Raw genomic sequence first — 115,343 nt, 5'->3', positions numbered from 1 at the left:
CTAGCCAAGGTGTCCGACGAGGAGTTCGACACCGAGCGGCAGGACACCCTGGGCAAGAGAGGGGACTTCCGCCTGAGTCGCATCCTGTCATCGACCGAAGCGGGCGGCAGCAAGTTCGTCGAGCTCGACCTTGAGAACGCGGGCGGAAGTCTATCCAGATCTACGACCACTCGTTTCGTGTGGGAACTGAGCAAGGCTGGCTCCTCGTGGAAAGTGTGCAGTGTCGGATCGGCGGACTCCTAAGCGGAACGATCTACGCGACGCAGCATGCGGTGAGGGAACCGAAAGAGGCCATCCTCCCTACTCGGCGCGGTAAGACTGTACCGTCGCGTAGCGCAAATGGCGGTGAACCCCTCAAGCACGTGCGTGGATGCGCACGATCAACCAGGAGAAACTCTCGCCTTTTGTGGCCCCGGGGTTCTTCGTCCGGGGCCACGCTTCTACCTTCGGGAGAACTCTGTACCGTCGCTGTGGGGGCCTCGCCCGACACCGTTTGAAGGCGAGAGTCGGCATCACGGGGCGGAAGGCTCTGAAGTTCTCGACGACGCGTGAATACTGACCCTCAGATGACGGGTCAGTTTTCACCCGCCGTCCTCGGGGCCGGGAGCGAGCCGGCCACAGGGTCGCAGGCCTTGCCGTCAGCGCAATCTAGGCCTGGGCCACCCGCGTCAGTCCCCTCTGGGGAGTCTCAACTTCATCCACTTGCCTCAAGCGTGATGGCACCCGACAATGCCCCGCGCGCAGCCTGTTGCGTGCGCTCGGACTAGAACGGAGGAGGGCGGTTGCGATCCCGGCACACGGTCTGGTCAGGCCTCGTGGCGTAGGCATGCAGGGGGTACGCACGTCGCCGCGTCGCCGTCGTTCGGGACAGTGCGCTAGGCGCGATCGATCTATCAGTGCGCACCCTTTCGATGCAGCGCAACGCATGTCATGGTCGTGGCGGCCATGATGGCGGCACCGATCCACGATGCGACCGTGTAGGCGGTGTCATCGGGGAATTTCCCAGTGATGCCAGCGGCGAGTATGAGTCCGCCGATGGCGCTGCCTAGGGAGAACCCGACACTGCGAACGACCTGGTTGACGCTCATTGCGCTCGAGGTCTCGTCTTTCGGGGTGACAGCGAGGATCACACCGGGCATGGCCGAGGAGAAGCTGCCGACACCGAAGCCGAGGATGGCCATCGCGATCAACAGTTCGACGATGCTGGTTCGCGCGGCGGCGAAGATCGCGAAGGCTGCCAGGACGATCACAGCGCTGCTGGCGAGGACGAGCGGTGCGCCGATACGTTCACGGGCCCGCGGGGTGAGTTTCCCGGCGATGAAGCCGAGTACGGAGAACGGCACGAGTACGAGGCCGGCGACGAAGGTGGTCAACCCGAACCCGTAGCCGGTGCTGCTGGGTGTCTGCGAGTAGCGCGTGATGAGCGTCAAGAGCAGATACATGCCGATGCCGCCGATGAACATGGCGATGTTCGCACCGGCCACCGCGGGGTGACGCAGCAATGTGACGTCGACCAGTGGTGAAGCGATGCGCCGTTCGACGGTCGCCCACACCGCGAGGACTGCCGCGGCGATGACTGCGAGCACGACGGCCACTGTGAGGTACTTGGTCCACAGACTGGTCTCACTGGCGAGGAGCAGGACGAGGAACAACGCTGCTGCGAGCAGCACGGCGCCGGGCACGTCGACGTGCGACGAACGGCCTTCTGGCGAGGCCGGGATGCTGCGGTAGGCGGCGAGTAGGGCGAAGGCGGTGACGGCGACACCGAGTCCGTACGCCGCGCGTACGCCGCCCACTTCGGTGAGTAGACCGGCCAGTGGGTAACCGATACCGATCCCGATGGTCGATGCCACCGACAGCAGAGCGATGGTGGAGGCGGACTTGTCTCTCGGGAGGTGATCGCGGGCCACCCCCATCATCAGTGCGGTCAGTCCCAGTCCCGCTCCCTGCGCCGCCCTGCCAGCGAGTAGCCATGGGAACGGTAGCGGCAACACGGTCAGGATGCTGCCGGTGACGACGATGGTGAGGGTGGCAAGGATCGTCGCCCTCCGGTGCGGGCCGGCGCCTAACCGGCCGAGGACAGGCGTTGCGATCGCACCGGCGAGCAGGGTGATCGTCAGCGTCCACTGCGCGCTCCCCAGGGAGACGTGCAAGCTTGTGGCGACGCTGGTGATCAGCGGCGCTCCGAGGCTGCCGACGGCCGCGACCACCAGGGCGATAAAGACCAGCGACGGAACCAGGAGTTTCGGCGGGGCCTCGTGGGTGGCTGAGGTGGTGCTCATCGGTTGGTCTCGCTGGTGATGTGGTCGAACAGGCCGGGTTGTATGCGGGTCTGCACACCATCAGCCCAGGGTTCGATCACCTCCGACACCTCAAGGGCGGCGACGTTATTGAGGAGCATACCGAAAGCCAGGAACGCCTTGATGGTCACCGCGTCCAGCCCGGTGATGTCGGCGATGGTCTTCCACATGCGCCCGAAGCTCTCACGCACGGCACCGCGAACTTCCGGGTCACCACAGGCGGCGAACCCCTGCAGCTGCAACAACAGAGAACTCCGGTCAGAGAGCAGCTCGTAGTAACGCGACCCCATAAGTCTCAGTGCCTCTTGCCCGGTGGCCTCTCCGACCACCTCACGCATGCCCTCCGTCAGCCGCTCGAACGACGCAGTCATCACCTCAAGGAACAGGGCCTTCTTGGTTCCGAAGATCCGGAAGATATAGGCCTGCGTGATGCCCGCACGTCGAGCGATCGCTTCCGTCGACGCTCCATGCAGGCCCCCACCTGCGAATTCGACGGCAGCGATCTCGAGAACCTGCTTCCGACGGTCAGCACCACTCATCTTCCGTTGCTGCTCCAAACCACCTGTCCTACCACCCGTAGTTGCTGGTTACTAACTACACACTCTCAGTGGCGCAGACTTGTACAGTACTCAGCCTTCAGTAATGGAACCGATCGACCCAGTCGGCGGTAGCGAGGCACGACGCGGCGCGACTCTGGCTGCGTTGACCCAGCTCCAGCCTCCTAGGTCCCCGTCTCGCAACGTGTTCCAGGCGTCCGTCACTCCAGCCGACTCACCGTACGGATCAACGCACTCTTGAATACGAAGAGCGACGATAGCTGCCCGTGGTGCCACTCGGCAGCGGAGATTGTACGAACTGAGGGCCACTGTCCGGTCGTCACGAGTTTTAGTGCGCCTCCGACCGATGACGACATCATCGACTCGTTCACCGCATTCGTAGCTGAGCGCGCGGAGGCCGGTGTTCTCCTGGCCAAGGCGGTCGCACGAGTGTCGTTCAACCAGGTCGGGTCACAGTAGTTGTCGACCTGGCTGGGACTGCTTGCACCGACGGGTGGCGGCGTAACTTCACCTATCGATATGGCGGTCCCCGAGGTGCCGATGGACAACTTCCAGATCCCGAAAGCGGTCACGGGCTATCCGCCGCGACGTCACGCTGAACTCGGACTTCTCGATAACAGCCAACCGCAGTCCATGCTCAGGGATCATCTCCCGCTTGCGCTCGTCGTAGCGGCGACGTTGCTCACCACGTCCTATTCCGGACACGGTCGGCCGGCGGTCGAAGAACGGCACTGCCTCCGAGTGCTGCTCCTCCTGGAACTCGACCACGAGTCTTAGACCCGGCCAGTACCCGTCAGTGGGGAGCATTGATCCGCGGGGTAATCGAGCTGTGGGATCGCCCCGCAGCCAATCGAACCTCGCCTGACGGACTTCCAGCACGCCGAGAATCTCGTCGCACAGGTCGAGAACGTAGTGCTCGTCGGAGTTGGCACGGCGGGACATAGTGCGATTCTCGCAGGCCAGAGAGTGCGGCTGTCAGCAGGCCCGTCGCCGTTCATGCCGCTCAGGCGACTGTGTTGATGGTTGCCTCGTGTTCGATGGGCGTCAACAGGCCTGGGAGGGGCTCGGGCTAGTAGTCGCTCAGGAACCTGGCAACTCCGCACGCAGCGTTCTCTATGTCGGATTCCTGACAAACTGCCATAGATCTCCGCCTACGCCCAAATCTCGGGACCCATTTCCAAATCCGAGCGGGTGACATATCCAAGTATGTCTCGTGTGTCTTGTGGAGCCTAGGAGATTCGAACTCCTGACATCCGCCTTGCAAAGGCGGCGCTCTACCAACTGAGCTAAGGCCCCGGGTCCGACCGAAGTCGGGGGTGGTCATGGTGGGCCTAGGAGGACTTGAACCTCCGACCTCTTCGTTATCAGCGAAGCGCTCTAACCGCCTGAGCTATAGGCCCGTGAACCGAGATGGAACATTACCCGACGAGTCCTGAACTAACAAAACGGGTGGTCAAGCGTGGGTCAGTCGAGATCCGCGAGCGTGACTTCGACGCCGCCGACCATGTCTGCGCACACGTTGTAGATGTACGCGGAAATGGTCGACAGTCCGGTAACCAGGATCGCGGCGATGACGCCGAACACGGCGGAGAAGCCGAACACCATGCCAGTGCCGATCAGATCGCCGGTGCTCTGCCCCTCGCCTTCGACGAGGTTGCCGAACGAACTGTTGATCTGGTCCCACACGCCCATCCCGCCGAGCACGCCGTACAGGATGGCGATGGCGATCATCCAGATGAAGAAGCCGACGATCGCCAGAACGCCGGTCACCTTGAACACCGACCACGGGTCGACGCGCCGGATCTGGACGGCGGCGCGCAACGGAACGCCGATCGACCGCGACGGAATCGTCTGGCTCTGCGCGCGAGCCGCTGCTTTCGCCTCCTTCGACGCCTCGACGTGGTGGATCGCGTCGAGATCGGGAAGCTGATCCTTCTTGGCCAACTCGTTTCGCGGGATGTTCCGAGTATCCGACTCGACGAACGGCTTCTGCTCGGACGGAGCGGACGTCGCGGGCTGCGGTTGAGCCTGCGCGGGCTTAGGTCCCTGCTGCGGCACGGGGCCCTGCTGCGGCGCAGAGGATGATGCCTGCTTGGGACCCTGCTGCGGCGCGTGAGGTGTCTGCTTGGGACCCTGGCCGGCCCCTGCCGCGCCTGTAGGCCCCGCTGACGGCCCGCCTGGGGTCGAAGGCGAACCAGTGCCCCCGGCGGCAGGAGTCGGGGAACTGGGACTAGGCGAACCAGAACCCACCGAACCAGAACCCGCCGGACCAGAACTCGACGAATCAGGACCCGAGGTGCCTGTGTCCGACGAACCCGCACCCGAGCTTCCACTCCCGTTTGCCGATGCGGCAGGCCGCGGCGTACTGGACGGTGTGCCCGATACGACTCCGCGCGGCGCCGGGCCGGCAGCAGGTCTGCTGCCGGTGTCGACGCCCGCGGCCTTGGCCATCTCGCCGGCCGTCAAGCCGGTCGACGTGGTCTTCTCGCCGCGCTTCCACGGCGGAACGACCTGGCCGCGTTCGACGTTCTGGTCGTCAGGTGTGCTCACAAGCGGATCCTCACTGGACGGGTGATGACACCCACCCTAAACGCTATCGGCCGTCATTCCTGGTCTGCCGCGCCCTCTTCGGGTTCATCGGCGTTGCGTGCGATCGCCAGCAGGCTGTCGCCGTCGGACAGGTTCATCAAACGGACGCCCTTCGTCTGGCGTCCCGCCTTGCGAACCTGCTTGGCGAGCGTGCGGATGACGCCGCCACTCGACGTGATCGCGTACACCTCGGAATCCAGGTCGACGATGATCGCGCCGACCAGGTCGCCGCGCTTGCGGTCGTACTGAATCGTCAGCACGCCCTTGCCGCCGCGGCCCTGCGCCGTGTACTCGCCGATCTCGGTGCGCTTGGCGTAGCCGCCCGACGTCGCGACCAGCAAGAATGTGTCGTCCTGAACGACGTTGAGCGAGAGCAGTTCGTCCTCGTCGTTGAACCGCATGCCCTGCACGCCGGACGTCTGACGACCCATCGGGCGCAACGTCTCGTCGTCCGCGGTGAACCGGATCGACTGCCCCTTCTTCGAGACGAGCAGAAGATCGTCGTCGCCGCTGCACAGCTGTGCGCCGACCAACTCGTCCTCGCCGCGCAGGTTGATCGCCGCGATGCCGCCAGACCGGTTCGAATCGAATGCGTCCAGACGCGACTTCTTGACCAGACCGTTGCGGGTCGCGAGCACCAGATACGGCGCATGGTCGTAACCGGAGATCCGGATGACCTGTGCAATCTTCTCCTCCGGTTGGAACGCCAGCAGGTTCGCGACGTGCTGGCCGCGAGCTGTGCGGTTCGCTTCCGGCAGCTCGTACGCCTTCGCCCGGTAGACGCGGCCCTTCGTCGTGAAGAACAGCAGCCAGTCGTGCGTGCTTGAGACGAAGAAGTGCGCGACGATGTCGTCCTGCTTGAGTCCGGCACCCTGCACGCCCTTGCCGCCGCGCTTCTGGCTGCGGTAGAGGTCAGTCCTGGTCCGCTTGGCGTAGCCGGTCTCGGTGATCGTGACGACGACGTCCTCACGGGCGATCAGATCCTCGTCCGCCACATCGCCTTCGGCCGCGATGATCTTGGTCCGACGATCGTCGCCGTACTTGTCGACGACCTCCTTGAGTTCGTTGTGGACGATCTCGCGCTGCCGTTCCGGACGCTCCAAGATGTCCTTCAGATCGGCGATCTCACGCTCGATCTCCGCCAACTCGTCAACGATCTTCTGACGTTCCAGAGCCGACAGACGACGCAACTGCATCGCCAGGATCGCGTCGGCCTGCAACTCGTCGATGTCGAGCATGTCCATCAGCCCGGTGCGCGCGGCATCAGTGTTCGCCGATGCGCGGATCAAGGCGATGACGTCGTCGAGCGCGTCGAGCGCCTTGACCAAGCCGCGCAGGATGTGCGCGCGCTCCTCGGCCTTGCGCAGCCGGTACCTGGTCCGTCGCACGATGACGTCGATCTGGTGCGCGACGTAGAAACGGATCATCTGATCCAAGCGGAGGGTGCGGGGCACGCCGTCGACGATCGACAACATGTTGACACCGAAGTTCGTCTGCAGCTGGCTGTGCTTGTACAGGTTGTTCAGCACGACCTTCGCGACGGCGTCGCGGCGCAACGTTACGACGATGCGCAGACCCGCACGGTCGGACGACTCGTCGTCGATCTTGCTGATGCCCTTGAGCTTGCCGTCGTTGACCTGCTCGGCGATCGAGCTGATCAGGTTGTCCGGATTCACCTGGAACGGGAGCTCGGTCACCACGAGCGTCGTGGTCCCCTTGTTCTCCTCGATGTCGACGACGCTGCGCATACGGATACTGCCGCGGCCCGTCATGTAGGCGTCCTTGATGCCCTGGGTGCCGACGATCAGGCTGGCCGTCGGGAAGTCCGGCCCCTTCACCGCGTCCATGCAGGCGGCGAGCGTCGTCTCGTCGTCGGCCTCCGGGTTCGCCAACGCCCAGAAGACGGCGTCGGCGACCTCGCGCAGATTGTGCGGCGGAATATTGGTGGCCATACCCACCGCGATACCGCCGGAGCCGTTGATCAGCAGGTTCGGGACACGCGACGGAAGGACCGTCGGCTCCTGCGTCTTACCGTCGTAGTTCGGGATGAAGTCGACGGTCTCCTCGGTGATGTCGCGGAGCATCTCCATCGCCAGCGGCGTGAGACGGGCCTCCGTGTAACGCATGGCTGCCGCGCCATCGTTGCCTCGAGAACCGAAGTTGCCCTGGCCGTCGATCAACGGGTAACGCATCGACCACGGCTGGGCGAGACGGACCAGCGCGTCGTAGATCGAGCTATCGCCGTGCGGGTGGTAGTTACCCATCGTCTCCGACACCGGGCGGGCCGACTTCACATAGCCGCGCTCCGGGCGGAAACCCGCGTCGAACGACGCGTACAGCAGACGACGGTGCACCGGCTTGAGTCCGTCACGGACCTCAGGGAGGGCACGGCCGACGATCACGCTCATCGCGTAGTCGATATAAGAGTTCTGCATCTCCTGGCCGAGGTCGACCGGGTCGATACGGTCGCCGCCGCCGTCGCCGTTCAGCGGTGACAGATCGGATTCGTCGCTCATCAGATCACTTTCTTGGGTCTCGACTCCGCTCGACCGGCGAGAAGTGGCCGCTCAGTCGGCGAAGCGAAGTGGATGTCAATCAGGCAGGAGTGTCTTAGACGTCGAGGAAACGGACGTCCTTGGCGTTGCGCGCGATGAAGCTGCGGCGTGCCGCGACGTCCTCACCCATCAGGATCGAGAACAGTTCGTCCGCTGCTGCCGCATCGTCGAGGGTGACGCGCTTGAGGACTCGAACGTCCGGGTCCATCGTGGTCTCCCACAACTCGCTGGCGTTCATCTCGCCGAGACCCTTGTAGCGCTGAATGCCGTCGGCCATGTTGATCTTCTTGCCCGAGTCGAGACCCGCCTGCAGCAACGCGTCGCGTTCCCGGTCGCTGTACGCGAAATCGGGCGCGGAACCCTTCTGCCATTTCAGCTTGTACAGCGGCGGCTGCGCGAGGAAGACGTGGCCCTGCTCGATGAGCGGGCGCATGAAGCGGAACAGGAGGGTCAACAGCAGTGTCGCGATGTGCTGGCCGTCGACGTCGGCATCAGCCATCAGCACGATCTTGTGGTACCGGAGCTTCGAGATGTCGAACTCGTCGTGGATACCGGTGCCGAACGCGGTGATGATCGACTGGACCTCGGCGTTCTTGAGGACACGGTCGATGCGCGCCTTCTCGACGTTGATGATCTTGCCGCGCAGCGGCAGGATCGCCTGATACATCGAGTCGCGACCGGACTTGGCGGAACCGCCTGCCGAGTCGCCCTCCACGATGTAGACCTCGCACTTCTCCGGGTCCTTGCTGCGGCAGTCGGCGAGCTTGCCAGGCAGTCCGCCGATGTCGGTCGCGGTCTTGCGGCGGACGAGGTCCTTGGCACGACGGGCCGCCATACGCGCCTGCTGCGAATCGGACGCCTTGCGGATGATCGTCTTCGCTTCGGCCGGGTTGGCCTCGAGCCAGTGCGCGAGATGCTCGTTGCACGCCTTCTGCACAAAGCTGCGGACCTCGGTGTTGCCGAGCTTGGTCTTCGTCTGACCCTCGAACTGCGGGTCGCTGACCTTCACCGAGATGACCGCAGCGAGACCTTCCCGGATGTCGGTGCCCTCGAGCTTGCCATCCTTGTCCTTGATGAGCTTCTTCTCGGACGCGTACCGGTTGACCGTGCTCGTCAACGCTGAACGGAAGCCCTCCTCGTGGGTGCCGCCCTCGTGCGTGTTGATGGTGTTCGCGAACGTGTGGACCGATTCGGAGTAACCCTCGTTCCACTGCATCGCGATCTCGACCTCGTGGCCGGTGCCCTTCGCGGTGAAGCCGATGACCGTCCGGTGGATGGGCGACTTGGCGCGACCGTTGAGATGCTTGACGTAGTCGACGATGCCGTCCGGATAGTGGTAGGTCCGAGTCTTGACCTTCGCAATCTTCTGGGCCTTGTTCTCGGTCGCCGCCGAGATCGCCTCGGCGCCGTCGATGTCTCCGTCGGCCTCGACTTCGGCTTCAGCTTCGGAGTCGGTGATCCGCTCGTCGGTGAGCGTGATGGTCAGTCCCTTGTTCAGGAAGGCCATCTCCTGCAGGCGACGGGCGACGGTCTCGGCGTCGAACTTCGTGGACTCGAAGATCTCGTCGTCCGGCCAGAACGTGACGCTGGTACCGGTCTTGGTGGTCTTGGCGCCTTCGACGAGCGGGCCCGGCTTGGCATATGTGTACGTCTGGTTCCAGTACGAGCCGACATTCTGGATCTCCAGGTCGACGCGCGTCGAGAGCGCGTTCACGACGGAGATACCGACACCGTGCAGACCGCCGGACACGGCGTAGGAGTCGGAGTCGAACTTGCCGCCCGCGTGCAGCTGTGTCATCACGACCTCGACGGTCGGGACGCCGGTCGCGTGCAGGCCGACCGGGATGCCTCGACCGTCGTCGACCACGTTGACGCCGCCGTCGGCGCGCAGGGTGACGTCCACACGCGACGCGTAGCCCGCCATCGCCTCGTCCACCGAGTTGTCGACGACTTCCCAGATCAGGTGGTGCAGGCCGCGTTCACCGGTGGAACCGATGTACATGCCGGGACGCTTGCGGACGGCTTCCAGGCCCTCCAGGATGGAGATGGAGTCGGCACCGTATTCACTGGACTTCTTCGGCTCTTTGCTACTGCTGTCGGCCACGGAGTGTCCGCTCCTGTTCATCTAGAGGGCAGGTTACCCTCCAGTGTACTGCCTCAAGCGAATTAGCTGACCGCTCGCCACGGCCTGTCGTCCTCACAGCGCGATTTTTTCGGATAGCTGCGACTCGGTTGGCATCCGCCCCGGATTAATCGCGCTCACGCGCGAACTGACGGCCGATACGACTGCCGGTCACGTCCACTACCCGTACGTGTCCCGCGGGCCGCGCCCGGAAACGTGTCGCGGACCCTTCCGCCACGACGGAGCCTGCGGCCCCACGATGCGCAGACTCGTCACCACGTTGTGTCCGACGGAGGCGGCGATCTTCTTGAGTATCTGACTCTGCATGTATCGCAGCTGCGTCGCCCACGCCGTCGACTCGGCGCGCACATGCAGCACGCTCTCGTTGAGCTTCTCCGGTTCGGCGTGCGCCGCGATGTCCTCACCGACGATCGACGGCCAGAGAGCGAACAGCGTGCCCTCAGAGATCTTCGACTCCCAGCCGTGATCCTTCGCCAACCGGCCGGTCAACTTGCCCAACGGCTGAGGATCGCGCGGATCGGGTCCCGCACCCGACCATGACCTGCGCGAGCGGTCTCCGCCGCGGCGCCGGGACCGGATGGGCGCAGAGCGGCCCATACCGACCGACTTCCCGGCCGCGCGGGCTTCGGCACGCGCGTCTTCGAGCGCCTTACGCGCCATCTCGTATCCGCTGCGTCCGCCGAGCGGATCCGGTGGTGTCTGGTCACTCATGCGCCTCCCCCTCCTGCTCGAGCGGAGGCGAAATCTTCTCATCCCCCACGACCAGCGAACTGCGCGGACCGTCGTCGGATACGCCGATGGAGATCCGGCGTCCGCTGACGCGCGTGGGGATGTCGTCGGCGACGGCGGCGGTCACCAGGAGTTGTTCGGAGCCCTCGGTGAACTCGGCGAGTTTCTCGCGGCGTCGGACGTCGAGTTCGGCGAAGACGTCGTCGAGCATGATCACGGGGTCCACTCCGTCCGCGCGGAGCAGGTCGACGCTGGCGAGCCGCAGGGCAAGCGCGAACGACCAGGATTCGCCGTGGCTCGCGAAACCCTTCGCGGGTTCGTCGCCGAGGACCAGCTCGAGGTCGTCACGGTGCGGTCCGACGAGGCTGACGCCGCGTTCGATCTCCTTGTCGCGCAGTTCGACGAGCCGTGCCGCCAGTATGTCCCGGATCTCGTCGACCGCGTCATCGCCGCCGGGTGACGCATCGACGTCGGCACCTGCGGCGGACCGGTAGGCGATCGTCGCGGGCCGCGAGTGCGGGGCTATCGACCCGTACGCCGCAGTGACGAGCGGCGCCAGGTGTCGGACGATCGCGATTCGCGACGCCGTGACCTGGGCCCCGAACTCGGCGAGCTGGGAATCCCACACGTCGAGGGTGCTGATGACCGAATCGGTCTCACCACGGCGCATCGCTGCGCCCGCTGTCTTGAGCAGCGCGGACCGCTGGCGGAGAACCCGGTCGTAGTCGGCTTTCGCACCAGCGGCCATCGGCCGGATCTGGGCGACGAGCTCATCGACGAAACGTCGACGTTCGCTCGGGTCCCCGCGCACCAGCGCGAGGTCTTCGGGGGCGAACAGCACCGTCCGCAGAATGCCGAGGACTTCGCGGGTACGACGCACCGGCCGCGTATTGATAGCCGCCTTGTTCGAGCCGGACGCCGCGATCGCCAAGTCGACGGTCAGCTCGCGCCCGTCATTCTCGACGGTCGCCGACACTTTCGCGACATCGGCTCCCGACCGCACCAACGGTGCGTCACTGGACACTCGGTGCGACCGCAGCGTCGCAACGTAGAACAGCGATTCGAGGAGATTCGTCTTACCGAATCCGTTCCGCCCCACGAAGATCGTGGTCTCCGGAGCCAACGTGAACTCGGCGCTCGGCCATGAGCGGTAGTCGCGCAGCGTCAGATCTCGAACGAACACGTCTGGGGCGCGGATCAGCCCGGCAGACGCACAGGCATCAGCAGGTAGCTGAACTCGCTGTCGGGAGCGGCGTACAAGCCGGACTCGTCGGTCACCGGATCGTTGCCGGAAGCGGGCCGCAGGACGGCGGGACGGATCGCGGCACGCTGCTGGCCGCTGCCGTCCGGCTCCGGGTTCGTGAAACCGAACTCGACTGTCTCCGAACCGATCGCGGCCAGGCCGTCGAGCAGATACGTCGGGTTGAACGCGATGATGATCGGCTCACCGTAGAACGCGACCGGCAGTTCTTCCTCCGCCTTGCCCGCTTCGTCGCCGCCCGCGGTGAGCATCACCGAGTCGCGAGTGAAGTCCAGGCGGACCTGCGCACCGCGTTCGGCGACAAGTGAGACACGCTTGATGGCTTCGATGAGCGGAGCGCTGTCGACGGAGGCGACCGATGTGTGTCCGGCAGGGAACAGTTGGCGGAACTTCGGAAACTCCGCATCGAGCAGACGCGTCGTGGTCTTCTTCGCGTTGTTCGTGATGCCGAGAATGCCGTCGGACCCGATGGCGTGCGCCGAACCGAAAGCGAGATCGACAGTGCCGGTGCCGTCCGAGCCGGCCGATTTGGCTGCTTCGGAGAGTGTCTTGGCTGGGACGAGCGCAGAGCCTGCGGTACCGGCCTCAGAGGGACTCCACTGGAGTTCACGGACCGCGAGACGGAAGCGATCGGTGGCGGCGAGGACCACTTTGTCGCCGTCGATCTCCACGCGGACGCCGGTCAACATCGGCAGGGTGTCGTCGCGACCTGCGGCGACGGCGACCTGTGACACGGCCTGGGCGAAGAGATCGGCGGGGACGGTGCCGGTCGTCTGAGGAACGTCGGGCAGATCCGGGTAGTCCTCGGCGGGCATCGTCGGCAGCGAGAAGCGCGCGCTGCCGCAGGCGATAGCGACGCGACTGCCGTCGATGGTCACATCGACCGGCTTGCTCGGAAGCGCCTTGGTGATGTCTGCGAGCAGTCGGCCGGAGACCAATGCGGTGCCGTCATCGGACACCTCGGCCGAGATGGTCTGGGTAGCCGACACCTCGTAGTCGAATCCTGAGACTCTCAGGCCGTCGTCGCCTGCGGTCAGGACGACGCAACCGAGGACCGGGACCGGCGGACGCGACGGCAGGCTCCTGGCAACCCATGCGACGGCATCGGCGAACTCGTCACGCACGACACGGAACTTCATCTGCGGTGATTGCCCTTCTGCTGGTTGACGGCCGTGCGCGGTGACGCGCTCGACTCCGGCGACACGACCGTGTCACCGGGTTCCACTCTAGAGCGAGCACCGTGGTGTATCGCAACAGCGGCTGTGATTCGACGGACCGGCGGGACGTCGTTCGGCTGTGTATGCACACAACTACTTTTAAAAGAAGTACTTCTTAGAGAAATTCTTACTAGAAGTAGGGCCTGTGGAATCTGTGGATAACTCACCTTCCAGCAGGTCACATGACCGGCATCGCTGGGGACCGACATGGAACCGAGCCTGTGGATAACTCGGTGCGGTTGTGGACCAAGATAGTTATCCACAATGTGCACAACCCCTGTGCACAGCTTCGCGGCGAGTCGTCACCAAGTTGTCCACAGGGCGGCGTAAACACGGACCTGGGGTTTTGTCATTGCGACACGCCGGTGACGACACGACGAATTCGACCTTCGTGTCGCGTGAACCGTTCGTCGCCGAGACGACCGAGTGCCCGGGACATCAGCGGTTGGCCCGCTGCTTGATGCGTGCGGTCAGTTCCTGCACGTGGTCGTAGACCTTGCGCCGCTCCGGCATCTCCTTGTTGATCTTCTTCACCGCGTACATGACCGTCGTGTGGTCGCGGTCGAACGCTTCACCGATCTTCGGGAGCGACAGGTCGGTGAGTTCGCGGCACAGGTACATGGAGATCTGACGGGCCTGCGTCACCGGACGCATCTTGCTTGGTCCGCGCAGATCTTCGATGGAGATGTCGAAGTACTCGGCGGTGATGGCCAGGATGCTCGCGGCGCTGATCTCGATCGCCCGGTCGTCTGGGATCAGTGCCTTGAGAACGACCTCGGCGAGTGACCGGTCGAGCTCGGCGTTCTGCAGGGATGCGAACGCCGTCACGCGGATCAGCGCGCCTTCGAGCTCGCGGATGTTGCGTTCGATCTTGGATGCGATGAGCTCCAGGACGTCGTCCGGGGCCGCCAGCTTGTCCATCTGCGCCTTCTTACGAAGGATCGCGATACGTGTCTCGAGGTCGGGCGGCTGCACGTCGGTGATGAGTCCCCACTCGAACCGGGTCCGCAAACGGTCCTCGAGGGTGGCCAGCTGCTTCGGCGGACGGTCGGAGGACACGACGATCTGCTTGTTCGCGTTGTGCAGCGTGTTGAACGTGTGGAAGAACTCCTCCTGGATGCCTTCCTTGCCCTCCAAGAACTGGATGTCGTCGATCAGCAGCATGTCGATGTCGCGGTACCTGCGTTTGAACGCGACGCGCCGGTCGTCACGCAGGGAGTTGATGAAGTCGTTCGTGAATTCCTCGGTCGAGACGTACTTGACGCGCATCCCCGGGTAGAGGCGTTGCGCGTAGTGGCCCGCCGCGTGCAGGAGGTGAGTCTTGCCCAGGCCGGATTCGCCCCAGATGAACAGCGGGTTGTAGGCGCGCGCCGGGTTCTCGGCGACGGCGACCGCCGACGCGTGCGCGAACCGGTTCGATGCGCCGATCACGAACGAGTCGAACGTGTACCGCGGGTGCAGCGACGTCGTGCTGCTCTCGGCGGGCGTCGCGACATCGCGGTCCGCGAAGTACGAAGTCCACTCACGCGGCCCGGGTTGCGGGCCCTGCGGCGCGTCAGAGTAGTTCAACGCGGAGAACTCGTTCGGCGCTGGATCGGCACGGTGATCGAGCGTGTCGACCGCTGCGGCCGCGGCCGCAGGCGTGCGAACCGGAGCCGGCTCGGCAGGCGTCGACGCGATCTCCTCCGGTTCGGCGACGCGGACCGCGATGTCGACGGTCTGACCGAGATGGGTGCTGAGCGCGGTCCGGATCACTTCTCGGAGATTGCGCTCGATCTGTTCCTGGACCAGCGGAGTAGGCACCGCCAGGAGCGCGAAACCCTCGATCAGGGTCAACGGTTGGACGAGCGAGAGCCATGCCTTCTGCTGCCGCGAGAGTGGTTGCCCACTCGGCGTGGCGGATTCGCCGGTGAGTTCAATGACGACCTGCTTCCAGACGTCGTTGAACGACTCGCGATCGCTCGCCATGCCGGGCCCCCTTCAACAGTAAATCCACAGACGTGCGTCCTAGAGGTTGCCACGAAATGCCACGCCAGCGCGAGTTGTCCACACAGTTATCCACATCTGTGGAGAAAGCTGTGAACAAATCTCAGGCATGTAATTCGCTGCCCTGTGATCCAGGCAGGTCGGAGCGGGTTTGATCGGGCAGCAGCAGTCCAGTAGTCTCGACAGGTCGCCCAAGCACGTGTGCAGGTCATCTAGTCATGAGATGAGACCGGTACCCAGCGTCGGGCAAGAGACCACCTGCTGTATCGACTCAAGGAGCACCCAGTGGCTAAGGGGAAGCGTACTTTCCAGCCGAACAACCGTCGTCGCGCCCGCGTGCACGGCTTCCGTCTGCGCATGCGTACTCGCGCTGGCCGCGCAATTGTGAACGGTCGCCGTTCCAAGGGCCGCGCCAAGCTGACCGCCTGAGTCGGCGCGTATCCGATCGCAGCGATCGGTGACCGCCGCCTCCAGGCGGATCTCGCGGAGATCCGATTTCACCCGCACACTTGCCAAAGGTGTGCGGGTTTCGGCACGTGATCTGGTGATCCACCTGGCGCCCGTGTCTGCGACATGGCCGGATCCGACCGGTCTGCGTGCGGATGTCGCGACCATCGGTGGCCCCTGGCTCGGCCTCATCGTCTCGAAAAAGGTCGGCGACGCCGTCACCCGACACCGGGTCGCACGGCGTCTTCGTCATGCGTTCGCCCAGGTGCGCGGCGAACTGCCGGTCGCCGAGACTTTCGTCGTACTGCGTGCGTACCCGTCCATCGCCGAGCTTTCCACCGATGAGCTCGCCGACCAGTTGAGGGCCGGCTTCGCGCACCGGAAGGCGCAGGCGGCGTTCGCGGGGGCGCGATGAGTCTCGCCCACCGAATGCACATGTGGCCGCGTCAGGCCCTTGTGTTCCTGATCGAGCTGTATCGGACGTGGATCTCCCCGACCCGGATGCCGACGTGCCGGTTCGAACCGACCTGCAGCGGATATGCGGTCGAAGCACTGGGTAGGCACGGATTCCTCTGGGGTTCGGTGCTCTCGGTGTTCAGACTTCTCAAGTGCGGACCCTGGCATCGCCCCGGATACGACCCGGTGCCCGAGAACGGTCCGCGACAATGGCTCGCCGCGATGGTCGGCAAGCAGCAGACTTTAGAAAGCGGCGCTCGCGCGCCAACTTCAGATAGGGGTCAGTGAGCCGTGCTCAACTTCATCTACTACCCGGTGTCCTGGATCATGTGGGTCTGGCACTGGCTGTTCGACAAGATCATGCCGGACTCGCCGGGTGGTTCGGGCGTCGCCTGGGCACTGTCCGTGGTGTTCCTCGTCTTCACGCTGCGCGCGATCCTGTACAAGCCGTTCGTCAAGCAGATCCGCACGACGAAGCAGATGCAGGAAATCAACCCGCAGATGCAGGCGATCCGTAAGAAGTACGCCAACGACCGGGTCAAGATGACCGAGGAGATGCAGAAGCTCCAGAAGGAGCACGGGTTCAACCCGCTTCTCGGTTGCCTGCCGATGTTCATGCAGATCCCGGTGTTCATCGGTCTGTTCCACGTGCTGCGTTCGTTCAACCGAATGGGCACCGGCACCGCCATGCCGATCGGCGGTACCAGCGAGGCGATGACCGCAGAGCAGACGCGGTCCATCGGCAACTATGCGTTCAGCGCGGACCAGGTTCAGAACTTCCTCGACGCCCGCATCTTCGGCGTCCCGCTGTCGTCCTTCATCACCGAGCCTGTCGACCAGTTCCAGGCGTTCGTCGAGCATGGCCAGCCGGTGGACTTCACGCGGTGGCAGATCGCCGTGGTCGTCGTGCCGCTGATGATCGTGGCTTCCATCGCGACGCACATGAACTCGCGCGCTTCGGTGGGACGTCAGACGGCGGCCGCATCGGACAACCCGCAGACCCGCATCATGAACAAGCTCGCGTTGTACGTGTTCCCGCTCGGCATCCTCGTGACCGGACCGTTCTTCCCTGTCGCGATTCTGCTCTACTGGGTGAGCAATAACCTCTGGACCTACGGTCAGCAGCACCTCGTCTTCGGTCGTATCGCCAAGGAAGAGGAAGAAGCCAAGGCCGCTAAGGAGGAACGGCTCAGGGCCAATGCTCCGAAGCCGGGAGCCAAACCGAGCAGCCCTAAGCGCGGTGCGACCGCAGTAGCCGATGCCGCGACCGACGTCGACGAGGACAGTTCCGACGAGGCGCCGAAGACCTCGCTGAAGAAGGGCGACGGGACGTCGACCCCCCAGAAGGCTTCCGGCGAGAAGGCCAAGCAGCAGCCCGGTCCGGGGAAGAAGCCGTCGCCCGGACAGCGACCGAACAAGCCTGGCGGCGCCAAGCAGTCCGGCAACAAACGGAACAAGAAGAACAGGCAAGGCCGCAAGCGCTGACGCCGTTCTCGCGACGCTACGAACTTTTCCGCAGAAGATACAGAGGTACAAATCATGACAGGTGACGCTGTGCAGGCCGCCGTCGAATCCGACGAGCCGATTGCCGAGGATGCTCAGGAGGCATTGAGCGAGGAAGACAGTCTGGTCGAAGAGGGCGAGATCGCCGGCGACTACCTTGAGCAGTTGCTCGATGTTCTCGACTTCGACGGTGACATCGATCTGGACGTCGACGGCGATCGTGCGATCGTCAGTATCGACGGAGGCAAGGATCTGTCGAAGCTCGTCGGCCGCGACGGTGAGGTGCTCGACGCGCTCCAAGAACTCACTCGTCTCGCCGTCCAGCAGGCTACCGGCGATCGCAGCAGGTTGATGCTCGACGTCAGTCGGTGGCGCGCAGACCGACGCGATCGTCTCGCCCGACTCGGCACCGAGGTGTCCGAGCGCGTGCGCGACAGCGGGGAACGTGAGTCGCTCGACCCGATGACGCCGTTCGAGCGCAAGATCGTGCACGACGCTGTCGCCGCCGTCGATGGCGTGTACAGCGAGAGCGAAGGCGCCGAGCCCAAGCGTCGCGTGGTCGTTATCAAGGAGTGAGGTCTCCCCTCCCCTGTCCAGAGAAGTGCCGGGCCCGGGGGCGGGGCGGGTGGTGTGGGTAGGGGGGGGCGGAGAACAGTGGGGGTGGAAGGGAGTGAGGACCCCCCCCCCCTGCCCAGACACGCCCCGGCCTGGGGGCGGGCACTTCTCTTGTCTGAAGGGGGAGAATTACATCTATGTGATTCAAGGTGTTTCACGTGGAACCGGAAGCGGGCGTCGATCGGCCGGCGTTTCACGTGAAACCCATTGACGAATGAGGACAGATGATAGACGACCAACCCACAGCCGAGTGTGAACCGACTCCCGAGGTCGCAGCTGCGGTCTTTGGCGACCGACTCGATCAGGCGAACGCGTACGCTCGCCTACTCACCGAGCAGGGGGTGCTGCGCGGTCTCATCGGACCGAGTGAGGTCCCGCGTCTATGGACGAGGCACATTCTCAACTGCGCTGTGCTCGGCGAAGTGATTGACGATGGAGCGACGGTGTTCGACATCGGCAGTGGGGCTGGCTTGCCGGGCATCCCCCTGGCGATAGCGAAGCCGAACCTGTCGATTACGTTGATCGAACCGCTCCTGAGGCGAACCACCTTCCTAGATGAGGTGGTATCTGAGCTCGGGCTGACAAACGTCACGGTGACGCGAGGCCGAGCCGAGGAGAAGGCCGTGCTGGCGGCAGTCGGCACGGCCGACGTCGTGACGTCACGGGCCGTCGCGCCACTCGATCGGCTCGCGGGATGGTCCGCTCCCCTGATCCGGGTGGGTGGACGACTCATCGCTCTCAAGGGCCGTTCGGTCATCGAAGAGATCGAGCGCGATCGCTCTGCGGTACGGAAGGTGGGCATCGTCGATCTGGCCGTGACACAGTGCGGTGTCGATGTACTCGACGAGCCGACAACTCTCCTCGTCGGGTCGAGGGTCGGGACAGACAAGGATGCGGCCGCGGCCCGCCGAGCCGCACGTCGAGCCAAGCGAGGACGTTAGAGGATTGGTGTCCTTTCGACGTAGAGCGCACAATAGACGGAACGACGTAAGGAGCTCCGGGGTGCCCGAAGACGAATCAGTAGTTTCACGTGAAACACCGACCGATACGCATGCAGGGCACTACGCGGACACGCCGATCGCGGCTGCGGCTGAACGAGCAAGCCAGGTCCTGACTCCGGGGGGCTCTGGCACACTCCCCCGTCCGGCGCGGCCGAGAATCATGACGGTAGCGAATCAGAAGGGCGGGGTCGGCAAGACCACATCCGCAGTGAATCTTGCGGCCGGGCTGGCGATCCACGGCCTCGGCGTACTCGTCGTCGACCTCGATCCTCAGGGCAACGCCAGTACCGCGCTGGGGATCGATCACCGCCGGCCGGGGATAGCGTCGGTGTACGAGATGCTCTTGGACGATGTGTCGCTGCGCGATGCGATCCAGCAGTCTCCCGCTAGCGACAGGCTCTTCTGCGTGCCGTCGACTCTGGACCTCGCGGGAGCGGAGATCGAGCTGGTCTCGATGGTGGCCCGGGAGAGTCGTCTGCGTAGATCCCTCGACGAGAGCGTGCTCGCCGAGCTCGGAATCGACTACGTGCTGATCGACTGCCCGCCGTCTCTTGGGCTGCTGACCGTCAACGCGATGGTCGCTGCGAAAGAGGTCCTCATTCCGATCCAGTGCGAGTACTACGCATTGGAGGGTGTCGGACAGCTACTCCGCAACATCGAACTTGTGCAGGCACATCTGAACAAGGAGCTGCACGTGTCGACGGTCCTCCTGACGATGTACGACGGTCGGACCAAGCTTGCGGATCAGGTCGCTTCTGAGGTTCGGAACCACTTCGGTGACACCGTGTTGTCGACGATCATTCCTCGCAGCGTGAAGGTCTCCGAGGCTCCTGGTTACGGTATGTCGATCATCGAGTACGACCCGGGTTCACGTGGATCCATGAGCTATCTCGACGCGTCGCGGGAACTGGCGCAGCGCGCGGCAGTGGAAGGTGGTCTGGCGTAATGGCACAACAGCGCGACGCGCAACGGCGGGGCGGTCTCGGAAGAGGTCTGGCCGCCCTCATCCCGACCGGTCCGACCGAGGAGGATCCCGGCGCTAACACACGCCGCATGGGCTCAGCCGCGGCCGACGTCGTCATCGGTGGCGGTTCCTCTCGGGGTTCGTTGAGCGACTCCGGCGGAGTCGAGACCGATGTTTCACGTGAATCAACCGATCCCCGTCGTGAGTCGACCCGCGGGTCGAGCGAAGGCGGCACGCCGGACGCCATTGGTGCCGTCTATCGCGAGATCCCGCCGTCGCAGATTGAGCCGAACCCAAGCCAGCCGCGCACCGTGTTCGACGAGGACGCGCTGGCGGAGCTCGAGCATTCCATCCGTGAGTTCGGCCTGATGCAGCCGATCGTCGTCCGGGAGCTCCCCTCCCCCACTGCTGACGGGGTCCGCTATCAACTCATCATGGGCGAGCGCCGCTGGCGTGCTGGCACCAATGTCGGTGTCGAGGTGCTTCCGGCGATCGTCCGCGAGACGCCCGACGGTGAGATGCTCCGCGATGCGCTCTTGGAGAACATCCATCGCGCACAGTTGAATCCCCTCGAAGAGGCGGCCGCGTATCAGCAGTTGCTCGAGGAGTTCGACGTGACACACGAAGAGCTCGCGAATCGACTGGGTCGCTCACGTCCGGTCATCTCCAACATGATCCGATTGCTGCGTCTGCCGATCCCGGTCCAGCGTCGCGTCGCGGCGGGCGTGTTGTCGGCTGGGCACGCGCGTGCGCTTCTGTCCTTGGAGACAGGCAGCGAGGCGCAGGAGCAGTTGGCGGCTCGAATCGTGGCCGAAGGGCTGTCCGTACGCGCGACCGAGGAGGCCGTGACGCTCGCTAATCGCGGCGACGATGACTCTCCGGTGGCTCCCCAACGCAAGCGGCAACAGATGCAGATGCCGGGGTTGCAGGACGTCGCAGACAGGCTTTCGGATCGGCTGGACACGAAAGTGACCGTCAGTCTGAGCAAGCGGAAGGGAAAGGTCGTCATAGAATTCGGTTCGGTGGACGATCTGGAGCGAATCGTCACGATGATCGCGGAGCAGACGGACAACGCGACTTAGTCCGATTATTCCCATTTACCATTAGTGATATACGCCTGCACCCATGAAACGTCACAGTGACATGCAGGCTTCATGAGTAGTTCGGCGTGATACGGGAGCAACGATGACGGTGACGGTAGTACCTCTGGAACTCGAGATGTTTCAGACTCTGCCGTCGCATACTCGGCGCTGTGTCTTCTGGGAGATGGATCGCGACGACCCGAACAGTTTCGAGTCGGGGATGGTTGAGCGGAAGTCGGCGGTCGACCACGAAAGCGAATTCGACAAGGAGGCCTGGATCTCCGGACTGCTCCTCGAATGGGGCACGTGCGGACAGGTCGCCGTCGAGTCCACGACCGGCCGGGTCGTGGGCAGCGCCCTCTACGCTCCCCCGGGGCGAGTCCCGCGAGCCCGACGTTTCCCGACGGCTCCGGTTGGCTCGGATGCGGTCCTGCTGTCGACTGTGTCGGCGGAACCCGGCTTCGAAGAGACCTCGGTGACGCTCATCGACGCCGTTGTCACCGACGTCGTGCGGCGAGGTGTCCGCGCCATCGAAGCTTTCGGATTCACCGGTTCACGTGAACCACTCGAGCGCGATCTGGTCGGCTTGATGCTCGGCAACGGCTTTGACACGGATGCGTGCCTAGACTGCCTCATGCCGACGCAGCTTCTCATCGACTGCGGCTTCGAGACAGTCGCGGCCGATCTCTATCTGCCCAGGCTTCGTCTGGAACTCGATGAGGGACTCGGATGGAAGTCCGCAGTGGAGCGGGCGCTCGAGAAGCTGGTAGTCGAGGCGGCTGCCGATCTGTCCGGCGCGCCAACGCCCGTCGGCTGAAATGACGGTCGTCGCATCGCCTCGTCCCACCGTCGTTGTTTCACGGGAAACAACATCGATGTGATTTACGGAGTGATGCGTTCCGCGGCCAGAAGATCAGCGAACGTGTACGTACCCGTCGGACGGTCGTTCTCACCGAGAAGGTAGAGACGCTTGACGGCGACGAGGATGGCTTCGGCGATCGTGTCGCGCTGGCCGGGATCGGCGAGCATCGCAGCGTCGTGGGGATTCGTGATGTATCCGGTCTCGATGACGACGACGGGCATCCGAGTGGTGCGCAGAATGTTCCACGTGCGCTCGTGCGTGCGGCAGTCGAGGAAGCCTGTGCGGGCGACCAGCTCACGCTGGATGAAGCTCGCGAGATTGCGGCCGATGGTCGAGAACGAGCCGTGAGTGTTGCCGAAGTAGAACGTTGCGACACCATTGGCGAGCTCGTTCCGATAGCTACCCGCGCGCAGCGAGATCATCAGATCGACGTCAGCGAGATTCGCGACACGGGCGCGCTCGTCGTCCTCCGGCGACGACTTACCGTCGTGCGACAGGAACGTCTCCATACCGGCCGCCGACATGCGTCCCTCCAGACGCGACGCCAGATCCCACAGTGCTCCGGCGTCGGCTTCGGAGTCGGAACCGGGGTCGATGAGGATGCGCTTGCCGGACAGCTGGGGGCCGGAGCGCCGCACCTGCTCCTCTTCGCGGATGGCGTGCGGCGATCCGCCGGTGATACGGGTGCCGAGGCGGTTGAGGGAACGGATCGTCTCGGGCCCGCAGATGCCGTCCGAGCTCAACCCGTACTCGGTCTGGTAGCGGCCGACGGAGTTGTGCGTGACTTCGCCGAACTGTCCATCGACGAGTCCGTGGTAATAGCCGAGGTTCTGCAGGCGTGACTGCAGGGTGGCGACGTCGTCGCCCGTCATGGGTGCGGACAGGCGGTACAGGAGGACGCGGCTGCCGAGTTGATACGACGCTTCGCGGAGCGCGGCGTACGTCGCGCTCCCGACCGCGCCGTCGACGATCAGGCCGCGTTCTTGTTGAAACGCGCGGACTGCGCGATCGCACGCGGCATCGAACACCGCTTCGGGCGGGGACCACGGGCTCCGCTCGTCACCGGGTGTGGCGGTCGGCGCCGGAGGCAGCAGTCCTCGCGTAACAAGGATGGCCCGAATCTCGGCGACTGCCGAGCCGTGATCGCCGAGTCGCAATACCGGCATGGAGACCCCACTTTCTCGCATAAGGGTGACGGCCGCCGGCCGGGTGGCCGGCGGCCGTCACTGCACCGCTCTATTCTCTCAGGTCCGTGTCGATGCCGACAAACGAAAGGGTCGGATCGAGACCAACCGTATTGCCGATCGACGGCGGTGCCTGGACCGCCGTCATTCGAGGACGGGCGCGAGCTCCCGCAGGATGGCGGCCTTCGGCTTCGCACCCTGGATCGTCTTGGTGGGTTTGCCGTTCTCGAACAGGATCATCGTCGGGATCGACATGATCTGGAAGTCGCGGGCGATCGCGGGGTTCGCATCGACGTCGACCTTGGCCACAGTCAGCTTCTCACCGTTGTCGCGAGCGATCTCGTCGAGAACCGGGGCGACCATCTTGCACGGGCCGCACCAGGTGGCCCAGAAATCGACCAGCACGGGTTTGTCGGATTCGAGGACGTCCGCCTTGAACGTGTCGTCGGTGACGTCGACGGTGTTGCCTGCCATGTTGTTACTCCTTATTTGAGAGCCTGGGGTTCGAGAGCCGGGGTTCGGGAATCTGGGGTTTCGGGGATGGACGTCAGCCCGCGTGATCGGCGAGCCAGCGCTCGGCGTCGATCGCTGCCGAGCAACCGCTGCCCGCCGCGGTGACCGCCTGGCGGTAGGTGTGGTCGACGAGGTCGCCGCACGCGAACACGCCGGGGACGTTGGTGTAGGTGGAACGACCGTCGACCTTCACATAGCCGTCTTCGTCGAGATCGACCTGGCCGCGCACGAGTTCGCTGCGGGGGTCGTGCCCGATGGCGACGAACATGCCGGTCGCTTCCAGGGTGCGGGTCTCGCCGGTGACCGTATCGGTGAGTTCGAGCTCGGTAACCGCGTTGTCGCCCTTGACGGCGGAGACGGCTGCGTTCGTGACGAACTCGATCTTCTCGTTGGCGCGGGCTCGTTCGAGCATGATCCTCGAGGAGCGGAACTCGTCGCGTCGGTGGACGAGGCTCACTTTGCGGGCGAACTTGGTGAGGAAGGTGGCCTCCTCCATCGCCGAGTCACCGCCGCCGACGACGACGATGTCCTGCTCCTTGAAGAAGAACCCGTCGCATGTCGCGCACGAGGAGACGCCGCGACCGAGGAGTTCCTGCTCCCCCGGGACACCGAGGTAGCGGGCGGCGGCGCCCATCGCGAGGATGACGGCGCGGGCTCGATAGACCTCGCCGCCGACCTCGACCTCCTTGATGTCGCCTTCCAGGCGCATCGCATCGACTTCTTCAATACGAAGGTCAGCACCGAACCGGATCGCCTGCTCGCGCATCTCGTCCATCAGTTCGGGACCCTGGATGCCCTTCTGGAAGCCGGGGAAGTTCTCCACCTCGGTCGTGGTCATCAGCGCGCCGCCGAAGGAGATTCCTTCGAAGACGACGGGCGACAGCTCGGCGCGGGCCGCATACACCGCGGCGGTGTAGCCTGCGGGGCCGGATCCCACGATGATCAGTTCGTGGATCGGGTTCTCGGTGTCGCTCGTCAATCCGACGCTCATTAATCCTCCGTGTAGCAAGTGGGCCCGCCGTTGCATGCGGGCTTTGTCATTCAACACAAGGATATGGGCTGATGTTCCCGCAGGCCGCCGGAGGTGGAGGCGGTCACAGATCTGACGACAGCCGGCAGATCACTGAGCGGGTTCAGTCGGTGTGGAATCGGCCGATGGTGTCGAGCATCCGCGCCCTCACGTCCGGCGGGATCGGGACCTCTTCGTCGCGCAGCGAGACGAGATCGGCGTTCGTCGCATCGAGGGCGGCGAGGATGCGTTGAGCGCCGGGATCGTCTGCGGTCACCTCTCGTACATGGTCCGCGAAGGCTGGATCGAGGTGTCCGGCATGGAAGCTGATGAGAACGTCGGTTGGCACCGGCGGGCCGGGATACCGTCCGTCGTGACTGTCCGCCCCGTTGTGCTCCATCAGACTGTGTCCGCCTCCGCGTCGTTGGTGATTAGATTCCATCACTGATTTAGACGCAGCGGAACCCGTTTCGGTTCCCTTGTGCCAGCTCGGGCGTGGCGGATGTCGAAGCGGGCCGCGTCAGCTCTCGGTTCTCAGGTGGCCGAGGACGAGCGCGAGCTTCGCCCGTCCGCGGTTGGCTCGGCTCTTGACCGTTCCGGGAGGAATGCCGAGCGTTTCGGAGGCCTCGGCGACGGAAAGGTCGTGGATGTGCAGCAGGATGATCACCGCCCGTTGCTCGGGTGGGAGGACGTCGAGCGCGCGGCCGATGGAGAGCGACAGGTCGATGTCGCCGGTGTGGTCGAGCGGATCGGCCAGCGACTCGTCCTCCTCTATGAGCGGTGTGCTCGCATGCGACTTGTTCCGTCGGAGGCGATCGAGAGACGCGTTCAAGACGACCCGGTAGAGCCAACTCGAGACCGTGCAGTCGAACCGGAACCGGCCCGCGGTCTTGTTGACTGATTCGAGTGCGTCCTGGAGTGAATCGGCTGCGTCGTCGTAGTCGCCGGTGGTGCGCAGAGCGACTGCCCACAGCTTGTTCTCGTGCCGTTTGAAGAGAACTTCAAAGGCGGTGCGGTCCCCGTTGGTGTGATCCCGGAGCAACTGGTCGTCGCTTCGGGTGTCTGTGATCCCCCGTTGCATGTCGATGAATCTAGGCCCGCATACCGCCGAAAATGTCTGTTTCTGCGTACTTGTGGATAAAGTCGGCAAATTGTGGATCATTCGACCAGATCTTGTGGATAACCTGCACCTGTCACGCACAACCCAGTGGGCGACGCTGGGGATGGGCAGGCCCGGTCGTCCGACCGGCACGTTTCGGGCGATCATCGGTGGGTGTCCTATCCTCGTGTCCATGGACGACGACCAGCCGTTGGCGAGGTGGACGGCGGCACGGTCGATGGACCGTGTCGCTGTGCCGGGCGAGTTGCAAGTGACCAAGACGCACGTCGTGTTCGAGCCCAAGGGCCGACGCGCGCAGGGGGCCCGGTTCTCGGTCGCGTTCAAGTTCGTCGTCGGCGTCGGGACGGCTCCCGGTACGGGAAAACTCTTCAGCGGCGGGAAACGCGAACGGCTGTGTCTGACCCTCGGCGACGGGTCCGAGTGGTTGTTCGTCGTTCCCGACCTCGATGCGGCGGTGGCAGGTATCCGGAGTGCGGTGTCTTCTCGACGCTAGTCGGCGTGAAAAAGCTGCTGGTACGTGGCCACGAATGTCGCGGTGACCACGCGGTGGATCGCATCGATGGCGAACAATTCCAGGTCGTAACCGGCTTCGATGGGGGCGTCCAGGGCGGTCTGCCAGTCGACGAGGAGTTGAGTCAGTGCGCCGACGAGACCGATCGCGGCGAGCCGCTGGTCGGCAGTCGGTTCGTGGCCTCGAGCGGCGAAACCGAGGATGAGGTCGGCCCACCCGTGAATCGCCCGCAGTCGCAGCATCTCGAGTTCGGGGCTGACGCCGACGACTTCGATCATGATGATGCGCGCGCGGCGCGTGTCCTCGGTGAGGCTGGTGATGAATCCCCGCAGGGCCTGTTCGGCTAGCGCGGGCACCATGTCGTCCGGTATCGGACCGTCGGTGAGCTCGGTGTCCTCAAGCACCTCCGCGGCCGCGGCGAGCGTTGCGGCGCGCGCGATGTCGACGCAATGGTTGTAGACCTCGCCGAGCAACGCGGCACGGTCCCCGAACGACTCGTAGAAGTACCGCTGCGTCAGGCCGGCCTCGGTGCAGATGCGTTTCACCGAGACGTTGGGGTAGCCCAGCGTGCCGAACAGCTGCAGGCCCGCTGCAATCAGTGATTCGCGACGTTGGAGCTGTCGGTCCTCTGCGGTCAGTCCCCCGTATGTGCGTCCGCCGGCAGTCGTCATCATCACCGACCATCGTAAGCCGGTGCCCGGCAGCGGTATCGGCGTGTTGGCCTATTCAGTGTTCATCTACCCGGCGCCCGTGGTCCACACGAAGCCGTCGGGATCGGTCAAGGAGTCCGCGTCGAATCCGATCCGAACTCGATGCGAACCGGTGCCGACCGACAGACCCGTGACCTTCGCCAGGTTCGCTTGCCTGGTGAGAGCCAATGTCGCTGTGCCGGTGTCGAACTCGGCGTATCGGGAGCCGTAGCTCCGCGCCACGGCGAATCCGTTCTCGACGTAGAACTTCTTGCTGGCACCTACGTCGGCGGGCCCGAGTTGGACGACGAACTGTTCGACCTCGTGGTCGAGAGGCCCACTGTCCTTCTTCTTCGAGGACGCGAAGGTCCACACGGTGCCGTCCGGCGCCTGAATGGACCCTCCATATCCCCAGAGGGACTTCTTGGCGGGTTTGAGAGCGACGGCGCCGGCCGCCAGTGCCCGTCCCATGAGTGCGTCGACGGCAGACGGCTGCGGGGTGACGATCGACAGAGTGAATCCGCGAAATCCGGTCGTCGGTGCCGAGGACTGCTCCACGCGGATCGGCAGGGCGACGCCGAACGCGGCGTCGGTGTAGAACTTCTCCGCCGCGGCGGGATCGTCGGCTTCGATGGTCAGGCTCGTGATGGTTGGCATACGAGGAACGTTATCGCTGCACGTCATCGTGCGCTTCTTGATTCCTGATCGGCTCCGCTCAGGCTGGACACCCACTCATCTGACATAATATCGTGTCAGATATGTTGGACTCGATTCCGGAGCAGCTGCGCGAACCCACGGTTCTTGCGATCCCGTTCTTCGCGTTGATGCTCGGTCTGGAACTGTTCGCCGCTGCGAGACTCGAGCACTCGCACGACGACGACGGGCGTCCTCGCCCGGGCGCGTACCGGCGGGAGGACGCCAAGGCGTCAATCCTGATGGGTGTGGTGTCGATCGGGACGTCGGCCGTCGGAAAGTTCCTGGCGCTGTTCGTGTACGCGGCCTTGTTCGCGTACGTCGCGCCGTGGCAACTGCCGATCGGGTCCTGGTACACCTGGGTGATCGGCTTCGTCGGCCTCGACTTCCTTTTCTACTGGGAGCATCGGATCGCACACCGCGTCCGCCTGGTTTGGGCGTCCCACCAAGCGCACCACTCCAGCGAGTACTACAACTTCGCGACCGCGCTGCGGCAGAAGTGGAACCCGACCATGAGCCTGATCATGTGGCTTCCGCTCCCCCTGCTCGGCGTTCCGCCCGCCGTCGTGTTCGCGTGCTACTCGCTCAACCTCATCTATCAGTTCTGGGTCCACACCGAGCACATCGGGACCATGTGGCGTCCGTTCGAATTCGTGATGAACACGCCGTCGCACCACCGGGTGCATCACGGCAGCGACCCGGAGTACCTCGACCGCAACTACGGCGGCGTCTTCATCGTCTTCGATCGAATCTTCGGCTCGTTTCAACCTGAGACGCACCGTCCCACCTACGGATTAACCAAACCCGTTGACACACACAACATCTGGACGCTCGAGACGCACGAGTACGTGTCGGTGCTCCGTGACGTCCGCAGCGCATCCACCATTCGCGCGAAACTCGGCTACGTGTTCGGTCCGCCCGGATGGGCGCCGCGCGCTGCCGAACGCGCGGGCCGAAGCCCCCTCTCGCACTCGTCTGGCGCGTCGCGCTGATTCAGAGCAGAGTGCCGACTGTCTCCGTCTGCGCGGACACCGACAACTGCGAGCCGATCAGGGGCGAACCGACGTTCCACGTGGCGACGTCGATGATCTTTTCGCGCAACGATCGGAACACGGTGTCGACCGCCCTTCCTGCCGTTTCTGTATCGGGATGCGTCGCGTTGAAGTCGAGACCGGCCTCGTCGCGGTTGATCCACATGAACACCTCGCGGGACGGCGTGGCGTTCGCGTACACGGAGAAGTCGTGTCGCCGCGCCAGTTCCGCCCCGGGTACACGGGCGACGTCCACGTATGACAGCATCGGCGCCGCGAACCCGTGGTCCACCGGGAACGACGGATCGTCGGCGAGCAAGTCGATGACCGGAAACACGGGGACGCGTTCGAGCTGCCTCGCAACCTGCATCGCGGCGTGCGCGGCGGCTGCCACCTCCTCGAACGATCCCCGGGCGTCGAATTGCACCGGAACCAGCGTCACGTACCAGCCGACGGCCATCGCATCGCCGGAAGCGGAACGATCTGCCCGCGGCACGAGCATCGTGAAAAGTCCTTCCCCCGACAACTCGTAGTGCACCTGGCCGAGTAGCGCGAGCAACGCGCTGCCTGTATTCGCGCCGGCCTGCTTCGCAGCCGTGGCGAACAGGGAGGCCGTCTCGGAATCCACGAACGACGAGTGGACCAGGATCCGACCCGCCGCCGCCTCTCCTGGGCCGAGACCCAGCGGGAGGGGGAACTTGGGCATCCCGCCGGCGCGGCCGATCACCTCACGCCACTGCTGCACCGCAGCGTGTTCCAGCGTGAGGGCCTCGGCACCGGCTCGCTGCTCCGCGCAGAACTCGGGGTACGGGCGTACCGGAACGCCGACGAACTCGACGCCGTCGCGTGCCGCCGAGTACCGGGACACGATCTCGAAGAAGCTCACCGCTTGCGAGACGCCGTCGGTGAACATGTGGTCCGCTGCGATGATCACCTCGAAGTGCGGAGTCTCCACGTCCTCGCGCGCATGCTCTATACCGGTCACCGCGAATTCGAACGCTGCCCACTCCTCGAGGCCGGGCACATGCGTCATCAAATGGTCCTTGACGGTGAGCCCGGGCCAGTCGGTGGACGTTGCGGCCACGGCCAGCGAAACCTGCTCCGGCCGTAATGTCCGACCCGCGGGACGCATATCGCCCGACATGTCGAACGCCGTATGGAATGACTCATGCGAGCGGACGAATTCGTTGAAGACCGACGCGATGAGGTCGACGTCGAAATGATCGTGGATCGTGAATGTGGTGAACACCAGTCGGCGCGTGCAGGCCTCGCCGTCGATTCCGCTGCGAAGATGGTCCGCCTGTATATACGAGGCATCTATCCCCAGGTCAGGGGCCCTTCTCATCTCTTCTCGTGTCGCCGCGTCTGGGGACCAGGTGATCCACTCCCCAGGAAGGCATTCCCATTGCTCAACGAATCCCGACTTCATTTTCACAATGTTGACTGATCCACTATCGGTGCAACAGATGAAAATGGAGTGAGAAACTACACACCGACCGTTCGGCGAGATGCGAGTATGAATGTTCGGATCACGGCACGTGAACAGGTCGGTTGTTCGTCGGTTCCGCGTACCCGGCAGTTCATCTCGATTCTCGAAGGCCGTCCTGCACGGTCAGCTCGGCCACACTCCCGAGGCTCCTCGGCGATAGGAGTCGACCAGGTGAGTGTCGACGATGCCGATCGCCTCCATCAGAGCGAACATCGTCGTCGGACCGACGAAGCGGTAGCCCCTTGTGCGCAGCGCTTTCGACAGAGCGATCGATTCCGGTGAGGTCGTCGGGACCTCGGCGATGGTCTTCGGGTGCGGGGTGTCGGCCGGCTTGTACGACCACAGGAACGTTTCGAGTCCGACGTCCTCGCGCAACGCGATCGTCGCCTGCGCGTTCGTGATCGTCGCGTCGATCTTGGCGCGGTTGCGGACGATCCGGGCGTCGCCCATGAGACGTTCGACGTCGTGCGGTCCGAACGTCGCGATCTGATCGACGTCGAAGTCGACGAACACCTCACGGAAAGCCTCCCGTTTGCGCAGGATCGTGGCCCACGACAGCCCGGCTTGGAAACCCTCGAGACACAGGCGTTCGAAGTGGGCGCGCTCCCCCGACACGGGCATGCCCCATTCGGTGTCGTAGTAGTCGCGCATCATCCCGGCGGCTGCGCCCCACGGGGTCCGGCGAAGCCCGTCGTCGCCGAGGACGGCGCCGCCGTCGAACGCCGAATCCTCGGTCATCAGCTCAGCGTCACCCGATCGATGATGGCCTGGAACCCGCTGCCGCTCTGCGGCAGTGACGTGAGCCAGATGACGAAGAACGGAGCTTGCGCGGGCGACTCGACGTTCAGCGTGGCCTTCTTGCTGTCGACCGTTCCGCTGCCGACCTGTGTGGTCGCGTCGAGGCTCTTCGGGTTCCGCGAGGTCGAGGTACGCAGTTCGACGTTGAAGCCCGGTGTCGGGGTCGTGATCGTCACCGACTTCACGGTGCCCGGCGACTTCAGCCGGAACATCAGACCGAGTCCGTCTTTGAGCCCCGCGAAATCCGGTGAGCCGCGGTAGACGTCGGACTTCCAGCCCGGCGCCTCCCCGGTCAGGAGGTGCCCGATGTTCGCGGACGAGTCCGGGGGCTGGCTCGAGACGTCGAGCAGGCTCACCGAGCGCGCCACGATCGGCTCGGCGTCGGCGTCGGCGTCGGCGCTCTCGGTGTTCTCCGGTGCACTCGTCGACGATCCGGGCAGGAACGAATTCATGTCGGCATCGTCGTCTGACGAACCGAACAGGTTGGTCGCAGCGACGATGATCGCGACGATGACAAACAAGATGAACAGGCCGCCGCCTGCGAGCAGCGCGGTGTTCTTCTTCCCGGCGTCGCCCTCGCCCATGAGCCGTTCTCTGCGCGTCCTGCTGATCGGCGCGACTGACACGGGCGCGGGTGCGTCGAGGACACGGGGCAGCAGGTCGGTCTGCAGATCGACGACGGTCGCCTGATCGAGCACGTGTTGGACGGTCGCGGCCGTGCGGATACCCCGGTCGCCTTCCAGAGCACGTGCGGCGACAGCCGAGATCTCGAACGGAATGTCAGGTTTCGCGTCGCGCGGCACCCGCGGCTGGGACGGGTCGGCCGGATCGGGTTCGGCGACGGCCATGCCGCCGACGGGGTCGCTCGTGATCGCCGACGTGACGAGCCGTTTGCCGGTCTCCCCGTCGAGTGTCCACCGTCCCAACAGGAGCGCGTACAGGACGGCGCCGAGTCCGCGGACATCGCTGCGGCGGTCGTCGTCCGGCATGATCGCCGGGAACGCCAGGACCGCGTCGCCGGACGTGCTCACGCGGATCCGGTCCGGATGGTCGATCGACAGGACCGTGCCCGCCCGGTGCGCCGCTTCGGCGCCTGCGGCGAGTGCGCGGACGGCGCGTGCGGCACCGGTCGGCGACGGGTTGGTCGCGGCGACGTCGGCGAGGCTCGAGCCTGGCACCCACTCGGTGACTACGATGCCGCCGGACGCGCTGCGCACCACGTCTAGCACGCGGGCGACACCCGCCGTGTGAAGCTGCCCGAGCCGACGGGTCCGGTGCAGGACGGCTTGCGGCCCCTCCTGCAACGGATCGCGTTGACCCGGATTGACCGGCGGGAACTTTTGATCGGGGTCGACGAACGTGAGTCCGACCTCGCGGTCGAGTCCGATGTCCTTGGCCCGCCAGAAGGCGAGACCCCGCGTACCGCCCTGCGGCTCCAGCAACCGATAGCGACCGCCCGCGACAGCGGCGCCCGGCACCAGACGGGGTCCGCGCTGGGTCTGCTCGGCCTTCGGGTTCATGGCGCGCGTCGGCTCGGTGGACGGGCGCGCCGCCGCGTCGTCCGAACCGGATGTGGTCATCGGTGCTCCTCGGGGACGCAGGGGTGGCTGCGACGGTCCGGGGCGGCGCTGGGGCGCTTGTGGCGGACGGCTGCGAACCACTGGGATCACAGATGTCTCGCCCGCGGCCCCGCCCGAGAAGGCGGAGTACTCCTGCCAGGTGGCTGTGCCTCGGTCGAAGCGGCGCCGGACGTCTACTTGTCCAGGGTACGGGAACGATTCCTCGCCGGAGACACGCTGGAACTGCACCGTCATGGTGCGGGCGTCCTCGTCGTCGCTTGCGATGGGTGGCGGCGCCAGTCTCGGGATGAAGCGGCCGACGATCCGCATCACCGCATTGCTGATCGACACCATCTCGGGGATCTTGAGTGCGACCAACAGCAGGTATACGACGCCGAGCGCGACGACCGCGGCGATGACCAAGTACATGAGCGACCCGATCTTGCCCGCATGCGTCGACATGCGTGCGAAACCGGTCAGTTCGGAGATCCCCCAGACGGCCGCTGCGACGACGAGGGAGACGGCGAGAGTCAGCAGTGCCGGGCGGGTCACGTTCTTCATCGCCCGGCCGCCGAGACGCTTCTTGAGTAGGAGGTGGCCGACGATCGCACCGACGAGATAGCCGAGGCCGTTCGACAACGACAGCCAGCGCACCACCATGTCCGGGTCGTCGAACATGACGGGCCCCAGATACGACGAGAGGACCTTCACCGCGGTGATGCCGACGACCATCAAGGTCGGTGTCCATGCGTCCTCGCGGGCGTAGAACACGCGTAACTGAACGAGGGTCATCGCGTACGGGATGAGGGTGAAGGCGCCCCACGCGAGGACGGAACCGACCTGCGACGCGGTGTCGGCGTCGAACTCGCCGAAGTTGAAGATCGCGACACCGATGGCGGGTCCGAAGAACGTCATGAACGCTACGACGGGTACCAGCGCGACGATCGTCAGTCGGGTGGCGAGCGACATGTCGTCGACCACGGCCTCGGTATCGTCGGCGGCCGCGTTGCGGGACATGCGGGGCATGATCGCGGTCAGAATCGTCACGCCGAGGACGCCGTACGGGAGCTGCAGCAGCTGCCAGTGGGTGGCGTACGCGGAGATTCCGCCCGCGCTGGCACCCGCCGCGATGTTGTAGGTGACCATCAGACCGACCTGCAGCACGAGCACGTAGCCGATGATCGCGACTGCCATGTTGCCGAAGGTCCGCAGACGCGCGTCGATGCCCCACTTCCACCGGAGCCGCACGCCGACCTTCCGCAGGTACGGGCGGAGAATCGCGACCTGGGCGACGACGCCGAGCGTTGTGCCGATGCCGAGCACCAGCAGTTTGGGATCGGATAGCTGGACCGGGTTCAGCGTGATCTCGCCGGGCATCAAGAAGAACACGACGAGGGTTGTGATCTGCACGACGTTGTTGAGGACCGGGGCCCACGCACCGGGTTTGAACAGGCCCTTCATGTTCAGGATGGCGATGAACAGTGCGGTGAGGCCGTAGAAGAGCACTTCCGGAAGCAGCAGGTAGGCCAGGGCTGTGGTGACATCCCGGTTCACTTCGCCTTCGCCGACGTTCAACGTCGTCAAGACGGGTGCGGCGATGATCGCGACGACGGTCGCGACGCCGAGCACGACGAGCGTGAGACTGAAGATCCGGTTGATGAAGTCGGCTCCGCCGTCGGCGTCCTCGGCCTCGGCGCGGACGAGGACGGGGATGACGATCGCGGTGAGCACCGCGCCCAGGAGCACCTCGGAGATCATGCCCGGCAGCACGTACGCGGCCTGGAAAGCCGACGACAGGGCGGGGCCGAGCATCGCCAACACGAGGACGGTGCGGATGAAGCCGGTGATACGACTGGCCAGGGTGCCGATGGCGATGGATCCACCGGTCCGCATCACGCTCTCGTCGGACGGGTTCTCGGCCTTCTTGTGCTCGGTCGTCATGCACGCTCTCCGGGGTCGGGCTGCTCGCGTTCGTCGGCCTCCGTCACGCGTTCGGCCGCCAGCCGCTGCTGGTAGCCCGTGGAGGCGAGCTGACGTTCGTGCTCATCGGGTTCGGGGCGGTCTTCGTCCGCCGGGTCGGGTTCGCCGCGGAACCGGTGCCACAGCCGTCGTGCCGTCAACAGGACCAGGATGACGGCCGCACCGATCGTGATCCAGAACAGCGCCTTCCCGTAGGCGTTCGCGTACACCGACAGGTCGACCGGGCTACTCAACGGGACGTCGTTCGTCGTCACCAGCGCGATGCGGACGGTGGCCGACTGCGAACTCGACGCGTGCGTCGGCAACTGCAGCTGTCTGGTGCCCTGGGCGGGGATCTCGACGACGCCGACGTCGCCGACGCTCAGTTCGGACGGCGCCGTGATGTCCAGGCTCACTTTGATCGGCAGCGCTAGCTCGTTGCGGACCACCAGCAGCAGCGGGCTGCGTTCGGAGGCGAGCGTGTATCGGCCGCTCGGGTCGAGCAGCGACACCGACTGCTGCATGTGGGTGACGGTCGCGCCGATCGCCGCGAGTCGTGCAGGGCGTTCTATGCGGGACACGATGGTGTTCGTCGTCGACGGCGTCGAGACAGTCCGCAACAGATCCGCCCGCAGCGGGTCGATGTACTCGGCCGGTGTGAACGGCAGATCATTGCCGGTGGCGAAGGAGTCCTGGAGTCGGTCGATGAGCTCGACGTCGCGGCGCACCTCCGTGAGGTCCTTCGACGACAACGGGTACCCGTAGGCGGCGAGCTGGTCGACGTCCCCGGGAACGACGAGGTCCGCGTCGCGGTCGGCTTCACCCAGTCCGGAGACCACATCGGTGAGGGGGACCGGATCGGCGACACCGGAGGCCACCATGAGGCCTGCGGTGTCGAGGAGAGTGCGTGCATCGTCCGGTGTCGGCGACCAGTACGTCGGCGGCATCGTGAACGCGCTCCGGCCGGTCACCGCCGTGACCGGGTCGGAGTCGGAGTCGCTCGAACTCGGCGGTGAAGCGTCGAGCATCGGGAAGGCCAGCGACGCCGCCGCGGTCTGCCGTCGGCTCACCGCTGACTCCCCGGCGAGTGACGGGCGCTGCCAGTCCGGCAGGTACGACGGCGCGACGGGGTGGTCGCCGATCGCGCCGAGTGCTGCACTGACGCCTGGATCGTAGGTCTGCACGGGGAGCTCGCCCGACCGGTAGCGGCCGACGAGGGCCGACCCGGTGCGCGCGCGGGCCGCGGGGTCGACGGCGGTGGAGACGACGGCTGCCGCATCCGAGCCGGCACGGCCCTCGAGCAGGGTCCGGCCCTGCGGGGACACGGCACCGACCGCGGGGAGAGTGAGGCCGCGGACGCTTGTGACACCGAGGATGTTGTCGACGGTGTCGTAGGCGCCGGTCAGCGCCATAGCGGTGAGCTTCTTGTCACCGACGCGATCCAGTGAGTCGAGGCCGGCCTGCGCGTACGGCAACGCGGTGACGCACATGGTGGACGCGACGTGGGTGAGCCGCTGCAACCATTTGCGGGCAGTCGTCGACCCGTCACCCTCTCTTGTCGGAGACTCTGGGTCGGCGGGGTCCTCGCTGATCGAATAGCCGGAAGCCATCGATTGGACAGTGCTGATCAAGTCGGGGTCCACGGCGAGGCAGATGGCGTTGCGCACCCGGCTCTCGGATCTGTCCGTGTCGCCGGATTCCCCTACCCCTGCGACGGTCTCCAACGCGTTCAGGGACTTCCCGAGCCGTCCGTCGTCTTCGAGAGACGACGTGAGGTCGCCGCCGACCAACCGGATGTCGGCGGTGTCGCCGCCGAGGGTCCCCGCAGCCTGTTGCGGCGGCGCGGCGAGCGGCCACAGGAAGGTGAACCCCGCCGGGTTCGTGTCGTTCGCGGCGACGGATCCGTCGCGGCCCAGCAGCGGAGCAGACTCCGCTCCGGACCCGGGACTCACCCACTGTGCGGCCCGCGCCCGGTCGGCGGGCAGCGACAGCACGGGGAGCATGGTCCGCGAGTCGGCGATTCGCGCCTGCCCGCCGTAGTCGGGGGTGCCGTTGACATTCACCAGCAGCGGGTACACGCCTGCCTGCGAGATCTGCAGGCCGCCGCCGGACAGTGGCACGTCGACGGCGAACTCGACCGACTGCTTCGGGGCCAGAGTCTCGGTGACCTTGTGGAATCCGGTCGCCGTGCCGTAGACCGACGCGTCGGCGCCGAGCACGGTGCGCAGATTCGTGGATGTGACGGGGTCGGCTCGCTGCAGGCGGACGATCACGTCGTGGATCGGCCGGTCGAACGTGTTGGTGACGCGGCCCCGGACGGTGACGGTGCGGCCGGACGAACTCGTGACGGTCGACGGCGTCACTTCGGTGAGGGAGACGGACGCGTAATCGGTGTCGGGGTTGTCGCCGGGGGCCGCGGACGCGGTGGGCACCGGACCGATCCCCGCCATCGCGAGGACGAAGCCGATCGTCAGGAGCACTGCGGCCGCCGCCGCCGTGAGTGTGGCGCCGCGACCGGCCCGGTCAGCCGTCACCGTTTGCCGGTCGCCGCGGTCGCCTTCGGCGCCGCCGGGGCTTGACCGTTGGCGGCGGCTCGTTACGGCGCTGGTTGCGGGCGGCTGCGGCTCTCTCATAGTCGTTCGGCTCGGTACGGATACAGTCGGCTTCCGACTGGGCCAGTCGGTTCGGATCGCTTCGCAGATCGGCGATCACAGATTCGGCCATCCGGGCGAGACGTCGCTCGTCAGAGTACGTGAGGCGGCGCGGCAACTCGGTGAGCGGCACCCACGCGACCTCGCTGACCTCGTAGTCTTCGTCTGAGAGCTCCCCGCCGGTGAACCGGAGCAGGTAATGGTGCACCGTCTTGTGGATGCGGCGGCCTTCGCTGACGAACCAGTAGTCGATCTTGCCGAGCGGCGCGACGATGGTGCCTTCGATGCCAGTCTCCTCGGCGACTTCGCGCATCGCGGTCTGCTCGGCGGTCTCGCCGGTCTCGATATGCCCCTTGGGCAGTGACCACATGGTGCGGCCGCGGCGATCGACCCGGCCGATGAGTGCCGCGCTGAGGTCTTCGAAGGGCGCGTCGATGTCCGACAGGACGAGCCCGCCCGCGGACGTCTCACGTACGGTCCGCAGTTTCGGCGCAGTTTCGGCGTCGGTCGGGCGTCGGCCGCCGCGTCGCTGCCCGTTCGGCGTCGTCGGCTTGCTGTTGTTATTGCCGTTGCCGCTGTTCTTGCGCCGGTTCCGGTTCGCGAGGTCGGAGGGCTTGGGAGTCGCGTCGCAGTCGACTTCGGGTTTGGCCGCTGTGTCGTCGGTCTTCTTCGCCTCGGTCGGACGGTTCGAACGGCGGCCTCGCCTGCGTCGGCCTCGCCGATTACGTCGATTCCGAGCGGGTTGGTCGTTTCCGTCGTTCTTCGCCGGTTTTCCGGCGTCGCCGACTGCCGGAGCGTCGGAAGCGACGTCCGTATGGTGCAGCGATGGTTCGGCGGACACACCCCGATGCTAGCCGTTCGTTACCGTCCGTTAGCCATGGCAGGCTGACCGCGCAAGCCGCGTCGGCGAGTCGGTACTCTCTTATCTCATGACCGACAGCGCGCAGAGCAGCCGGATGACCGACGACCAGCGCGCCGAGCGTCGCAGTCGTCTGCTGGCATCTGCTGCCGTGGCACTGCGCTCCCTCGACGATGTGCTGACCCCCTTGGCGACCCGTTTCACCGACCGCGGACACGACTTGTACCTGGTGGGAGGCTCGGTGCGCGACGCAGTCCTCGGCCGTCTCGGGAACGATCTCGACTTCACGACGGACGCCCGACCCGAGGCGATCTTCGAGATCCTGAAAGGCTGTGCGGACGCGGTCTGGGACACGGGCATCGACTTCGGCACGGTGAGCGCACAGATCGGCGATCAGATGGTGGAGATCACCACGTTCCGGGCCGACATGTACGACCAGGTGAGCCGGAATCCGACTGTCACGTTCGGCGACACGCTCGACGGCGACCTGATCCGTCGTGACTTCCGGGTCAACGCGATGGCGGTCCGTCTGCACTCGGACGGCCAGCAGGAGTTCTGCGATCCGCTCGACGGCCTGTCGGATCTGCTCGCCGGTGTCATCGACACGCCTGCGGCGCCGGAGGACTCGTTCAACGACGATCCGTTGCGGATGCTGCGGGGTGTCCGTTTCGTCTCCCAGCTGGGTTTCGTGCTGGCTCCGCGCGTGTTCGACGCCATCGTGGCGATGGTCGATCAGATCGACCGGATCACCGTCGAACGGATCCGGGTGGAACTGGACAAGATGATCCTGGGCGAGCATCTGATCGACGGCGTGGATTTGCTCGTCGAGACGGGATTGGCCGAGCATGTGCTCCCGGAGATTCCCGGGATGAAGCTGACGATCGACGAACATCACCAGCACAAAGACGTCTACCAGCATTCCTTGACGGTTCTGCGACAGGCGGTCGACCTGGAGACCGGCGACCCGGATCTCGTCCTGCGCTGGGCCGCGCTCCTGCACGACATCGGCAAGCCCGCAACGCGTCGCCACGAGGACGGTGGCGGCGTCAGCTTCCACCACCACGAGGTGGTCGGCGCGAAGATGGTCCGCAAGCGGATGCGTGCCCTCAAGTATCCGAAGGCCGTCGTGGAGGACGTCGCCCAGTTGGTGTTCCTTCATCTGCGCTTCCACGGATACGGGGAGGGTCGGTGGACCGATTCGGCCGTCCGCCGCTATGTGACGGATGCCGGCCCCCTCCTCGATCGGCTCCACAAGCTGGTGCGCGCGGACTGCACGACGCGCAACAAGCGCCGCGCCCGGCGTCTCCAGGAGACGTACGACGACCTGGAGCATCGGATCGCCGTGTTGCGCGAGGCGGAGGACCTCGATCGCGTCCGGCCGGACCTGGACGGCAACGCGATCATGGAGTTGCTCGGTATAGGGCCGGGTCCGCTCGTCGGCAAGGCCTGGCGGCACCTGAAGGAGCTGCGCCTGGACGCCGGCCCCATGTCCCGTGACGACGCCGAAGCGGAGCTCAAAGCGTGGTGGGCCGCTCAGTCTCCCGACTGACCTGCCGTCCTCGGCGGACCGAGCTCCGTCCTTCGGGGCGGGCCGACCGACGGCCACTTGATCGCTCGATCGAGATACCGGACGGCAAGGTAGATTCGTCGCATGTACTGCAGTGAACTCGGGGATCAGTGGCACGCCGCGCGTGTCGAGCCGTCTCTCGCTCATCTGGACGCCGCGTCAGCGGGGCGTTCGTCTCGTGCCGTCATCGCAACGATCACCAGACACCTTGAACGAGAAGCGGAACGGGGATCGTATGTGGCTGCGGCTGACGAGGAGGACGCACTGGTTGCGGGTCGTCGAGCGCTGGCGTCGTTGATCGGTCACACGCCCGAGGAGTTGTCCTTCCGGGACAGTGCTCGGACGTCGCTGCGTGCGCTGCTGAACAGTTGGGCGTTGCCGATGTCGCCGACGGTCTGGGTGGCGAAGAACGAGTTCGGGCCGAACCTGGCGGAGTTCGAACGGCGTGACTTCGCGGTGCGGGTGCTTCCGGAAGCCGACGTGTACGGGCACGTGGACGTGGACTCACTGGAGAACATGCTCCAGTTCGAGCAGCCCGACTTCATCCACGTCTGTCACATCGGGTCGGCGAGCGGTGTCGTTCAGCCGGTGGCGCAGATCGTCGAGGTCGCCCATAGTGTCGGCGTGCCGGTGGTGGTCGACATGGCGCAGTCGGTGGGGCATGTCCCGACGGTGACGGGCGCCGACGTGGTGTACGGCACGTCGCGCAAGTGGCTGACGGGTCCGCGCGGTGTCGGTTTCGTCGCGGTCCGCAGCGACTCGTTGGCGAAGGTCGAGGTGGAGTCGTCGGATTCGTTCATCGCCGGTCAGCTCGGACTGGGGACGGCCGTCACAGAACTGTTGGAGATCGGCCAGCAGAAGGTGTTCCGCGAGCTCGCCGCCATCGGTAAGGCGACGCGTGAGCGTCTGCGCGGCGTCGGCAGCTGGGAGGTCGTCGAAGCGAACGACGAGCCGTCGGCGCTGGTGACGTTGGCGACCCCGCCGGGCTGGGGTGTCGCCGATCTGGAGGCGGCGCGGGCCAAGCTGTTGGAGACGGGGATCCTGGTGACCGCCGCGGACTCGTGGCGGGCTCCCCTCGCAGGCGACCAGCCGCACCTGCGGGTGAGCCCTCACCTGGATGTGCGCAGCGAGCAGCTCGACGCATTGGCGACGACCATCCGCACGATGGGGTACTGAGCTACTTTATTGCCGGCTGCCTTACTGCTGTCTGCCCGACTGCTGTCTGGGTGTCGACCTGCCGGATCTCCGCGACACGCCGCGTCCGACGGAACGCGATCGGTCGCCGCTGCGTCTAACTGAGTATGGACGGGGTCATCGAGTACGGGTTCGGTACGGGCGACGAGATGTCCTCGTGGCGTTCGCCCGCCGATCTCGATCTCGACGGTGACGGCGTCCTGGACGCGGTGGCACTCGATTTCGACGGCGACGGCCTCATCGATGACGCGATGTGGGACACCGACGCCGACGGTGTCGCCGATCGGTCCGTTCTCGATCTCGACGACGACGGCGTCCCGGAGACCCAGTTCGCCGACGGAGGCTCCGGCCTGTGGGAGCGTCCCGTCGACGGGAGCGCAGGCACGCGTGAATCCGAGCCGGACGCCCAGAAACCGGACGCCCAGAAACCGGACGCCCAGAAACCGGCCGAGTCGGTCCTGGACACCGACGGCGACGGCGAGCCCGACACCGTCCTGATCGATACCGACGGCGACGGATACGCGGACGCTCACCGGTCGGCGGGCGACCGCTAGATCTTCTTCATCCGCCTAGACCCGCGCCTGCTCTCGCTCCACGGTCTCCTGGTCCGGCCCTTCGACGACCGCCGAGTCGGCCCGCCACACGAGCAGTGCACCGACCAGGTAGGCGACGGCGCCTGCGATGATCAGCGGCACGGAGAAGCCGTCCGCGGGGATCGCGAACGCCGCGACGAACATGGCGGCGACGAACGCCGTATTGAACACGGCGTCCTGGACGGCGAACACCTGGCCGCGGTAGGAGTCGGGGACGTCGCACTGCATGGCGACGTCGCCGCAGAGTTTCACGGTCTGGCCGATGAGGCCGAGGAGCACGGCGCCGACCAGCACGGCCGAAGCGGTGAGCGTCCCGACCAGGGTTTCGGCGAGCGCCCCACCGACGAGCGCGACGGCGACCGTTCGGCGTCGCCCGTAGCGGTGGACCGACCACGGCGTGGCGACCGCCGCCAGCAGGGCGCCCGCCGCGACGGCCGCGCCGATCCCCGCCATGGCTTGCACGTCATGGCCGAGCGGCGCGCCGAGGTCGATGGAGCGGACGACGATGAGCAGCATCAAAGTGTTCATCCCGAACACCAGTCTGTGGACGCCGATCGCGCCGAGCACGATGCCGACGCTCGGGTGATTCGCGACGGCCCGCACCCCGTGTGCCAGTCCGCGACCCACCGAGTAGAGCGCCGAGTGACCGGACCCGTCCGGCTTGTCGGGCCCGAGGCGCCGCGGTGCGAATGTGGCGGCGAGCATGCCCGAGGAGAGCGCGAAGACGGCGCCCGCCAGAAGTGTCGCACCGGATCCGCCGTTGTCCGCGCCGAAGATCGTGCGGAGCAGGGTGGACAGACCGGCACCGACGGCGAGCATCCCGGCGCCGAGTGTCGTGAATACGGCGTTGACCTCGATGATGACCGACCCAGACGCGACGTGCGGCAGCCCGGCCGACAGCCCAGACGCGACGAACCTGCTGCACCCGGTGACGATGAGGGCCGCGAGGAGCACAGCCGTGTCGGGCACGCCGGTGCTCATCGCGGCCGCAACGAGAACGATCGCGACCGCACGGAAAGCGTTGACCCACATGAGGACGCGTCGTCGATCCCAGTGGTCGAGCAGTGCTCCCGCGAAGGGCCCGAGGACCGAGTACGGGAGGAGTAGGACGGCGAATCCGGCCGCGACGGCGAGTGGGTCGGTGTGGCGGTCCGGATTGAACAGGATGGAGAACGCGAGAGCAGCCTGGAAGGCTCCGTCGCTGACCTGGCTGAGGAGCCTGACCCCGAGAAATCGGAGCAGGCCGGGTGCCTTGACCTGCGTCCATAAGCTCACTAGACAATGCTACCGACGAACTCGTGAGTAGCCGTCGTCGACGACCGATGTCACAGTTTGAGTGGACCGGTCCGGTGGCGCCGCGTCGTGCTGCCTGTGGTGTCATGATGGGGTGGTGTCCGACGGCGAGTTCTCCGACGACCGACCTGAGGTGGCCCCCGGGTCGCTGCTGATCGCGTCGACCGCCCTGTCGGGTCCGACGTTCGAGCGGTCCGTCGTCTACATCATCGAGCACGACGAGCAGGGCACCCTCGGTGTCGTCTTGAACCGGATGAGCGACGCCGCCGTCTACAACATCCTCCCCGGCTGGGCCGACCTCGCGGCGAGCCCGCGCGCGGTGTTCGTCGGCGGCCCGGTCGGAACGTCCTCGGCATTGTGCTTGGGTGTCGCGAAGAGTGGTGTGGTGGTCGCCGATCAACCCAAGCTGCACCAGGTGACGGGTCCGGTCGCGATGGTCGACCTGGACGCCGACCCCGACGAGATGGCCGAAGTGCTCACCGGTGTGCGGATCTTCGCAGGCTACGCGGGGTGGGAGGCGGGACAGCTCGACGAGGAGCTCGCCGATAGCAGCTGGATCGTCGCGTCCGGGCTGCCGACGGATCTGTTGGCAGAACCGTCCGTCGACGTCTGGCAGCGTGTGCTGGCGCGACAGCCGTGGCCGCTGCCCCTGCTGTCGACCTATCCGGTGCGGCCGGAAGACAATTGATCACTTCACAGTTAGTCGACACATGAATGCGCTGACCGATCAGCTGACGTCGCTGATCGACGCGGTCCCGGCGTGGGCCGTCTACGTGATCGCCATGGGTGTCGTCTATCTGGAGACCTCCGTGATCTTCGTCGGTCTCGTCGCGCCGAGTGAAGCTGTTCTCGTCGCGGCGGGGGTCGTCGCGGCGATCGGCTCCGCGAACATCGCGATCCTCGTCGTCGGCTGTGGCCTCGCGGCGATGGCGGGCGACTGGAGCGGCTACTGGGTGGGCCGTGGCTTCGGTCCACGGTTGGGGGCCACCAGGATGGGGCGCAAGGTGGCGCGACGCATGACCCGGTCCCGAAGCAAGACGCCGAGCCCGAGCGACGCGATCATCGCGGTCGCTGCTGCGCGTTGGGTCGGGTTCGTGCGCAGTGTGATTCCGCTGGTGGCGGGCGCGCGGCGGATGCCGTTCCGCAGGTTCGCACTCGCCAGCGCGATTGGCGGCGTCTCGTGGACGGCGACCGTTCTACTGGTCTCGTTCGCCGTCGGCGAGACGCTCGGCGCCGAGATGGCGTTGATCGTCGCGATCTGTGTCGCTGGACTGGCGGTGGGGTTCTTGGTCTTCCGGCGGTGGCGTTCGCGACGTCACGCGTCGACGGTATCGCCCTGAGGATCGCTCTGTCGGTGGTAGCGGTTGGCGAGCCACGCGCAGACGATGAGCTGGATCTGGTGGAAGATCATCAGCGGCAACACCATGAAGCCGACCACTGATCCGGTGAACATGACGCTGGCGAGTGGTAGGCCGGTGGCCAGGCTCTTCTTGGTTCCGCAGAACTGAGTGGCGACCATGTCCTCGCGATTGAAGCCGAGCCGTTTGGGTACGAACCAGGTGATGGCGAGCATCAGCGCGACGAGCACGGTTGACAGGACGATCACGAGGATGACGTCGACCGCGTCGACTTGGCTCCAGAGCCCCGACTGGACGCCTTCACTGAACGCCACGTAGACGACCATCACGATGGAACCGCGGTCGACATACTTGGTCGGTTCGGCGTACCGCCGCAGGAACGGGCCGACGAGGGGGCGGGCGATCTGGCCGACGATGAACGGCACGAGGATCTTCAACACGATCTCGAGGATCGACTCGCCGTCGATGTGCACGCCTGCGTCCGAACTCATCAGCAGGACGACGAGGGCAGGTGTGAGGACGACGCCGAGCAGGTTCGATGCGGATGCGCTGACGATCGCACCGGGAACGTTGCCGCGGGCGATCGACGTGAAGGCGATCGACGACTGCACCGTGGACGGGACCAGCGTCATGTAGAGGAAACCGTCGGCGAGGTCGGCACCGATCATCGGTGACAGCATCGGGTGCAGCGCGAGGCCGATGAGCGGGAACAGGACGAACGTGAACGCGAGGATCGTCGTGTGCAGCCGCCAGTGGGTGAGTCCGTCGAGTGCTTCGCGCGGTGAGAGCCGGGTGCCGTACAGGAAGAACAGCAGGGCGATCAGGCCGGTGACCACCCAGTCCATGACGTCGGCGAACACGCCGGACGCCGGAAAGACTGCGGCGACGACGACCGCGAGGAAGATCGATGCGATGAAGCCGTCGATGGGCGACTTGGCGACGAGGTTGCGCATCGGTCAGTGTGCTGCGTCGGCTGGCTGGGTCGGCTCGGCGGCGTGCTCGGTGGTGCACATGCCTTGTAGTGCGCACGAACCGCAGCTGGCGGTCCCGCAGTCGGCCGCCGGGTCGTCTGCGTGCTGCTCGTCGGTGCCGCTGGAACAGCAGTCGGCACTGCAGCCGCCAGACTCCTCTTCTGGTTCGGGGACGGTTGCCGCGACCCGGACTCCGACGCCTGCTGCGACAGCGGCGATCACGAAGGCGGCGATCACGCCGCCGAAGCCGAAGAGGAAGCCGAGGTCGCCGCCGAAGGCGAGGACTCCCCCGATCAGCAGGACGAGGGCGGCGGCGAGGAAGCCGGGCGCGGCGACCTTGTTTCCGAGCGCGAACGCTTCGGCCGATCGCATGGTCTCTTCCGAACGGACCCCGAACCAGCGGTTGCGTTCGAGTCGGCCGCTCAGTCCGCTGATGCCTACGCCGGCCCAGAACACCGCGAGCACGAGGGCCAGGACACCGGAGACGATGGACAGGATATGCACGGACCTCACTGTACGACGCGGCGTCGACGGGTGGGGAATCGTCCGGGTATGAGGTGACGGGGGTCGCGGCGGCGAGCCGGTGGTCGTCGAACGCGCGCCGGGCCGGGTTAGGATCGTTGCGCTGCTTTACGTGATTCAGGCGTTAAGCGGTCTGGGGATTCCAACGATTCGGGGGCAAGTCGTGCCGTATTTCGGTCTCATCGTGTTGGTCGTCTGGGTGGCGGCGCTGATCGACGTTATCGTCGCCGAGGAGTATCGGGTACGGCACCTCCCGAAGGTCGTCTGGGTGCTCATCGTGATCCTGCTGCCCCTCGTAGGTTCGATCATCTGGTTCCTCGTCGGCCGTCCCGAAGGCGTGGCCGGGTCGCCGCCGGCCCGCACGACCGGCTTCCCCGAGTACGAGCGGCCCGAATACAAGGCTGCGATCGCTGCTCGAGAAGACGCCGAGTTCCGGCGCCGGGCCCGGGAACGCGCGCAGGAGCAGCGTCGTCGTGCGGAGGAGAAGAACGGGTCGGCGGGCAACGACGAATCCGAGGGCGACTGAGGTTCCCTGCCCTGAACGCTGATCACGGCGAGTTGTAATCGCTGCGGAACAGTCCACGCATCGCGGGCACGACCGTTATGGTTACGAAGGTCGCTGAATGGGTGTCGACGCACCGAATCGTGCCAATTCGGACGTTGAAAGATGCCGTGCTCGGCGAGGGAGAATGATCGATCGGTGGGGATCACTAGCCTCCTCGCATGACTCCCGATGTTTCGACAGCGCAGGACGACGAGGCGCCCGTCCAGATCGACCGCAAGGCCGTCTATCTCATCTTTAGTGCGCTCGTTGCCGCGATGTTCCTGTCATCCCTCGACCAGTCGATTGTCGGAACCGAACTCCCGACGATCGTCGGTGATCTCAATGCCGTCGACCACGAAGGCTGGATCGTCACGTCGTATCTGGTGGCCATCGCGATCGTGATGCCCGTCTACGGCAAAGTAGGCGACTTGTACGGGCGGCGATGGCCGTTCCTTGTCTCGATTGGGATCTTCCTGTGCGGATCGCTGGGGTCAGCGCTGTCGACGTCGTTCGCCGAACTGGTGATCTTCCGTAGTCTGCAGGGGCTCGGTGCGGGAGGTCTGATGATCCTGTCGCAGGCGATCATCGCGGACTTCGTCTCGGCGCGGGATCGCGGCAAGTTCATGGGGCCGATCGGCGCGATCTTCGGTATCGCCGCCGTTCTCGGGCCGCTGTTGGGCGGATGGTTCGCGCAAGGTCCGGGCTGGCGGTGGGCGTTCTGGCTGAACGTCCCGATCGCGGGCGTCGCCCTCATCATCGCGTTCTTCGCACTGAAATTGCCCCGGCAGCACTGCGGGAGGCGCTTCGACTTCGTCGGAACACTCTTCCTCGCCGCGGCGACGGCAGGCATCGTGCTCGTCACCTCGTGGACGTCGATCGTCTCCAGTGAGAAATACGACTGGACGAATCCGTGGCTGCTCGCGCTGCTCATCGGATCGGTCATCAGCGTCATCGTGTTCGTCGTCGTCGAGCTCCGTGTCGAGGAGCCACTGATCCCCTTGCACCTGTTCAAAGACCGCGTGTTCTCGGTGTCGACGGCGATCGCATTCGTCGTCGGCGTCACCATGTTCGCGACACTCGCCTACCTGCCGACGTTTCTGCAGATGGCGCACGACGTCGACCCGACCGATTCCGGGCTGCTGATGCTGCCGATGACGGTGGGTCTGATGATCACGGCGATCGGCTCCGGCTTCCTCATCACGAAGACCGGCAAGTACCGGATCTACCCGATCATCGGGCTCGCGGTCACGACCGCGGGCATCGCGTGGCTGACGTTCATCACCGCGGAGATCTCGATGATCATGTTCGGTGCGATGATCTTCGTCCTCGGGTTCGGAATGGGCCTGGTGATGCAGACGATCGTCATCGCCGTCCAGAACGCGGTGACCTCTGACCAGGTCGGCACGGCGACTTCCACGAACAATTTCGTGCGCGAGATCGGCGCCGCGATCGGCACCTCGGTCTTCGGCACGATGTTCACGACGAGCCTGGCGGGCAAGCTCGACGGGATCGCCGCGTCGATGCCGCATGTCGCACAGGCGGGTAGCGCCTCCGAGCTGACACCCGAACGGGTGGGTCAGCTCAAAGACATCGACCCGCTGGCCTACCACGAGGTGATCACCGCCTATGCCGACGCGATGGCGCCAACCTTCTGGTACCTCGTTCCGATCTCGGCTGTCGGCTTCGCGCTCGCCCTGTTCTTGCGTGACCGGACTCTCTCGACGAAGGCGGGCCTCGTCGACCGCGGGCAGGCCGGGGATCTAGCGACGGGGAGCGCTCACGCCGAGTCCGTCGGCTGATTGAGCCTGTGTTTTCGTCCTCGAACAGCGCCCGTTTACCCTGGTTACGTGACCTCCGCTGATTCTTCGCCCTCCGCTCGTTCGTCGCACGGTCCCGCCGAGTCCGCTCCCGGGCATCGGTACACCGCCGACACGGCCGGTGAGATCGAGTCGCGCTGGCAGGAGCGCTGGACCACCGACGGCACGTTCCACGCGCCGAACCCGGTCGGCCCGCTCGCCGGCGACTTCAGCGACTTCGACGGACCGCAGGCCGATGCCCCCGACAAGCTGTTCGTACAGGACATGTTCCCGTACCCGTCAGGCGCCGGACTGCACGTCGGGCACCCGCTGGGCTTCATCGGCACCGACGTGTTCGCCCGTTTCCAGCGGATGTCCGGCAAGAACGTCCTGCACACGATGGGCTTCGACTCGTTCGGTCTCCCGGCGGAGCAGTACGCCGTCCAGACCGGTACGCATCCGCGCTCGACGACCGAGGCGAACATCGAGCGCTATCTCGCGCAGATCCGCCGCCTCGGTCTTGGGCACGACGAGCGACGCCGCGTCGCCACCACCGACGTCGGGTTCTACCGCTGGACCCAGTGGATCTTCCTGAAGATCTACAACTCGTGGTTCGACCCTGACGCGGCCAAGGCCCGCCCGATCAGCGAATTGGTCGACGAATTCGTTTCGGGTGCAAGGACTCTCGACAGCGATCGTCGGTGGGATGAGCTGTCTGTCGCCGAGCGCAACGAAGTGCTCGACGGCTACCGCCTCGTCTACTTGAGTAACTCCCTCGTCAACTGGTGTCCGGGCTTGGGCACGGTGCTGGCGAACGAAGAGGTGACCGCCGACGGTCGCTCCGAGCGCGGAAACTTCCCGGTCTTCCGCAAGAATCTGCGCCAGTGGATGATGCGGATCACCGCCTACTCCGACCGACTCATCGATGACCTCGACCTGCTCGACTGGCCCGACAAGGTCAAGACGATGCAGCGCAACTGGATCGGCCGTTCACGCGGTGCCCAGGTCCAGTTCTCCACAGCGACCGGCACACCGATCGAGGTCTTCACGACCCGCCCGGACACTCTGTTCGGGGCGAGCTACATGGTGTTGGCCCCCGAGCATGAGCTCGTCGACGCCCTGGTGGCCGACGCCTGGCCCGAGGGGACCGACGCCCGGTGGACCGGGCCTGAAGGATACTGCGCCGGCAGCCCAGCAGAGGCCGTCGCCGCCTATCGTGCGTCGATCGCGGCCAAGAGTGATCTGGAGCGTCAGGAGAACAAGGAGAAGACCGGTGTCTTCACCGGCGCGTACGCGACTAATCCGGTCAACGGCGCGCAGATCCCGGTCTTCATCGCCGACTATGTCTTGATCGGTTACGGCACCGGCGCCATCATGGCGGTGCCCGCGCACGACACCCGCGACTACGAGTTCGCCACCGCGTTCGGTCTGCCGTTGCTCGAGGTGATCGGATCCGACGAGGGCGTCGCTGAAGCCGCCTACACCGGCGACGGGCCGCTCGTGAACTCCGACTTCCTGAACGGGTTGGACGTCGCTGCCGCGAAGACCGCGATCATCGAACGCCTCGAGGCCGAGGGCACCGGTACCGGCACCATCCAGTACAAGCTGCGCGACTGGCTGTTCGCCCGCCAGCGCTACTGGGGCGAGCCGTTCCCGATCGTGTACGACGCCGACGGCGCTCCGCACGCTCTCCCCGAGTCGATGCTGCCGGTCGAACTCCCCGAGGTGGCCGACTATGCGCCGGTCGCCTTCGATCCCGACGACGCCGCGAGCGAGCCGTCTCCCCCGCTGGCCAAGGCGGCCGACTGGGTGAGCGTCGATCTGGACCTCGGCGACGGCGTGCAGACGTACACTCGCGACACCAACGTGATGCCGCAGTGGGCGGGCAGTTCGTGGTACCAGCTGCGGTACATCGACCCGACCAACGACGAGACGCTGTGCGCCCCCGAGAACGAGGCGTACTGGATGGGCCCGCGCCCGGCACTGCACGGCGCGAACGATCCCGGCGGACTCGACCTGTACATCGGCGGCATGGAGCACGCGGTCCTGCACCTGCTGTACTCGCGTTTCTGGCATAAGGTCCTGTTCGACCTCGGATACGTCAGCAGCGTCGAACCGTACCGCCGTCTGTTCAACCAGGGCATGATCCAGGCGTTCGCCTACACCGACTCGCGCGGCGTCTACGTGCCCGCAGACGAGGTCGTCGAGCGCGACGGCACGTTCTTCTACGGCGACGAAGAGGTGTCGCAGGAGTACGGGAAGATGGGCAAGTCGCTCAAGAACTCGGTGGCTCCCGACGACATCTGCCGCGACTACGGTGCCGACACTCTCCGCGTCTACGAGATGTCGATGGGCCCGCTGGACCAGTCGCGTCCGTGGGCGACGAAGGACGTCGTCGGGGCGCAGCGGTTCCTGCAGCGCGTGTGGCGTCTGGTGGTCGACGAGGAGTCCGGTGCCGTGCGGGCCACCGACGCCGAGCCGGGTGTCGAGACGTTGAAGGCCGTCCACAAGACGACGGCGGGCGTCCGTGACGATTTCGCGAATCTGCGCACCAACACCGCAGTCGCCAAGCTCATCGAGCTGACCAACCATCTGACGAAGACCTACCCGGACGGTGCGCCTGCCGCCGCTGTCGAACCCGTCGTCCTGATGCTCGCGCCGCTTGCGCCGCACCTCGCCGAAGAGCTGTGGAGCCGCCTCGGCCACGACGGGTCACTCGCGCACGGTCCGTTCCCGGAGGTCGACGAGCAGTATCTGGTGGAGGACTCCGTCGAGATCCCCGTGCAGGTCAAGGGCAAGGTCCGCGGCCGGATCACGGTCGCGGCCGACGCCGCCGAGGCGACGGTCGTCGCGGCGGCGCTCGCCGACGAGAAGATCGCCGCACTGCTCGACGGTGAGCCCCGCAAGGTGATCTTCGTGCCCGGCCGCATGGTGAACGTCGTCCCCTAGGGTTCGGGTCGCCAGGGCAGAAGCCGCGTTCACACCGTGATGCGCTTCTGCTCTCCCACGCCGAACACGCCGTCCACCGGCAGCGTCGCGTTCTCGGCGTGGATGACGCCTTCGAACCAGCCGTACGGCGCGTAGTACTCGGCGAGGACTTTGCGCGGTCCGACGTGCATCGTCGAGCGGACCGTGGGAGCGAACGTGACGTCGACCGCTCCGTGCTGGTCGCGCACATGCCACTTGCCCCACGGGCCGTCCGGCCGGGTGAACGTGACCGGCGGAAGACGGTGCAACTCGTTGCCGATCCACACGGCATTCTCGTTGTAGACGTCCGGTTTCCGGATCTGGTTGTCGGTGAGGTTGAACCCTTCGACGACGCCGTGGGAGTTGCGGCGCGCGCCGGTGACCCAGTCGTAGCGCATCGGGCGCGGGTAGTCGCCGTGATGATCGTCGAGGATGAGGAAACCGCGGTCGTCGGTGAAACCGACACGGTCGTCGCCGAGGACCAGCGAGCCGTGCATCGGCATCATCGCCTTGTGCGAGTAGAGAGCCGCTTCGTCGGAGAACGGGTGCACGATCACCAGGTGCGCCGCATTGTCTGATCCGCACTCGCCGGTCACGTGCAGAGCCAGCGACGGGTCGTCGCCCTGCGGGTCGCGGGTCGCGTCGACGGTGACGATGCCGTCGACGAGGTCGTTTCCGATCGAGATCGCCAGGCCCGAGAACTCTCCGCACGACGTCGTCCCGTCCAGGCCGCGCGCTACCGACAACATCGGTGACGGGAGTTTCGTCTCGAACCTGCGGATCGTCGCCGCCTCCTTGTCGACGACGAGGACTTGAAGCAGGCCAATGGATTTCGCGTTGTAGACGGCGCCGAGGACGAAGTGGTCGTCGTCGCCGAGTTGGAAGGCCTCCCACTCCTTGAGCCCCAGGTCGCGGGCGATGCGGCGCGGGGCGGCGAGCAGACCGCCGCCCGCCGCGTCGAGCGGGTTGATCGTGGGTATCGGCCCGTCGTAGGTGCCGAACTGATATCGGCCGTCGGTCACCAGAGCGGGAGGCGGCGGCGTGGCCGCAGGCGGGAACGCTGCGGTGTTCGACGGCACAGTGTTCGACGGGTCTGGAGTCATGGCCCCATTGTGACCACACCGGTGCTGCGTTCACGCAGTCGGCGGAGATGTTGCAGTGCGTAGCTGATCTCAGACATGGCGAGGAGCGCGCGGAACTGCGGCGAGTCGCCCGCGGCCGACACCTGGTCGATGCAATCGAGGGTCACTGCGTCCGCCGGGGCGTGCCGGCCGCGCGGGCTGGTGACGAGAGCGGTACATGCGGTCGTGGCGTGAGCCCGGATGGCGTCGATGCCACGTGAGACGGCGATGGCGTCGTCGCCGGAGAAGGCGCTGTTTGTGCGCTGCAGGACGATGGACTCCTCGGCCATCCGTTCGGCTTGCACCCCGACCGCGTTGATCACCACCATCGCGGACTGACGAAGCGGTCTCCTCCCCCGGGCGATGAGCGACACCCGCATCAGGGAGACGAACGTCTGGAGATCGTTGTGTGCGGCGTCGAGGGCGAGAGCCGCGGACACCACCGATGCGGCGTCACCCGTACCCGTCAGTGCTCGTCCCGTGCGCAGCAGGAGCCGGTCGAGGGCGTCGAAGTACGAGGAGATCTCCGCGGCCAACGGAGGCGTCGAACTCGTGGAGAAGATCAGAAAGGCCGCCGCGACGCCGACTATGGAGCCGGCTGCCGTCTCCTCGACACGCCATTCGAGCACCTGCCGGTCAAGGACGCCGAGCAGGCCGTACATGGAGGCGATGAGCACGGTGATGAAGAACGCCAGGACCGCGTAGTTCAGCGGCCCGAGGTAGATGACGAAGAAGACGCACACGACGCAGCACAGCGCGAGAACGGTCGAGTTGCCGTTAGCGATCCAGGCGACCGCGAATCCGACGATGACGCCGAGCGTTGTTCCGAGCACACGACGGTAGGCGCGGGTCAGGACGCCACCTCGCGTCGTGGTTCCGATGAACACCAGGAACGCGGTCAGCACCGCCCAATACCAGCGAGTCGCCGAGATCGCCTCGCCGACGGCGGTCGCCACAGTGGTCGCGACGAACACCTGGACGGCCATCCGGCTCGTCGGCCGCCACGTCTCCCAGAAGTGTGTGCGTGCCGCCGGGGCCGTCCGGCCCGCCGACGGTTTCGGCTGGTCGGGCTCGGAGGCCGCGATGGGTGCCGGCGTCGCGGCCTGATCGACCCGGCCGGTCGCGACAGCCTTCTGCAAGGCGATCTGGGAGACGACCGCGCGTGCGACGACGGCGGCGACGAAGTCGGTGTCCGGCGAGGCCAGCGTGTGCTGGGCATCGTCGGGGGCGGTCTCGGTCTGCAGAGTCCGATGGAATGCCCCGACAAGGCCCGCGGGCGCGGAGGTCGGGTGGGCCGCCAGCTGCAGACATGCCTGTACTGCGTCGGTTCGCGCGTCGAAGACGAGACGGGAGAGGTCGGCGCCGTCGAGCCCGAGCAGGCGGTGAGTGTCGTAGCGTCCCTGCCAGCCATTGATAGCGATCGCCACATCACCGACCCGGTCGATCATCTTCTGAAGGAGAGCGTCGTTGCGGGCCGTCGCGGCGCCGAGACACGCGTCCCGTGTTCCCCGGAACTCGCGGAGCAGCAGCCTCAGCTCGTGTCGCGGAAACGACGGCAGCATCGCCAGCTTCACAGCTACGTTGCAGGCGGTTGTCGCGATGACGATCAACGTCAGCGGCCCCAGTTCGTCGATGCTCGGTCGGATGACCAGACCGAAGAATCCGGAGATGAACGCGATCATTCCGAGTGCCGACCACCGGGGCCCGTATGCGCGCACCCAGACGGCCGCCGTGCAGATTGCGATCAAGACGCCGAACTCGACGAATCTCCAACGGTCGAGCAGGGTCGTGGCGGTGAGCACCGCGACCGCCGGGACCGCGAGCAGGACGGTCGTCGTCAGGCGTCCGTGCGCGGTGCCGTCCTTGACGCTGAGGCCGCTGATCATGGCGAGAAACGCGCCGACCACCACGAGCCCCGACGAACCGTGGGTCAGGTGGGTGATGCCGACCGCCGATCCAGTACTCAACAGGACGGTAGTCGCGACAGCCACCGCGTTCGACAACCGCACCCGGCCGGGGTCGGTTCCCGCCAAGGCACGCAGAGGGTTGGCGGGTAACGGCGGCATTCGTCCGATTCTGCCTCATGTGGTAGCTGCGCGTAGCCGGTTGGCAAGCACCTTACTCAGTAGTAAGGTCAATGTATGGCAATCAACCTTGAGCTCCCGGAGAAGCTGAACTCCACGGTCGAGCGCGCCCGTCTCGCCGCCGAGCACATCTTTCGTCCCATCTCGCGCAAGTACGACAAAGCCGAGCACGAGTACCCGGTCGAGCTCGATGATCTGGGCAAGATGGCGAAACAGGCCCGTGGCGGCGACAAGGCCGCAGACTCCAGCAGCGACGGGGAGAGCACCGTCAACGGCGTAAACCTCCGTTCGGTGCTCAACGCACGCGAACTGAGCTGGGGCGACGTCGGATTCATGCTGTCGATCCCCTACCAGGGTCTGGGCAACGCGGCGATCGCCGCCGTCGCCAACGACGAGCAGCTCGAACGCTTCGCCGACGTATGGGCCGCCATGGCCATCACCGAACCCGGCTTCGGTTCCGACTCCGCCGCAGTCTCGACCACCGCAGTCCTCGACGGCGACGAGTACGTCATCAACGGCGAGAAGATCTTCGTGACTGCGGGTTCGCGAGCCGATCACGTCGTCGTCTGGGCGACCCTCGACAAGAGCGTCGGACGCGCCGCCATCAAGAGCTTCGTCGTCCCGATGTCCACCGAGGGCGTGACGGTCGCGCGCCTCGAGCACAAGCTGGGCATCAAGTCGTCCGACACCGCCGTCGTCCGCTTCGACAACGCTCGTGTGCGTGCGGACAACCTGCTCGGCACGCCGGAGATCAACGTCAAGAAGGGTTTCGGCGGCGTCATGCAGACGTTCGACAACACCCGTCCGGTCGTTGCCGCGATGGCTGTCGGACTCGGCCGCGCAGCCCTTGAGGAATTGCGCCGCATCATCGAGGAGGCCGGTCACGAGATCGACTATGACCGACCCGTCGCAGCTCAGCACGCTGCCGTCGCCGAGTTCATCCGCCTTGAGTCGGACTGGGAGGCATCGTGGATGCTGACCCTGCGTGCCGCGTGGATGGCCGACAACAAGCAACCGAACTCCGCAGAGGCGTCGATGTCGAAGGCGAAGGCCGGTCGCAGTGTCACCGAGCTGACGAACAAGGCCGTCGAGATCAGCGCTACCGCGGGATTCTCCGAGACCCAACTCCTCGAGAAGTGGGCGCGTGACTCGAAGATCCTCGACATTTTCGAAGGCACGCAGCAGATCCAGCAGCTGATCATCGCTCGTCGTGTCCTCGGTAAGAGCAGCGCCGACCTCAAGTGAGGACGGAATCCACCTTTTTCTGAGATCAGTACGCTCATCGCCCCGCAAGGGCATATCGCCCTCGGCGGCCGATGAGCGTACTGATCTCATTTCCGCTGTCGTGCCTCAGTGATCCCTGCTAGCGTGAACTAGAACACGTTCCAATTTCAGGGAGAACTCATGACTGCCGACCAGCAGGAAGTCGCATTGTCAGACACGATCGCCGCCGCCGTCCAGGCCTACATCGACGGCCTGACCTCGGGGACGGCGGAGCAGATCGTCGACCTGTACGCCGACGGGGCAACCGTCGAAGACCCAATCGGCGCTCCCCTGCGCACGACCCGCGATGAACTCCTCGAGTTCTACGGCATCATCACCGGAATGCCGCACCGCGAAGCGACTCTCGCCTGGACGAGGATCGCCGGCGACACCGCGGTCTTCGAGTTCACCCTCGTCACCGGCACGGACGACGCCAAGTTCAAGATCACCCCGGTCGACGTCATGGTCTTCGACGAGCACGGCAAAGTCGCATCCATGCGTGCGGTCTGGAACCCGACGGACCTCGAGCAGGTCTAACGCCGCCTGGTCCAGACGACGGTCGTCGCGACCGCGGCCGCAACCATGCCAGCCAGAATCACGAGCGTGAGGTCTGAGTGGGCGGCCGCGGCGAGCGCGCCGATGCCGAGCCCGATCTGCTGCGCCATGCCGAGACCCGCGGCGCGGTTGAGGGTCTCGTCGCCTCGACCAGCCAGTATGTGGCCGTTGACCAGTGGAAAGGCCACCCCGACGCCGAACCCGATCGGTACCGTCGCGACGATGATCGCCGTCGACGTGCCGGGCGCACCGGCCAGCGCAGCGCAGCCGACGGCGAGAGCGGCGAACGCACACACGAGGAGGCGTCGCACGCCCGGCGGCGTCGACGAACCGCGAGCGACGGTGATCGCGCCCGCCGCTGCCGCCGCGTTCAGGGGTAGGAAGCCGAGTCCAGCGGCGACCGGCGTCCACCCATGGTCCTGTTGAAGCGCGAAACTCACCGTGATCACCGAAGCGGCGAGGATCGCATTCGCCGCCACGATCGCCGCGTACCCGAACAGCCCGCCGTTCGTGGTCGACAGGCGCGCCGAGCGGAGCCCGACCCCCCGATCGGCTCGGGGCTGCGACGCTACGAGCCAGCCGATCGTGCACACGGTTGCCGCGACGCCCACCGCCCAGAAACACCACCGCCACGAGACGGTGGCGAGTGGCGCCGCGACCACAAGGGCGGCGATCGCCCCCGCGCCGGACACCGTCGAGAACACTGCGAAATCGCGTGCTCTGGTTGAGGCGTTCGCGGTGGCGAGGTGCAGTGCCGCCAGCACGCAGGTGGTGGTGACCGCTGCAGTCGCTCCTTGCATGGCACGAGCGGCAATCAGGCTCGCGGCCGTGGGTGTGAGGGCGCCCGCTGCCGCGCTGACAGCGAACGCAGACGCGGCCCATGGGAGCGCCCTCCGCGGATCGACTCGCCGCAAGGCGACGACGGTTCCGGGCAGCATCACCACGAAGGCGGCCGCGAACGGTGTGACCAGGAGGTGACGTGCTTGGTCGCCCAGGTCGAGGTCGCGCGCCACCGACGGCGCGAGGAGTGCGATGGCGGTCTCGTCGACGATTATCGTGAACTGCACCGCGGCCAGTACGAAGACCACGGGCAGTGTCGACTGCCGATACGCACCAGTCACCGACACCTCATCCGCCCGATCTGTCCAACTCATGCGAAGCGTCGCACATGTGCGGAAAGGTCGTGCGGCGGCACGTTAAGAACGTGACTCTCTGTCGCCGGGACGCGAATCCGATACCATTTGGATTACCCACAGAGATTGGCCGGTGAATCAGTAGAAGTCCGTCACGACACGGTGATACCGTCACCTTTTCGACACTGCCGTCGACGTCTTGACCACGAAAGCCCATTGCGTCCTTCTCTGTCAATGAATCGAGTCGAGTGATGAATGTCCTGAGTGTACTCACCAGCAGAGGAACCGTTCCGAACTCCTATTCAACGGCAATGTTCTGCGGACTTCTGAGCGAATTAGGGATAGATGGCGGATATGCGCGATATATCGATTCCGTGATCCTTTCGTCGTCAGCGGTATTCAACACTTTGTCGGCGTGATGACCGATCGGTCGGCCGCGGGCGTGCGGCATATCGGACGATGACCCGTATTCCACTCAACCGAGCCCAGCGCGCAATCTGGACGGCGCAACATCTGCTCGGCGACGACACCCCGATCGCCATCGCGCAGTGCTTGGAGATCCGAGGCGCGTTGGACCCGGACCTCCTGGTGACCGTCGTCGGCGAGGTGTCGGAGGCGCTCGGGGTGTCGACCACTCGGGTGTACGTCGACGGTGCGGAGCCGTACTTGAGCATCGAGGGCGGATCCGGAGTCGCCACCGAACGCGTCTGCGTTCGTGACGCCGACGATCCCGACACGGCGGCCGCCGAGGCGATGGCGCAGATGTCGACCGCTCCCCTGCCGCCCGACGGGCCGCTGATCCGGTACGCGCTCATCGAGGTCGGCCCGCGGAAGTGGATCTTCTACGCGAGAGCCCACCACCTGCTGATCGACGGGTACGGGTCGGGGCTGGTGATGCGACACGTCGCCCACCGCTATCGGCGAGCGCTCGGTCATCAGGTCGACGACGCGAAACTGCCCGAGCCGCAACCGATTACCGTGATCGTCGAGCAGGAGCGCGCATACCGGGACTCGGCCAGGCGCTTGCGCGACCGCGAACACTGGCGGGCGGTGATGGCGGCGGCACCCGAACCACTGCGGACCGGTGAGGACATCTCACCCATCTCCAACCGAACTCACCTTGCCGGAGCAGACCTGTCGTCCATGACGATTCAGCGACTGGGGGCGACGGCGGCTCGGGCCGCCGTCCCGACTGCCGCGGTACTGGTCGCAGCCGCTGGGGTCTGCCTGTCGCGGATCACCGACAGATCTGCGATCCCGTTCACGCTGGTCACGTCGACCAGAACCAGCGCCGCCGTTCGGGCGACAGCGGGAACCCTGTCGAATCTGCTTCCGGTGATCGTCGAGCACAGATCGGAGCTGCCGGTCGATCCTCACCTGAGGACGGTTGGACGTCTCCTCTCGGACGCGTTGCGGCACCAGCAGTATCGCTACGAGGACATGGTCGTCGACCGCGGCGGCATCGGTTCGGAGGTCGCCGGTCTCGTCCGACTTGGGCCGGTCCTCAATCTGGTCCCGTCCCCGCCCGGCATCTCCCTCGGGGATGGCATGACCTGCGACCTGCGTGTTCTCACGACAGGCCCGGTCAGCGACCTCAACATCAACGTCTACCCCGGCGGCGCGGACCGGTTGCGCGTCGAGATCGAAGTCAACGCGGACGTCCACCAACCGGCGTTCGCAGACGTGATCCTCGCCGGTGTGTTGGACGCAGTCGCCGCCCTGTGTGACGCGGCGGGAGACGACCCGATCGACAGCCTCTCGCCCGAAGCTCCGTCGTGGACACCGTGCACGCCCTCGGCGGGTGCGTCCGGGACCCTCGCCGACGGCTATCTGCGGGCCCGGGACTCCACTCGGGTCGCCGTCGTGGACGAGGAGGGCGGCTCGCACTCGTACCGGGAGACCGCCGACGCGGCGGCCGGACTCGCCGCCGAGCTGAGCTCGCGTGCCGAGCCCGGCGACGTGGTCGCCGTCATCTGTGAACGTTCGCTGCGCAGCGTCGTCGCTGCCTGGGCGGTGGCATCGGCGGGGATGTGCGTGCTCCCGATCGATCCGTCGCTGCCGGAGCCGCGTCGCCGGACCATGCTCGCCGCCGGTTCGCCTGCCGTGGTCGTCGGTCGTGGCAGCGGCTTCGACATCGACCTCGACGCGGTGAGCGCCGTCAGCGGGCCGACCCGTGTGCGGCGAGCATGCGCCTGTTCGCCCGCGTACCTGCTGTTCACGTCCGGGAGCACGGGGACCCCGAAAGGGATCTGGGTCTCGCACTCCGGCGTCGCCGATCTGACAGCCGAGATCGCGGCGTCGTACGAGGTCACGTCGGCGAGCGTCGTCGCGCATCTTGCGTCGCCGGGGTTCGACACCGCGATCGTCGAGATGCTCGCCGCAGCCCACGCCGGGGCCTCGCTCACCGTCGTGCCGGCACACATCCGTGGCGGCGTCGAACTGGCGCAGTGCCTTCGTGCCCGCGGTGTCACGCATCTGCTCGTCACACCCGCTGTTCTCGCGACGCTGCCCGAGGACGGCATGCCCGACCTCACGCACCTGATCGTCGGTGGCGACACGTGTCCCGCCCCGTTAATGCACCGGTGGGCTCGCAGGGCCACGATCCGATGCGCCTACGGGCCCACCGAGACCACCTGCAGCGTGATGCTCACCGATCCGGTTACTCCCGGCGGCACCGAGTCGAGGATCCCGCTGGGTCGGCCGATGAGCGGCGTCCGGCTCCAGGTGCTGAACCGACGTCTGCGCCCCGTTCCCCGTGGCGGCGAAGGCGAACTCTATGTGTGTGGGCCGAGTCTGGCGATCGGGATCGTCGGCCGGCCTGCCGCCACGGCGAGCCGCTTCGTCGCGTCGATCGACCGCGGTGGTGAACGCATGTACCGCACCGGTGATCGCGTGCGACGGGGCACCGACGATCAGATCTGGTTCATCGGTCGTGTCGACGACCAAGTGAAGATCCTCGGGGTGCGAATCGAGCTCGCCGAGATCGATCGCGCAGTGCTCGAGACGGGGATCGTATCGGCCAGTGCCACGATCGCACACGAGACTGAGCGAGGCCGTCGACTGCACACCTACGTCGTCGCGGCGGGCACGCGCGACGACATCGCTCGACGTGTCCGCGACGATGTCCGGACTCGACTGGGAACCGCGTACACGCCTGCGGGCGTCACCGTCGTCGACGAACTGCCGCTGACGGTCAACAACAAGCTCGACCGTGCGCGACTTCCGGCGCCGACGGCGGCGCCTAGGCGCGAGCACCGGCGGCCGACCGACACGTCGCAGCGAGCTGCCGTCGACGCGTTCGAGCACGCGTTGGGTGTCTCGGCGATCGGGCTCGACGACGACTTCTTCGACATGGGCGGCGACTCGCTGGCCGCGACCACGCTGGTCGCCCGGATCGCCGCCGTCCACCGTGTACGGATCGGTGTGCGCGAAGTCTTCACTCATCCGACACCGGGCGAGCTGGCCGAACTCGTCCGCTCGACAGGCCGCGTCGTTCCCGACGTCGCCGTGCACCTCGACACCGGTGGGGCAACCGTTCCGTTGGCACCGAGCCAACGCAACGTGTACCCCGCCCGGGACCGGATCGACCATCTCATCGCATTCGCGGTGACCGTTCCGTCGCCGATCCCCGTCTCCGTTGTCAGACGGGGCGTCGCCGCCCTCCTCGACACCCATCCGATGCTGCGCAGCCGGTTCGATGACAATGCGACCTTCGCCGTCGACCCGGTCTCCGATCCCGTCTGCTGGACGGTCGACGAGTTGGGCGGGTGCGACCGGGAGGGCCTGCAAACGTATCTGCACCGGCCGATCGACGTTGCACATCGGTACCCACTGCGCATCGGCGTCGGGACGGCGTCAGACCAGTCGACGGTGATCGCGGTCTGCCTCCACCATCTCGCGGCGGACGGGGAGTCTTTGCGAATCATACTGGCAGGGCTCCTCGGAGCGCCGGTAGCAGCGTCCGACGCCGCCGAGTATCGCGAGTATGCGCTGTCCCAGCAGACGAGCGCTCTCGAGCATCGTGCGGCCGACATCGAACATGCGGCGCGGTCGGCCGTATCGGCCGACCTCGCGCCCCGGCGTCCGGCCGTGTGGGATCGGCGGGGTGCGCGGGTGCGAGTTCCGCTCGGGAGGCCGGCCTGGGGCGAGGTCGAGGTAGTCGCCAGCGGGGCGCGCGTGACAGTGTTGACGGTGGTGCGTGCCGTACTGGCCCGCGTCCTCGCTCGACGGATCGGTACCGACACGGTTCCGATCGGCGCACTGCTCTCGGGTCGCGACGACGCGCGCTGGGCGAACGTGGTCGGCATGTTCGTCAATACCGTCAGCGTGCCGTGCCGCGTACGACCGACGGTGGCCGAGACGATCGTCGAGGTTCGTCGAGCCGAGGATGCGGCGTTCGCGCATGCCACGACCGCGTTCGCGGATGTCGTCGAAGCTCTCGGACCTGTCCCAACCGATCGTCATCCCTTGTTTCAAGTCATGTTGACCATGGACGATCACCCCGCGGCCGACTGGGACGGTGTGCAGGTGACACCCGTCCCCGTGGATATCGCGCACTGTGACCTGCACGTTTCCGTGATTGCGCCGCGCGGCGACGACTCCGGGGCCGTCGAGGTCCTCTACGCGGTCGCCCTCTTCGACGATCACGAGGTCCGCGACCTCGTGGCCGAACTGACGGCAGACCTGGCGGTCCTAAAGCTCACGCAGTCGTGAGGTCATCCACGTCAGCGGCCTGTCGGGCGCAGCACGACGTCGGTCGGGTGCGCGTCGGGCGGAGTCGCGATCGCGTGTGCGACGGTCGCGGCGACCGTCTCCGGCCTGAGAAAACGACCGGGGTCGTACGCGTCGCCCTCGCGGGCGACGATGTCGCGCTGCATGTCGGTGTCGATGCGCCCCGGAAAGATCGAGGTCACTCGCAGCGACGGCTCCTCGGCACGCAGCCCGTCGGCCAGCGCACGGAGGCCGAACTTGCTGGCGGCGTATGGCGTCCACCCAGGATTCACGCGCATGCCCGCACCCGAATTGACGAAGACGACGTGGCCCGCGGTCTCGCGGAGAGCGGGCAGCAGCAGCCGGGTGAGCTCGGCGGCGGCGACCAGATTCACATCGAGGACATGCCGCCACTCCTCGACCGGGGTGTCGGCGATGTTCTCGAGGCTGCTCGCGACACCCGCGCAGTGCACCAGAACGTCGAGTGACCCGATCGCCTCGACGGACGCCTCGAGTGCATCGGAGTCGGTGAGATCGACCGGGAGAGTCGACGATCCCTCCAATTCGATTGCGAGAGAGTCGAGTTCGGTACTGCCGCGTCCTCCGAGCAGGAGATCGTGGGTCGGTGCGAGAGCGCGTGCGATCTGCGCACCCACGCCTCGGCTGGCTCCGGTGATCAGTGCGGTCGACATGCCTTCAGCCTACGGGGCGCCCCGCGCCGAGAATCCGGCGAGAAACACCACCCGGACGCGAGCCTGCAGTCGTGGGGCTGGCGGATCCCGTTCCTGGTGAGCGCGCTACTGGCGGTGGTCGGCCAGTACATCCGGTCACCACACATCGGCGAGAGCTCTTCAGCTTCGCGTCAGGCGACTTTCACCCCGCTTGTCATCCATCTGGTGTAGCGAAAGTCACAGTTTGTGCCACGGTGGCCGGTAATCGTGACCGAATTACGGCGAATTGAGTTCTTGTCGTATACGTGCCCAAGCCTGGACTCTGAGGGCGGTCACATTTCGCTTCGATCTCGTGCCCGGCCTGCACCCCGTGTTCAGATCGAGGAGGAATCAATGCCCAGTAGCCCGACTGTCAGTACCGATCCACTGCGAAATCGAGGGACGGCGTTCACCGTTGACGAGCGTGCCCGCCTCGGTTTGGTCGGCCGACTGCCGTCCGCCGTGGAGACCCTCGACGAGCAGGCTGCGCGGTGTTACCGACAGATCAGCGGGTACGCCACCGACCTGCAGAAGTACACGTATCTCGATCAACTTCACGACCGCAACGAGGTGCTGTATTACAAGCTGATCGTCGACCATCTGGCGGAGATGCTGCCCATCGTCTACGACCCAACGATCGGCGATGCGATCAAGCAGTGGAGCAACGACTATCGCGATTCGCGGGCCGTCTACCTCTCCATCGACCGTCCCGACGATGTCCGGGCTTCGTTCGCCGGCCTCGGCCTCGGGCCTGATGACGTCGATCTCGTCGTGGTGTCCGACGCCCAAGAGATCCTCGGAATCGGTGACTGGGGCGTCAATGGGACAGACATCTCGATCGGCAAGCTCGCCGTGTACACGGCCGCCGCAGGTGTCGATCCTGCCCGGGTGGTCGCGGTGAATCTCGACGTGGGCACTGACAACGAGGTGCTGCTGAACAGTCCCGAATACTTGGGTAACCGGCATGCGCGGGTCACCGGCGAGAGGTACGACGACTTTATCGACCTCTACCTGAAGACCGCGTCCGAGCTATTCCCGAACGCACTGCTCCACTTCGAGGACTTCGGTCCCAGTAATGCGCGCCGCATCCTCGAGCAGAACCGGGATACCTACCGGATCTTCAACGACGACATGCAGGGCACGGGTGCGATCGTAATGTCGGCGGTCTTCTCGGCGCTCAAGGTCACGAAGGAGAGCTTCGCCGAGCAACGATTGCTGGTGTTCGGGGCGGGCACGGCGGGCACCGGCATGGCCGACCAGATCAGTGCCGCGATGATCCGTGACGGGCTGAGCGAGGATGAGGCCAAGTCACGTGTGTGGTTGGTCGACGTCGATGGCCTAGTCACTGATGACATGACCGGCCTGCCGAATTATCAGGCGGCCTACGCGCGTCCCGCGTCTGAAGTGGCCGATTGGGCACGCGCTGACGGACTGATCGATCTGCTCACCGCGGTGAGCGAGGTGAAGCCGACCATCCTCATCGGCACCTCGACGTTGCACAACGGCTTCCCCAAGGCGGTCGTCGAAGCCTTGGCGGCCGGCGTCGAACGCCCGATTCTGTTGCCGTTGTCGAACCCCACCGAGCGCATTGAGGTGATGCCCGCCGACGCGGTGTCGTGGACACAGGGACGTGCCTTAATCGCTACCGGAATCCCGGTCGACCCGGTGCACTACAACGGCGTTGACTACGACATCGGCCAGGCCAATAATGCCTTGCTGTATCCGGGTCTGGGTCTGGGAACAATTGTATCGGGCGCAACTCACGTCACCGACGGGATGCTGCTCGCCGCGGCGAAGGCAGTCGCCGACCAGGTGGACCCGACGGCGCTGGGGGCATCGTTGCTTCCGGCAGTGGACAACCTGCGCGCCTCATCCGCGACTGTGGCACTCGCGGTCGCCAAGCAAGCGATCGAGGAGGGTGTGTCCACCACGAACCACGACAACCTGGTGCAGGCAGTTGAAGACGCGATGTGGCAGCCGGTCTACCCGGAGATCGTGGAATGAGCGATGAGGCCGTGCCGGAGGTTCGGGACCTGGCGATTGGCATCGACGCGACCGGCACGCGTCACGAAACCGACTCGATGGGCGGCATCGACGTACCGGCCGACAAGTACTGGGGTGCGCAGACCCAGCGCTCGTTGCAGCACTTCTCGATCGGCAACGACAAGATGCCGCACGAGGTTTACCGTGCCTACGGCTACGTGAAGAAGGCTGCGGCCCTGGTGAACGGCGCCGCAGGGCGGCTGCCCGAGTGGAAGGCCGATCTCATCGCGCAGGTCGCTGACGAGGTGATCGGCGGCGAATTGGACGAGCACTTCCCGCTGTATGTCTGGCAGACGGGGTCGGGAACCCAGTCCAATATGAACGTCAACGAGGTGATCAGCAATCGTGCGATCCAACTCATCGGCGGGACCCTGGGATCCAAGGACCCGGTGCACCCGAACGATCACGTCAACCTCGGGCAGTCGTCTAACGATTCTTTCCCGACAGCGATGCACATCGCTGTCGTCAAAGAGATCAGCGAGCGGTTGCTTCCGGCCATGACCGACCTGCGGACGGCCTTCGTGACGAACTCCGATAAGTGGGGCGACGTGGTCAAGATCGGCCGCACACATCTGCAGGATGCGACACCGCTGACCGTCGGGCAGGAATGGTCGGGCTATGCGCGACAAATCGAGCAGGGCATCGAGCGCCTGCAATCGTCGATGGACGGTCTGTATGAACTCGCGTTGGGCGGAACCGCCGTCGGAACGGGACTGAATGCGCCGGAGAACTTTGACGTCGAGGCCGCCGCCGAGATCGCTGAGCTCACCGGGTATCCGTTCGTGACTGCCGAGAGCAAGTTCTCCGCCCAGGGCGGGCTGGACGCGATGGTCGGCGCGAGCGCGGGGTTACGAGCGTTGGCCGTGCCGCTGATGAAGATCGCCAACGACATCCGTTGGTTGGCGTCCGGGCCGAGGTGTGGTTTCGGCGAGCTGATCCTGCCGGCGAACGAGCCGGGCAGCTCGATCATGCCGGGCAAGGTCAATCCGACTCAGTGCGAGGCGATGGTGATGGTGTGCATTCAGGTGCTCAGTGAAGACACGTGTGTGGCCTTCGCTGGTTCGCAGGGCAATTTCGAGCTGAACGCCATGCGTCCGATCATCATCAACAACGTGCTTCACTCGGCGCGAATCCTCGGCGACGCCGCCGTGAAGCTGCGCGAGTACTGCATCGAAGGCACGCAATTGCACGAAGAACGAATAGCGGAGCTGTTGGACCAGTCCCTGATGCTCGTCACCGCACTGTCTCCGGTGATCGGGTACGACAAGGCCTCGGCGATCGCGCACAAAGCGAACGACGAGGGAACCACACTGCGCGAAGCCGCCCTAGCGACCGGGTACTTAGATGCGGCCACCTTCGACGACGTCGTGGATCCGCGCAAGATGGTCGGCTAGCCATCGCGCATGAGAAGGCCCCGGCCACTCCCGGACTCGCAACGAGTTCGCGGTGTGGTCGGGGCTGCGTCGACGAGGCGCCGTCGGCCGCCCCACTGCAGCACGTGCTGAACGACAATCGCGCGCGGTGGTGCGAATGAACAAGGAAGTCAGCAGCGCGGGATCATCGGACGCATTGCTGGGTGGGTGGCTGCTCGGCCTGGCAGGGTTTGTCGACGCTGTCGCCTTCGTGGTGCTGCAGGGCAGCTTCGTCGCGTTCATGTCGGGAAACACGACGATCCTCGGCTCTTCGGCCACCACCGGCGACTGGCATCTCGCGTGGCTCAGCACCCTCCTGATAGTGCTGTTCTTCGCGGGTAACGTCACCGGGGCGGCCGTCGGACGGTGGGGCGGGAGCGCGGCACATCGGATGCTGATGATCTTGATTGCCGCGGTGACGATCCTCGGTACGGTGGTGGCGAACACCGTCTCGGTGTCGGGCGGTCTGGTCGTCATCGCTGTCGCGGCCGGACTCATCAACTCCGCGCTCGCCGCAGACACCGATGTCCATGTCGGGCTGACCTATGTAACGGGCACGCTGGTCAAAGCAGCTCATCAACTGATTGCCGGGATAGGGGCCGAGCACCCGTGGGGCTGGGTCAAGACGCTCGGCTTCTGGACGGCCTTCGTCGTTGGGGCAGCCGTCGGGGGCCTCGCCTTCCACCGGCTGGGCGCCGCCTCGCTATGGTTCGCGGCGGCATTCGCAGTGGCCGCCTGCTTGCTGCCGCACTGCAGCACCCCAGGCGACTGATCGAAACTTGACGCGCCAGTACTGATCTGACTTCAGGACGCTTGTGTCCAGAACTCACCTGCTCAGAACTCTTCTGCACCGATCAGCACCGCGTCGTCGTCGACGGTGTGCTTGTTCCGGCCGACGGCGTTGGACGCCACAATGGCCACCACCGCTACGCCGCAGTAGCCTGCCGCGAACCAGAAGGGAGCCGCGCCGCCGAACCACTCGGCGAGATAGGCGACGAGGATGGCCGAGACCGCGGCGCCCATCCACCGCAGGAAGCTGTAGCCGGCCGAGGCCACGGACCGCGGGGTCGAGGCGTCGGTGGCCGACATCGCGACGCCGGTGAACAGGGTGTTCAGGATGCCGGACGGGATGCCGGAGACGACGACGGCTGCGCCGATCAGCCACACCTGGTCGGTGAGGACACCGATCGCGGCGAGCGCCATCACGACGGCGTACCCGCTGATCGCCCCGACGACGCCCACCCGGTCGCCGACGGCTCGCGCGATGCCGGGCGCCAGGAACACACCGGCCAGTGCGGTCAACAGACCCCACCCGAAGAAGATCATGCCCGCGTAAATCGGGCGCAGACCCATGGCCAACGGCGCCCACGCGATCACGGTGAACAGGGCGCCGGTGTAGAAGGCGGCACCGATCGAGTTCACCAGGAGCGTCTTGTTCTTGAGCGCCTTGATCGGATCCAGAAGACTCACCGGTTGGCGTTCGCTGGCCGGTGCGTCGGCGGGCAGCATGATCGCGCAGCCGATCGCGCCGATCAGCATCAGGATCGCGGTGCCTGCGAACGGGGCGCGCCAACTCCACTCGCCGAGAACCGCACCGAGCAGTGGTCCGACCGCTAGACCTGCGCCGAGTGCCGCCTCGTACAGCAGGATCGCGCCGTGCTGGCTGCCGCGTGCCTGCCCGACGATGAACGCCAGAGCCGTCGCGATGAACAGCGCGTTACCGAGACCCCAGATGACACGCAATGCGATCAATTGGTCGATGTTGCTCGCGAACGACGAGACGCCCGCCGCGATCACGATGCACAGCAGACCGGTGCTCAACGTCTTCTTCGGCCCGAACCTATATGCGGCCCAACCGGTCAGCAGCATCGCGACGACTTGGACGCCCATGTAGACACCGAACAGGAGCGTCAACTTCTCGTGCGGGGCGTTGAGCGCCTCGGCGATCGAGTTCAGGATCGGGTCCACCAGGCCGATACCCATGAACGCGATGACCGCGGCGAAAGCAGTCACCCACACGGTGCGCGGCTGGCCTTTGAACGCTTCCGTGAGGGAGTGGTTCTCGTCTGCCATTACTTCTCCAATCGTGTGCGCAGGTCCCGCAGGGCCGGGGCGGCAGCCGCGAGGGCTGCCAGTTGTTCGTCGGACAGTTGGGCGAGCGCTGAGGCCACGACGTCGTCGCGGCGGGTGCGCACGTCGCGGATGATGGTCTGGCCCTCGTCCGTGAGCGCGATGACCACGGCACGCCGGTCGTCCGGATCGGGATCGCGCGTCACCAGTCCGTCCCGCGCGAGGACGTCGACGAGATTCGTAGCGGTCGGCATCCGGACGCCTTCACGGTCGGCGAGCGCTCCCATCCGCATGGGTCCGTGATCGGAAATCGTTGCGAGAGCGGATGCTTGGGCGGCACTCAGATCGGTGATCGGGCTGTTGCGGCGGAGCGCGAGGTACAGGCGGGTCACCGAATGGCGCAGTTCGCCCGCCAACTCGGCAGGAAGATTCTCAGTCACATTTAGGGAGTCTAATACTTAGTAAACCTAAATAAAAAGAGAGGCGAAGCGTGATATGGGCGACATCACGCAGACCGCCCGGTGCGGACGGGCGCTCAGACGCGCTCGCCGACTCCGATGCGTCCGGCGCTCGTCGAACCGCCGAACGACGCGGGACTGCGCCCGTCGTGGCTGTACCCGCCGTCGTGCATCGATCCATTGAGCACACTGTCGACGAGAACGCCTGCCAGCACGGGGGACAGGTCGCTCGGTGTGCCCGACTGGCCGCTCGACCAGTCGGTGACGTCGGCGACGGCAGCGTCCATCGCCTGAGCGGCCAGATCGGCTGCGCGTGCCGCCGTTCCCGCAGACGTATCCGGATCGGTGTCGGCGAGGTCGGCTGCGGTGTCCGCGAGACGTCGCGCCTCGGACAGACGGGTGAACGCGACCGAACCGACGACGCCGCGCCGCGTCTGAATGTAGGTGGACACTGCACGGACCAGGTCGACGACGTCCGGGAGTTCAGTCGATCGGGGAGTGTCGTCGGCGTTGTCTGCGGCATCGAGCAGCCTTGTCGCCTGGTCGAGCGCGCCCTCCGCCGAACGTACGGCGCCGATCACCGAGCCTCGCTGACCGGCGGACGCGGCGTCACGGCCCTGGTCGATGCATTCGCGGGCGAATACGAGCAGGTCGTCTGCGAGTTCGACGTTCCCGGCGACTTCGTCGGGAATCGACGAGAGTTCGGCGAGGCGGGCTTCGATGTCGGGAATCCGTACGGCCGACTCGTCGATCACGGCGGAGAGGGAATCGAGCCGCCGGTCGGCGGCTGCGCCGAGATCGCGTAGTCGGTCGAAGGCGAAGCCCCGGCCGTCGAGCATGGCGTCGGCGTTCGAGCAGGTCGTGATGATCTCGACGAGCAGTCGGCGCTGCTCGTCGGGATCGGTGACCTGCCGGTCGTCGAGACGTTGGCGCAGCATGTGTGACGCGGCGATAGCTGCCCGCGCGTCGGCGACGGCCGCGGTGAACGGCTCGGCCGTCTCACCGAGCTCGTTGCGGGCATGGGACGCCTCGTCTGCGCTGGTCCGGATCGCCCGGTCGGTGTCCGTCAACACCTCGCGCGACCAGGGATCGAGCTCGCTGAGCGGCCGCTGACCGAGTTGGTCGGCGGTGAACGCGTCGGGCTGCTCGGCGGCGTCCCGACGCCTGCGACGCAGCCACAACGCGAGAGCCGCCGCAGCAGCGACCACGACGATCACGACGACGGCGACGATCCACCACGGCCGCGACGCCTCTGGTTCACCGCCGACGTCCTCGAGGCGTTCTCCGACAGACACTGCGGCGTCGGCGAATCGGCCCTGTGCGACGGCGGGTCCGAGTTCGTCGGCGATGATGCCGCGGAGTTCGTCGTCGGTCAGCCCCTTCACCTCGATAGGGGCCTGCAGACTGTAGTCACGCGTATCGGTTGCGATCGCGAGCACGACGTCGTGCGCGCCGAAATCGCTCTGGGAGACGGTATTCGCGACCCAGTCCTCGGGCGCGAGGCCGCCGAAATCCTTCACGTACACGACCCAGTACTGGATGTCGTGCGAACCGTCGACGTCGTCCACGGTCTGCCACACGCGATCACTCTGCTCAGTGTTCAAGGCACCCGCCGGGTCGACCACCTGGGTGGGGAGCCGGAACGGTGCCTCAGCGTGCGCAGGCGACGCGAGAAGTGCTGAACCGAGGAGCAGGACGACGAACGTCGACAGGAGAGCCGACACTCGCCGGGCAGGAGCAGACGACATGGTTCCAATCTATCGTCTGGGTACGGCACGGGAGGCGTAGCTGTGAGAGGAGTGAAGAGTGCGTGACGCGTTCGATGCAGTGATCGTCGGCTCCGGCCCTAACGGATTGACCGCCGCCGCAGTCCTGGCGCGCGCGGGTCGACGAGTTCTCGTCCTCGAAGCCGCCGACACGATCGGCGGCGGTGCGCGCACCGACGAGTTCTTCGGGCGCGGAACCCGCACGGACATCTGCTCGGTTGTGCATCCGACCGGTTACGCGTCGCCCGCGTTCGAGGATCTGCGTCTGGCCGAGCACGGTCTCACCTGGCTGGTCCCGGACGTGTCACTGGCGCACGTCGCCGATGGCGACACGATAGGAATCCACCGCGACTCCGCCGACACCGCAATGGAACTCGGTGCGGACATGGATCGCTGGCGGCGTCTGGTCCAGGCGGCGGACCCGGTGGACGTCGCTGGACAGATCCTCGCCATGCCCGCGGTGCCGCGTACTCGGGTGATGCGGATGGCCGGATTCGGTGCGGCAGCCGTGCTGCCGGTGGACATGCTGGCTCGGACGTTCGCCACCGGGCGTGTCGCGACGGTGTTCGCGGGTATCGCCGCACATGCGGGACGACCGTTGTCGTCGCCTGGGTCGTCGGCGGCCGGGCTTCTCCTGGGGATGCTCGCCGCTACCGGCTGGCCGATCGCCGTGGGCGGCTCGCAGGCCATCGCCGACGCCCTCGTCTCGGTGATCGTCGCCAGCGGCGGACGCGTCGAGACCGGATGCGAGGTCACCGAGCTCGGCCAGCTTCCGACCGGCTGCGATCTGCTCTTCGACACCTCGCCGGACCTCGTCGCGACGCTGTTCGCCGACCGTCTCGGGCACCGCTACGCTCGCGCCCTGAGGCGGTTCTCGTACGGCGACGGCACCTGCAAAGTCGATTTCGTCCTCACCGAGCCGATCCCGTGGTCGGCGCGACCGGATCTGATGTCGCGGACCGCGACCTTCCATCTCGCCGACGACGTCGCACAGATCAGACGCACCGAGGAGGACGTGGCCGCCGGCCGCATCCCCGAGCGTCCGTGGGTTCTCGGCGGGGAGCCGACGAGGATCGATCCGTCGCGGGCGCCGATCGGAACGCATCTGGCGTGGGCGTACTGCCACGTCCCGGCCGGATGCGATGTCGACGTCTCCGACCGAATCGTCGACGAGATCGAGCGGAGGGCTCCGGGATTCCGTGACACGATCGCTCACGTGCGGGTGACCAGAGCGACCGACCTGGAACGACACGACGCCAACTACGTCGGCGGCGACATCAACTGCGGCGCCGCGAGTCTGTCTCAACTCCTAGCGCGCCCGGTGCTGTCGTCGACTCCGCAGGTCACCGGGGTAGACGGTGTGTACCTGTGTTCGTCGGCGACGGCACCGGGCGGCGGCGTGCATGGCATGTCCGGTTATCGAGCCGCTCGCGCGGTGCTGGCGCGGAGCTGAGTCAGCGTCGACTCGGCACCTTTCGGGGTTCGAGGTGGACAAATGCCTGGACGTGCACGTCGGTGCCGTCGACAGCGTCCCGGATCTGATCGGTAACCACCCCGACCTTTGCCGCGATCTCCGGATACGTGCGCTCCGGACTCGCGGTCGCCTCAAGGCGGATGATGCGGCGCGACCGATCGTCGAGCGCACGCGCGGACACCGAGGTGAACATCGGCTCACCGTCGAGCTCATCGGCGACAGCAGCGGCGATGAGCTTCGGGGCGATCGACATCGCACCTGTCTCGTCCGAGCCGTCGAGTTCGAGGTCGTCGACAGTGCCCGGCCGGACCGCCGATACGATCAACGGGACCGCCCACACCAGCGTCAGCAGCACGATCCCAGCCAGGACCAGCGTCCACCATCCGCTGTCGGCGAAGCTGCCGACCGCATCGTTGTCGATGCGTTCGACCCAGTCGACGACCGGTTGGACGCCGAGATTCCACGCGATCGCGGCAGCTCCCACGACCAGCAGAACGAGGCCGAGCAGTGCGGTCGTCGAGCGGTGCACTGCGGCAGGCAGGCGGTTCATCGTCGACCACCGCCGCGCCGGTTCGGGAATCGGACGACGGCCCGTTTCGGCGATTCGACGTCGCCGATCACGGACTCCACCACCTCGCGGACATGATCGCGGTCGGTCGAATCCCGTGCGGTCACCGTGCACGTGGCTTTACGACGGGTGACGACCGTGGTGGCGTGCTCCACGCCGGAGACCGACTCCGCGGCTGCGCTGCACCGACGGGCGACGTCGACCCGTCGTGTCCACAGCACGTCGTGGCCAGCGAGCCGAAGGTGAGTCGGTCGACGTGGTTTCACGGCGACCGCGAGCATGCCGAGACCGACCACGACGCAGGCGATCGCGGCCGCCCACATCCAGCCGGTCCACGACGTCTCGGTGGACCAGTGCGCGGCCCCGGCCAGCCAGGGGTCGCCATCGGTCCACCCGGCCGCCACCACCAGGTCGCGGATCGCGACCCCGCACAAGACGAGCATCAGAAGACCGATGACGGCGCCGAGGACCGCGGCGCCGGGCAGGCCTGATGGCGCGAACACGTTGCGGCTCGCGGTGTCGTCGGTGCCGGTGCGGTCGCGGTCGTCAGTCGTCGCTGTCATGGCGGTCCTCCGATGCTGTCGCGCGCTCGTGTGCTTGCGTGATGCTTGGCAGATCGATGTACCCCTGCTTTCGTCGGGACACCTCGCCACGTGGAACCAGTTCCCGCACAGTCACATCGACCCGAATCGGGCGGTCGCCGGTGAACTGCTCGAGCTCGTCGGCGACCGATGTGCGTACCTGTCGACAGACCCGTGTCACCGCGCACGGCCACTCCAACGCGACCGTCAGAGACAGCCGTCGAGCGGTTCCGGCTGCGTCGACCGACGCCTGCGGCAGGTCGGAATTGATCCCGAGGAGGTCCGTGGTCGACGAACCGAGGACCGCCCCGACCGTGCCCTGCTGACGGACCACGCCGTCGACGCTCAGTGCCGCGCGTTCGGCGATCTTCCTGACCACCCGCTCGGCGATGACGAGTGTGCCCGGCTCGCGGGTACTCGCCGGGGCCGTGCCGCCCTCCACGACACGGTCCCCGGCGAGAGTCTGTTCAGCCACGGCCCCTGCTCCGGATGACGGCGCCCAGATCGAGAGCGCCGTCGAGCTGTAGTCCGATAACCAGCCCGATCAGGCCGAAGACGATGGCCAGAACGAGCCCCCAGAATCCGCCGACGAGCGCCGCCAGCGCCAGCAGCAGGCCGGCGAACAATCCAATGACCGCCTTGCTCATCAGCCTGCCCTCCGATTCTGGGCGACGTCCTCGACGACGACCGTGAACGGCAGTCCGGTGATCGACTCCGCGGTCTCGCGGACCGAAGCGGCCACCGCCTGCAGATCGTGCGACAGATCGACGATGATGTGGACCTCTCCGTCCTCGTCGCGCACCGCGATACCCGTCACCCGGCGACCCGGGAGGTACGTTGCGACCTCGCCGAATAACCCGCTGTGCAGATCGACGACGCCCGGCAGTGCGAGAACCGCGTCCGCGATCCGCTCAGCGGCGGAGCCGTCGACGTCCTCGCGCGGGGCAGTCATCACTCGACCCTCCGCGAACCGTCTGCCTGGTCGTCTTCGTCGCCGAAGCTCACGTCGTGAACGGTCACGTTCACCTCGGTGACCTCGAGTCCGGTCATCTGTTCGATCGCGGTGATCACGTTGCGGCGGATCGCGGCGGCGAGCTGGTGGATCGCGACTCCGTAGTCGGCGACGATCGAGACGTCGACGGCGGCCTGACGTTCACCGACCTCGACGTTGATGCCCTGCGTGGCGCTGACCGACGTGCCCGGAAGCACTTCGCGCACCTTGCCGACGACGCGCTCGGTGGCGCCGCCCACGTCGTAGACGCCGTCGATCTCGCGGGCTGCAATGCCCGCGATCTTCGCGACGACCACGTCGGCGATCGATGTGCGGCCGCGGTCGCCCGCAGTGTCGCGTCGGGCGAGCTCGCGCCCGGCTGCAGCCTCGGCCGCCTTGGTCGACGGCGCCGTGACCTTCGCTGTGGCCGATTCCTGCGTCTTTTCCGCAGCTGCTGTGGTGGCGTTGTTGTCGGACACCCGAACTCCTTATGTCTGATGTGGATGGCACACCGATCGCGACCCCTCGCCCGGCCGAAGCCGGATCACGCGATCCGTGTGTACAGTCAGTCGCATCGACGCGGGGAAGTTGCACGGATGAATTCACGTGATGTCGATCACGACGATAACTTAGATCTGGAAAGCCTGAGCGACGATGAGCTCGCCGGTGCTGCTGCAGTGGGTGACGCAGAAGCGTTCGACCTGCTGGTCAGACGCATGTCGCCGATACTGCTGCGCTATATGCGTCGCATGGTCAGCGAGCCGCAGACGGCCGAGGACCTCGCCCAGGAGACGCTGCTCGACACCTGGAAAGGGCTGCCCGACTTCGCGTTCCGAAGCTCGTTCCGAACGTGGATGTTCGCTGTCGCGCATCGGAAGACGGTCGACTACTACCGTCGCCGACGCGATCTTCCGACCGGAGCCGAGCGATTCGAGGAACTCGTCGCGCGAGGACCGCAGCCCGCCGACACCGCGGAGCATTCGGCGCTGATGGACGCGCTGCGGGCCGAATTAGGAAACTTGCCGCACACGTCGAGAGCCGCGTGGTGGTTGAAGGAAGTCGAAGGGCTGACGCTCGTCGAGATCTCCGAGGTCTTGCGCGTCAGCACAGGGTCGGTGCGGGGACACCTGCAGCGAAGCCGGAAGTTCCTGGTGACCCGCCTCGCGCCGTGGCAGCCTGGAGCGAGATCGGACGAGGCATCGGCTGCGACCGGGAAAGGAGGTCGATCATGAACGACGTACGTTTCGACGACGCGACCGACGACCCCACTGACGCGTGGCTGGTGGATGCGGTCCGCGATGAACGCGAACCCGACAGCGACGTGGAGCGGTTGATCTCGTCCATCTCGTCCGGGCTCAGCCGGATGCGCAGACCCGCGCGGACACTCGCCACCGACACCGACGGCGTGTGGGTCAGCGACCGGATCGTCAAACAGTTGATCGCCGTCAGCGTTCGGCGGGCGCTCGGCAGGCTGGTCGTGTTCGCGTCGATCGACGGCACAGACGACACCGCCGACGGGGTGCGCATCGGTGTGATCGCACGATACGCGGACGACCTGCCGGCGACGTCGGAGAAGGTCCGCGATGTCGTAGACGAAGTGCTCATCTCGACGATCGGCGCCCGATCGAGCGCTGTGGCACGCACCGAGGTCACGGTGCGCTGGCAGGACCTGTACACGCGGGAGTGGCTCGGCTGACCGCCGCTCCCGACTCCGGCGATCAGCCTTCGCGGGCGTCCCGCCATGCGACGAGGCGCTCGAGAGTCGACAGGTCGTAGTCGGGCCCGCTGACTGCGTACGTCAGGAGGCTGACTCCCTCTGCGGTGATGTCGTCGGCGAACCGAAGAACGTCGTCGATGTTCTTGCGGCCCTTCAGTTCCGCGGACCGCTCGATCGCGGACGGATCGCGGTCGACCGCAGCGCAGTGCTCGGCGAGGATCGCGGCCTTCCGCCGGTAGGTCTCGACGTCGACGAACGAATGCCAGATGTCGGCGTGCGCCGCGACATGCCGCAGCGTCTTGCGTTCGCCGCCGCCGCCGACGAGGACAGGGATCTTGCGGGTCGGCGGCGGATTCAACTGCGCCATCCGCGAGTCGATCCGGTCGAGTGCTTCACCGAGGGCGTCCAGACGCGACCCGGCGGTCCCGAATTCGTAGCCGTACTCGGTGTAGTCACGCTCGAACCAGCCGCTGCCGATGCCAAGGATGACGCGGCCGCCCGAGATGTGGTCGACCGTGCGCGCCATGTCGGCGAGCAGTTCCGGGTTGCGGTAGCTGTTGCACGTGACGAGCGGCCCGAACTCGATGCGTTCGGTCTGTTCGGCCCACGCACCGAGCATCGTCCAGCATTCGAAGTGTGCACCGTCTGGGTCGCCGGACAGAGGGTAGAAGTGGTCCCAGTTGAAGGCGATGTCGACGCCGATGTCCTCGGCGCGACGGACTGCGTCGCGGATGAGTGCGTAATCAGGGGAGTGTTGAGGCTGGAGCTGGACACCGATGCGGACGCGTGAAGTCATGGACTCCATTCTGTACGCACCCACAGTCTCTGCGCATCCGCAGCCGAGCGGCCGCGCCGGCCACCATTGCCGATTCGGCAACAAGCAATGACATTCTGGCATGTGGCTGGCATGGTTGACCTCATGACCGAAGAACACGAGCACGGACCCGGGACAAAGGGCCGTCACCCAGAGACCGCCCAGGAGTGGGACGAACTGTATTCGACGTCCGATCGCCTGTGGACGACGAATGTGAATCCGGCACTCGTCGCGGAGATCGACGCACTCGAACCCGGCTCCGCGCTGGACATCGGCAGCGGCGAGGGAGCCGATGCCCGCTGGCTCACGGAGAAGGGCTGGACAGTGACCGCCGTCGACATCTCGCAGGTCGCCATCGATCGGGCTCGTGCCGCAGATCCGGAAGGCTCGATCGCGTGGCATCGGCTCGACGTCGCCCAGGACTCTCTCCCCAACGCGCCGTTCGGGCTCGTATCGGCGATCTACTTCCACATCGCGCGCCGGCAGGAGCCGCTCCTCGACGCCCTGATCGATGCGGTCGCGCCCGGCGGGCGGTTCCTCCTCGTCATGCACGCGGCGCGAGGCATGAAAGAGCATGGGTTCGACCCGTCCGACTACTTCCTGCCGTCCGACATCGCCGACCGTCTCGGCGACGACTGGGAGGTCGAAGTGAACGAGACACGCCCGCGCGGTGTGCCCGCAGGCAACGGTGCGCACATCGACGACGACGTGCTGCGTGCTCGTCGCATCCGGTGATCAGCCCCCCGCTCCCACTCAGATCCAGCCCAGCTCCCGCGCCTTGACGGCCGCTTCGTAGCGGTTGGCGACGCCGAGCTTCGCCATCGCCGACGACAGATAGTTGCGGGTGGTGCCCGCCGACAGGTGGGCGCGCGAGGCGATCTCGTCGACCGATGAGCCGTCGATCGCGAACTCCAGTACGTCTGCTTCGCGGGGCGTCAGCACCGAGTCGCCGGTGCTGATCGCTTCGGCGGCGAGTTCCGGATCGACATAACGCCCGCCGGTGTGGACAGAACGGATGACGGTGGCGAGTGTCGCGGCCGACGCGGTCTTGGGGAGGAAGCCGCGCACGCCGGTCGACAGCGCGCGTTTGAGATAGCCGGGCCTGCCGTGGCTGGTGACGATCAGGCAGCCTGCGTCGGGGGAGAGCGACAGTACCCGCTGGGCGACTTCGATGCCGTCCATGCCGGGCAACTGCAAGTCGAGGACGGCGACGGCGGTCGGTGATCCGCCGTCGACGCGGGCGCGCCACAGGTCGACCAGCTCCTCGCCGGTCCCGACGTGAGCGATGACCTCCAGATCGTCTTCGAGCCCGAGCATCGTGGCCATCGCCGAGCGGATCAACGTCTCGTCGTCGGCCAACAGAACTGGAATCATACCGTCTCCCAACGAATCTCAAGAGTGAAAGTACCCTGCTCGGAGCGGGTTGCAAGGACGCCGCCGACGTCTGACAGGCGCTCGGCCAGGCCACGGAGACCCGAATGCTCGCCTTCGTCCGCCGGTGCGCCGTCGTTCGACAGTGTCATTCCCGACTGCCCGAGCGAGAGGGTCGCCGCGGTCGCCGACGAGTGTCGGACGATGTTCGTCGTGCCCTCACGCACCACCCAGGCCGCGGTCTCATGAAGTGTCGGAGGGACCGCTGCGATATCGCCCTCCACGACGAGGCGGCACCCGGCGGCGTCGAGCAGCGCCCGTGCCCCCGCGACCTCGCCGGGCAGGTCGATGTCCCGATAGCCGCGGACCAGCGCCCGCATCTCTTCCATCGATGCGACGGCGAGCGCCTTCACCTCGTCCATTTCGGCCGCGGCCTGCTCCGCGGCGCCTGCGCGAGACAGGCGGGACGCCAGTTCGCTCTTCACCGCCACGGTCGAGAAGCCGCGTCCGACGACGTCGTGCAGGTCGCGGGCGAAGCGGAGGCGTTCCTCGGCGACGTGGAGCTGGGCCTCGGTGCGGCGAGCGTCGTCGAGATCGTCGACGATGCGCAACGTCCACATGGTGAGCCGAGTGATGCCGACGAGGAAGGCACCCATCGCGAGCAGCGCGACGCAGTGCTGCACGAAGTCTGCGGACGACCCGTACGCCGCGGCGGTCGCGAGGATGCTCACCAGCAGGATTGGCCACCGCATGGTCGCGAACGCGATGGTCGAGACTGAGGCCAGGGCCAGAACGAACCACCCGACACCGCGGGCCGTCTCGTCGTCCCAGCCCGCGCGCAAGGCCACGCCGCACAGCCATGCACCGACGAGGCAGACGGCGGCGCCGACGGTCAACCAGGTGTCCGAACGCGAGGGGGCCCGCCCGGTGAGCTCGGGACGGGCTTCGAACTGTGCGACCGCCGCGCCGCACGAGACGACGAGTATCGCCGCTACGGCGAGATGTCCGCGTGCGGCCGCGACCGCGAACACGGCCAGGCCGATCACAGTGACCTCCAACGTCAATCGCGTGTACAGCCGGTACTTGGTCGGATCGGACAGGCGCCGCCACCGGTCGGGAGTGAGGTTCACCCGCGGTCGTCCCAACGGAAGCCCTTGTAGACGAGCGCGATCGCGATTGCGGTCCATATGACCAGTGTCGCAACCGGGCGGCCGATATCGGTGAACGTCCCGGCGAAGTCGGTCATCGGGGCATCGGTTCCCGCGGTGGCCGTCTTGCCCGCGGCGCCCAGATGCATGAGGTCCGAGACGGCCGCGTACGGCGTCCAGCCGAGCAGGTCGGCTGCGCGGTCCGGGAGCGTCGAGCGGATGTTCCCCATCCCGGCCATCGCGAGGGCCATCACCGGAAGCGACGTGATCTGCGCGGCCTCGGCGTTCTTCGTGAAACCGCTGGTGGCGAGCGCGAGGAGGCCGAACACGGCGGATCCGCCGACTAGCGCGATGATCATCGCGAGAACGTTGACCGGCCCGGGAGCACCGGTCGCGTACACGATGGCGCAGACCAGGAGGGACGACGCCGTCGTCACCAGCACGCCCGGTGCGTTCGGTGCGGCCAGGATCTGCCAGTCGGTTGCCTCGCCTGTCCGCAGACGTTTCAGGACGCCTTCGGATCGGCGCGTCGTGACCATCGACAGCACCGTGTAGTACTGCACAAACATGAGGGCGAACAACGCGAACATATCGAAGGTCGCGGCGACGCCGTCGCGGTCGACGTGGCCGTCGTTGCCGCTGCGGAGGAGCAGATAGGTGGCGACCGGGAGCAGGATCGGAAAGATCACGCCGGTGACGACGAGTGTCTTGTTGCGGCGGAACTGCAGGAATTCGGCGCGGGCCAGCGACATCAGCGGGCTGCGGCGGAAGGTCGTCGTCGGGGTGGCGGTGGTCATCGGGTGGCTCCGATCTTGTCGTCGGCGGGTTCTCCGGCCAGGTCGAGGAACACCGATTCGAGTGAGGCGGCGCGAGCGGTGAGTCCCGGCAAGGTGACCCTCTCGTGATGTGCCCAGGTCAGGACGGCGAGCAGATCGTCCTGCAAACGGTGGGTGGTCAGCGAAACGCGCCCGCCGTCCACCCTCAGCCCCGGCAGTGGCGGCAGGGTGATGCCCGGGTGGTCGAAGGCGATGGTCGACGGGTGGCCGTCGACGATCTCACGGAGCGTCCCGGACCGGGCAATGGTCCCGGCGTGCATAATCGCGATCGTGTCGGCGAGCGCTTCGGCCTCGTCGAGATAGTGGGTGGTCAGGACCATGGTGACCCCGCTCGCCTTCAGGTCGTTCAGCAGTCGCCAGGTGGCTCGGCGGTTCTCGGGGTCGAGCCCGGTGGTCGGTTCGTCGAGGAACAGCAGCCGGGGCCGTCCGAGCAAGGCGCACGCCAGGTCGACGCGACGCTTCTCGCCGCCCGAGAGCGACCCGACGCGGACGCCTGCGCGCTCGGTGAGTTGGACTTTCGTCAGAACGTCGTCGACGGTCGTCGGGTGCGTGCAGGTGCCACGCCACATCTCGAGAGTCTCGATGACGGTGAGCTCGGCGGGGAGCCCGCCGGACTGCAGCATGATGCCCAGGTCGGGGCGGACGCGGCGACGGTCGCGCATCGGGTCGAGGCCGAACACTTCGACCACTCCGTCATCGGGGGCCGCGAGGCCTTCGAGAAGGTCGAGCGTGGACGTCTTGCCCGCTCCGTTCGTGCCGAGCAGCGCGAACACCTCGCCCTGCCGAACGTTCAGATCGACGCCTCGTACCGCGTGGTACGCGTCGTCCCCGTGGCCGTACCAACGGTGCAGGTCGTGGGCGGAGATGACGGCGTTCATCGGGCGTTCCAATGCTTGCGCTCGCCGACTGTCCAACGTGCGCCCATGAACCCGGCGACGACCACGGAGGCGGCGACGATGAAGAGCGGTGACGGCCGGACGACGACGAAGACGACGGCCAGGAGGATCGCGGTCGTCACGATCACGAAGACTTCGCGGGATCGCGTCGGAGCCGGACCCAAGCGGCAGCAGTCCACGAACAGATCGTGCATGGAGGCCTCGCGGAAGCCGGGCGGGCGGCGAACGACGGATGGGGTGCTTGTTGTCGATTTCATGCTTTCAAGCGTCGCCGGACGAGGTCCTCGCCAGTAGTGTGCGCAGTCACCGGACCCCGTGGGTTCTGCACGGGTCGGTAATGACAGATGTCATCGCCGACCCGGCGGTCGGCACTACCGAAGCAACGATCCCAGCCGACGGGCCGCAGCCACGACGGCTTCGCCGAGCTGCTGCTCCTCCGTGATGTCGAAGACCGAGATGCCGATGCTGACGGGACCGGACTCACGGGTGAGCACCGCCGACGAGATGCCGGTGACCGACTGGGTCACTTCGCCGGAGGTGATCGCGTAGCCGCGAGTGCGTGCCCGGATGATCTCGTCGCGCTCACCGTCGCGCGGGGGGAGTGCGGCCAGGATCGCGAGGCCTGCCGACCCTCGGTTGATCGGGTCAACCTGCCCGGCGTGGAAGCCGACGTGCGCACGTGCGTTGCTCGGCTCGATGACGAGAAGCGCCCGCACCGAGTCGTCGCCCTCACGGACCGCGACGTGTGCCGTGGCCGACGTCGTGTCGGCGAGTCCTTCGAGTACGGGCTGCACGAGTTCACGCAGGTCGTGCTCCACCGCGCCCGCGAGCGAGATCAGCGCGCCGCCGAGGACGATGCGCTTGCCGTCGGTCCGACGGCACAACCGGTGGGCCTCCAGCGTGCGGACCAGGCGATCGGCGACTGTCCGGTGGACCCCGATGCCGTCGCCGATCTCCGTCACGGTCAGCCCGTACTTGTGCCTGGCGAGCAGGTCGAGGATCTCCAGGCCGTTGTGCAGAGTCTTCGACATTCGCGAATCGAGCTGTACACCGCCCGCGACCTGGCAGTTGTCGTCCACCTGGTCATCAGAACCGCTGGATGTCATGGATCACCTTCTTGACGCATGTGAGGCTAGACACTTAGAGTAGTCGGTAATCGCACTACACGTTCGATTATCGCACACTTTCCGCTAGGTTGCAACGCACCCAACCGGGCGACCGACACTGACAGAGGGGCTCTACCCGTGGGCGAGAGCGGCACGCATACCGAGGTGAATCCGGCGGACCTCTCCGCGATCCACCAGCTCTACGGCCATCAGAGTCATCTCATCGACGGCGGTCACGCGACGCAGTGGGCGCAGACGTTCACCGCCGACGGCGTGTTCGTCTCGCCCAGCTATTCCGCACCCGTCGTAGGTACCGACGCCCTCAACGAGTTCGCTGCCGCGTTCTACGCGAACGCGGCAGCGAACGGCGAAGTTCACCGGCACGTGCTTACCAACATCGGCGTGACGCGGATCAGCGATGAGGAAGTGACCGTCGCCGCCTATCTGCAGATCGTGGCCACCCGGATCGGCGGAGACTCCCGTCTCGTACGGTTCACCACGGTCACCGACCGTGTCGTGCGAGCAGGCGGGGTCTGGCGCATCGCGCAGCGAGCGGTCTCCCGCGACGACCGCCCCGGAACGTCCTGAGACCGCTCGCCGAAGACCGGGCGCGCATGCCTTCTGCAACAACATATTTCTCGCCTGAAACCACACATCTTGGAGGAAGACCATGACCGAAACCCCTAATGCCGACACGACAGGCGCCCAGAATCCCGGGCGCACCGACGCGTCTCAGCTGACCGCCGTGTACCCGGAGATCGCAGGCAAGGTCGCCGTCGTCACCGGCGCCGCCCGGGGGATGGGGGCAGCATTCGCCGCCGGACTGGCGACGCGCGGAGTGCACGTTGTGGGCGCCGACATCAACGAAGAGCAGATGACGGCCACCGCGGACGAGATCACCGCATCACTCGCGGCGGACTCGCTCACCGCCACCCCGGGTCGCGTGATCGGGGCCCGCGTCGACGTCACCGACGCCGACGACCACGAGTCGCTCGCACAGGTCGCGCTCAACGAATTCGGCCGGATCGACTTCTGGATCAACAATGCGGGCATCTTTCCGTTCGCCCTCGTCGACGACATCTCGCCCGAGCAGATCGCCGCCGTTCTCGACGTCAACGTGCACGGGGTCCTGTTCGGGGCGCAGGCCGCTGCGCGCCACATGGAACCCGGTAGTGCGATCGTCAACATGTCGTCGGTCTCCGCACTGCGTGTCCGTCGCGGACGCGGTGCCTACTGCACGTCAAAGGCGGCCGTCGCACACCTCACCGAGTCCCTCGCGGTCGAATTGGGCGACAAGGGAATCCGAGTGAACTCGATCGCACCGGGGTACATCGACACCGAGATGACGCGGTGGGTTCGGGAGGATCCGGCCGCGCTCGCACACGCTCTCGACGCGGTCCCACTGCATCGCCTCGGCTCGCCCGAGGAGGTCTTCGGTCCGCTGCTGTTCCTCCTCTCTGACAGCGCGCGCTACGTCACCGGCCACTCGATCTCCGTCGACGGCGGCTCGCGCCATGTCTGAGTCGGTCACCTATCCGGGCGTCGTGCTCGTCACGGGTGCGGCAGGTGGCATGGGCGCAGGCCACGCGAAGGCGCTCGCCGCACGCGGCGTGCACGTCTGCGTCGCCGACCGCGCCGACCCGACGCCGGTCCTCGCCGAGATCGACGCCGCGGGTGGCAGCGCATCCGGACACGAACTCGACGTCGCCGACCCCTCCGCCTGGGCTCGCGTCGTCGACGAGATCGCTTCGACCCGAGGCGAACTCGGCGGTCTCGTGAATAACGCCGGGATCAGCCGCAGACTCGAGTTCCTCGACACCCCGGACGACGTCTGGGAGACGACCATGAAGATCAACCTCTTCGGACCGTTCTACGGGATGAAAGCGGTCGCGCCGCTCATGCGCGACAGTGGCGGCGGATCGATCGTCAACATATCGTCGATCTCCGGGCAGATCGGCTACTTCTCGCCCGCGTACTCGTCGAGCAAGTGGGGTCTCACCGGGCTGTCGAAGTCGGCTGCGGGCAACTTCGCGCAGTGGAACATCCGCGTCAACTCCGTACACCCGGGACTCGTCGGCACCGCACTGCTCGACGGAGCCGGCACGTTCGTCAATGCGGCTGTGGACAGTATCCCGATGGGACGCATGGGCACGCCAGACGAGATCACCGACGCCGTCCTGCACCTACTGTCGAACCGGTCCACCTACATGACGGGCAGCGAGGTCACCGTCGACGGCGGGCTGGTCTCGAACGGCCTCTACCACCGCATCATCGAAGAAGCCGGAGGAGCACTGTCGTGAGCGACGAAGAAGCCGTGGACGTCGTCGTCATCGGCGGCGGAGGCGCGGGCCTGGCCGCTGCCGTGTCGGCAGCCGAAGCCGGCGCGTCCGTTCTCCTGTTCGAGTCCGAGACCGAACTCGGCGGCTCGACGCAGTTGTCCGCCGGAATGTTCACCGCAGCGGGCACCAGCGTCCAAGCCGGAATCGGTATCGACGACACCGCCGAGAAGTTCTTCCAGCACTACATGGACTTGAATCATTGGATGTTGGCGCCCGGACTCATCCGCACGTTCTGTGAGAACGCCGGGCCCACCCTGGAGTGGCTCATTGACCTCGGTGTGGAGATCCCCGCACGGGAATCGGCGAACGCGCACATGCCCGGGCTCTCGCAGGCCGGTGTAGAAGACGTGTGGCGCGGGCACGTGCCCAAAGACCAGGGATACGGACTCGTCCAAACCCTCGACCGCGCCCGCAAGGCCAACCACGTCGAAGCGGTTCTCGCGACGCGCGTACAGTCGTTGCTCGTCGAAGACGGGCGGGTCGTCGGCGTGGTCGCCGACGACATCGAGGTGCGGGCGAACGCCGTCGTCGTGGCGTCCGGCGGGTTCGCTCAGAGCCCCGAACTGCTCGAACGGTACTACCCGGCCGCGTTGGACGCGGGTCAGGCGCTGTTCGTCGTCGCCGCGCCGGGAAGCCGCGGAGACCACGTCGCCTTCGGCAGACAGGTGAATGCGTCGATCACAGGAGACGGATGGGGACTCATGCTCCCGACCGCCTACTTTCAGCGCTATCACCACTGGCAGGCGGGATTCCCGCCCAAGTCGCGGGTGTACGTCAACGATTCCGGGCGTCGGTTCATGGACGAGGACGCGTCGTACGCTGTGTCGTCTGGGATCATCGACGCGCAAGGCGACTATGTGTGGGCGATTTTCGACGAGAAGGCCCGAATCAATCTGCCGGCCGGCTACGCCGACTGGGACGCGGACCGCGTCGTCGAGGAAGCCGACGCGGGCCGGACCGTCCGGGCACAGACCCTCGACGAACTGGCTGCACGACTGTCGATCCCCGCCGCCGCCCTGCACGCCACCGTCTCCCGGTGGAACAGTCAGCTCCCCAACGGGTTAGACGACGACTTCCACCGCCACCGGACCCTGGCCAACAAGGGATCCGCAGCGAATCCAGACCCGATCGACGCCGGCCCGTTCTACGCCGTCCAGATGCTGCCCGCCGAACTGGTGTGTACGCACGCGGGCCTCGAGATCAACGCTGACGCGCAGGTCCTCGACGGGAACGGCGAACCCGTTCCCGGGCTGTTCGCGGCAGGCGAGGCCGGTGCAGGCGTGCTCGGGCTCCGATACGTCGGCGGCGGAAACGCTGTCGCCAATGCACTCACCATGGGCCGCATCGCGGGACAACGCGCCGCGGCGCTCTCCGGCGAGGCCTGAAGTCCCGCGCCCTCCCAAGAACCCCTCCCAAGAACCCCTCCCAAGAACCCCTAACCCCTCCCAAGAACTCAGTGCGGCGACGTCACCCCCGTTGCTCGTCGCACCGAGCGCCCCCTCACCGTCAGGAGTAGTCGGCATGGATGCCACCACTGCCTCCGCCCAGGCCGCAGAAGCGGCCCTCGGGCGTTCGACGATCCGGAAGGTCGCCTTCCGTGTCATGCCGCTGGTCATGTTGTTGTACATCTTCAACTACATGGACCGGACGAACATCAGTTACGCCCAGTTGGGCATGGAAGACGATCTGGGCATCACCGCAGCCACGTTCGGTGCGGTCTCGTCGATCTTCTTCCTCGCCTACGTCGTCTTCGAGATCCCGTCGAATATGGCGCTCAAGAAGTTCGGGGCACGCATCTGGTTGGCGCGCATCGCCGTCAGCTGGGGCATCGTCACCGTGGTTCTCGGCTTCGTGAACAGCGTGACCCACCTGTATATCGTGCGCATCCTGCTCGGCATCGCCGAAGCCGGACTGTACCCGGGCCTGCTGCTGTACTTGACGTTCTGGTTCCGGCAGCGCGAGCGAGGACGCGCCATTGCGGCCATGGCGATGGCTCAGCCGATCGCGATGATCCTCGGCAGCTTCACCGGCGGCCTGATCCTGGACCACATTCACTGGCTCGACATGAGCAGCTGGCGCTGGGTGTTCATCCTCCAAGGCCTGCCCGCCATCATCCTCGGCGTCATCATCTTCTTCTATCTGCCCGACACCCCGTCGAAGGCTCGCTTCCTCACGAAGGCGGAAGCCGCGTGGCTCGAAGGTGAGATCACCTCGGAGTACCCAGACGGTCGTGAAGAGGAGTCGGTCAAGGAGCAGCTGTCCGCGATCAAGAAGCCGAAGATCCTGCACCTGGCCTTCGCGAACTTGTTCGCCGCGTGCGGTCTGTACGGTTTCACATTCTTTCTGCCGCAGATCATCAAGCAGATGAACCCCGAGTACTCGGCGACCAACATCGGCTTCCTGGGAACCCTCCCGTTCCTCGTCGGCGCGATCGGCATGGTTCTTATCGCTCGATTCTCCGACCGCACCGGGGAACGTAAGTTCCACACGATCGCTCCGCTGCTCCTCGCCGCGCTCGGCCTGTTTGGCACCATCCAATCGGTCGGCACTCCGGCGCTCGCCATGGTGTTCCTGTCGATGACCGCGATCGGCGTGCTCGGATACCTGGCGCCCTACTGGGCGATGGCCTCGCAGGTCCTGTCCAAGAAGGAGACCGTCGTCGGTCTCGCCGCGATCAACACGATCGCCGCGCTCGGCGGCTTCTTCGGGCCCTACGTGATCGGTCAGAACGCGTCGGCGGACGACGTCACGATCGGCCTCTACTTCCCGATCGGCTGCCTAATCCTGTCGGGCATCATGCTGGCGTTCGTCAAGGTCCCGAAGATGGTCGACGGCGCGAGAACGGGCGGCGACCGCACGACCGCGGACGCGGATCGGGCGACGAACCAGGCCTGAGCGACACCCACACACGAATCCACCGGCCCGAACTCGGGCGTCAACCAATTCAGGAGGTCGGTCATGGCGTACTACCGACAGCTCGGCGTCGTCCCGCCGAAGCGCCACACACAGCATCGAGGCCCAGACGGCAGCCTCTACTTCGAGGAGCTGATGGGTGAAGAGGGCTTCTCGTCCGACTCGTCGCTGCTCTACCACCGCAACATCCCGTCGGCGATCGTCGACGCGACCGTGTGGGAACTGCGCGACCAGAGCACCGCCCCCAACCACCCGCTCAAGCCACGGCACCTCACCCTCCACAACCTGTTCGACGAGGCGTCGTGGGCGAGCACCGACGCGGTCACCGGCCGTCGCCTCATCCTCGGCAACGCGGACGTGCGGATCTCGTACGTCGTGTCGGCCGCCGCGTCGCCCCTCTACCGGAACTCGCTCGGCGACGAGATGGTCTACGTCGAGTCCGGCGAGGCGACTGTCGAGACGGTGTTCGGTGCGTTGCACGCTCGTGAGGGCGATTACGTCCTGCTCCCGATGTCGACGACGCATCGTTGGCTCCCGCAGGGCCCGCAACCGTTGCGCGCGTATGTGATCGAGGCAAACAGCCATATCGTTCCGCCCAAGCGCTACCTGTCGCGTTTCGGTCAGCTGCTGGAGAATGCGCCGTTCTGCGAACGCGATCTGCATGGGCCCGCCGAGCCACTGCTCGCCGAGGGGGCCGACGTGGAAGTCCTGGTGAAGCACCGGGCGGGCGGCGCGATCGTCGGCACGCGGATGGTGTACCCGAAGCACCCGTTCGACGTCGTCGGTTGGGACGGCTGCCTGTACCCGTACACGTTCAACGTCGCCGATTACGAGCCGATCACCGGACGCGTCCACCAGCCGCCGCCCGCCCACCAGTCGTTCGAAGGAAACAACTTCGTGATCTGCAACTTCGTGCCCCGCAAAGTCGACTACCACCCGCTGTCGATCCCGGTGCCGTACTACCACTCGAACGTCGACTCCGACGAGATCATGTTCTACTGCGGCGGCGACTACGAGGCCCGCAAGGGGTCGGGCATCGGCCAGGGGTCCGTCTCGGTGCACCCCGGCGGACACGCCCACGGTCCGCAGCCGGGCGCGTACGAACAGAGCATCGGGGCCGAGTACTTCGACGAACTCGCCGTAATGGTCGACACGTTCCGTCCCCTCGAACTCGGCGAAGGCGCACTCGCCTGCGAGGACGACGGATACGCGTGGACCTGGGCGGGACGGGGGCCGACCTCATGATGATCCCGACCCTCCTCGCGGGCCTGTGCGACGACGCCGCGCTGTTCCCGCCCGGGAACGCGCTGCTCGAGGACGCGGCCCCGGCGCACATCGCCCACGAGAACAGTCGCCACGCCGGCATCGTCGGACCGTTCGTGTTTCCCGCATCGCGGCTGGACGAACTCTCGGCCGCCGCGACCTCGGTGGACGGCGTACTCGAACTGACCCTGACGGTCCCGGCCGGCGTCTCCGCCGTGCCCGCTGCGGTCCAGATCGTGCGCGGCATCGACGGCGTGCGCCTGGCCGCGCTCGAGATCGCGGTGCCCGACGGGCAGCGCACCGCGGAGCTGATCACGGCGCTCGACGAGATCGCCCGCACGGTGCCAGGCGTCGACGTCTTCGTCGAAGTGCCGCGTGACGACCGGCGCCCCGAGATCATGGCCGCGCTGATCGGCACGCCGTACTCGGTCAAGTTCCGCACCGGCGGCATCGTCGCCGAGGCGTACCCGGACGAAGCCGAACTGGCGGCCGCGATCAGCGCCGTCGTCGGATCCGGGGTGCCGTTCAAGGCGACCGCGGGACTGCACCACGCCGTGCGGAACACCGATCCGGACACCGGGTTCGAACAGCACGGATTCCTCAACCTGATGCTCGCGACCCACCGCGCCGCGCAGGGCGCCGACACGGACGTCGTCGTCGCGACGCTCGCCGATCGAGACGGCCGCCGCATCGCCGACACCCTCTCCGCCCTCGATGACGACGAGGTCGGTGCGCTGCGCGCCACATTCCGTTCGTTCGGCACGTGCAGCATCAGCGATCCGCTGACCGAGCTGGCCGATCTAGGTCTCCTCTCGATGAACGATCCAACCTCCCTGAGCGACCCAGGAGTCACCGCATGACTGTCATCTCCATCCCGGCCGACTCCCTGTTCGGCCTCGACAACCTTCCCTACGGCGTGTTCTCCACGCCTGATGCGGGCCCGCGCGTCGGTGTCCGCGTCGGCGACAGCGTCGTCGATCTCGCGAAAATGCTCGGCGACGCCGCGTTCGCACAGCCGACCCTGAACGCGTTCATGGCGCAGGGTCGCCCACGGTGGGTGGAGGTCCGCGCCCAGATCACCGATCTCGTCGTCGGCGATGTTCCGGACGCCGCTGTCCACTCGGTCGACGACGTGACGATGCACCTGCCGATCGCCGTCGCCGACTACGTCGACTTCTACGCATCGGAGAACCACGCCACGAACCTCGGACGGCTGTTTCGGCCGGACGCAGAGCCGTTGATGCCGAACTGGAAGCACCTGCCGGTCGGATACCACGGTCGGTCGAGCACCGTCGTCGTCTCCGGGACGGACATCGTCCGCCCGTCTGGCCAGCGCAAGGCGCCGACCGACGCCGCGCCCACGTTCGGGCCGTCGCTGCGCCTGGACATCGAGGCGGAGATGGGCTTCATCGTCGGTGTCGGCTCCCCGATGGGATCGTCGATCAGCCCCGATGAGTTCGCCGACCACTGCTTCGGCGCAGTGATCCTCAACGACTGGTCGGCCCGCGACATCCAGGCGTGGGAGTACGTGCCGCTCGGCCCGAACCTCGGCAAGAGCTTCGCCACGTCGATCTCGCCGTGGGTGGTGCCGCTGCAGGCGCTCGACGCGGCGCGCGTCGCGACGCCCGTGCAGGACCCGACCCCCTTGCCGTACCTGCAGGGCGAACAGGACTGGGGCCTGGACATCGATCTCGCCGTGGAGTGGAACGGCGACGTCGTGTCCCGCCCGCCGTATGCGGGGATGTACTGGTCGCCGTCGCAGATGCTGGCGCACACCACCGCAAACGGGGCCGCCGCCAGCACCGGCGACCTGTTCGGATCGGGCACCATCTCGGGCCCGGAGAAGGATCAACGCGGCGCCTTCATCGAGTTGACCTGGAGTGGAGCCGAACCCGTCGAGGTGGCGGGCGAGCAGCGGACCTTCATCCAGGACGGCGACGAGATCGCGATCTCAGCGACCGCTCCCGGACACGCAGGCGCCCGCATCGGTTTCGGCGAGGTGCGTGCGCGCATCCTGCCGGCCGGAAGCTGACGGCACCCGGCCGCCCGGTGAGCGCCTCGGACCCGGGCATTCGCGGGGCGCCGCCGATCCTCGTGACCGGGCAGGCCGACGTGGTCCTCATCGGACGACACGCGCTGCGCGACCTGCACTTCCCCGTCCGTGCCGAGAAGGACCTCCGGCGCGGGTATGGCTACGTGCCGCCCGCGTATCACCGCGCGTTCGTCTGAGCGGAGAATTGTCGTAGCGCGGTGCCATGATCGGCGTATGAGAGTCGAGCCGGGGCAACGTGCGGAGGCTTCGATCCTGCACGCCGACCTCGACTCGTTCTACGCGTCAGTCGAGCAACGCGACCACCCGCGGCTACGCGGCCGTCCTGTGCTCGTCGGCTCGGGCGTCGTTCTCGCCGCAAGCTACGAGGCCAAGGCCGTCGGCGTGCGGTCACCGATGCCCGGGCACGAAGCCCGTGCGCTGTGCCCGACCGCTGTCACGATGCCGCCGCGATTCGACGCCTACCTGGCGGCATCGCGTGCTGTGTTCGACGTCTTCGGCGACGTGACTCCCCTGGTGGAGGGGATCTCGGTGGACGAGGCGTTCCTCGATGTCGGTGGGCTCCGCAAGATCAGTGGCACACCGGTCGAGATCGCCGCCCGACTCCGCGAACGGATACGGGCCGACGTCGGTCTGCCGATCACCGTCGGTGTCGCACCGAGCAAGTTCCTCGCCAAGGTCGCCAGCGCGGTCGGGAAGCCGGACGGGCTCCTCGAGGTGCCCGCGGGCGGCGAACTCGACTTCCTCCACCCGCTGCCGGTCCGCCGCCTCTGGGGAGTCGGCGCCAAGACGGAGTCGCGACTGCGGGACGCCGGGATCTCGACCGTCGGGCAGATCGCGCACCTCGGGGAGAACCGGATGTGCGCGTTGTTCGGGCGAGGCGCGGGCCGACACCTGTACGCACTGTCGATGGCGCGTGACCCGCGCCGAGTCGAGACGGGCAAGCGGAGGCGGTCGATCGGTTCGCAACGTGCACTGGGACGGCGGGTCAAGTCCGAAGCCGACATCGAGGCGACCCTTCTGGCCATCGTCGACCGGCTCGCTGCACGGTTGCGCACGGCAGACCGGTTGGCGCAGACGGTCGTCCTCCGGCTGCGCTTCCACGATTTCGCGAGCATCACCCGGACGCGGTCTCTGCACGATCCGACGGACTCCACCGAGACCGTCCTCGCCGTCGCGCGCGGACTCCTCGACGAGGCGATGCCGCTCATCCGCGACCGTGGATGCACCCTGATCGGGCTGTCCCTGACGAACCTGCACGACCATGGCGCCGTGCAGCTTTCGCTACCGTTCGACGGCGACGACCACGCCGCGGACCTCGATGTCGCCGTCGACGGTCTGCGGGTGAAGTTCGGGCGCGACGCCGTGACACGTGGCGCCCTGGTCGGCCGACATCACGGCCACGATGCCCCGATGCTGCCTGACTGACCGGTCACGGCCACGGCCTACAGTTGCGTGACCGCCAGCTCGGCAGCCGGCCGCGCGGCCGCAGCGACGAGCGGCGTTAGGGACAGTCGCGTACGACGCTCCAGCACGTCCTCGACGGTGACTGCGCCCTCTGCGGCGACGCCGAAGACAAGTTCGGCGCCGGTCACGGCGGTCCCGTCAGCGACCGGGCGGCCGAGTGCTGCGTCCGATTCGGCGAGGGCGAGGACGGCGAGCGCCTCCGTGCCGTACTTGGCGACGAGTCGCTCGGGTGCCGCGAGACGGGCCAGCTCGGCTGTCGGGTCGGGCCCGGCGGGCGCGCCGACCAACGGCAGCGACCGGGTGCGGCATGGCGAGGCGGGCAGCGCTGCCGTCGCGACAGCGACGTCGACGGCGTCCTGCGCCATCCGTCGGTACGTGGTCAGCTTGCCGCCGACCACAGTCACCAGGCCGTCCTCCCGGGTGAGGACCGCATGCTTGCGCGACACGTCGGACGTCTCGCCAGTGCCGGAGTCGAGCAGTGGACGCAGACCCGAGTACGTACCCACGATGTCCTCGCGGGTCAGCGGAGTGCCGAGCGCGAGGTTGATCGTGTCGAGAAGGAAGTCGACCTCGGATTCGGCTGGCTGCGGCACGTCGGGGATCTCGTGACCGGCGTCCTCGTCGGTGAGACCCACGTAGACGAGACCGTCGGGCTGGGGAAGGGCGAACACGTATCGCCCGAAGCTGCCGGGGACCGCGACGGTGAGGCCGGCGCGGAGCCCACCGAAGCTCTCTTGACTCATCACCAGGTGAGTGCCGCGGCTCGGGCGCAGCGCGATCGCCGGGTCGACCTGCGCGGCCCACACTCCGGTCGCGTTCACGACGGCTTTCGCGCGCAGCTCGAAACGGTGTCCGGTCAGCTCGTCCGTGACGCTCACCGATGTGCCCGACACCTGGTCGGCTCGCGTATGCGTCAGCACCGTCGCGCCGAGTGACGCCGCAGTGCGCGCGATGCCCACGACCAGCCGGGCGTCGTCGTTGAGCTGGCCGTCCCAGTTCAACAGACCACCGCGAAGCCCAGAGCGTCTGACGGTCGGTGCGAGCGCCTGGACTTCGGCGGCCGCGATCCGGCGTGATCGAGACAGGTACGACGACGGCGTCCGCGCCGCGACGCGTAGACCGTCGCCGGCAAGGAAGCCGGTGCGGGTGAGGGCCGCGTCGAAGAACGAGACGTCGTCGGTCAGCGGAACCACCTGCGGTAACGGACGCACGAGGTGCGGTGCGATCCGGCGGATCAGCGCATCGCGTTCCACCGCGCTCTCGTAGGCGATACCGACGGCGGCGGACGCGAGGTAGCGCAGCCCGCCGTGCACGAGTTTCGATGACCACCGGCTCGTCCCGAAAGCGAGGTCGCGGCTCTCGACCAGCACTGTCGACAGACCGCGGGACACCGCGTCGAGCGCGACACCTGCGCCGGTCACGCCTCCGCCGACGACCACCAGGTCCACCGACGGCGACGCGGCGAGGCGTTCGAGGTCGGCGGTTCGGCGAGCCGGCGACAGCAGTGATGCCGGATCGATGGTGGGATGCGTCGAGAGCACGTCGGTCGTCATGGTCGGAGATACCTTTCGAGGAGGTCGGCGAGTTCGTCGTCGAGCACGTCGACGTCGTCGGGGGCGGTGAAGACGGGGCCGGTGAGGGTGAACGACCACGCCATCTGGAGAACGGTGGCTGCGATGCGGCGGGGGGAGCCTGCGCGGATCTCCCCGTCTTGCTGCCCGACGACGATCTGGTGTTCGATCGCCGCGAGCTGGCTGCGGGAGGTGCGGCCGGTTCGTTGGAGCAGGTACGGCGCCAGGAACTCGGGGTCCAGCTCGATGATCCGCCGTAGCAGGGGGTGGCGTCTGGCCTCGCGGACGAGATGGGTCATCGTCACGATCATCGCTTGTCGCGTCGCGCCCCGGCCGGTGACCGGCGCGGCCGCTGCGATGCGCGCGAACTCGCGTGTCGTGACCTGTGCGGCAAGGGATTCCACGTTGGGAAAGCGGCGGTACAGGGTCGCGCGGGAGACGCCTGCCGTTCGTGCGACGTCGGCCATTGTCGTGCGTCGGATGCCGATCGTGGACATGAGTCGGGTGGCGGCGTCGAGGATCACGTCCTCGCTGATCGCGTTCGCCGCAGTACGTCTCTCCGGTGCACGCTCCGGGCTCGGGTGATTGATTCGCTGCGACACCATGTGTAAGACTGTATCAGCAAATGCGACCGGAAGGCTGTACCCATGAGCAGTAATGAGATCGACATCAACGTCGTCGACTTCGTCCCCGGACGTTGGGGAGACCCCGCAGACCCGATGCATCTGTCGGACTCGGTCACCGGAGCCTTGAGCATGCTCGGCATCACCGAGCAGGCACCCGCCCCGGTAGCACTCGCACTGCCGTCGCCGCGTCTGGACTCGAATGCACTGACCGCCTTCTCGGCCACCGGTGCGTCGGTCACCACCGACGACGAGGTCCGCGCGGCACGGCTCCGAGGGTTCTCGACGCCGGATCTGCTGAAATTTCGCGCCGGAGACGGCAGCGACGCCCCGGACGCCGTCGTCACACCGAGCACGGCCGACCAGGTCGCGGCCGTTCTCGCCGTCTGCGACGAGCAGGGCATCGGGCTGAGTCCGTTCGCCGGCGGAACGACGGTCACCGGCGGACTCGTCCCCGACCGGTCGCGCCCGGTGATCAGCCTTGACCTGCGTGACCTGACGGGTCTGCTGCACCTTGACGAGACATCACAGATCGCGACGTTTGCGTCGGGCACCCGCCTGCCCGACGCCGAGCGGCTTCTCGGCGAGCATGGCTTCGAACTGGGGCATTTCCCCCAGTCGTACGAGGGCGCAACCATCGGCGGGTGCGCCGTCACTCGCTCGGCCGGCCAGTCGTCCGTGGGGTACGGGCGGTTCGACGACATGGTCGTCGGACTGACGATCGCCACACCGCGCGGCGTCGCCGAGATCGGCACCGCCCCCAAGTCGGCGGCGGGCCCGGACCTGCGCCAGTTGTTCCTCGGCAGCGAAGGGGCGTTCGGAGTTGTGACCCGAGTGCGCGTGCGCGTGCACCCGACTCCCTCCGTCCGGCGCTTCTACGGCTGGCACTTCCCGGACTTCGCCGCGGGCACCACCGCGATGCGCGCCCTCGCCCAATCGAACATCAAACCGACGGTGCTCCGACTCTCGGACGAGGCGGAGACCGGGCTCAACTTGGCAAACCCGTCGGCGGCGGGCAGCGCGAACGGACCGGTCGGCGGCTGCCTGATGATCGTCGGCTTCGAAGGTGACGCCGCCGACGTCGACTGCCGCGACGCCTACATCTCGGCGCGACTGAACGAACTCGGCGGAGCCGCGCTCGGCACCGAGCCGGGCGAGCACTGGCGGGAAGGTCGGTTCCGCGGCCCGTACCTGCGCGATCCGCTGCTCGACGCGGGCGCACTGGTCGAAACCCTCGAGACGGTCACGTTCTGGTCGAACCTCGACCGCCTGAAGGCCGACGTCACCGCAGCCGTCACGGGCGCGCTCGGCGACCAGGGCACCCCGGCGGTCGTCATGTGCCACATCTCGCACGTGTACCCGACAGGAGCCTCGCTGTACTTCACGGTCATCGCGAAGTCCCTCACTGATCCGGTTGCCCAGTGGGCCGAGGCGAAGTCGGCCGCGAACGCTGCGATCCGGGCAGCGGGCGCGTCGATCACCCACCACCACGCGGTCGGCACCGACCACCAGGCGGCGTACCTGGAGGAGATCGGCGACGTCCAGCAGACGGCGCTGCGGGCGGTGAAGTCGGCACTCGACCCCAATGGCGTCCTCAACCCGGGGATCCTGCTGCCGTGAGCATCGAGGTGAACCCGCTGCGCATCGTCGCGGTCGTCAATCCGATCTCCGGAGGCGGCGCGTCGAAACAACAGTGGCCCGCCGTCGCCGACGCGCTGGCGACCGCAGGCGTCACCTATGTCCGTGTAGTCGAGTCGGAGTCGTCCGAGCACGCCACCGCAGTCGCCGCCGAGTCCGCACGATCGGGCGCGCTGACCGTCGCGGTCGGCGGAGACGGTCACGTTCGCGATGTGGCCGAGGGCGTGCTCAGCGTCGACGGCGCCCGGTTGGGCATCGCGGCCGCGGGGCGGGGGAACGACCTCGTGAGGCACCTCGGACTGCCGAAGGACCCGGCGGCGATCGCCGCTGTACTCACCGGCGGGGCGACGCGCGAGATCGACGTCCTGGACGTTCGACGGCCCGACGGCGTCACCACGATCGCAGTCGGCAACGTGTACACCGGACTCGACTCGGAGGCGACCGAACTGATCAACAGCCTCCGCTGGATGGGGTCGGCCGCCTACCGGGTGGCCCCGGTGATGGCGGCGGTGCGGTGGAAGCCGATCCGGGCGTCGATCACCGTCGACGGCCAGACACGCGAGTCGCTCGCGCACATGGTGGTCGTAGCCAATTCGGGTGATTACGGCCACGGACTGCGGATGGTGCCAACGGCGTCGATCGACAGCGGCGCGGTCGAGGTCCTCCTACTGCGCGGCGACCGATCGAAGTATCGACTCGCGCGCCTGATGAAGCAGGCCGAGACCGGGTCGCATCTCGACAGACGCGAGGTCGAACTCCTTAGCGGTACGTCGATCACGGTGGCGACCGACCGCCCGGTCCCCGTGCACGCCGACGGTGACTACCTCTGCGAGGCGCCCGTGACGATCACCGTCCGTCCCCGTGCACTGCCGATCGCGGTGCCGTAGGGCCGCGGCGGACTCACGTCTGACGACACGGATACTAATGTGACGTGCATGACAAATGTTGATGCGTCGAACCCCGATCTCGTGACAGTCGACGTACCCACGCACTGGTACAACCTGGCCGCCGAACTCGACGAGCCGATCCCGCCGCACCTGCACCCGGGCACCAAGGAGCCCGTCGGACCCGACGATCTGGCCGCGCTGTTCCCGGCAGGCCTCATCGCGCAGGAGGTGTCGACCGAGCCGTATATCGAGATCCCGGAACCGGTCCGCGAGATCTACAAGATGTGGCGGCCGGCTCCGCTCATCCGAGCACGCCGTTTCGAAGAAGCGCTCAACACCAAGGCGCGCATCTACGTCAAGTACGAGGGCGTCAGCCCCGTCGGGAGCCACAAGACGAATTCGGCTGTCGCGCAGGCGTACTACAACAGCATCGACGGCGTGAAGAAGCTGACGACGGAAACCGGGGCCGGCCAGTGGGGCAGCGCTCTCGCCTTCGCAGGCGCACAGTTCGGCATCGACGTCGAGGTGTGGCAGGTCCGCGCGTCCTACGACTCTAAGCCCTACCGCGGATTCTTGATCCGCACCTACGGCGGGACCCTGCACCCGAGCCCGTCCGACCTCACCGAAGCGGGGCGGGCGATGCTTGCGAAGGACCCGGACACCACGGGCAGTCTCGGCATGGCGGTGTCGGAGGCCGTCGAGGTCGCCGCGAAGAACGACGACACCCGCTACGCGCTCGGCAGCGTGCTCAACCACGTCGTCCTGCACCAGAGCGTCATCGGCCAGGAAGCCGTCGACCAGGTGTACGCCGTCGAGCCCGGTGGCGCCGACATCGTGTTCGGTTGCGCCGGAGGCGGATCGAACCTGGCCGGGCTGTCGTTCCCGTTCATCCGCGAGAAGCTCAACGGCCGTAGCAATCCGCGCATCGTCGCCGCCGAACCGCTCGCCTGCCCGTCCATCACACAGGGTGAGTACCGCTACGACCACGGTGACGTCGCAGGCCTCACGCCGCTGCTGAAAATGCACACACTCGGCATGGACTTCGTCCCCGACCCGATCCACGCGGGCGGCCTCCGCTACCACGGTATGGCGCCCGCCCTCAGCCACACCGTCGAGCTCGGTCTGGTGGAGGGGACGGCGATCGGGCAGCACGACGCGTTCAGCGCAGGTGTGCAGTTCGCCCGAACCCAGGGCATCGTCCCAGCCCCGGAGTCGACGCATGCCATCGCGGCGTGCGCTGCACACGTCGCGAACAGCGACAAGGAAGAAGTCGTGGTCATCGGCCTCTCGGGCCACGGCCAACTTGATCTGCCCGCCTACGCGGACTTCCTCGACGGCGGGTTCTGAGCCGAGCACGAATGAGATCAGTACGCTCATCGGTTCATTCCGGCAGATTGCCCTCTCCAGCCGATGAGCGTACTGATCTCTGCACTATCGCTCGGGCTCTGGCGCTCCGGGCCCGGTGCCGGTCGGTGCGGGTGATCGCTCGGATGTCTTCGAGGACGCCGTCCCACCCGTAGATGATGTCGCCGTAGGTGAGACGCAGCGTCATCCATCCGTCGACGAGTGTCCGTCGGTCGCGGTGATGGTCACGCTCGTAGTCTTCCCGGCTGGAGTGGTGAAGTACCGAGTCGCATTCGATGATCAACGTCCCGATGCGCAGGTCGGCCCACTGGGCATCGGCGATGCTCGGCTGCACGACCACGTCGTAACCGAGGGCGCGTAGACGCACGCGGGCGATGCTCTCGGTACCGGACTGGGATCGCGGGTCGGTGCGATACAACAGGTCGCGCAGCGTCGGACCGATACGCCCCATCGCTTCGGCGAGGTCCTCGACCGTCGTGCGAGTCGTGTTGAGGTACGAGTCGCAGACGGCGATCCACTCGTCCGGCTGGAGGCACCGCACCGCATACTTGAGTGCGACCGGGACCGGGTCCACCGCGCTCGGCGTGGTTCGGATCGGAGCCTGCAGCGGTCTGCACGCGCGATGCTTGCCCGCGAGGTTCGGGCTACGCCGCAGATGCAGTTCCCCGGCATGGCCGGGCGGAACCCACAACCTGTGGAAGCTCAACGCGGACACACAGGCGAGGACACCGCCGTCGCGCACGGCGGTCGCAGCCGCCGCATCGTGTCCAGGGGCGGCGAGCCATCCGTCACGGAGTCGCTGCAGGTCGCCGGAGAGTATCGCCCGCCGGATGTCCTGATCCGTATACCCCTGCGCCCGCAGTCGCTTCCGCGTATAAATTCCGGAATCTCTCACATCAGGTCAGACGCGACGCTCGCTCGTCAGGTTCCGCGACACACCGAAGTCGCTGCCCGAACGTCCAATCTGCCGGGTGATTCGTCGGTGGGCCGAATCACTGTTTAAGCTGGACGTATGTCGAAAGTGCTGAGCTCTCTGCCCATTGGGGAGCGCGTTGGAATCGCGTTCTCGGGTGGCCTGGATACGTCCGTCGCCGTTGCCTGGATGCGTGAGAAGGGCGCGATTCCTTGCACGTACACCGCTGACCTCGGTCAGGCCGACGAGCCGGACATCGCTTCGGTGCCCGGACGTGCAGGTCAGTACGGAGCAGAGATCTCGCGACTCGTCGACTGCCGGTCGGCGCTCGTCGAAGAGGGACTCGTCGCCCTGCAGTGCGGAGCATTCCACATCCGCTCCTCGGGCAAGACGTACTTCAACACCACTCCGCTCGGCCGCGTCGTCACCGGCATGCTGCTGGTCCGCGCCATGAAGGAGGACGGCGTCGACATCTGGGGCGACGGCTCCACCTACAAGGGCAACGACATCGAGCGGTTCTACCGCTACGGCCTCATGGCCAATCCGCAGCTGCGCATCTACAAGCCGTGGCTCGACACCCAGTTCGTCGAAGAGCTGGGCGGCCGCCACGAGATGAGCCAGTGGCTCACCGAACGCGACCTCCCGTACCGCGACTCGCAGGAGAAGGCGTACTCGACGGACGCCAACATCTGGGGCGCCACGCACGAGGCGAAGACCCTCGAGCACCTCGACCACGGACTCGACGTCGTTGAGCCGATCATGGGCGTCGCCGCATGGCGCGACGACGTCGAGGTCGCGACCGAAGACGTCTCGATCCGCTACGAGCAGGGTCGCCCGGTAGCCATCAACGGTGAAGTGTTCGACGACGCCGTCGCTCTGGTCGTCAAGGCCAATGAGATCGGCGGCCGCCACGGCCTCGGCGTCTCGGACCAGATCGAGAACCGCATCATCGAAGCGAAGTCGCGCGGCATCTACGAGGCGCCGGGCATGGCGCTGCTGCACATCGGTTACGAGCGTCTGGTGAACGCGATCCACAACGAGGACACCGTCGCCAACTACCACAACGAGGGCCGTCGCCTCGGTCGCCTCATGTACGAGGGCCGCTGGATGGATTCGCAGGCGCTGATGCTGCGCGAGTCGCTCGTGCGCTGGGTCGGTTCGGCCATCACCGGCGAGGTCACCGTCCGACTGCGTCGCGGCGACGACTACCACTTCCTCAACACGCAGGGGCCCGGCCTCTCGTACCACCCGGACAAGCTGTCGATGGAGCGTGTCGGCGACGCCGCGTTCGGTCCGTCAGACCGCATCGGCCAGCTCACCATGCGCAACCTCGACATCGCGGACTCGCGCGCGCGCCTCGAGCAGTACGCGCAACTCGGCGTCGTCGGCGGCGCCACCGCGGACCTCGTCGGCGAACTCTCAGTCGGCGGTGCGCAGGCCATCGCGGGCGGCCAGCCCGAGGACCGCGCATCGGAGTCGCTGGACCGCGCGGCCATCGATTCGGGCGTCGACTAGGCGCTCGGCACCAGAGACGCAGCCAGACAGAAGGAGCGCATCGCCTCGGCGATGCGCTCCTTTGTTTCTCGGGTCGGGTCAGACGTTGACGCCGTAGTCGCGTGCGATGCCTCCGAGGCCGGAAGCGTAGCCCTGGCCGATGGCGCGGAACTTCCAGTCGGCGTTGTGCCGGTACAGTTCGCCGAACAGCATCGCGGTCTCCGACGACGCGTCCTCGGACAGGTCGTAGCGGGCCACCTCGGAGCTATTCGCGCGGTTCACGACGCGGATGAACGCGTTGCGGACCTGGCCGAACGATTGGCGGCGTACATCCGCTTCGTGGATCGAGACGGGGAAGACGATCGACTGGACGTTCGGCGGGACCGCGGCCAAGTCGACGTTGATCGACTCGTCGTCGCCGTCGCCCTCACCGGTCAGGTTGTCGCCGGTGTGCTCGATCGCGCCGTCGGGCGACCGCAGATTGTTGTAGAACACGAAGTGCTGATCGGAGAGGACCTTGCCGTCCGCACCCAGGATCAGCGCGCTGCCGTCGAGGTCGAAGTCCGCGCCGGTCGTGCTCCTCGCATCCCAGCCGAGGCCGATCGCGACGGAGGTGAGGCCGGGAGCCTCTTTCGACAGGGAGACGTTGCCGCCCTTGCTCAGGCTGACGCTCATAGTGGAATGCCTTTCTCTGCGCGGTGGAGCCGTCCCGCGACCACGCCGCGGGAGGACTCCTTCATGTCTACCGAATACTCAATCACGACGAGTCGCCCGGATGAACCGGACGAACGACGTCATTTACGGTTGGAGTCGACGGTCCTGTTGGCGACCAACGCTTTACGTTTGGCCCGCCGCCGGCCGAGGAGATAGAAATCGACGGCGATACCGATCACGATGCCGACGATGACGCCGATCAAGGTGGCGCCGCGGAAACCGGGGCCGAGGATGTCCAGCTGGAGGCGTCCGGCGTTGGCGCCCTGACCGGATCCGACTACGATCGCCAGCGTCAACAGGTTGGGGACCAACAGAAGCAGGGAGACGACGCCGAGCAGCCACGACCCGATGTTCTTGGGCGTCTTGCCGATCGAGAAGATCGCGAGGAGGGCGAAAAGCAGCGGAAGCGCGGAGCCGATGATGCCGAAGAACAGGCCCCACACGGTGCCGGAGGTGACGCTCCGGTCGATCCGCTTGCCCATCGTCGTGCCCCACCAGTCGGGGAGGAGGCGCTGCAGAATGAAGTAACCGATCACGATGATCACGACCGTGCCGATGCCGAGGATCACCTTGTTCTTCGTCGACAGGCCCGGCAGGGACCATCGACGAGTCTTGCTCGAAGTTGCGTCGTCCACGGGTTCCGGTGGTACGCCGGGCAGTTCGCTCATAGGACAACTGTGGCACAGACCGGCGTCCAGCGGCAGCGGCTTGCCGTCCGATCAGCCGAGATACGGTGTGACGAACGGGATCGCCTTGTTCGCCGTCTTCCCGTTGAAGCCCTCGCCGATCGCGCGCATCTTCCAGCCGTCGGTCTCCCGATGGACCACGGCCATAGTGACGCCGGTGAACGGCATGCCGCCCGCCAGCGTGTAGCGGGCGAGCTCGGCGTTGGTCGACTGGTCGATGAGGCGGCAGTACGCGTTCTGGACCTCGGCGAACGTCTGGCCGCGGTACGACGTGACGACGAAGACCAGATTGTCCACGTGCGGCGCGATCGCGGCGAGATTCACCGAGATCACCTCGTCATCGCCCGCACCCTCGCCGGTCAGGTTGTCACCGGAGTGGATGATCGAGCGGTCCTTCGCCTTGAGATGGCCGAAGTAGACCGTCTCCACGCACTGTCCCTGCGAGAACATCAGGACGGACGCGTCGAGATCGATGGCGCTGCCGCCGCCACCGCCGCCGAAGAAGCCGCGCTTGGCCGGCCGCTGAACCGGATCCCAACCCAGACCCATCCAGACCTGAGTGAGGGCGACACCACCCTCCTTGCGCAGCGACACCTTCTGGCCCTTGACCAGCGAGACCGGTCGATCCTTCGAAAGGTTGACCTCGGGAGCGGCCGCGGGGGCGGGCGGCTGCTGCTGGGGTGCACCGTACTGGGGTGCACCGTTTTGGGGCTGGGAAGGGGGCGGTGTGTACGAGGGTGGGGCCTGTTGCGGAGCAGGGGCAGGCGGCTGTGGTGCGGGAGATGGGGGTGCAGGAGCTGGGGGGGCGGGGGCGTCGTCGACGGACACTCCGTGGTCGCGGACCAGATCGGCGAAACCGCCGGCATAACCCTGTCCGACGGCGCGCACCTTCCACTGCCCGTTGCGCTGGTAGACCTCCACCGCGATCACCACGGACTCGCTGGTCAGGCCGTCCACGACATAGTCGAACAACGGTGCGCCCGCAGCGTCCAGCACGTGGGTTACCGGCGGTGCGAACTGACCGAAGCTGCGCGACGTGTCGTCGAGGGTGATGACCGTGCGGATCGCGGCGATGTCGGCCGGGACGCCCGTGGTCGAGATGTGCAGGCGCCCGTTCCGCAACTGCACGCCCGGACCGGACGGCTGGTTGAAGAACACGAAGTCGGCGTCGCTGCGCACCTTGCCTGCCTCGGTGACCAGCAGCGCCGACACATCGGCGGGGGCGGCCACGTCGACCGATATGACGACGTCGGGCCCGGGCAACGGGGCGTTCTGGCCTTTGGCGAGTGATGACACGGGGTACCTCTACTTCTCGGCGAACGCCGGATCGGGAACAGGGATGTCCAGAGCAGTGTGGTCGGGAGTCGGGGAGTCAGGAGTGTGGGCGGCGAACCACGCGAGGATCTCCTCGCCGGCCGCGATCCCCGCACGACGTGTGACAGCCAGACCGGGGATCGTCCACCCGGAATCGTGCAGTTCGCCGTGGCGCGGACGGATTGCGTGGTCGGCTGACTCGAGCATGTCGGCGTCCAACCGGCCGTCGCCCGCGGCAAGGACCGGGGCGTCGGCCGACAGGGCACCATCGTCGACGAGACGGCGACGGACCTCGGCGATCGCCGCTGACTTGGTGACCCCGACGGGCATCGCATAGATCTTGCGTCCCTGCTGAGACACCGTCCACCCGCGCGGAACACACCACTCGTTCCAGGATGCGAGGAAATCGGCGGGCTGCCGCTCAGTGTCGACGACGAGATAGGCGAACAGATCGTCCGCGACACGTGTGGCACGGACCCACGACTCATCGATTCGCGTCAGCAGATCGGCATGCAGGTCCGCGAGGGGTACGGACCGGTCCCGGACCCGGGCTTGCAATGCGGCACGCCACCCGACGTCGTCTTCGCCGTCGCACAGGATCCGGCCACCGTTCGAGACCACCGCGAATCGAAACGGCCTCCCCGGCAGCATGATCCGTTCGAACTGGGCGCGCGTGCGCGTCGTGACCGGGACGACCGGGGTGCGCGCGGCCAGAGCGGTCAGCGCGTCGACGCCCGACTGCGTCATGAACGACAGGGGTGCGTCCCGGTAGATCTCGACGCAGACCGAGTCGGGACCGGGCGGTGCGGCCAGCGCCGACTCCGAATAGATCATGGTGCGGTCGAGATCGGTCGCGATCAGGGCGTTCACACGTTCTCCTTGATCAGGCCGACGCACGAATACGCGAGGTCGGGGACCACGTCGACGGGCACGCCGCGTTCGGCGGCCAACATCCGAATGTGCTCGTGCTCGGGGAGATCCGGTTCGCGCACCAGGATCCGCCACGGGACACGGCGCAGCAGGACGCGCGTCGTCTCGCCGATCCCCGGCTTCACGAAGTTGATCGACGACAGTTCGTACCGGTTCTGCATCGCCTCGACCGACGCCCAACCGTCCCAGTGCGGAGTCCGGTCGGCGGTCCGCAGGCGCACTGCCTCAGCGACCGCGTCGTCGGCGACAGACGCGAACGCGGCGGTCACCGCGTCCAAGAAGCGACTCGACGCGTCGAACGGGGCGAGATCGCGGTAGAACTTCGCGCCGTGGAAGTCGCCCGGACCGATCAGCTCATCGTTCAACACAGTCCGCGAGACCAGCCCGGACACCGTCGAATTGAGGCAGGCCGACGCGATCAGGAAGTCGTCGCGTGTCCCGAACAGGCGCGTGCACGACCCCGGGTCGGCGAGCACCGCGAGTTCGTCGTTCAACCTCGCGCCGCCCGCCGCCGCGTACTCGTCGAGCGCTGCGGTCAGCTCCCGCGCGATGGCGCCCTTTCCGGTCCACCCGTCGACGAACACCACCGAATCCGGGTCGTGGCGGGCGGCGATGTAGTCGAGCGCGACGGCGTCGATGCCGCGGCCACGCACGATCGAGACACCGTAGTGCGCCGGGGCGATCGACCGGGTGAAGCGGATCCAACGGCCGATGAGCACCCCGATCGGCGTGCCCGCGCGGGCCAACGACACCAACGTCGGATTCGACGAGCGCTCGGTAAGGATCAACTCGGTGACGGTGCCCACCGCCAGGGCGAGACGACGCGCCGACTCGGCCAACGAGGCGTCGAACAACTCCAGGTACTCCGCGCCCGGCTGGAATTCGACCGGCAGCGACTCCGCATAGTGCGACAGGCCCGCCTGGATTCGGCGCTCGCGTTCGACGACGTCGCCCTCCAACGAGAACTCCGACAGGTCCTTGAGCAGCCACGCGACCTCGTCAGGGGCGTACGAGCCAAAGTCGGGGCTGCGCAAGGGATCTCCGACGGGCGCGAGTCGGCTGCCCTGGCGGGCTCGGGCCACGGTCAGCCGGGCCGGATCGCTCGACGGGATCGTCACCACGACGACGCGGTGCCCGGCCGCCGACAGAACGTCCAAAAGCCCGCCGTCGGCGCGCAACGCGTCGGTGTCGGCCGGATCGTCGAGCACCAGCAGGACGGCAGGTGTCGTTCCCGAACCCGGCGCGGCGACGTTGTAGAGAAAGCGCCGCGCGTCGTCGACGCCCTCCGGCGACGGGAATGAGAAGCCGCGGCGCAGTGGGTAGCCGTCCTCGTCCACCACGTGGGCCGGGGATCGCGAGGTCGTCTGAAACGACGCTTGAACCCCTTGGCGGACAAGCCGTTCAGCGATGCACAACGGCAGATACATGAGTTCTTCGTGGCCGACGACGGTGACCGGCTCGCCGTCGGCGAACACTCCGCGCAACCCGTCGGTCAGGTCGTCCACCGCACGGTGGAACCCAGCGGTGTCGGCGGCGAGGAAGCCGTGGCGACCGCCGTCGGGCACCGCCGCCGGCCACGGAGCCGAGACGAACTCCACGGTCCCCGGCACGTCTGCCGTCGGATTGAGGTCGGCCGGTGCCAACGCGCACACCCGGTCGGTGAGGTCGTCGGGCAGCGACACCGTGCCCGTCGCCAACGCCACGAAGTCGATCACGACGCCGATTCGGGCGGCGGCCGCCGCGCACTCGGCGTGATGATTCCCCGACCGCATGTCGACCAGCGACGCCACCACGTACCGGTCGTGGGGGTCGAGACCGTGCACCGCCTCGACCGCCTCGACCGCCGTCCGCCCGGTGCTGATCTCGTCGTCGACGAGCACCACCGGAACGCTCGGCTCGGTCGCGAGGAGTTCACCGTCCGTGGGCTGCAGCAGGTGGGTCGTGGCGTGCGAGTGCCCCTCTTCGAACGATCCGTGAACGGTCGCCGACGCGACCGCCCGCCGGGTCGAATGCAGATAGCGGGCGGCGCCCATCCGCTCGGCGACACAGTGGCCGAGCCCGGTCGCCGTCTCCGCGAACCCGAGGACCGTCGCGGCTCGAGCGCCCTCGCCGAGGACGGAGACGACGGCGTCGCCGAGCGCGTCCGCGGCCTCGCGCACCCGGGCGGGCGGCGTCGGCAGATGCTTGCCGAGCACCGTCGACACCAGCAGGTGCGCACGTTTCGGATTGCGGCGCAGCCCGAGCAGGACCAGCGCGTCGACGTCGTCGCCGGTCACGGTCGCGCCGAACGCCTCCGCGACCCACGAACGGCCGGTATCGGCGGTCACTCGCCACTCCATTCGGTGAGGAGGTCGACGAAGTTCACGCCGGGGCGGGTCACCCCGAACACGTGCGCCCGATCGACCACGTCGAGCGCCCAATTGCGGTGCGGTTTGAGCTCGTTCATCTTGTTCCCGTACGACGACGCCTGCGCGCCGCCGCCGGTGCGGTCGAGGATGTCGAGCGCATCGGAGTACTCCTCGTCACTGACGCACGACAACGCGTGCACGGCCCCGACGTGGACCGGGTGGATGACGGTCTTGCCGGTGATCCCGTTCGCGCGGTCGAGGGCGATCTCGCGGAGCAGGCCGTCCATGTCCCGGCTCACCAGATGCTGACGGAAGTAGACGGCGTCGTTCTCCCGGAACGGCGTGTGCCGCAACGTCGGCGCGAACATGCGTTCGTGGTTGGCGAAGTACTCCCACACCGGGCCGGTGATGACGAAGCCCGTCCCGTCGCTGCGGCCGAGCATGTTGACGATCGTCGCGATCACGTCGGATGCGACGCGGACGTCGTAGACCGTGACGTCGCGGTCACGGCGGATCCCGAACAGCCCGCAGATGTCGGTCGCGCCGATCCGCACGGCCAAGACTCGTTCGCGGTGCCGGTTGAGGACGTCGCGGATCGCGACGAGTTCGTCGTCGCGCGTCTCCCGCGCGACGACGCGGGCCGTCTCGAGCACCGGCATCGCGTACAGCGGACGATCCATCCCCTGGGAGGCGACGGCGACCGCGTCCAGCGCGGCGGCGCCGGTCCCCGCTTCGAACTTCGGGATGACGAACCCGGCGAGACAGTGCCCGGGCGGGAGCGCAGCCGTGATCGTCTCGATGTGATCGATCGACCGGACTCGCACGAACAGCAGCACACCCGACCAGCCGTCGGCGGCGAACGCCGAGATCGTGTCGATCGTCCGTGCGAGCGCGAACGCCTCGTCGTCGTCGGCGACGGCGTCCTCCAAGTCGATGACCATCGATGTGGCGCCTGCTGCCGCGCGTCGACGGATGACGGCGGCCAGGTCGGGTCGAGTCGCCGGGACGTACAGGGTCGCGCCGAGCGCCATCGCGATGTGCGCGATCGGCGAATCGAGGGTCACCGGCTGCGGTCGACGTCGAAACAGGCGATCGCGCTGCGCATCGTCGAACTGCGGAAAGTGGGTGATCCCACCGGTCACGGTCGTCTCGGACAAGGTCATCTCCTTCGGGGGAGTCGTGTCACGGGCGCGCCACTTGGTCGCGCATCCGGCCGATGATCTCGGTGATGCGGCGGTCGACGGCGCGCAGCTGGGTGAGATAGCTCCAATAGTCCGGGTGGATGCGTTCGAGCGTGGTCCCCGCCCGGTCGATCCGGTCGCTCTGCGCGTCGAGCACCGAACCCCAGTCGCGTTCCAGACCGTGCCCGAGCGCGAAATGCTGCGCATCGCGCACCCGGAACCGCACCTGCGCCGACGCCTCGACCGGATCGCGGCGCACCTCGCGCAGATCCGTCAGACGGTCGAACGCCCGGTCGAGCGCCTCATCGGCGTGCGACAACCGATTGCGTGCCTTCTCTGCGGCGGCGAGCGCCTCGTCCGGTGCGCCCGCGAGCAGTGATCGTGCGCGGTCGAGTTCGGTTGCCGCGGCGGCGAGGTCGGCGCGCACATCGTCGGGCGTCGACATGAGGTCCGCCGAACACTCGGAACTGAACTCACGGAGGAGCGCCGACACCACGTCGGGAATCTTGTCCAGCCGCGTCGTGACGGCATCCATCCGAGTGTCGAGCGAGCGGATGGTCCGGTCCGCGTCGGCGGCCAGGCCGGGCGCCTGCGCGAGCAATTGCTGCACGTTCTGCGCTGCCGCGATGACGGCTTCGCCGCAGCGTTGCCGATCGGCGAGGCCTGACGCCGCGTCGAACGCCGACAGATCGCGGGCCAGACGGTCGGCCGCCGCCCGTACCGACGACAACCCGACGTGTTCGGGAGCCGCCGCATCGAGAGCCGCCAGTGCGTGCGTCGCCGTCACCCGCGCGTCACGATCGGCCTGTTCGGCGCCCGCGATCGCCGCGCGACCGGCGTTCAACGCACGGCTGTGCGCCGCGGAGAAGCGCTCCAACGTCGCCGACACCTGGCCGAAGCCGCGCAGGCACGCGTCGACCGCGGCAGGCGTCGCCTCGGGGGACCCTTCCGCGGACACCGTGAGGTACTGCGAGATGACTGCATCGTACTGGTCGCGCACCGCGTTCCACTCGGCCGACGGAATCGATCCGGCCGACACCGAGCGGGCAGCGCGGACGGCAGGCGCGACCTGGCCCATCGTCGCCTCGCACGCGAAGAACGCGTCCGTCAGCGCCGCGAGCTGCGCCCCGGTGGCGCGGTCTTGCTGCGGCCGTCTGCCGAACAGGCTGCGACGCTGGTTGCTGGACACTCTTCGATGCTATCGATTGCGGTGACAGTCGCCTGATCGGTCGAGAACGACCCGACCGACCAGAACCCTCACTTGCGGCCCGCGGTCCAGTTCATGCCGAAGCCGTACGCAGCGTCGACGTCGCGCTGTGCACCTCGGATGTAGCGGACTTCGCGCTGGACCTGCATCTCGCCGTTCACGTTGGTGAGCATCGCGATGGCGCACGAGATCGATTGGTCGTCCGCCGAGTCCAAGCGGACCTCGACCTGCGGGCCCGACGTCGGCATCAGCGTCACGACACCGTTCGCCGCCGACCAGTTGGGTGCGCCCTCGTAGATGTACGCGAAGATCAGCACCCGACGAAAGCGGTTCACGTCGCCGAGATTGATGTGCAGGTTCTCGCCGCCGACGGAGCCGCCGCTGCGATCGTCGCCGTCCAAGAAGATGAACGGCGGCCGGTCGAGGTCGCCGAACGAGTTGCCGAGTGCCTGCACGACGCCCTTGGATCCGTCCGCCAGCTCGTACATCGCGGCGAGGTCGAGGTCCACGGCCGTGTTGCGTTTGAAGAATCCACGCGACGGGGCCGACTGTGTCCAGTTGAGGTTGACGCGCATCGCGCCCTGCGTCTCACCGCGTTTGGTCAGCGACACCGACGGCGTGTTTTTGTCGAGGGTCACCTTGTTCATGTTGATCGCCATGGTCTGCCGTCCTACTTCGCGTCGATGGGTTCGGAAATGGGTTCGGGTGCTTCGGCGGCTTCACGCCGCTTCCTGATGATGCTGGTGATCAGCGCCGCAACGATCAGGACGACACCGACGAGGCCGGTGACGACCTCGGGGACATGGGTGCCGATCGAGTACATGAGGATCAACGCGAGCGCGCCGATCGCCCAGTGCGCACCGTGCTCGAGGTAGACGTACTCCGACAAGGTGCCCTGACGGACCAGGTACACGGTCAGCGAACGGACGAACATGGCGCCGATCAGGCCGAGGCCGAGGGCGATGATGATCGGGTCGGCGGTGATCGCGAAGGCGCCGATCACACCGTCGAACGAGAACGACGCGTCCAAGACCTCCAGGTACAGGAACAGGAAGAAGCCCGCCTTGCCGGTCGCCTTGACCAGGTCGGACGGTCCCGACGAGTCGTCATCGTCCTCCTCGGTATGAAACAGCGAACCGAGTCCGTCGACCACGATGTAGGTGATCATGCCGAGCGCGCCCGCGATCATCACCGTGCTGGCTTTGCCTTCCGGCGCGATGTAGCTCGCGGTGATGACCAGGATCGCGGTGGCGATGACGACGTTGAGCATGTCGAGCTTGCCGATGCGGATCAGCGGGCGTTCGATCCACGAGAGCCAGGTGATCTCCTTGTCCTCGAAGATGAAGCCGAGGAACAGCATGAGAAGGAACATGCCGCCGAACGCAGCGATCTGCGGGTGCGCGTCGGTGATGATCGTCTCGTAGCTCGGGTCGCCGTTCGCGAAGTACGCGGCGTCGCCGGCGGGCGGGTTCAACGCGAGGTCGAGGGCGTCGACGGGATTGAGCCCGGACGCGAGCCAGACCACGGCCAGCGGGAACAGCACGCGCATGCCGAACACAGCGATCAGGATGCCGACGGTGAGGAAGATCTTCTGCCAGAATTCGCTCATCCGGCGGAGCACAGTGGCGTTGATCACGGCGTTGTCGAACGAGAGCGAGATCTCGAGGATGCCGAGGATGAGGGTCAGGAGCAGTGCTTCTGGCCCGCCGTAGATGAACGCCACCACCAGCGAGACGATGGTGATGAGGAACGACAGACCGAATATTCGGAGGATCACGTGCGGGGACGGCCTTTCAGGTGGGGTCGGCGCGCGTCTGCGGTGTGCAGGGGCTCAGCGTCGCCGGTGCAGGCGAGCGCACCGTCGGAACCGACGGCGCGCTCGCAGCAACGGAAGAGTCGGTCGTCAGACGTTGACGCCGAAGTCGCGGGCGATGCCCGCCAGGCCCGACGCGTAGCCCTGACCGATGGCCCGGAACTTCCACTCGGCGCCGTTGCGGTACAGCTCGCCGAACACCATCGCGGTCTCGGTCGACGCATCCTCCGAGAGGTCGTAGCGGGCGATCTCCGAGCCGTTGGCGCGGTTGACGACACGGATGAACGCGTTGCGGACCTGGCCGAACGACTGGCTGCGAGCATCGGCGTCGTAGATCGAGACGGGGAAGACGATCGAGTCGACCTCCGGGGGAGTAGCGGCCAGGTCGACGTTGATCGCCTCGTCGTCGCCGTCGCCCTCACCGGTGGTGTTGTCACCGGTGTGCTCGATGGAGCCGTCCGGGGAGCGCAGGTTGTTGAAGAAGATGAAGTGCTGGTCGGAGACGGCCCTCTTGTCGGTCTTGAGGGCGATCGCGCTGCCGTCGAGATCGAAGTCGGTGCCGGTCGTGGTCCGCACGTCCCAGCCGAGGCCGATCGTGACGGCCGTCAGGCCGGGGGCCTCCTTGGTGAGGGAGACGTTGCCGCCCTTGGTCAAGCTCACACCCATGTGCATTCCCTTTCAATCGGCGAGCTGGATGCTCGGTGTCGACGCGTACCCCGAAGTCCGGTGCAGCGTCACTGTATCGGCGTCTGGCGGTGTCAAGTGGTACGAGAAGTCGGACATTTGAACGAGAGCGGGCTTCCCAGAGGCCCGAAACGTGCGTCTGCCGCCCTCATTTCCCCAGATTAGCGTGAACTGGCCTCGTCGGCATGGGGGCGATTCCCCAAAGTCGGTGCATCGGATGGATCCGAAGACACGGCCGGTGAGCGTGGAACACGCGGCCGGTGAGACTATTTTCAGAATCCGTCCCACTCGGGAGTAGTCAGTGGTACACATCACAGACAGCGGCGTTGCTTCGGACGCCGCATCCACGGGACGGGGAACCCCATGAACGACGAACGTGACTCGATCACGCGCAGAACGGCTCTGAAGGGCGCGGCGGCCGCGGCGGTGGCGACCGGAGTGCTTGCGGCGAACCCGTGGGCATCGCAGGCGACGGCCGCCCCTCGGAAGCGATCACGACGCGACGTCGCGATCTTCGGAGGCGGGATGGCTGGGCTGTCCGCCGCCCACGAGCTCGTCGAACGCGGCTTCGCCGTGACCGTGTACGAGCCGAGCAGGCTGGGCGGCAAAGCATTCAGTCACGACGTCCCCGGCACCGCGAAAGGCGGCCGCAAGGCGCTGCCGGGCGAACACGGATTCCGCTTCTTCCCCGGCTGCTACCAGCACGTCCCGGACACCATGGAACGCATCCCGGTCGCCGGTGGCGGCAACGTTCGCAGCAGGCACCTGGTGAACGTCGAGACTGCAGTCATCGCATTCGACGACGCCGGATACGCGCCGACGACTGCGCCGACGTCTGCGATCGGCATGCTCGAACATGCGGGGCCGATCGTCGATCTCGACAACCTGCGCAACGCGCTCACCACCGGGCTGAGTTTCGTCCGCGACATCTCGCCGCTCGAGCTCGCATACTTCGTCAACCGTGAACTGATCTTCGCGACGAGCTGCGACGAACGACGGTACGGGCAGTGGGAGAAGATGTCGTGGCGCGAGTTCGTGAAGGCCGACAGCAAGTCACCTGCGTACCGGCGCTACCTGGCAGGAGCCCTCACCCGGGCTCTCGTCGCGGCCAAATCGGAGACGGCATCGGCTCGCACCATCGGCTCCATCGGTCTGGCTCTCGCGACGTCGGCCACCGGACTCGTACCGCAGTACGGGGCCGGTCCGATCAACGGCGGTGTCGACCGGATCCTCAACGCGCCGACCAACCACGCGTGGATCGACCCGTGGGTCGCCTATCTCAAACGACGCGGCGTCACCTTCGCGATGAACCAGGGCGTCGCCGCGTTCGAGTACGCGGGCGGCCAGATCACCGGCGCGCGGCTGACGTCGGGAGCCGCCGTCGACGCCGACTGGTATGTCGCGGCGATGCCGATTGATCGTCTCGGCCCGCTGCTGAGTCCGGCCCTGCTGGCCGCCGACCCGTCGCTCCGCGGGATCGGGAAGTTGAACGACGATTGGATGGTCGGCATCCAGTTCTATCTGTCGCGGCGCAGCGTCCTGCCGCCCGGCCACATCGCCGCGCTCGGCACGCCGTGGGCGTTGACTGGACTGTTCCAGGCGAAACCCTGGGGTGTCGACTTCGCCAAGAAGTACGGTGACGGCCGCACCCGCGACTGCCTGTCCATCGACATCTCCGACTGGGACGAACCCGGAATCCTCTACGGCAAGCCCGCCAAACGCTGCACCAAGAAGGAGATCGCCAAAGAGGTCTGGGCGCAGATGAGCCGCGCGATGAACGCGGGCGGAAAGAAGATCCTGCGCGACGACGAGATCGTCGCCTGGTCCCTCGACCCCGGGATCAGTTGGACCCCGAAGATCACCAATGCGACGCCGCTGATGGTCAACACGGCAGGCTCGTACGAACACCGCCCGCACGCCCACACAAAGATCCCCAACTTCTTCATAGGAGGCGACCACGTCCGCACCAACATCGACCTCGCGACCATGGAGGGCGCCAATGAGGCGGGCCGGCGGGTCGCCAACTCGATCATCGCCGCATCCGACAGTCCGGCGAAGGACGCCGCGGTGCACCCGCTGTGGGAACTGCCCTTCCTCGAGCCGCTGAAGGCCGAGGACCGCAAACGGTACCGATCTGGGCAGCGACACGTCCTCGACGTCTGACGTCTCGCGCGTCGTTCGAACGGTTCACAATCGCACCGCGTTATGGCGTGTATGTCGATGATCGGCATTACGCTCCTGACACCACAGTGCCGCGAAGGGGTCGGCGCCGAAGAGAAGGAGACAGTCGGATGCAGCCGTTCATCCAGGGGGCCGGGCCGGGACCGCAGCCGCCGACCGGACCGATGCCGGGCTACCCGCCGACGGGTGGTCCGCCGCGCACATCGTTCGACATCGGACGGGTCGCCTCGGGCGCCACCGTCGTCGCAGGCGTCATCGTCCTGTTCTGCTCACTGCTCGACCTGTACTCGATCACCGTGAATCCGGGCAAGGTCGACGATTCGGTGAATGGGACGGTCGAAGTGGGGATGGGCTTCTACACGATCGTGCCGTTCAACGCACCCGTCGTCGCGCTCGCCATCCCGGTCCTGATGCTCGTCGCCGCGGTCACCGCGCTTCCGGGCCTCCTCGGCCGCCGCCAAGGCTCACTCGTGTCCGCGGTCAGTGCGATCGCGGCGACCCTCCTCGGCCTGGTGCTGATGATGTCCAACCCCTTGCCGGGCGTCTCCCTCAGCGGCGACCTCGAGAAGGAGGCGTCGGAGGAACTGTCCGACATCGGCGTCCAGTCGGTCGACGACCTCGTCGACCGCGTCGTCGACATCGGTCCGGGCGCCGGCCTGATCATCGCCGTCGTGTTCGGATTCGTCGCATCGGCTGCCGCGGGCATCGCCTACTGGCGCAACGGCGGCGACCAGCCGCACCTGCTTCGCGGGCCGGAGTTCGCCGCACCGGCGGGTCCGCAGGCCGGAGCCTTCGCACCCCAACCCCCGATGCCCCAACCCCCGATGCCCCAACCCCCGATGCCCCAACCGCCGATGCCCCAACCGCCGATGCCCCAACCCCCGATGCCGGGCTGGGCCCCGACGCCTTCCGACCAACCGCCTTCCGACCAGCCGCCTCCCGACCAGGCGCCTTTCCAGCAGCCTCCCTCGGCGCCGTTCGAATCTACGCAGATCGCGCCGATTCCGCCGCAGCAGCCGCCCACCGGCCCCGCGGGAACGCCGTGAACACCTCGCGGATGGTTGCGGGCGTCACGTCGGTGCTGGGGCTCGTCGGACTCGGCCTGACGATGCTGCCGTTGATCTCGATCGACGTCAGCGGACGACTCCTGAGTCTGCTCGGCGACGAGGACTTCCTGATGTACCTGCTGTTCGGCCAGGACACGTCGCTGACCGAGTACTGGGATCGCACCTGCGACGCGTACGACGTGAACTGCCCGGGCTCGGGCGGCGCCCAGATGGACGTGACCGGCTACGACGTCATCGCCTCCGGCTACGCCGCGGCCGCGCTTATCCCGATCGTGCTGGCGCTCGGCGTCGCTGTCGGCGCCCTCTACGCGTGGCGCGGTCGCGACTGGCGGGTCTTCACATTCCTGAGCCTGGCCACCGCATCGGCGCTCTTGGTCCTGCTGTTCACCTGGCTGCACCCGTCGGTCGCCGTCTCAGGAACCGGCGAACTAGGACAGTTCGACACGGGGGCCACGACCGAAGCCACCGGATCGGAAGCCACCCTGTCCGTCGGTGCGGGCCTCTACCTGCCGGCAGCCGTGCTGACCCTCATGTTCGCGCTCACCACGTGGCAGGCTGTCGCGGCGTCAAACCTCGCGCGCCGAACCCGGCCGCGCCTCACCCGCGTGCCGATGGCTCCGACTTTCGGGTGAACGCAGTGACGTGCGAGGTCGAGTGATGCAAGACGTCGACGGCACGGCTCACCCCGGGGGGCGCGGCGGCGGCGGGGGGGTGGGGTAGGGCCCGGCGGG

106 protein-coding genes and 2 tRNA genes (1 of these 108 running past the window's edge) are annotated in these 115,343 nt (G+C 66.6%); 48 read left to right on the top strand and 60 right to left on the bottom strand.

All coding sequences use genetic code 11. The annotated features are described in order from the left end of the window. Positions 1–243, top strand: partial view of a hypothetical protein gene (locus L5G33_RS11525; RefSeq protein ID WP_236998329.1) — the 3' end only. 258 nt of this gene lie to the left of the window's left edge; 243 of the gene's 501 nt are visible here — the last part of the coding sequence; the start codon falls outside the window, past its left edge; its stop codon occupies positions 241–243. 650 nt (positions 244–893) lie between these two features. Here L5G33_RS11525 and L5G33_RS11520 read toward each other — a convergent pair. From L5G33_RS11520 to L5G33_RS19435, 6 genes are all read right to left on the bottom strand, one after another. Further along, positions 894–2,282: an MFS transporter gene (locus L5G33_RS11520; protein ID WP_236998328.1), complete on the bottom strand. Its 1,389-nt coding sequence runs from the start codon at positions 2,280–2,282 to the stop codon at positions 894–896. After that, positions 2,279–2,839, bottom strand: coding sequence for a TetR/AcrR family transcriptional regulator (locus tag L5G33_RS11515; RefSeq protein ID WP_236998327.1), 561 nt, complete (start codon positions 2,837–2,839; stop codon positions 2,279–2,281). The genes L5G33_RS11520 and L5G33_RS11515 overlap by 4 nt, the downstream gene beginning before the upstream one ends. A 525-nt stretch (positions 2,840–3,364) precedes the next feature. Further along, positions 3,365–3,799 carry a hypothetical protein gene (locus tag L5G33_RS11510; protein WP_236998326.1) on the bottom strand — a complete coding sequence of 145 codons (435 nt, stop codon included), beginning with the start codon at positions 3,797–3,799 and terminating at the stop codon, positions 3,365–3,367. Positions 3,800–4,080: 281 nt separating this feature from the next. Then, positions 4,081–4,153: transfer RNA gene (locus L5G33_RS11505), tRNA-Ala, on the bottom strand. 27 nt (positions 4,154–4,180) lie between these two features. Continuing rightward, positions 4,181–4,257: transfer RNA gene (locus L5G33_RS11500), tRNA-Ile, on the bottom strand. A gap of 64 nt (positions 4,258–4,321) precedes the next feature. Further along, on the bottom strand, positions 4,322–4,915 hold the full coding sequence (locus L5G33_RS19435; RefSeq protein WP_236998325.1) for a DUF3566 domain-containing protein: 594 nt from the start codon (positions 4,913–4,915) through the stop codon (positions 4,322–4,324). A gap of 238 nt (positions 4,916–5,153) precedes the next feature. Between L5G33_RS19435 and L5G33_RS19430 the strand changes: the two genes are divergently transcribed. Beyond that, positions 5,154–5,432, top strand: a complete 279-nt coding sequence (locus L5G33_RS19430; protein ID WP_236998324.1) for a hypothetical protein — start codon at positions 5,154–5,156, stop codon at positions 5,430–5,432. 28 nt (positions 5,433–5,460) lie between these two features. Here the strand turns inward: L5G33_RS19430 and gyrA are convergent, their stop codons facing one another. The 6 genes from gyrA to dnaA form a co-directional block, all read right to left on the bottom strand. Beyond that, positions 5,461–7,962, bottom strand: coding sequence for a DNA gyrase subunit A (gene gyrA / locus L5G33_RS11485; protein WP_236998323.1), 2,502 nt, complete (start codon positions 7,960–7,962; stop codon positions 5,461–5,463). 94 nt (positions 7,963–8,056) lie between these two features. After that, positions 8,057–10,126, bottom strand: coding sequence for a DNA topoisomerase (ATP-hydrolyzing) subunit B (gene gyrB, locus L5G33_RS11480; protein WP_236998322.1), 2,070 nt, complete (start codon positions 10,124–10,126; stop codon positions 8,057–8,059). A gap of 177 nt (positions 10,127–10,303) precedes the next feature. Beyond that, a complete protein-coding gene (locus tag L5G33_RS11475; protein WP_236998321.1) occupies positions 10,304–10,855 on the bottom strand; it encodes a DUF721 family protein in 552 nt (183 codons plus the stop codon). Further along, on the bottom strand, positions 10,848–12,056 hold the full coding sequence (gene recF, locus L5G33_RS11470; protein WP_236998320.1) for a DNA replication/repair protein RecF: 1,209 nt from the start codon (positions 12,054–12,056) through the stop codon (positions 10,848–10,850). Before recF ends, L5G33_RS11475 begins: the two co-directional genes overlap by 8 nt. A gap of 14 nt (positions 12,057–12,070) precedes the next feature. Next, positions 12,071–13,273 (bottom strand): DNA polymerase III subunit beta, encoded by a 1,203-nt coding sequence (gene dnaN / locus L5G33_RS11465; protein ID WP_236998319.1) that lies wholly within the window; start codon positions 13,271–13,273, stop codon positions 12,071–12,073. A 516-nt stretch (positions 13,274–13,789) separates the two neighbouring features. Next, complete coding sequence (gene dnaA, locus L5G33_RS11460) at positions 13,790–15,319, bottom strand: chromosomal replication initiator protein DnaA (RefSeq protein WP_236998318.1); 1,530 nt, start codon at positions 15,317–15,319, stop codon at positions 13,790–13,792. Between the two features lie 303 nt (positions 15,320–15,622). On the opposite strand from dnaA, the gene rpmH reads away from it, so the two are divergent. From rpmH to L5G33_RS11415, 9 genes are all read left to right on the top strand, one after another. Then, entirely contained in the window at positions 15,623–15,766 is a 144-nt protein-coding gene (rpmH, locus tag L5G33_RS11455; RefSeq protein WP_006337454.1) for a 50S ribosomal protein L34, read from the top strand. Positions 15,767–15,794: 28 nt separating this feature from the next. After that, positions 15,795–16,199: a ribonuclease P protein component gene (gene rnpA / locus L5G33_RS11450; protein ID WP_236998317.1), complete on the top strand. Its 405-nt coding sequence runs from the start codon at positions 15,795–15,797 to the stop codon at positions 16,197–16,199. Next, positions 16,196–16,528 (top strand): membrane protein insertion efficiency factor YidD, encoded by a 333-nt coding sequence (gene yidD, locus L5G33_RS11445; RefSeq protein WP_236998316.1) that lies wholly within the window; start codon positions 16,196–16,198, stop codon positions 16,526–16,528. Before rnpA ends, yidD begins: the two co-directional genes overlap by 4 nt. 3 nt (positions 16,529–16,531) lie before the next feature. Beyond that, a complete protein-coding gene (gene yidC, locus L5G33_RS11440) occupies positions 16,532–17,725 on the top strand; it encodes a membrane protein insertase YidC (RefSeq protein WP_236998315.1) in 1,194 nt (397 codons plus the stop codon). 54 nt (positions 17,726–17,779) lie between these two features. Continuing rightward, positions 17,780–18,319, top strand: a complete 540-nt coding sequence (locus L5G33_RS11435) for a Jag family protein (RefSeq protein WP_236998314.1) — start codon at positions 17,780–17,782, stop codon at positions 18,317–18,319. Between the two features lie 263 nt (positions 18,320–18,582). Next, on the top strand, positions 18,583–19,299 hold the full coding sequence (gene rsmG / locus L5G33_RS11430) for a 16S rRNA (guanine(527)-N(7))-methyltransferase RsmG (protein ID WP_236998313.1): 717 nt from the start codon (positions 18,583–18,585) through the stop codon (positions 19,297–19,299). Next, positions 19,250–20,305 (top strand): ParA family protein, encoded by a 1,056-nt coding sequence (locus L5G33_RS11425; RefSeq protein ID WP_236998312.1) that lies wholly within the window; start codon positions 19,250–19,252, stop codon positions 20,303–20,305. The genes rsmG and L5G33_RS11425 overlap by 50 nt, the downstream gene beginning before the upstream one ends. Continuing rightward, entirely contained in the window at positions 20,305–21,405 is a 1,101-nt protein-coding gene (locus L5G33_RS11420) for a ParB/RepB/Spo0J family partition protein (RefSeq protein ID WP_236998311.1), read from the top strand. The genes L5G33_RS11425 and L5G33_RS11420 overlap by 1 nt, the downstream gene beginning before the upstream one ends. Before the next feature lie 103 nt (positions 21,406–21,508). Beyond that, the gene (locus L5G33_RS11415; RefSeq protein WP_236998310.1) at positions 21,509–22,222 is read left to right on the top strand and encodes a hypothetical protein; all 714 of its coding nucleotides are present in this window, start codon (positions 21,509–21,511) and stop codon (positions 22,220–22,222) included. 65 nt (positions 22,223–22,287) lie between these two features. Here L5G33_RS11415 and L5G33_RS11410 read toward each other — a convergent pair whose 3' ends face one another. From L5G33_RS11410 to sigM, 5 genes are all read right to left on the bottom strand, one after another. Then, positions 22,288–23,433 carry an N-acetylmuramoyl-L-alanine amidase gene (locus L5G33_RS11410; protein ID WP_236998309.1) on the bottom strand — a complete coding sequence of 382 codons (1,146 nt, stop codon included), beginning with the start codon at positions 23,431–23,433 and terminating at the stop codon, positions 22,288–22,290. A 162-nt stretch (positions 23,434–23,595) separates the two neighbouring features. Continuing rightward, entirely contained in the window at positions 23,596–23,925 is a 330-nt protein-coding gene (gene trxA, locus L5G33_RS11405) for a thioredoxin (protein ID WP_236998308.1), read from the bottom strand. 73 nt (positions 23,926–23,998) lie between these two features. Next, on the bottom strand, positions 23,999–24,955 hold the full coding sequence (gene trxB, locus L5G33_RS11400) for a thioredoxin-disulfide reductase (protein WP_236998307.1): 957 nt from the start codon (positions 24,953–24,955) through the stop codon (positions 23,999–24,001). Between the two features lie 142 nt (positions 24,956–25,097). After that, positions 25,098–25,373: an RsmA family anti-sigma factor gene (locus L5G33_RS11395; protein WP_236998306.1), complete on the bottom strand. Its 276-nt coding sequence runs from the start codon at positions 25,371–25,373 to the stop codon at positions 25,098–25,100. A gap of 120 nt (positions 25,374–25,493) precedes the next feature. Next, a complete protein-coding gene (gene sigM, locus L5G33_RS11390) occupies positions 25,494–26,054 on the bottom strand; it encodes an RNA polymerase sigma factor SigM (protein WP_236998305.1) in 561 nt (186 codons plus the stop codon). 211 nt (positions 26,055–26,265) lie between these two features. On the opposite strand from sigM, the gene L5G33_RS11385 reads away from it, so the two are divergent. Then, positions 26,266–26,586 (top strand): hypothetical protein, encoded by a 321-nt coding sequence (locus L5G33_RS11385; RefSeq protein ID WP_236998304.1) that lies wholly within the window; start codon positions 26,266–26,268, stop codon positions 26,584–26,586. On the opposite strand, the gene L5G33_RS11380 is transcribed toward L5G33_RS11385, so the two are convergent. Both L5G33_RS11380 and L5G33_RS11375 read right to left on the bottom strand, forming a co-directional pair. Next, entirely contained in the window at positions 26,583–27,278 is a 696-nt protein-coding gene (locus L5G33_RS11380; protein ID WP_236998303.1) for a TetR/AcrR family transcriptional regulator, read from the bottom strand. The genes L5G33_RS11385 and L5G33_RS11380 overlap by 4 nt on opposite strands. Positions 27,279–27,341: 63 nt before the next feature. Next, positions 27,342–27,950 (bottom strand): VOC family protein, encoded by a 609-nt coding sequence (locus L5G33_RS11375; RefSeq protein WP_236998302.1) that lies wholly within the window; start codon positions 27,948–27,950, stop codon positions 27,342–27,344. 101 nt (positions 27,951–28,051) lie between these two features. On the opposite strand from L5G33_RS11375, the gene L5G33_RS11370 reads away from it, so the two are divergent. Beyond that, positions 28,052–28,978, top strand: a complete 927-nt coding sequence (locus L5G33_RS11370) for a sterol desaturase family protein (protein WP_236998301.1) — start codon at positions 28,052–28,054, stop codon at positions 28,976–28,978. 1 nt (position 28,979) lies between these two features. Here the strand turns inward: L5G33_RS11370 and L5G33_RS11365 are convergent, their stop codons facing one another. The 5 genes from L5G33_RS11365 to L5G33_RS11345 form a co-directional block, all read right to left on the bottom strand. Then, a complete protein-coding gene (locus L5G33_RS11365) occupies positions 28,980–30,362 on the bottom strand; it encodes a condensation domain-containing protein (RefSeq protein ID WP_236998300.1) in 1,383 nt (460 codons plus the stop codon). Between the two features lie 267 nt (positions 30,363–30,629). Further along, a complete protein-coding gene (locus L5G33_RS11360) occupies positions 30,630–31,244 on the bottom strand; it encodes a DNA-3-methyladenine glycosylase I (protein ID WP_236998299.1) in 615 nt (204 codons plus the stop codon). Then, complete coding sequence (gene murJ / locus L5G33_RS11355) at positions 31,244–34,804, bottom strand: murein biosynthesis integral membrane protein MurJ (RefSeq protein WP_236998298.1); 3,561 nt, start codon at positions 34,802–34,804, stop codon at positions 31,244–31,246. The genes L5G33_RS11360 and murJ overlap by 1 nt, the downstream gene beginning before the upstream one ends. Next, complete coding sequence (locus L5G33_RS11350; RefSeq protein WP_236998297.1) at positions 34,801–37,356, bottom strand: DUF6049 family protein; 2,556 nt, start codon at positions 37,354–37,356, stop codon at positions 34,801–34,803. Before L5G33_RS11350 ends, murJ begins: the two co-directional genes overlap by 4 nt. Beyond that, positions 37,346–38,314, bottom strand: a complete 969-nt coding sequence (locus L5G33_RS11345) for an NUDIX hydrolase (protein ID WP_236998296.1) — start codon at positions 38,312–38,314, stop codon at positions 37,346–37,348. The genes L5G33_RS11350 and L5G33_RS11345 overlap by 11 nt, the downstream gene beginning before the upstream one ends. Positions 38,315–38,402: 88 nt before the next feature. Between L5G33_RS11345 and L5G33_RS11340 the strand changes: the two genes are divergently transcribed. The 3 genes from L5G33_RS11340 (at position 38,403) to L5G33_RS11330 (ending at position 41,647) form a co-directional block, all read left to right on the top strand. Further along, positions 38,403–39,881, top strand: a complete 1,479-nt coding sequence (locus tag L5G33_RS11340) for a CCA tRNA nucleotidyltransferase (RefSeq protein ID WP_372476890.1) — start codon at positions 38,403–38,405, stop codon at positions 39,879–39,881. Positions 39,882–39,983: 102 nt separating this feature from the next. Next, positions 39,984–41,075 (top strand): aminotransferase class V-fold PLP-dependent enzyme, encoded by a 1,092-nt coding sequence (locus L5G33_RS11335; protein WP_236998295.1) that lies wholly within the window; start codon positions 39,984–39,986, stop codon positions 41,073–41,075. Positions 41,076–41,200: 125 nt separating this feature from the next. Next, the gene (locus L5G33_RS11330; RefSeq protein ID WP_236998294.1) at positions 41,201–41,647 is read left to right on the top strand and encodes a hypothetical protein; all 447 of its coding nucleotides are present in this window, start codon (positions 41,201–41,203) and stop codon (positions 41,645–41,647) included. 15 nt (positions 41,648–41,662) lie between these two features. Here L5G33_RS11330 and L5G33_RS11325 read toward each other — a convergent pair whose 3' ends face one another. Next, complete coding sequence (locus L5G33_RS11325) at positions 41,663–42,961, bottom strand: MFS transporter (protein ID WP_236998293.1); 1,299 nt, start codon at positions 42,959–42,961, stop codon at positions 41,663–41,665. 112 nt (positions 42,962–43,073) lie between these two features. Here L5G33_RS11325 and L5G33_RS11320 point away from each other — a divergent pair, with 112 nt between their 5' ends. After that, positions 43,074–43,667 carry a YqgE/AlgH family protein gene (locus L5G33_RS11320; RefSeq protein WP_372476889.1) on the top strand — a complete coding sequence of 198 codons (594 nt, stop codon included), beginning with the start codon at positions 43,074–43,076 and terminating at the stop codon, positions 43,665–43,667. A 22-nt stretch (positions 43,668–43,689) separates the two neighbouring features. Then, a complete protein-coding gene (locus tag L5G33_RS11315; RefSeq protein ID WP_236998291.1) occupies positions 43,690–44,319 on the top strand; it encodes a DedA family protein in 630 nt (209 codons plus the stop codon). Here the strand turns inward: L5G33_RS11315 and L5G33_RS11310 are convergent. Next, positions 44,295–45,290: a bile acid:sodium symporter family protein gene (locus L5G33_RS11310; protein WP_236998290.1), complete on the bottom strand. Its 996-nt coding sequence runs from the start codon at positions 45,288–45,290 to the stop codon at positions 44,295–44,297. The genes L5G33_RS11315 and L5G33_RS11310 overlap by 25 nt on opposite strands. 3 nt (positions 45,291–45,293) lie before the next feature. After that, positions 45,294–45,812 (bottom strand): SdpI family protein, encoded by a 519-nt coding sequence (locus L5G33_RS11305; protein WP_236998289.1) that lies wholly within the window; start codon positions 45,810–45,812, stop codon positions 45,294–45,296. Positions 45,813–45,891: 79 nt separating this feature from the next. Here L5G33_RS11305 and L5G33_RS11300 point away from each other — a divergent pair, with 79 nt between their 5' ends. The 3 genes from L5G33_RS11300 to leuS all read left to right on the top strand — a co-directional run bounded on the left by L5G33_RS11300 (position 45,892) and on the right by leuS (position 51,119). Beyond that, positions 45,892–46,356: a PLD nuclease N-terminal domain-containing protein gene (locus L5G33_RS11300; RefSeq protein WP_308191567.1), complete on the top strand. Its 465-nt coding sequence runs from the start codon at positions 45,892–45,894 to the stop codon at positions 46,354–46,356. Between the two features lie 197 nt (positions 46,357–46,553). Then, on the top strand, positions 46,554–48,173 hold the full coding sequence (locus L5G33_RS11295) for an MDR family MFS transporter (RefSeq protein WP_236998288.1): 1,620 nt from the start codon (positions 46,554–46,556) through the stop codon (positions 48,171–48,173). A 48-nt stretch (positions 48,174–48,221) separates the two neighbouring features. Then, the gene (leuS, locus tag L5G33_RS11290) at positions 48,222–51,119 is read left to right on the top strand and encodes a leucine--tRNA ligase (protein ID WP_236998287.1); all 2,898 of its coding nucleotides are present in this window, start codon (positions 48,222–48,224) and stop codon (positions 51,117–51,119) included. A 29-nt stretch (positions 51,120–51,148) separates the two neighbouring features. On the opposite strand, the gene L5G33_RS11285 is transcribed toward leuS, so the two are convergent. Both L5G33_RS11285 and L5G33_RS11280 read right to left on the bottom strand, forming a co-directional pair. Continuing rightward, entirely contained in the window at positions 51,149–52,240 is a 1,092-nt protein-coding gene (locus L5G33_RS11285) for a DUF2804 family protein (protein ID WP_236998286.1), read from the bottom strand. After that, a complete protein-coding gene (locus tag L5G33_RS11280) occupies positions 52,237–54,324 on the bottom strand; it encodes an FUSC family protein (protein WP_236998285.1) in 2,088 nt (695 codons plus the stop codon). The genes L5G33_RS11285 and L5G33_RS11280 overlap by 4 nt, the downstream gene beginning before the upstream one ends. 75 nt (positions 54,325–54,399) lie before the next feature. Between L5G33_RS11280 and L5G33_RS11275 the strand changes: the two genes are divergently transcribed. Next, complete coding sequence (locus L5G33_RS11275; protein WP_236998284.1) at positions 54,400–55,587, top strand: acyl-CoA dehydrogenase family protein; 1,188 nt, start codon at positions 54,400–54,402, stop codon at positions 55,585–55,587. Positions 55,588–55,746: 159 nt separating this feature from the next. After that, positions 55,747–56,142 carry a nuclear transport factor 2 family protein gene (locus tag L5G33_RS11270; protein ID WP_236998283.1) on the top strand — a complete coding sequence of 132 codons (396 nt, stop codon included), beginning with the start codon at positions 55,747–55,749 and terminating at the stop codon, positions 56,140–56,142. Here L5G33_RS11270 and L5G33_RS11265 read toward each other — a convergent pair. Continuing rightward, entirely contained in the window at positions 56,139–57,314 is a 1,176-nt protein-coding gene (locus L5G33_RS11265; protein WP_236998282.1) for an MFS transporter, read from the bottom strand. The genes L5G33_RS11270 and L5G33_RS11265 overlap by 4 nt on opposite strands. 438 nt (positions 57,315–57,752) lie before the next feature. Between L5G33_RS11265 and L5G33_RS11260 the strand changes: the two genes are divergently transcribed. Beyond that, positions 57,753–62,006 carry a non-ribosomal peptide synthetase gene (locus tag L5G33_RS11260; protein ID WP_236998281.1) on the top strand — a complete coding sequence of 1,418 codons (4,254 nt, stop codon included), beginning with the start codon at positions 57,753–57,755 and terminating at the stop codon, positions 62,004–62,006. Positions 62,007–62,017: 11 nt separating this feature from the next. Here L5G33_RS11260 and L5G33_RS11255 read toward each other — a convergent pair whose 3' ends face one another. Continuing rightward, positions 62,018–62,695, bottom strand: a complete 678-nt coding sequence (locus L5G33_RS11255; protein WP_236998280.1) for an SDR family oxidoreductase — start codon at positions 62,693–62,695, stop codon at positions 62,018–62,020. 357 nt (positions 62,696–63,052) lie between these two features. Here L5G33_RS11255 and L5G33_RS11250 point away from each other — a divergent pair, with 357 nt between their 5' ends. The 3 genes from L5G33_RS11250 to L5G33_RS11240 all read left to right on the top strand — a co-directional run bounded on the left by L5G33_RS11250 (position 63,053) and on the right by L5G33_RS11240 (position 66,940). Next, positions 63,053–64,717, top strand: coding sequence for an NAD-dependent malic enzyme (locus L5G33_RS11250; RefSeq protein ID WP_372476893.1), 1,665 nt, complete (start codon positions 63,053–63,055; stop codon positions 64,715–64,717). Further along, complete coding sequence (fumC, locus tag L5G33_RS11245; protein ID WP_236998278.1) at positions 64,714–66,150, top strand: class II fumarate hydratase; 1,437 nt, start codon at positions 64,714–64,716, stop codon at positions 66,148–66,150. Before L5G33_RS11250 ends, fumC begins: the two co-directional genes overlap by 4 nt. A gap of 136 nt (positions 66,151–66,286) precedes the next feature. Continuing rightward, positions 66,287–66,940, top strand: coding sequence for a YoaK family protein (locus L5G33_RS11240; protein WP_236998277.1), 654 nt, complete (start codon positions 66,287–66,289; stop codon positions 66,938–66,940). 62 nt (positions 66,941–67,002) lie between these two features. Here the strand turns inward: L5G33_RS11240 and L5G33_RS11235 are convergent, their stop codons facing one another. The 3 genes from L5G33_RS11235 to L5G33_RS11225 form a co-directional block, all read right to left on the bottom strand. Then, complete coding sequence (locus L5G33_RS11235) at positions 67,003–68,241, bottom strand: MFS transporter (protein WP_236998276.1); 1,239 nt, start codon at positions 68,239–68,241, stop codon at positions 67,003–67,005. Continuing rightward, complete coding sequence (locus L5G33_RS11230; protein WP_236998275.1) at positions 68,241–68,678, bottom strand: MarR family winged helix-turn-helix transcriptional regulator; 438 nt, start codon at positions 68,676–68,678, stop codon at positions 68,241–68,243. The genes L5G33_RS11235 and L5G33_RS11230 overlap by 1 nt, the downstream gene beginning before the upstream one ends. Before the next feature lie 95 nt (positions 68,679–68,773). Further along, positions 68,774–70,444 carry a TPM domain-containing protein gene (locus tag L5G33_RS11225; protein ID WP_236998274.1) on the bottom strand — a complete coding sequence of 557 codons (1,671 nt, stop codon included), beginning with the start codon at positions 70,442–70,444 and terminating at the stop codon, positions 68,774–68,776. A gap of 58 nt (positions 70,445–70,502) precedes the next feature. Here L5G33_RS11225 and L5G33_RS11220 point away from each other — a divergent pair, with 58 nt between their 5' ends. Beyond that, entirely contained in the window at positions 70,503–71,915 is a 1,413-nt protein-coding gene (locus L5G33_RS11220; protein ID WP_236998273.1) for a phytoene desaturase family protein, read from the top strand. A 1-nt stretch (position 71,916) separates the two neighbouring features. On the opposite strand, the gene L5G33_RS11215 is transcribed toward L5G33_RS11220, so the two are convergent. From L5G33_RS11215 to L5G33_RS11190, 6 genes are read right to left on the bottom strand one after another with little or no spacing between them, the layout of a single operon-like run. Next, complete coding sequence (locus tag L5G33_RS11215) at positions 71,917–72,486, bottom strand: hypothetical protein (RefSeq protein ID WP_236998272.1); 570 nt, start codon at positions 72,484–72,486, stop codon at positions 71,917–71,919. Beyond that, positions 72,483–73,067 (bottom strand): DUF6286 domain-containing protein, encoded by a 585-nt coding sequence (locus L5G33_RS11210; RefSeq protein WP_236998271.1) that lies wholly within the window; start codon positions 73,065–73,067, stop codon positions 72,483–72,485. The genes L5G33_RS11215 and L5G33_RS11210 overlap by 4 nt, the downstream gene beginning before the upstream one ends. Then, the gene (locus tag L5G33_RS11205) at positions 73,051–73,560 is read right to left on the bottom strand and encodes an Asp23/Gls24 family envelope stress response protein (protein ID WP_236998270.1); all 510 of its coding nucleotides are present in this window, start codon (positions 73,558–73,560) and stop codon (positions 73,051–73,053) included. The genes L5G33_RS11210 and L5G33_RS11205 overlap by 17 nt, the downstream gene beginning before the upstream one ends. Further along, entirely contained in the window at positions 73,553–73,732 is a 180-nt protein-coding gene (locus tag L5G33_RS11200; protein ID WP_236998269.1) for a DUF2273 domain-containing protein, read from the bottom strand. The genes L5G33_RS11205 and L5G33_RS11200 overlap by 8 nt, the downstream gene beginning before the upstream one ends. Then, positions 73,732–74,037 (bottom strand): Asp23/Gls24 family envelope stress response protein, encoded by a 306-nt coding sequence (locus tag L5G33_RS11195; protein WP_236998268.1) that lies wholly within the window; start codon positions 74,035–74,037, stop codon positions 73,732–73,734. The genes L5G33_RS11200 and L5G33_RS11195 overlap by 1 nt, the downstream gene beginning before the upstream one ends. After that, on the bottom strand, positions 74,037–74,555 hold the full coding sequence (locus tag L5G33_RS11190; protein ID WP_236998267.1) for an Asp23/Gls24 family envelope stress response protein: 519 nt from the start codon (positions 74,553–74,555) through the stop codon (positions 74,037–74,039). Before L5G33_RS11190 ends, L5G33_RS11195 begins: the two co-directional genes overlap by 1 nt. A 117-nt stretch (positions 74,556–74,672) precedes the next feature. Between L5G33_RS11190 and L5G33_RS11185 the strand changes: the two genes are divergently transcribed. Then, positions 74,673–75,308 (top strand): RNA polymerase sigma factor, encoded by a 636-nt coding sequence (locus tag L5G33_RS11185; RefSeq protein ID WP_236998266.1) that lies wholly within the window; start codon positions 74,673–74,675, stop codon positions 75,306–75,308. Then, positions 75,305–75,772: a hypothetical protein gene (locus L5G33_RS11180; protein WP_236998265.1), complete on the top strand. Its 468-nt coding sequence runs from the start codon at positions 75,305–75,307 to the stop codon at positions 75,770–75,772. Before L5G33_RS11185 ends, L5G33_RS11180 begins: the two co-directional genes overlap by 4 nt. A 22-nt stretch (positions 75,773–75,794) precedes the next feature. On the opposite strand, the gene L5G33_RS11175 is transcribed toward L5G33_RS11180, so the two are convergent. Continuing rightward, positions 75,795–76,589, bottom strand: coding sequence for an LLM class F420-dependent oxidoreductase (locus tag L5G33_RS11175; RefSeq protein ID WP_236998264.1), 795 nt, complete (start codon positions 76,587–76,589; stop codon positions 75,795–75,797). A 123-nt stretch (positions 76,590–76,712) separates the two neighbouring features. On the opposite strand from L5G33_RS11175, the gene L5G33_RS11170 reads away from it, so the two are divergent. Continuing rightward, a complete protein-coding gene (locus tag L5G33_RS11170) occupies positions 76,713–77,342 on the top strand; it encodes a class I SAM-dependent methyltransferase (RefSeq protein ID WP_236998263.1) in 630 nt (209 codons plus the stop codon). A gap of 18 nt (positions 77,343–77,360) precedes the next feature. Here L5G33_RS11170 and L5G33_RS11165 read toward each other — a convergent pair whose 3' ends face one another. The 6 genes from L5G33_RS11165 to L5G33_RS11140 form a co-directional block, all read right to left on the bottom strand. After that, positions 77,361–77,981 carry a response regulator transcription factor gene (locus tag L5G33_RS11165; RefSeq protein ID WP_236998262.1) on the bottom strand — a complete coding sequence of 207 codons (621 nt, stop codon included), beginning with the start codon at positions 77,979–77,981 and terminating at the stop codon, positions 77,361–77,363. Beyond that, the gene (locus L5G33_RS11160; protein WP_236998261.1) at positions 77,978–79,108 is read right to left on the bottom strand and encodes a sensor histidine kinase; all 1,131 of its coding nucleotides are present in this window, start codon (positions 79,106–79,108) and stop codon (positions 77,978–77,980) included. Before L5G33_RS11160 ends, L5G33_RS11165 begins: the two co-directional genes overlap by 4 nt. Further along, the gene (locus tag L5G33_RS11155) at positions 79,105–79,923 is read right to left on the bottom strand and encodes an ABC transporter permease (protein WP_236998260.1); all 819 of its coding nucleotides are present in this window, start codon (positions 79,921–79,923) and stop codon (positions 79,105–79,107) included. The genes L5G33_RS11160 and L5G33_RS11155 overlap by 4 nt, the downstream gene beginning before the upstream one ends. Further along, the gene (locus tag L5G33_RS11150) at positions 79,920–80,840 is read right to left on the bottom strand and encodes an ABC transporter ATP-binding protein (RefSeq protein WP_236998259.1); all 921 of its coding nucleotides are present in this window, start codon (positions 80,838–80,840) and stop codon (positions 79,920–79,922) included. Before L5G33_RS11150 ends, L5G33_RS11155 begins: the two co-directional genes overlap by 4 nt. Next, positions 80,837–81,115, bottom strand: a complete 279-nt coding sequence (locus L5G33_RS11145) for a hypothetical protein (protein WP_236998258.1) — start codon at positions 81,113–81,115, stop codon at positions 80,837–80,839. Before L5G33_RS11145 ends, L5G33_RS11150 begins: the two co-directional genes overlap by 4 nt. A gap of 114 nt (positions 81,116–81,229) precedes the next feature. Beyond that, complete coding sequence (locus tag L5G33_RS11140) at positions 81,230–81,964, bottom strand: IclR family transcriptional regulator (RefSeq protein WP_236998257.1); 735 nt, start codon at positions 81,962–81,964, stop codon at positions 81,230–81,232. A gap of 138 nt (positions 81,965–82,102) precedes the next feature. Here L5G33_RS11140 and L5G33_RS11135 point away from each other — a divergent pair, with 138 nt between their 5' ends. The 10 genes from L5G33_RS11135 (at position 82,103) to dinB (ending at position 91,957) form a co-directional block, all read left to right on the top strand. Then, entirely contained in the window at positions 82,103–82,552 is a 450-nt protein-coding gene (locus tag L5G33_RS11135; RefSeq protein ID WP_236998256.1) for a nuclear transport factor 2 family protein, read from the top strand. 82 nt (positions 82,553–82,634) lie between these two features. Beyond that, positions 82,635–83,486 (top strand): SDR family NAD(P)-dependent oxidoreductase, encoded by an 852-nt coding sequence (locus L5G33_RS11130; protein ID WP_236998255.1) that lies wholly within the window; start codon positions 82,635–82,637, stop codon positions 83,484–83,486. Continuing rightward, positions 83,479–84,264, top strand: coding sequence for an SDR family NAD(P)-dependent oxidoreductase (locus tag L5G33_RS11125; protein ID WP_236998254.1), 786 nt, complete (start codon positions 83,479–83,481; stop codon positions 84,262–84,264). Before L5G33_RS11130 ends, L5G33_RS11125 begins: the two co-directional genes overlap by 8 nt. After that, on the top strand, positions 84,261–85,688 hold the full coding sequence (locus L5G33_RS11120; protein ID WP_236998253.1) for an FAD-dependent oxidoreductase: 1,428 nt from the start codon (positions 84,261–84,263) through the stop codon (positions 85,686–85,688). The genes L5G33_RS11125 and L5G33_RS11120 overlap by 4 nt, the downstream gene beginning before the upstream one ends. 136 nt (positions 85,689–85,824) lie before the next feature. Then, positions 85,825–87,198, top strand: coding sequence for an MFS transporter (locus L5G33_RS11115; RefSeq protein ID WP_236998252.1), 1,374 nt, complete (start codon positions 85,825–85,827; stop codon positions 87,196–87,198). A gap of 63 nt (positions 87,199–87,261) precedes the next feature. Then, entirely contained in the window at positions 87,262–88,461 is a 1,200-nt protein-coding gene (locus L5G33_RS11110; protein WP_236998251.1) for a homogentisate 1,2-dioxygenase, read from the top strand. Further along, complete coding sequence (locus L5G33_RS11105) at positions 88,458–89,339, top strand: hypothetical protein (RefSeq protein WP_236998383.1); 882 nt, start codon at positions 88,458–88,460, stop codon at positions 89,337–89,339. The genes L5G33_RS11110 and L5G33_RS11105 overlap by 4 nt, the downstream gene beginning before the upstream one ends. Further along, positions 89,336–90,511, top strand: coding sequence for a fumarylacetoacetase (gene fahA, locus L5G33_RS11100; RefSeq protein ID WP_236998250.1), 1,176 nt, complete (start codon positions 89,336–89,338; stop codon positions 90,509–90,511). Before L5G33_RS11105 ends, fahA begins: the two co-directional genes overlap by 4 nt. A 17-nt stretch (positions 90,512–90,528) precedes the next feature. Next, positions 90,529–90,708: a hypothetical protein gene (locus tag L5G33_RS11095; RefSeq protein WP_236998249.1), complete on the top strand. Its 180-nt coding sequence runs from the start codon at positions 90,529–90,531 to the stop codon at positions 90,706–90,708. Between the two features lie 37 nt (positions 90,709–90,745). Continuing rightward, positions 90,746–91,957 carry a DNA polymerase IV gene (gene dinB, locus L5G33_RS11090; protein ID WP_236998248.1) on the top strand — a complete coding sequence of 404 codons (1,212 nt, stop codon included), beginning with the start codon at positions 90,746–90,748 and terminating at the stop codon, positions 91,955–91,957. Positions 91,958–91,974: 17 nt separating this feature from the next. Here the strand turns inward: dinB and L5G33_RS11085 are convergent, their stop codons facing one another. Then, positions 91,975–93,549: a glycerol-3-phosphate dehydrogenase/oxidase gene (locus tag L5G33_RS11085; protein ID WP_236998247.1), complete on the bottom strand. Its 1,575-nt coding sequence runs from the start codon at positions 93,547–93,549 to the stop codon at positions 91,975–91,977. Then, positions 93,546–94,172, bottom strand: coding sequence for a TetR/AcrR family transcriptional regulator (locus L5G33_RS11080; protein ID WP_236998246.1), 627 nt, complete (start codon positions 94,170–94,172; stop codon positions 93,546–93,548). The genes L5G33_RS11085 and L5G33_RS11080 overlap by 4 nt, the downstream gene beginning before the upstream one ends. A 42-nt stretch (positions 94,173–94,214) precedes the next feature. Between L5G33_RS11080 and L5G33_RS11075 the strand changes: the two genes are divergently transcribed. The 3 genes from L5G33_RS11075 to L5G33_RS11065 are packed head-to-tail and all read left to right on the top strand — an operon-like array spanning position 94,215 to position 98,062. Continuing rightward, on the top strand, positions 94,215–95,810 hold the full coding sequence (locus tag L5G33_RS11075; protein WP_236998245.1) for an FAD-binding oxidoreductase: 1,596 nt from the start codon (positions 94,215–94,217) through the stop codon (positions 95,808–95,810). Continuing rightward, complete coding sequence (locus tag L5G33_RS11070) at positions 95,807–96,715, top strand: diacylglycerol/lipid kinase family protein (RefSeq protein WP_236998244.1); 909 nt, start codon at positions 95,807–95,809, stop codon at positions 96,713–96,715. Before L5G33_RS11075 ends, L5G33_RS11070 begins: the two co-directional genes overlap by 4 nt. Before the next feature lie 48 nt (positions 96,716–96,763). Next, the gene (locus tag L5G33_RS11065; protein WP_236998243.1) at positions 96,764–98,062 is read left to right on the top strand and encodes a TrpB-like pyridoxal phosphate-dependent enzyme; all 1,299 of its coding nucleotides are present in this window, start codon (positions 96,764–96,766) and stop codon (positions 98,060–98,062) included. A 34-nt stretch (positions 98,063–98,096) separates the two neighbouring features. Here the strand turns inward: L5G33_RS11065 and L5G33_RS11060 are convergent, their stop codons facing one another. Beyond that, on the bottom strand, positions 98,097–98,975 hold the full coding sequence (locus tag L5G33_RS11060) for an endonuclease domain-containing protein (protein ID WP_236998242.1): 879 nt from the start codon (positions 98,973–98,975) through the stop codon (positions 98,097–98,099). A 117-nt stretch (positions 98,976–99,092) separates the two neighbouring features. Here L5G33_RS11060 and argG point away from each other — a divergent pair, with 117 nt between their 5' ends. Next, entirely contained in the window at positions 99,093–100,508 is a 1,416-nt protein-coding gene (argG, locus tag L5G33_RS11055; protein WP_236998241.1) for an argininosuccinate synthase, read from the top strand. A 78-nt stretch (positions 100,509–100,586) separates the two neighbouring features. On the opposite strand, the gene L5G33_RS11050 is transcribed toward argG, so the two are convergent. The 10 genes from L5G33_RS11050 to L5G33_RS11005 form a co-directional block, all read right to left on the bottom strand. Next, complete coding sequence (locus L5G33_RS11050; RefSeq protein ID WP_236998240.1) at positions 100,587–101,162, bottom strand: TerD family protein; 576 nt, start codon at positions 101,160–101,162, stop codon at positions 100,587–100,589. 119 nt (positions 101,163–101,281) lie between these two features. Next, positions 101,282–101,869, bottom strand: coding sequence for a permease (locus L5G33_RS11045; protein ID WP_236998239.1), 588 nt, complete (start codon positions 101,867–101,869; stop codon positions 101,282–101,284). 51 nt (positions 101,870–101,920) lie between these two features. Then, on the bottom strand, positions 101,921–103,183 hold the full coding sequence (locus L5G33_RS11040) for a TerD family protein (RefSeq protein ID WP_236998238.1): 1,263 nt from the start codon (positions 103,181–103,183) through the stop codon (positions 101,921–101,923). A gap of 9 nt (positions 103,184–103,192) precedes the next feature. Continuing rightward, complete coding sequence (locus L5G33_RS11035; protein WP_236998237.1) at positions 103,193–104,071, bottom strand: HAD family hydrolase; 879 nt, start codon at positions 104,069–104,071, stop codon at positions 103,193–103,195. Further along, on the bottom strand, positions 104,068–106,470 hold the full coding sequence (locus L5G33_RS11030; protein WP_372476888.1) for a phosphoribosyltransferase: 2,403 nt from the start codon (positions 106,468–106,470) through the stop codon (positions 104,068–104,070). The genes L5G33_RS11035 and L5G33_RS11030 overlap by 4 nt, the downstream gene beginning before the upstream one ends. After that, complete coding sequence (locus L5G33_RS11025; RefSeq protein WP_372476887.1) at positions 106,455–107,636, bottom strand: HpcH/HpaI aldolase/citrate lyase family protein; 1,182 nt, start codon at positions 107,634–107,636, stop codon at positions 106,455–106,457. The genes L5G33_RS11030 and L5G33_RS11025 overlap by 16 nt, the downstream gene beginning before the upstream one ends. Positions 107,637–107,661: 25 nt before the next feature. After that, the gene (locus L5G33_RS11020; protein ID WP_236998235.1) at positions 107,662–108,849 is read right to left on the bottom strand and encodes a hypothetical protein; all 1,188 of its coding nucleotides are present in this window, start codon (positions 108,847–108,849) and stop codon (positions 107,662–107,664) included. A gap of 68 nt (positions 108,850–108,917) precedes the next feature. Further along, on the bottom strand, positions 108,918–109,526 hold the full coding sequence (locus L5G33_RS11015) for a TerD family protein (RefSeq protein WP_236998234.1): 609 nt from the start codon (positions 109,524–109,526) through the stop codon (positions 108,918–108,920). A gap of 11 nt (positions 109,527–109,537) precedes the next feature. Beyond that, positions 109,538–110,644 carry a DUF475 domain-containing protein gene (locus L5G33_RS11010; RefSeq protein WP_236998233.1) on the bottom strand — a complete coding sequence of 369 codons (1,107 nt, stop codon included), beginning with the start codon at positions 110,642–110,644 and terminating at the stop codon, positions 109,538–109,540. Positions 110,645–110,770: 126 nt separating this feature from the next. Beyond that, the gene (locus L5G33_RS11005; protein WP_236998232.1) at positions 110,771–111,346 is read right to left on the bottom strand and encodes a TerD family protein; all 576 of its coding nucleotides are present in this window, start codon (positions 111,344–111,346) and stop codon (positions 110,771–110,773) included. Between the two features lie 381 nt (positions 111,347–111,727). Here L5G33_RS11005 and L5G33_RS11000 point away from each other — a divergent pair, with 381 nt between their 5' ends. The 3 genes from L5G33_RS11000 (at position 111,728) to L5G33_RS10990 (ending at position 115,244) form a co-directional block, all read left to right on the top strand. Then, positions 111,728–113,527 carry a hydroxysqualene dehydroxylase gene (locus L5G33_RS11000; protein WP_236998231.1) on the top strand — a complete coding sequence of 600 codons (1,800 nt, stop codon included), beginning with the start codon at positions 111,728–111,730 and terminating at the stop codon, positions 113,525–113,527. A 128-nt stretch (positions 113,528–113,655) separates the two neighbouring features. After that, positions 113,656–114,591: a hypothetical protein gene (locus L5G33_RS10995; RefSeq protein ID WP_236998230.1), complete on the top strand. Its 936-nt coding sequence runs from the start codon at positions 113,656–113,658 to the stop codon at positions 114,589–114,591. Further along, positions 114,588–115,244: a hypothetical protein gene (locus L5G33_RS10990; RefSeq protein ID WP_236998229.1), complete on the top strand. Its 657-nt coding sequence runs from the start codon at positions 114,588–114,590 to the stop codon at positions 115,242–115,244. The genes L5G33_RS10995 and L5G33_RS10990 overlap by 4 nt, the downstream gene beginning before the upstream one ends. The last annotated feature ends 99 nt before the right edge of the window (positions 115,245–115,343 follow it).

This window comes from Gordonia liuliyuniae (assembly GCF_021738805.1).
GTDB classification, from domain to species: domain Bacteria; phylum Actinomycetota; class Actinomycetes; order Mycobacteriales; family Mycobacteriaceae; genus Gordonia; species Gordonia liuliyuniae.
Note: the sequence above shows the minus strand (reverse complement) of the source record. Positions and strands in the feature narration are given on the sequence as shown.

Coding starts and splice junctions, on each gene's coding strand:
- L5G33_RS11520 (WP_236998328.1), bottom strand. CDS start 2,282: ATGAGCACCACCTCAGCCACCCACGAGGCCCCGCCGAAACTCCTGGTT.
- L5G33_RS11515 (WP_236998327.1), bottom strand. CDS start 2,839: ATGAGTGGTGCTGACCGTCGGAAGCAGGTTCTCGAGATCGCTGCCGTC.
- L5G33_RS11510 (WP_236998326.1), bottom strand. CDS start 3,799: ATGTCCCGCCGTGCCAACTCCGACGAGCACTACGTTCTCGACCTGTGC.
- gyrA (WP_236998323.1), bottom strand. CDS start 7,962: ATGAGCGACGAATCCGATCTGTCACCGCTGAACGGCGACGGCGGCGGC.
- gyrB (WP_236998322.1), bottom strand. CDS start 10,126: ATGAACAGGAGCGGACACTCCGTGGCCGACAGCAGTAGCAAAGAGCCG.
- L5G33_RS11475 (WP_236998321.1), bottom strand. CDS start 10,855: ATGAGTGACCAGACACCACCGGATCCGCTCGGCGGACGCAGCGGATAC.
- dnaN (WP_236998319.1), bottom strand. CDS start 13,273: ATGAAGTTCCGTGTCGTGCGTGACGAGTTCGCCGATGCCGTCGCATGG.
- dnaA (WP_236998318.1), bottom strand. CDS start 15,319: ATGGCGAGCGATCGCGAGTCGTTCAACGACGTCTGGAAGCAGGTCGTC.
- yidD (WP_236998316.1), top strand. CDS start 16,196: ATGAGTCTCGCCCACCGAATGCACATGTGGCCGCGTCAGGCCCTTGTG.
- L5G33_RS11435 (WP_236998314.1), top strand. CDS start 17,780: ATGACAGGTGACGCTGTGCAGGCCGCCGTCGAATCCGACGAGCCGATT.
- rsmG (WP_236998313.1), top strand. CDS start 18,583: ATGATAGACGACCAACCCACAGCCGAGTGTGAACCGACTCCCGAGGTC.
- L5G33_RS11425 (WP_236998312.1), top strand. CDS start 19,250: ATGCGGCCGCGGCCCGCCGAGCCGCACGTCGAGCCAAGCGAGGACGTT.
- L5G33_RS11420 (WP_236998311.1), top strand. CDS start 20,305: ATGGCACAACAGCGCGACGCGCAACGGCGGGGCGGTCTCGGAAGAGGT.
- L5G33_RS11415 (WP_236998310.1), top strand. CDS start 21,509: ATGACGGTGACGGTAGTACCTCTGGAACTCGAGATGTTTCAGACTCTG.
- L5G33_RS11410 (WP_236998309.1), bottom strand. CDS start 23,433: ATGCCGGTATTGCGACTCGGCGATCACGGCTCGGCAGTCGCCGAGATT.
- trxA (WP_236998308.1), bottom strand. CDS start 23,925: ATGGCAGGCAACACCGTCGACGTCACCGACGACACGTTCAAGGCGGAC.
- trxB (WP_236998307.1), bottom strand. CDS start 24,955: ATGAGCGTCGGATTGACGAGCGACACCGAGAACCCGATCCACGAACTG.
- L5G33_RS11395 (WP_236998306.1), bottom strand. CDS start 25,373: ATGGAGCACAACGGGGCGGACAGTCACGACGGACGGTATCCCGGCCCG.
- sigM (WP_236998305.1), bottom strand. CDS start 26,054: ATGCAACGGGGGATCACAGACACCCGAAGCGACGACCAGTTGCTCCGG.
- L5G33_RS11385 (WP_236998304.1), top strand. CDS start 26,266: ATGGACGACGACCAGCCGTTGGCGAGGTGGACGGCGGCACGGTCGATG.
- L5G33_RS11380 (WP_236998303.1), bottom strand. CDS start 27,278: ATGATGACGACTGCCGGCGGACGCACATACGGGGGACTGACCGCAGAG.
- L5G33_RS11375 (WP_236998302.1), bottom strand. CDS start 27,950: ATGCCAACCATCACGAGCCTGACCATCGAAGCCGACGATCCCGCCGCG.
- L5G33_RS11370 (WP_236998301.1), top strand. CDS start 28,052: ATGTTGGACTCGATTCCGGAGCAGCTGCGCGAACCCACGGTTCTTGCG.
- L5G33_RS11365 (WP_236998300.1), bottom strand. CDS start 30,362: ATGAGAAGGGCCCCTGACCTGGGGATAGATGCCTCGTATATACAGGCG.
- L5G33_RS11360 (WP_236998299.1), bottom strand. CDS start 31,244: ATGACCGAGGATTCGGCGTTCGACGGCGGCGCCGTCCTCGGCGACGAC.
- murJ (WP_236998298.1), bottom strand. CDS start 34,804: ATGACGACCGAGCACAAGAAGGCCGAGAACCCGTCCGACGAGAGCGTG.
- L5G33_RS11340 (WP_372476890.1), top strand. CDS start 38,403: ATGACCGACAGCGCGCAGAGCAGCCGGATGACCGACGACCAGCGCGCC.
- L5G33_RS11335 (WP_236998295.1), top strand. CDS start 39,984: ATGTACTGCAGTGAACTCGGGGATCAGTGGCACGCCGCGCGTGTCGAG.
- L5G33_RS11330 (WP_236998294.1), top strand. CDS start 41,201: ATGGACGGGGTCATCGAGTACGGGTTCGGTACGGGCGACGAGATGTCC.
- L5G33_RS11315 (WP_236998291.1), top strand. CDS start 43,690: ATGAATGCGCTGACCGATCAGCTGACGTCGCTGATCGACGCGGTCCCG.
- L5G33_RS11310 (WP_236998290.1), bottom strand. CDS start 45,290: ATGCGCAACCTCGTCGCCAAGTCGCCCATCGACGGCTTCATCGCATCG.
- L5G33_RS11295 (WP_236998288.1), top strand. CDS start 46,554: ATGACTCCCGATGTTTCGACAGCGCAGGACGACGAGGCGCCCGTCCAG.
- L5G33_RS11285 (WP_236998286.1), bottom strand. CDS start 52,240: ATGACTCCAGACCCGTCGAACACTGTGCCGTCGAACACCGCAGCGTTC.
- L5G33_RS11280 (WP_236998285.1), bottom strand. CDS start 54,324: ATGCCGCCGTTACCCGCCAACCCTCTGCGTGCCTTGGCGGGAACCGAC.
- L5G33_RS11275 (WP_236998284.1), top strand. CDS start 54,400: ATGGCAATCAACCTTGAGCTCCCGGAGAAGCTGAACTCCACGGTCGAG.
- L5G33_RS11270 (WP_236998283.1), top strand. CDS start 55,747: ATGACTGCCGACCAGCAGGAAGTCGCATTGTCAGACACGATCGCCGCC.
- L5G33_RS11265 (WP_236998282.1), bottom strand. CDS start 57,314: ATGAGTTGGACAGATCGGGCGGATGAGGTGTCGGTGACTGGTGCGTAT.
- L5G33_RS11260 (WP_236998281.1), top strand. CDS start 57,753: ATGACCCGTATTCCACTCAACCGAGCCCAGCGCGCAATCTGGACGGCG.
- L5G33_RS11255 (WP_236998280.1), bottom strand. CDS start 62,695: ATGTCGACCGCACTGATCACCGGAGCCAGCCGAGGCGTGGGTGCGCAG.
- fumC (WP_236998278.1), top strand. CDS start 64,714: ATGAGCGATGAGGCCGTGCCGGAGGTTCGGGACCTGGCGATTGGCATC.
- L5G33_RS11240 (WP_236998277.1), top strand. CDS start 66,287: ATGAACAAGGAAGTCAGCAGCGCGGGATCATCGGACGCATTGCTGGGT.
- L5G33_RS11235 (WP_236998276.1), bottom strand. CDS start 68,241: ATGGCAGACGAGAACCACTCCCTCACGGAAGCGTTCAAAGGCCAGCCG.
- L5G33_RS11225 (WP_236998274.1), bottom strand. CDS start 70,444: ATGTCGTCTGCTCCTGCCCGGCGAGTGTCGGCTCTCCTGTCGACGTTC.
- L5G33_RS11215 (WP_236998272.1), bottom strand. CDS start 72,486: ATGAACCGCCTGCCTGCCGCAGTGCACCGCTCGACGACCGCACTGCTC.
- L5G33_RS11210 (WP_236998271.1), bottom strand. CDS start 73,067: ATGACAGCGACGACTGACGACCGCGACCGCACCGGCACCGACGACACC.
- L5G33_RS11200 (WP_236998269.1), bottom strand. CDS start 73,732: ATGAGCAAGGCGGTCATTGGATTGTTCGCCGGCCTGCTGCTGGCGCTG.
- L5G33_RS11195 (WP_236998268.1), bottom strand. CDS start 74,037: ATGACTGCCCCGCGCGAGGACGTCGACGGCTCCGCCGCTGAGCGGATC.
- L5G33_RS11185 (WP_236998266.1), top strand. CDS start 74,673: ATGAATTCACGTGATGTCGATCACGACGATAACTTAGATCTGGAAAGC.
- L5G33_RS11180 (WP_236998265.1), top strand. CDS start 75,305: ATGAACGACGTACGTTTCGACGACGCGACCGACGACCCCACTGACGCG.
- L5G33_RS11175 (WP_236998264.1), bottom strand. CDS start 76,589: ATGACTTCACGCGTCCGCATCGGTGTCCAGCTCCAGCCTCAACACTCC.
- L5G33_RS11170 (WP_236998263.1), top strand. CDS start 76,713: ATGACCGAAGAACACGAGCACGGACCCGGGACAAAGGGCCGTCACCCA.
- L5G33_RS11165 (WP_236998262.1), bottom strand. CDS start 77,981: ATGATTCCAGTTCTGTTGGCCGACGACGAGACGTTGATCCGCTCGGCG.
- L5G33_RS11155 (WP_236998260.1), bottom strand. CDS start 79,923: ATGACCACCGCCACCCCGACGACGACCTTCCGCCGCAGCCCGCTGATG.
- L5G33_RS11150 (WP_236998259.1), bottom strand. CDS start 80,840: ATGAACGCCGTCATCTCCGCCCACGACCTGCACCGTTGGTACGGCCAC.
- L5G33_RS11145 (WP_236998258.1), bottom strand. CDS start 81,115: ATGAAATCGACAACAAGCACCCCATCCGTCGTTCGCCGCCCGCCCGGC.
- L5G33_RS11140 (WP_236998257.1), bottom strand. CDS start 81,964: ATGACATCCAGCGGTTCTGATGACCAGGTGGACGACAACTGCCAGGTC.
- L5G33_RS11130 (WP_236998255.1), top strand. CDS start 82,635: ATGACCGAAACCCCTAATGCCGACACGACAGGCGCCCAGAATCCCGGG.
- L5G33_RS11125 (WP_236998254.1), top strand. CDS start 83,479: ATGTCTGAGTCGGTCACCTATCCGGGCGTCGTGCTCGTCACGGGTGCG.
- L5G33_RS11115 (WP_236998252.1), top strand. CDS start 85,825: ATGGATGCCACCACTGCCTCCGCCCAGGCCGCAGAAGCGGCCCTCGGG.
- L5G33_RS11110 (WP_236998251.1), top strand. CDS start 87,262: ATGGCGTACTACCGACAGCTCGGCGTCGTCCCGCCGAAGCGCCACACA.
- L5G33_RS11105 (WP_236998383.1), top strand. CDS start 88,458: ATGATGATCCCGACCCTCCTCGCGGGCCTGTGCGACGACGCCGCGCTG.
- fahA (WP_236998250.1), top strand. CDS start 89,336: ATGACTGTCATCTCCATCCCGGCCGACTCCCTGTTCGGCCTCGACAAC.
- dinB (WP_236998248.1), top strand. CDS start 90,746: ATGAGAGTCGAGCCGGGGCAACGTGCGGAGGCTTCGATCCTGCACGCC.
- L5G33_RS11085 (WP_236998247.1), bottom strand. CDS start 93,549: ATGACGACCGACGTGCTCTCGACGCATCCCACCATCGATCCGGCATCA.
- L5G33_RS11080 (WP_236998246.1), bottom strand. CDS start 94,172: ATGGTGTCGCAGCGAATCAATCACCCGAGCCCGGAGCGTGCACCGGAG.
- L5G33_RS11075 (WP_236998245.1), top strand. CDS start 94,215: ATGAGCAGTAATGAGATCGACATCAACGTCGTCGACTTCGTCCCCGGA.
- L5G33_RS11065 (WP_236998243.1), top strand. CDS start 96,764: ATGACAAATGTTGATGCGTCGAACCCCGATCTCGTGACAGTCGACGTA.
- argG (WP_236998241.1), top strand. CDS start 99,093: ATGTCGAAAGTGCTGAGCTCTCTGCCCATTGGGGAGCGCGTTGGAATC.
- L5G33_RS11050 (WP_236998240.1), bottom strand. CDS start 101,162: ATGAGCGTCAGCCTGAGCAAGGGCGGCAACGTCTCCCTGTCGAAAGAG.
- L5G33_RS11045 (WP_236998239.1), bottom strand. CDS start 101,869: ATGAGCGAACTGCCCGGCGTACCACCGGAACCCGTGGACGACGCAACT.
- L5G33_RS11030 (WP_372476888.1), bottom strand. CDS start 106,470: ATGGAGTGGCGAGTGACCGCCGATACCGGCCGTTCGTGGGTCGCGGAG.
- L5G33_RS11015 (WP_236998234.1), bottom strand. CDS start 109,526: ATGGCGATCAACATGAACAAGGTGACCCTCGACAAAAACACGCCGTCG.
- L5G33_RS11005 (WP_236998232.1), bottom strand. CDS start 111,346: ATGGGTGTGAGCTTGACCAAGGGCGGCAACGTCTCCCTCACCAAGGAG.
- L5G33_RS11000 (WP_236998231.1), top strand. CDS start 111,728: ATGAACGACGAACGTGACTCGATCACGCGCAGAACGGCTCTGAAGGGC.
- L5G33_RS10995 (WP_236998230.1), top strand. CDS start 113,656: ATGCAGCCGTTCATCCAGGGGGCCGGGCCGGGACCGCAGCCGCCGACC.